Raw genomic sequence first — 114,470 nt, 5'->3', positions numbered from 1 at the left:
CGCAGCCGGGCGCGCAGACCGTCAAGGCCGAGGGCGCCGAGGAGAAGGCCTCCGAGGCGAAGGACGCCGGCGCCGCTGACGACAAGGAGAACGGTGGCCCGGACGAGGGCTGACGTGAGGACCCACGGGAAGCACGGGAAGGGGGTACGTCGGGGATGAGTACGAAGGACTTCATCGAGAAGGACTACTACAAGGTCCTCGGCGTCCCCAAGGACGCCACCGAGGCCGAGATCAAGAAGGCGTACCGGAAGCTCGCCCGCGAGTACCACCCGGACGCCAACAAGGGCAACGCCAAGGCCGAGGAGCGCTTCAAGGAGATCTCCGAGGCGAACGACGTGCTCGGCGACCCCAAGAAGCGCAAGGAGTACGACGAGGCGCGCGCCCTGTTCGGCAACGGCGGCTTCCGCCCCGGGCCCGGCGCCGGCGGCTCGTTCAACTTCGACCTGGGCGACCTCTTCGGAGGCGGGGCGAGCACCCAGGGCGGCTTCGGCGGCGGACTCGGTGACGTCTTCGGGGGCCTGTTCAACCGCGGCGGCGCCGCCGGCACGCGGACCCAGCCCCGGCGCGGCCAGGACATCGAGTCCGAGGTCACGCTCAGCTTCACGGAGGCCATCGAGGGCGCCACGGTGCCGCTGCGGATGTCCTCCCAGGCGCCCTGCAAGGCCTGCTCGGGCACCGGCGACAAGAACGGCACGCCGCGCGTGTGCCCGACCTGCGTCGGCACCGGGCAGGTCGCCCGGGGCTCGGGCGGCGGCTTCTCGCTCACCGATCCCTGCCCCGACTGCAAGGGCCGCGGCCTGATCGCCGAGCACCCCTGCATGGAGTGCAAGGGCAGCGGCCGGGCGAAGTCGTCCCGGACGATGCAGGTCCGCATCCCGGCCGGGGTGACCGACGGGCAGCGCATCCGGCTGCGCGGCAAGGGCGCGCCCGGCGAGCGGGGCGGACCGGCGGGCGATCTGTACGTGGTCGTGCACGTCGGCACGCACCCGGTGTTCGGCCGCAAGGGCGACAACCTCACCGTCACCGTGCCGGTGACGTTCCCCGAGGCGGCCCTCGGCGGCGAGGTCCGGGTGCCGACCCTCGGCGGACCGCCCGTCACCCTGAAACTGCCGCCCGGCACGCCCAACGGCCGTACGATGCGCGCCCGGGGCAAGGGCGCGCTCCGCAAGGACGGCACCCGCGGCGACCTCCTGGTCACCGTCGAGGTGCGTGTGCCCGAGGACCTGTCGGGGAAGGCTCGTGACGCGCTCGAGGCGTATCGCGAGGCGACCGCGGGCGAGGACCCGCGGGCGGAGCTGTTCGAGGCCGCGAAGGGAGACTGAGAGAGATGGACGGCCGTCGACGCGGTGACAATTTTCGTGCGCCGTATGAACTGACCGAGGAGACCCCGGTCTACGTCATCTCGGTGGCGGCCCAGCTCTCCGGACTCCACCCGCAGACGCTGCGCCAGTACGACCGCCTGGGCCTGGTCTCCCCGGACCGCACCGCGGGCCGGGGCCGCCGCTACTCGGCCCGCGACATCGAACTGCTCCGCCAGGTGCAGCAGTTGTCGCAGGACGAGGGCATCAACCTGGCCGGCATCAAGCGCATCATCGAACTGGAGAACCAGGTCGCCGCACTGCAGTCCCGCGTGGCGGAGCTGGAGGCGGCCCTGGACGGCGCGGCGGCCGCGATGCAGCAGCGCGAGGCCGCCGTGCACGCCTCCTACCGGCGCGACCTGGTGCCGTACCAGGAGGTCCAGCAGACCAGCGCGCTGGTGGTGTGGCGGCCCAAGCGCCAGCAGCAGGACTGAGGCAGCAGCAGGACCGAGTGGAACACGGTGAAGGGGCCCGCGGACGACCGCGGGCCCCTTCGGCGTGTCAGGAGGCGCTCGGCGGGGTGATGACGTAGTCGGTGTCGGCGAAGGACTCGGTGCCGTCCGCCCGGACGAGGGAGATCATGTAGTACAGGGTCGTGCCGGCCGGGGCGTGGGTGTCCGTCCAGAACCAGCCGTCGCGGCTCTTGGCCACCGGGGCCTCGGTCAGCCGGACGAACCGGCCCTCGGCGTGGTCCCAGCGGTAGACGTGGAAGCCGGTCACCGAGGAGGTGTCCTCGTAGGGGCACCACGGCTCCACCCTGATGCCGGCGGCGGTCCGCCAGGTCGTCGTCTGGCAGCCCGCCGTGTCGTCCGGGACCGAGGTGGGCCGCAGGTCGAGCGCGGTCACCGGGACGGAGGCGACGGGCACGCTCCAGTCCTCGACGTCCGGATCGTCCTGGTAGGTCAGGGAGTTGCCGTAGACGTCCACGGCCACGACGAACAGGCGGTACGACGTGCCGTCGGCCGGCCAGGGCAGCAGGGTCTGCGTCGTCGACGCGTCCACCTTCCCCAGGTACTCGGGGTCGTGGGACTCGTCCTGCTGCTGGTAGAGGGCGTAGGACGCGAGGTCCGGGGCCGTGCTGGGCTGCCAGGACAGCCGGATGCCGTACTCCAGGGGCTCGGCGGCCACGCCGGTGACGGCCGGCGGCGGTGTCTCTTCGCCGGGCCGGGTGGCGGTGACCTCGGCGGAGGGCACCGACCAGCGCCCGGCGGAGTCCTTGCGGAGCACCGTGTAGTGGTACGTGGTGCCGCGGCGGCCGGAGTAGTCGGTGCAGGTGCGCTCGGTGCCGCCGGCGGCGTCCGTGGCGCTCGTGGGCGAGCCGCAGGTGAGGGTGGCCCAGTCCCGGGAGCCGTCGGCGTGGTCCGCGGAGCGGCGCACGACGTAGTCGGCGGTGCCGGCGGGCTCGGTCCAGCCGACGACCGTCTCGCCGCTGTCCGTGCGCGCGGTGACGTGCTGCGGCGGGGCAATGGTCCGGGTGCTGGTCACGACGGGCGAGTAGGCGGCGTTGCCGTGCGCGTCGAGCGCGGCGACCTTGTAGTCGTAGGCCGTGCGGTAGGCGGCCTGGGCGTCCGTGTAGGAGGTGGACGTGGTGTCGCCGAGGGCGGTGAAGTCGGCGGCACCGGCGGCCCTGCGGTACACCCGGTAGGAGACGGCGTCCGAAGGGGCCGTCCAGGACAGCTCGTTGGCGTCCTCGGTGCCGGTCGCGGTGAGCTTCGGGGCGGCGGGCGGGGTCAGGTCCCGGGAGGGTACCGGGCCCTGGTCGGTGCTGCCGGCGGACTCGTTGCCGGCCTTGTCGTAGGCGCGGATCTCGTAGTAGTACGACTGCCCGGTCTGCGGCGGCCGTTCGCTGAAGCGCGGCACCGTGGTGGTGCCGACCCGGGTGAAGGCGCTCGTGCCCGCCACCCGCCGGTAGACGCGGTAACCGGCGAGGTCCATCTCCTTGTTCGCCGTCCAGGCGAGCACGGCGTCGATGCCGGGCGGCTGACCGGTGTACTGGTCCCAGGAGACCCCGGTCGGGGCCAGTGGCCGCACCGTGTCGACGGCGGCGGAGGTGCGCGGGGTGTAGGCGAACTTCACGCTCGCGGCGCCGGTGAAGTTGGCGTAGTCCACGCGCAGGGTGTGCCTGCCCTTGGGGACGGTGACGTTGACCGTCTTGGCGCGGGTGCCGGAGGTGTTGGACCACAGGTCGGTCTTGCGCACGCCGTCCAGGTACACCCGGATGCCGTCGGTCCCGGAGGCGGCGAACGCGAACGGCCCGCCGGAGCCGAAGTCGCGGGTGACGCTCCAGCGGACGCCGAAGTTGTCCTTCGGCAGCCCGGAGGCGGGCGCGCCGGTCCAGTTCTGGTCGATGACGCTGTCGCAGTCCGTCTTCTTCGGTGTGCCGGAGAACGTGGTGTTCGCGTAGAACGTCCGCTTGTACGTCGGCGCCGTGCACGTCGTGGCCGCGGACGCGGCCGGGGCGGCCGCGTTCAGCAGGGCGCCGGCGGTGGCGAGCACGACGGCGGTGGCGGTCGCGCGGCTGGCTGGGTTCATTCGGTCCTCTGCTCGAGTCGGGTGGGCGGCGCACGGCCGCCGATGATCACGACTCGCGAAGATCGCGGTTGGTTGTACCGCTCTTTACCCGGCCATGAACTCCCTTTGGATGGAGGGTCCGTAAAGGGTGTTTGGAGGCGATTCCGCGTGTCCTTCACAGAGTCAGCTGAGCGTGGTGTTGCGGACTCGTTAAGTAGTTCCGCTTGACGACGGGTGTGGCCTCCGCGTTGTCTTTTCAGACACCTGGGTCGTATAGCCGCCCTACGTCCGGAAGCCGAAGTGAGCCCTCGCATGCGTCGTATCGTCCTGTCCGTGGCCGCATCCACGATGACCCTCTCGCTCGCCGGCTGCGGCGTGCTGGACGCCACGGGGAACAGCGCGAGCGCGAGCCCGAGCAAGGGCAACGACATCACCGTCGGGCTGCTGCTGCCGGAGAAGGCCAACACCCGCTACGACAAGTTCGACTACCCCATCATCAAGAGCGAAGTCTCCAGGCTCACCGCGAAGCAGGGCAAGGTCGAGTACGCCAACGCCGACGCGGACGCCTCCCGGCAGACCTCGCAGATGCAGCGGATGATCGACGAGAAGGTCGACATCATCATGCTCGACGCCGTCGACTCGCACGCCATCGCGCCCGAGGTGAAGAAGGCCAAGGACGCGGGCATCCCGGTCATCGCCTACGACCGGCTCGCCGAGGGCCCGATCGACGCCTACGTCTCCTTCGACAACGAACTCGTCGGCGAGGTGCAGGGCCGCACCCTGCTGGAGGCCCTCGGCTCGAACGCCGACAGCTCGGACAAGATCGTCATGGTGAACGGCTCGCCCACCGACCCCAACGCCAAGCAGTTCAAGGAGGGCGCGCTCTCCGAGCTGAACGGCAAGGTGACGATCGCGGAGTCGTACGACACCACGGACTGGAAGCCGGAACTCGCCGAGTCCGAGATGGCCAAGGCGATCGGCGCGATCGGCAAGAGCAACATCGCTGGCGTCTACGCCGCCAACGACGGCATGGCGGGCGGCGTCATCAAGGCCCTGAAGGCCGCCGGCGTCACCAGCCTGCCCCCGGTCACCGGCCAGGACGCGGAACTCGACGCGGTGCAGCGGATCGTGACCGGCGAGCAGTACATGAGCGTCTACAAGGCCTACCCGGACGAGGCCGAGGCCGCCGCCCAGATCGCCGTGGCCAAGGTCCAGGGCAAGGACATCCAGTTCGACGCGCTCACCCAGGACAAGGTCTCCAGCCCCACCACGAAGGACATCCCGTCCAAGCTGATCCAGCCGACCGCCCTGACCAAGGGCAACATCAAGGACACGGTCGTCGCGGACGGCATCTACACGGTGGCCGACATCTGCACGCCCAAGTACAAGGCGGCCTGCGCGGCGATCGGCCTGAAGCCCTGACCCCTCGCCCCCATCAGCTTGTTGCAAAGCTGAGGGCGGAGCCTGGTCGATACCCGGACATAACATGCTTTCACGGCGCGCCCGTTGAGGCGAGCCGTGTTGCGGACCCGGTCGGCGCCGCGCATAGTTGCGCTGCGGAAGTGGCAGCACACCGGGGGTGAAATGGGCGATGGCCGGGCACGGGGCGGAGGAGCATCCACACGGGGCCGACCGACTGTGCGCGGCCGGGGACCGTGTCTATTCCCGGGCCGTACGCCGGGGCCGGGTGCCGCGCACCGACGCCGAGGCGGTGCCCTGCCTGCTGGACCTCGCCCTGCTGCACCCGGACCCCGACGACATGGACTGGCTGGTGCCCACCTCCCCGCAGGAGGTCATGACCAGGCTGCTGCGCGGCGTCTACGACGAGGTCAGCGAAAGCCAGCGCAAGGTGGGCTCGGCGGTGGCCGCCTTCGAGTGGTACGCCGGCCTCGGCCGCCCGCAGGGCGCGCCCTCCGCGCCGGCCGAGGGCAGCGCGATCCGGGTGCTCGACGGGCTCTCCCGGATCCAGGCCGCGATGGACGAGGCCACCGAGGCGTGCACCACCGAGGTGCTCACCGTGCAGCCCGGCGGCATCCGCCGCGAGGCCGAGCTGACCGAGGGGCTGCACCGGGCGCTGGCCCTGCGCGGCCGGGGCGTGCGCATGCGCGACCTGTACACGCACGTGGCCCGGCACGGCCAGGGGCTGCTCAACTACCTGGAGCTGATGGGCGACACGGTCGAGGCCCGGACGCTGGACGAGGTCATCGACCGGCTCATCCTGTTCGACCGCACCGTGGCCTTCATCCCCGCCAACGCCGACCGCACCATGGCCCTGGAGCTGCGCCACCCGGCCCTCGTGGAGTACCTGGTGACGGTCTTCGAGCGCCTGTGGCGGCTCGCCATCCCGCTCACCGCGCCGCTGCCCGACACCGGCATCGAGGGCATCTCGCACCGCGAGCAGTCCATCGCCGCGCTGCTCGCCGAGGGCCACCAGGACGCGGTGATCGCCGAGCGGCTCGGCATCAGCGTGCGCACCTGCCGCGCCCACATCGCCCGCCTGTCGGAGACCCTGGGCGCGGCCAGCCGTACCCAGCTGGGCGTGCGGATCGCCCAGGTCGGCCTGGACGGCCACCGCGGCGCCGGGCTGCCGGCCCGCGCGCTCACGGCTCCTGATCAAGGATCCCCGAGCGTGCGATGAGATAGCCGAGCTGGGCGCGGCTGTCGCTGCCGAGGGTGGCGGCGAGTTTGGCGATGTGCAGCCGGGCGGTGCGGACGTTCATGCCGAGGCGGTCGGCGATGGCGGCGTCGGTGTGCCCCTCCACCAGGAGGGCCGCGATGGCCAGCTGGCGGGGCGTGACGCCGTCGAGGGAGGGCTGCGGGGCGGCCTGCGGGTACAGGGGCGTGGCCAGGCGCCAGAGGCGGTCGAAGGCGGTGGCGAGGAACCCGACGACGGCGGGGTGGCGTATCTCCAGCGCGAGGGTCCGGTCGGCGTTCGCCGGGATGAAGGCGACCGTGCGGTCCACGACGATGAGGCGGTCGGTGATCTCGTCGAGGGTGCGGGCCTCGGCGTCGCCCCTGAGCCGCTCGTAGCGGGCGACCACCGAGGGCGCGTGCCGCAGGGTGTGCTGGTAGAGCGTGCGGATCCGGCCGCCCCGGTCGAGGAACGCCTGGTCGCGGGCGAATGCCTCGGCGCGGGCCTCGTCGGACGCCCTAGTGTGGCTGACGTGCGGCTGGACGGCGAGCAGTTCGCCGCTGCTGCCCGCCATGGCCCGCTCGATCGCCCGGCCGATGCCGCGGTATCCGCTGAGCACGGAGATCACCGGCGGGCCGTCGGCCGCGGCGGGCCCGGCGTCGGTCCGCAGCAGCGGTGCGAACAGCTCGGCCAGCCGGGCCTCGCGCCGCCGTTCGTCGGCGATGCGGTCCTCCGCGGCCAGCAGCAGCCGGTGCAGGGCGACGGCGGGTGCGAGCGGCTCCAGTCTGCCCAGGTCCGCCACCGACGGGTGCAGCAGGCCGGTGTCGATCAGGCAGGGCGCTTCCTCGGCGTCCTCGGCGCGCAGGTGACCGTCGCGCAGCGCGCGTGCGTACAGCGCCGCCCCCTCGGAGCACAGGTCGTCGGCACCGTGTGCCGCATGCGTGGCCCGGCCCATCGTCGCCTCCCCTCCCGCACTCAGACGTCCTGGTCCAGGATTCCCGACTGCGCTATGAGGAAGCCGAGCTGGGCGCGGCTGCCGCTGCCCAGCGCGGTCGCCAGCTTGGCGATGTGCGCCCGGCAGGTCCGCACGTTCATCCCCAGGCGCCGGGCGATGGCCTCGTCGACATGGCCCTCCACCAGCAGCTTGGCGATGGAGTGCTGGATCTCGGTGATGCCGTCGGGGGCGGTCTCGTAGGGCGCGCCGGCGCTCAGCGGGACCGCGCGGGCCCACATGAACTCGAAGACCTTGATCAGGTAGCGGACGAGCCCCGGGTGCCGCAGTTCCAGCGCGATCTCCCCGTCGTCGCGCGTCGGGATGAAGGCCACGGTCTCGTCGCAGATGATCAGTCGCTCGACGAGTTCGTCGATGGTGCGGTACTCCACCTTGCCGTCGGTGAACTGGGCCACGTACGCCAGCGTCTCGGGGCTGTAGCGCGCCGGGTGCTGGTAGAGGGTGCGGATGCGGCAGCCGCGCTCGATCAGCGGGCGGTCGCGCTCCAGGGCCTTGGCGAGGGTGTGCTCCAGCCGCCGGCGGCTCGGCTGTACGGTCAGCATCTCCGTCTGGCACTGTGAGGTGGCGAGATCCAGCGCCGCGTTGATCCGGTCGAGGCCCTCCAGCACGGTGATCGAGTGCGTGGTCGCCGTGGGCTGGGCACTGATGCTCATGAACGGCTCGAAAGCATCGGCCAGTTCGATGGACTGCCGCCGGCGCTGGCTGATCTCCTGCTCGATGGGGTTGAGCCGCTGGGCCAGGGCAATGGATGGAGGGACCGGACGCAGCCAGTTGGGGTCGTCGGGATCGGGGTGAAGGAGGGCGAACTCCATCAGACAGGGCGCCGGTTCCACATCCGCACGGGCTAGGCGTCCCGTCCGGAGAGCGTTCCCGTAAAGGCGGCGCCCGTCCTCGCACAGGTCGGTCAGCCCGTGGGGATGTGTCCGCTTAGTCTCATTTATCGCCAAATCTCCACCCCCCAGGGTCCTGAACGTGCAGGAACATGATGCATCGATTGTGTGGCCATGACGTGCCGGAATGGGCCATCGTCGTATTCGGACGGGGGAGAGGTGACCTTCAAATGAGGACGAAGCCGACTATGCATAAGAGAATGCTTCGCTCGGCGCTTGTCGCCGCCTTCTCCGCCGTGCTGGCCTTCGGAGCGATGACCGGTCACGCGGGGGCGAGGGGTGATGCCGCGCAGGACAGCAGTTGGCTGGTCAAGGCCGCGCCCGCCGACAGCAGTTGGCTGGTCAGGGCGGCACCTGCCGACAGCAGTTGGCTGGTCAAGGCGGCGCCCGGCGACAGCAGCTGGGTGATCGCGGCGTCCGGCACTCCGGGCGACAGCTCCTGGGTCGCTCCGGCGGACAGCAGCTGGGTCGCCCCGGCGGACAGTTCGTGGGTCGCCCCGGCCGACAGCAGCTGGGCCGTGCGGTCATGAGCACTCCACCCGACGACCGCTCCTTCCGCCGCGAGATGGCCACGGCCTACCGCTCCGGATGGCACTTCATCGACCTGGTCACCGCCATCCCGCACAGCGGTGACTCGCTGATGGTGACGGTGTTCGGTGAGCCGGTCGTCGTGACGCGGGACGCGGACGAGGACGTGCGGGCGTACCGGTGCCTGCGCAAGCCGCGCGGAGCCCCCCAGCCCGTGCGCTGTGCCGTCCGGTACGGAATGATCTTTGTGAATCTCGACCAGCGGGACCACCGGCTCGCCGAGCCGGCGGACCAGGACCTGAGGACCATCTCGGCCACCCCCCGCAGTGCCTGACGCGATTCCCCCGTCGTAAAAGATCGCTCAGGTGCTTCCCCCCGCAGCGGCGTCACCGTGACCTGAACACGGTGACGCCGCTGTCGTTTTCCAGCGGTATGTCACGGCATCCGCCGGTATGGGCGCGCTTCCAGGGTGGCCGGAACTGTTCGCTCGCGTCCCGGCGTTCGTCACAGGTTGCCCAGCGCACGCTCCACCTCGATCTCGATCACCACGCGCGCCGGATTGGGCGAGGGCACCCGGTCGTACCGCTCGGCGTACCGCTTCTCCGCCTCCGCCACCCGGTCGGCCTGCGTCGACACCCGCGCCCGGCCCTCCAGCGTGGCCCAGCGCCGGCCGTCCACCTGGCACACCGCGACCCGGGCGCCCTCGTCCCCCGCCGCGCGTACATGCCGCACCTTCGCGCTGGTCCCGTTGGTGATCACCCTGGCCAGTCCGGCCGCCGCGTCGTACGTCACCCCCACCGGGACCACGTGCGGACTGCCGTCGGGCCGGAGCGTGGTCAGCGTGCACAGATGGCGCTCGCGCCAGAAGGCCAGGTACTGCTCGGAGGGCTCGGAGTGCTTCACCATGCCCGCAACCTAGCCGCCCGCCCCGGTTTCCGCCCTACCGCCCCAGCCTTGAGCGGAATAGACTCAACTTTGTGTACGCTGTTTAAGTCAGCAGTGGAAGAGTGCGGCCGAGGAGGAGAACGGACGACGTGGACGCCGAGCTGACCAACAGGAGCCGGGACGCCATCAACGCGGCCGGCAACCGGGCCGTGACCGAGGGGCACCCGGACCTCACCCCCGCTCACCTGCTGCTGGCTCTGCTCCAGGGGCAGGACAACGAGAACATCACCGACCTGCTCGCGGCCGTCGAGGCCGACCAGGCCGCCGTGCGCGCGGGCGCCGAGAAGATCCTGGCCGCGCTGCCCAGCGTGACCGGATCCACCGTCGCGCCCCCGCAGCCCAACCGCGAACTGCTGGCCGTGATCGCCGACGCCGGCGAGCGCGCCAGGGAACTGGGCGACGAGTACCTGTCGACCGAGCACCTGCTCATCGGCATCGCCGCGAAGGGCGGCCGGACCGGCGAGCTGCTCGTACGGCAGGGCGCCGACGCCAAGAAGCTGCTGGAGGCCTTCAAGAAGGCCAGGGGAGGACGCCGCGTGACCACCGCCGACCCGGAGGGCCAGTACAAGGCCCTGGAGAAGTTCGGCACCGACTTCACCGCCGCCGCCCGCGAGGGCCGGCTCGACCCGGTCATCGGGCGCGACCAGGAGATCCGGCGGGTCGTGCAGGTGCTGAGCCGACGGACGAAGAACAACCCGGTCCTCATCGGCGAGCCCGGCGTCGGCAAGACCGCCGTGGTCGAGGGGCTGGCCCAGCGGATCGTCAAGGGCGACGTGCCCTCCTCGCTGAAGGACAAGCGGCTGGTCGCGCTCGACCTCGGCGCGATGGTCGCCGGCGCCAAGTACCGCGGCGAGTTCGAGGAGCGGCTGAAGGCCGTCCTCGCCGAGATCAAGGACTCCGACGGGCAGATCATCACCTTCATCGACGAGCTGCACACCGTCGTCGGCGCGGGCGCCGGCAGCGACTCCGCCATGGACGCGGGCAACATGCTCAAGCCGATGCTGGCCCGCGGCGAGCTGCGCATGGTCGGCGCCACCACCCTGGACGAGTACCGGGAGCGGATCGAGAAGGACCCCGCCCTGGAGCGCCGCTTCCAGCAGGTGCTGGTCGCCGAGCCGACGGTGGAGGACACCATCGCCATCCTGCGCGGCCTGAAGGGCCGGTACGAGGCCCACCACAAGGTGCAGATCGCCGACAGCGCGCTGGTGGCGGCGGCCACCCTCTCCGACCGCTACATCACCTCCCGCTTCCTGCCGGACAAGGCCATCGACCTCGTCGACGAGGCCGCCTCCCGGCTGCGCATGGAGATCGACTCGTCCCCGGTCGAGATCGACGAACTCCAGCGTGCCGTGGACCGGCTGAAGATGGAGGAGCTGGCGATCGCCAAGGAGACCGACCCGGCCTCCGTGGCCCGCCTGGAGAAGCTGCGCCGCGACCTCGCCGACAAGGAGGAGGAGCTGCGGCACCTCACCGCCCGCTGGGAGAAGGAGAAGCAGTCCCTCAACCGGGTCGGCGAGCTGAAGGAGAAGCTCGACGACCTGCGCGTGCAGGCCGAACGCGCCCAGCGCGACGGCGACTTCGACACCGCCGCCAAGCTGCTCTACGGCGAGATCCCGAACCTGGAGAAGGAACTGGAGGCCGCCTCCGAGGCCGAGGAGGAGGTCGCCAGGGACACCATGGTCAAGGAGGAGGTCGGCTCCGACGACATCGCCGACGTCGTCGCCGCCTGGACCGGCATCCCGGCCGGCCGCCTGCTGGAGGGCGAGACGCAGAAGCTGCTGCGCATGGAGGAGGAGATCGGAAAGCGGCTCATCGGCCAGACCGAGGCCGTACGGGCCGTCTCGGACGCCGTACGGCGCTCGCGGGCCGGCATCGCCGACCCCGACCGGCCCACCGGGTCCTTCCTGTTCCTCGGCCCCACCGGCGTCGGCAAGACCGAACTCGCCAAGGCGCTCGCCGACTTCCTCTTCGACGACGAGCGGGCCATGGTCCGCATCGACATGTCGGAGTACAGCGAGAAGCACAGCGTGGCCCGGCTGGTCGGCGCGCCCCCCGGGTACGTCGGCTACGAGGAGGGCGGTCAGCTCACCGAGGCGGTCCGCCGCCGCCCGTACTCCGTCATCCTGCTGGACGAGGTGGAGAAGGCCCACCCTGAGGTTTTCGACATCCTGCTCCAGGTGCTGGACGACGGACGCCTGACGGACGGCCAGGGCCGCACGGTCGACTTCCGCAACACCATCCTGGTGCTCACCTCCAACCTGGGCAGCCAGTTCCTGGTCGACCCGCTCAGGACCGAGGAGGAGAAGCGGGAGCAGGTCCTCGAGGTGGTCCGGGCCTCCTTCAAGCCGGAGTTCCTCAACCGCCTGGACGACCTGGTGGTCTTCTCGGCGCTGACCAAGCCCGAGCTGGAGCGGATCGCCCAGCTGCTGATCGACCGCCTGGGCAGGCGGCTGGCCGAGCGCCGGCTCACCCTGGACATCACCCCCGAGGCACTGGCCTGGCTCGCCGAGGAGGGGCTGGACCCCGCCTACGGCGCCCGGCCGCTGCGCCGCCTCGTCCAGACCGCCATCGGCGACCGCCTCGCCAAGGAGATCCTCGCCGGCGACGTCAAGGACGGCGACACGGTCCGCGTCGACCGCTTCGGCGACGGCCTGCTGGTCGGGCCGCCGACCGGGAAGACGCTGTGACGCTCACACCGTGAACGCCGAGAAACGTACGAGGGCCTGCCGAGGGCCCTCGTACGTCACGTCGATCTGCACCGCGTTCGCGTCGATGCCGGGCGGCACCGTGGCCGCGCTGTCCATGTCCACGCAGAAATCCGCGCCGCCGCCGACGCAGAAGCCGGTGTCCGGCGCGGGCGCCTGCGGATAGGTCCGCCGCAGCCACGACCACAGCTCGGTCCGGGGCAGGCGGAACTCGGCCTCGTAGTCGGTGTCCAGCCAGGTCCGGACCGTGCACCTGCCCTCGAAGGCCCCGTCCGGGAGCCGTGCCCCGCCGAAGGCCAGCGCCTCGGCGCACGGCACCTTCTCCGGGGCCCCGCCCAGGGGGTGATCGGACGTCGCGAACCGCACCGCCATCACCGCGAGGCAGCCGAGGATCAGCGCGGGCAGCGCCAGGATCGCCGCGACGGTTCCCCACCTGGTCCGGCCGCGTTCCGCCGCCCGTGCACCCCGTGCCGCCATCCGCGCCCCCGTCCCCGTCACGGCCCGCCGCCCTTCCGGCCGGAATCATGTCAGCCAATGGCGGACAGGGGGGCGTCGGGGCTTGCCTCCCCCCTCCCCGCATGGGGGAGGATGGCGGAATCCGCATGAAGGGAAGTACACGGTGAGCATCGACCCGTCCTCGATTCCGAACTTCGGGGGCCAGCCCGAACCGCAGCCCCAAGGACCGGCGGGCCCCGTCGTCCCGGATCAGGATCTCGTGAAGCAGCTCCTCGACCAGATGGAGCTGAAGTACGTCGTCGACGAGGAGGGTGACCTCGCGGCGCCGTGGGAGCAGTTCCGCACGTACTTCATGTTCCGCGGAGAGGCCGAGCAGGCCGTCTTCTCGGTGCGGACGTTCTACGACCGCCCGCACAAGATCGACGAGAAGCCGCAGCTGCTGGAGTCCGTCGACGACTGGAACCGCCGCACCCTGTGGCCCAAGGTGTACACCCACACCCACGACGACGGCACCGTCCGGCTGATCGGCGAGGCCCAGATGCTGATCGGCACGGGCGTCGACATCAACCACTTCGTCTCCTCGACCGTCAGCTGGGTGCGGGCCGCGATCGAGTTCGACCGCTGGCTCGTCGAGCAGCTCGGCCTGGAGCAGGAGGTCAACGAGGCGGACGAGCCCGAGAACCCCGAGGACGGCGCCGAGTAGGGCGCGTCCCCGGCTACAGCGGCTTGTGCGCGTACACCACCAGGTACGCGCCGTAGACATAGCTGAGCCCGGCCAGGGCCGCGACCAGCACGGTCGCGTGCCAGGGCCGGGCTCGCGCCGTTCGCGCCAGGCTGCCCGCCGGCGGCAGCAGCAGCGGGAACGCCGGCAGCAGGAACCGCGGCTTGCACTCGAAGAAGCCCGACCCGCCGAGCACGACCAGCAGCAGCACCCCGCTGAACACCAGCAGCGGCAGCGGGGCGCGGTCCAGGAGCAGCAGCGCGTACAGCACCGTCGCCGCCGCGACCAGGACCAGCGCCATCGGGAACACCAGCCGGCTGGCGTGCAGCAGCATCGAGCGCAGGAACAGCAGCGAGCCGTGCCCGAAGTCGAACGTCGACCCCCACCGCCGCTGCACCTCGAAGTAACCCCCGAACAGGTCCCCCCGGCGCCGGCCGACCCACAGCACGTACGCCGTCCAGCCCAGCGGGGCGAGCGCCGCGCCCGTCCACAGCCTGGGGGAAACCCGCCCGCGCCGCCGCCACAGCTCGGCCCCGGCCGCCGCCAGCACCGCGACGGCGACCGCGAACCCGTTCGGCCTCGCCAGCCCGGCGCCCGCCGCGAGCGCCCCCGCCCACAGCCAGTTCCCGGCCAGCACCGCGTACAGCGACCAGGCCGCGAACGCGGTCAGCACCGGCTCGGTGTACGCCATCGACAGCACCACCGCGTGCGGCAGCAGCCCCCACAGCAGCACCAGCGCGACACCGGTGGCCGGCCCGTGCAGCCGGGTGCCGATCGCGTGGATCCCGGCGGCGGCCACGGCGGCCCCGGCCCACGAGATCATCAGCCCGGCGGCGCCCCCGCCGACCGGGGTGAGCGCGGTGACCGCCCGCAGCAGCGCCGGGTACAGCGGAAAGAACGCGAGGTCGCTGTGCGGGCCCGGGTCGTGGGAAGGCAGGTCGTGCCCGTAGCCGTGGGCGGCGATGCCCAGGTACCACACCGAGTCCCAGGACCGGGCGAGCAGCCGCAGCGGATCCCGGCCGGCGACGTGCGCGACGAGGGCCAGCACGGCCGTACCGGTGAGCCGTACCCCGAGGAAGAGGCCCACGGCGGCACCGCCCGAGCGCAGCAGCGACGGCCCGGTACGGTCCCGCCGCACCGGCTTCGGAACGGCCCGGGGCCGGGCGAGGGCCGGGGCACGGGTCGGGCTGGCGTGGGTCGGGCTGGCATGCGTCGGGCTGGCGTGGGTCACATCTGAGCACCATGCGCGAGAACGCGGCCCGCCCGCACGGTGCACCGCCGATGCACCACGCGCGGTCACCCGTCTGCGGGGCCGCGTGCGGACGGCCCCGCGCCGCTACGGGACGCTCACAGCGCCCGGAGCCGTTCGGCCGCCTCTCGCAGCACGTCCTCCCGCTTGCAGAAGGCGAAGCGCACGTACGGCGCCCCCGCCTCCCGGTCGTCGTAGAACACGGCGTTCGGAATGGCGACCACGCCCGCCCGTTCGGGCAGGGACCGGCAGAACGCGAAGCCGTCCTTCTCGCCGAGGGGCCGGATGTCGGTGGTGATGAAGTAGGTGCCGGACGGCACGAAGACCTCGAACCCGGCCTCGGCCAGCCCCCGCGCCAGGATGTCCCGCCGGGCCAGCATGGACCGCCGGAACTCCTCGAAGTAGGAGTCGGGCAGCGCGAGCGCCTCGGCGACCGCGTACTGGAAGGGGCCGGAGGAGACGTAGGTCAGGAACTGCTTCGCCGAGCGCACCGCGGCCACCAGCTCCGGCGCGGACGTCACCCAGCCGACCTTCCAGCCCGTGAAGGAGAACGTCTTGCCGGCCGAGCCGATCGTCACCGTGCGCTCGCGCATGCCCGGGAAGGACGCGAGGGGCAGGTGCTCGGCGTCGTCGAAGACGAGGTGCTCGTAGACCTCGTCCGTGACCACCAGCAGGTCCCGCTCGACCGCCAGCTCGGCGATCGTGGCCAGTTCGGCGCGGGTGAGGACCGTGCCGGTCGGATTGTGCGGGGTGTTGATCAGCAGCAGCCGGGTGCGGCCGGTGACGGCGGCGCGCAGCTCGTCCAGGTCCAGGCGGAAGGAGCCCTCGTGCGGGCGCAGCGTGACCGGCACGCGGGTGCCGCCCGCCATGGCGATGCTCGCCGCGTAGGAGTCGTAGTACGGCTCCAGGGCGACGACCTCGTCACCCGGCTCCACCAGCGCCAGCAGCGCCGCCGCGATCGCCTCCGTGGCGCCCGCCGTCACCAGCACCTCGGTGTCCGGGTCGTACGGCAGCCCGTAGCGGCGCAGCTGGTGCGCGGCGATCGCGGTGCGCAGCTCCGGGATGCCCGGGCCCGGCGGGTACTGGTTGCCGCGGCCCTCGCGCAGCGCCCGCACCGCCGCCTCCCGCACCTCCTCGGGGCCGTCGGTGTCGGGGAAGCCCTGGCCGAGGTTGATCGACCCGGTGGACAGGGCGAGCGCGGACATCTCGGCGAAGATCGTCGTACCGAACGCGGCCAGCCGGCGGTTCAGATGAGGGCGTGCGCTGGAGGTCATGCCGGCCATCCTGCGCCCAAGCTCTGGAGTTCCTCAACTCACGTTCGGGGATGGGCGCCTGCGGTGACGCCCAACACGCCATGTCTGACCTGGGGGAGAGCTGTCACCGACTGTCGTCGTCTGTCGGCGTTGGTCGCCTTCGGACGGCCCACAGACGGCCCGGCTCAGGGCCCGGAAGAGCCTCTGGCGTTAGCGGGAGGGGCCGCTAACGTTAGCGCTTCCGATAGCGGCCGAAACCCCTTATGACCAGCATGTTAGCCGTTAGTTTGCCGTCCGCGCGGAGCCCTGGCCGAGGGTCCCCTGCGCGTCTGCGACGGGGCGCCGGCGAGCCGCTATCGGGCCGGGCGCTGTGCCGAGTCTGCGGCTCGTTGGGCCGGGAAGAGCAAGAAGGACCGCCCTTCGGGCGGGCATTCTTCGGCCGCCTTCCCTGGTCGTTACTCCAGCCCCGAGGGCGGCTACTGGTAGTGGGGTCCCCAGTAGGAACCCCCCGGTACAGGTCTTCTGAGCGCGCTACTGGGTAGTGGGGTGTCGCGCCCCAGGCCCCACTACCCAGTAGCGCCGTACGGCGGCGTTCGGGGCGTCGTCGCGGAGAAATGCCGTCGGTTGCCTGCTGCTCGTTCGCTTCCCGGATTGAGCTAGGCGGTTTCGCTTGGATCGCTCGGTCGTTTGTCCGGCGTGCCGTCGAGGTGCACCCCCGCACGGCTCCGTCGCCTCGCAGGTGTGTTCCCGCACGGAAGGGCAGAAGCGGCGCCGGAACTCCCGGAGGGGTCGGCGCCGCCGAGGTTCCCGGTGAGACGCAGGCCGGGAACGGCGTCAGCGGGGCCGGTCAGAGCGACGCAGGACGCACAACGCCACGACGGCGGGGACACCCAGCCCCAGGACGTACGCTCCCACCTCTCCGGAGTCCACCCTCAGATGCTGCCCGCTGGCCCGTGCCAGCTCAGCCACGCACCACGACAGCCCCAGATAGGCGGAGGCGAAGACGGCCAGCCACAGCCCCCGTCGCGCCCACACCTCACGCCCCGCAGCGGCCGAGAGAATCATGACCAGCCCCAGCAGCGCGATCAGGGCGACGGGCCAGCCCCGTGCAGACGCCAGGCCCGCCCCGATGATGAACCACAGCCCCGCTACACCGAGAACGGTCCTCTTCATCACATGTCCCCTGGAGTCGAAGGCCGGGGAACCCGCAGGCGCCCCGGCACACGATTGTGCAGCCTACATGCCCGTGGTGGAGTACTCGGTGCCGTCGGCGTGCTGGTAAAAGTGCAGCCACGGGTACCGGTGGATCGACCCGATGTCGATGTGGAGCTGGTCGTACTTGAAGTCCGCCTTGCGCCACGTCTGGAGACCGCCGTGACCGTCGCCGCCCCACGGGTAGTACGACGGGCCCAGCGACCCGCTCAGGTCGAGCCCGTTGAAGGACCAGCCCAGTACCGCCGCCCAGTCGTAGACCTTGTGGTTGAGGACCGGCTGGCTGTACGCGGTGATCGCCCGCCCGTTGTAGCTGAAGTTCTCCCGCATGGTGAAGTACGCGAAGTTCCGGCCGTCGGCTGCCTTGAGGTAGTACGCCTGCGAGAGGTACCCGGACTGCGTGCGGGCCGCCAGCGGGACGGTCTCCGTCGACGTCTTCTCAGCAGCGACGGAGCTGGTCACCTTCGTCACCGTTGTCTGCGTGCCGGCCTCTGGGTCCTGCGTCACCGTCTCCTGCGTCGCGCCGACGGGGTAGGCGATCCAGTGACCCGAGGACAGAAGGGCATCGGTGTCGTGCTCGCTGAGATGGTCGGCATCCGCCGCTGCGAGAAACGTCTTCGACTCCTCGTGCTGCCCCGCCTCCGCACGGTTGAGAGGGATGGGCTGGCCGTTGTCCAGGCGTTCCTGGTAACTCTGGTCAGGGGGGACGGGAGCGTCCGCTGCGGAGGCCGGTACGGCAGCTGCGGTCATGAGCGCGGCTGCGGCCAACGCCACTGCCGATGTCAGAGCAGAACGAGCGCGTATGCGCATGAGAAAACGATTCCCCTCGTTTTGTTGGTCGGTGGCGCGCCGGAGCCGACCATATGACCCAGAATGGATCTTGCACCACATATCTGAGGAAGACCTGAGGGTGGGGGGACCGGAGGGCAGACCTGCTCCCCCAGCCGCCGCGCTCCTGGTGGCGCCGGCCTGTGCTCCGGCGGTGTTGCCCCGACTCGCGCGGCGGCAGGACCTACAGAGGAGCACACCCCCGCCGCCGTGGTGCTCTTCTTACTTGGGAGGGGGCCCGCTCTGCCCTTGACACCCGCGTAACGGCCTCGGGACGGCGCGCCGCGCCCCTTGGAAGGCCGTCCGGAGGGCCATCCAAGGGGCGTACGGCCCACAGGGGTGAATCCCGTCGGACCTCAGCCGTTCTGGATGGTCTCCACGGCTTTTCAGGCGGGGCGGACGACTGGGTCCACCGCCATCCTGCCCCCGCCCTGAAAAGCCGTCCCTGTCGTCCTACAGAGTTGAGGGAAAGCAGCGTCCGCAGCGTCCGAGGGGGCTCCTCGACCCCGTTTGACCTGCACTGTTCCGTTGGACGCTAAACAAAATGTTTAGCGTCCGCCAGTGTCCGCAGCGTCCGACGATGCAGTGCTACTAGGAGCGGCTTTTCCCAGGTCAGGGCGGCTTTTAGTGGATCTGGGGTTGTGGACGCTGTGGACGCTAGCCCGGAGGGTTCCGCCGAGGAAGAGGCCACCCGCGCCCGGCTGGAGTGGTCTCTTCGTGCCCACGGAGGCGAGGGGCAACGCAACCGGGGCTGATCGCTTGTCGCTTGTCGCCCGTCCTCAAACACAAGCCACCAGAGCCGCCATCAGCCGCTCGAAAACGGCTTGTGACCTGCAAGGCGACAAGCGACAAGACAAGACAAGCGACAAGCCGGACGACAAGCAACGCGACAAGCGCCGCCGCCGCACGTTGGCGGCGCTGTGGAGCGCGGCGGCGCTTAGCGAGGTACGGCGGCCGTCGCGCGCGAGCGCAGCGAGCTGCCCAGGGTCGTGCGGCCGTAGGCCGCTCCTTCTATCACCCTCGGTAACGGCGACGGGCGGCCGAACCGCTGCTAGGTCTAGCAACCCGCCCTGCTAGACCTAGCAACGTCACTAGCAACCTGCATAGGGTCTGATCAGCTATTTAGCATCTAGCGGGCCACGCGCGGAAGCGTCCGTGTCGGCCCCTGACCGGGTACGGGGAGGCGGGAGGTCATTGCTAGCCCGTGCCGGATGACTATGACTTTCTGTAGCAAGGTGACTCTTGAAGACGTCACCTGCCGGGCAGCGTTTCGACTGGCTACGCTGGTGTGCACCAGCCAACGAATGGGGAGCGTGCTGCGCGAATGGCAGAGACCAAGACGGCTCGGGTGGAACGCACGATCCGAGAGTGGGTCGGAGGGGGAAAGCTCGCCCCCGGCGACAAGATGCCGTCTGAGCGCACCCTGACGACGGAACTCGACATCGGCCGCACCGCACTGCGGCAGGTGCTCGCGCGGCTGGTAGCCGAAGGCGTGTTGGAGGTGCACGGCCGCAGCTCCTACCGAGTGCCGGCGTCGTCCCCCAGCCAGCGACGCGCCGGAGCCGCGTCGGGAGAGCTTGAGCCGTGGCAGATCCACGGTGAGCGCCCCGTGTATGACAACCGCTGGGTCAGGCTTGAGCTAGTCGACGTCGAACCGCCGGGCGTGAAGCGCTTTGAACACCATGTGGTGCGGCTACAGCACGTCGCGATCACGGCCGTGCTGGACGACCAAGACCGTGTGCTCATGCTGTGGCGCTACCGCTTCGTGCCGGACCAGTGGGGCTGGGAGCTCCCAGGCGGCATCGTGGACGCGGGCGAGGATGCCCGTACGTGCGCCGCGCGGGAGGTCGAGGAAGAGACTGGCTGGCGCCCCGGCAACCTTGAGCACGTTGTCACGTACCAGCCCATGGTCGGCATGGTGGACTCACCACACGAGATCTTCGTAGCGCACGGCGCCGAGCGGGTAGGAGAGCCGAGCGACGCAGAGGAAGCGGGCCGTGTCGAGTGGGTACCGCTCGCGGACATCCCGGACCTGATGGCGCGCGGTCAGCTCATGGGCTCCGGCACCCTCGTTGCCCTCCTGCATGTGCTCGCGAACAGGCAGAAGAGCACGTCTACAGCCTCTGCGTGAGCTGATCTATTCGGCGACGATGCCGCACCGATCCGGTGCGGCTCGCCAACAGGCGTGCGGTCCGAAGATGCTCCTGCGCCTGGTCGTACTCGCCGCGGGCTAGATGCGCTTGGGCGAGGTCACATCGGAGCCCGGATTCGGCACGAACGAATGTGGAATCGAGCGAGTCAAGCGCCTGATAGAGGTCGCTCACCGCGTCGTCGTCCCCGAGCATCGCAAGGGCGTTGCCGCGCCATCGGGCCAGGTGCGAGCCGTTCAGGAAGATGCTCAACATGTCCGGGTCCCTAGCTTCGTCACCAGGCGGCAGCACGGACGCGGCCATATCCAGCGCCCGCCGGCAGTCGTCGGCCAGTTCGGGCCCAACCTTGGCGCATAGCTCTGCCTCGGCTGCGTACAGCCACGTCTGAAGTCGGGGCGACAGGTGGTCCCCTCCGGCGCGGCGGGCGTCGCGTACGAGCGCCACGGCGAGTTCCGGCCGTCCCGCCTCACACAGCACGTACGCCTGTTCCGCCATGGCATGCGCGAGGTACATGGGCTCTCCGGCCTCCTGCGCCGCTCGCTTACCCAGCTCGTAGTTTCGCCAGGCACGTTCAACGGCACCTGCGTCCAAGGCCTGCCAGGCTGCGAGGGTCGCGGCGGCAGCCAGGGCCTGAGCAATCGGCCGGCGGGCGTCCGGTAGAACCGCGAACGTGAGGGCGTCTTCGAGTCTGGCAAGGTGCCCCGTCATCTGATCGACCAGAGCGGCGGCACCCATCTGCCGGTCCATGGTGCGGAACAACTCGGTTTGATCGGTGAAGGTCTTCACCATGCTGAGGCCGACGCTTCGCGCCGAATCGATCCGGTTGATCAGTTCGTCATAGCCGCCCGTCAGTGGCGGCACGGCCGCCTGGACTTCCCCGAACAACTCGCCATCGGTGAGGCCGAGGAGAGGGCGGAGGATCGCTGCGAAGCGCGCTGAGACCTTGCGCTTGCCGTTCTCCCACTCGGAGACGTAGACGCGGAGGCTCGCGGTCGTCGGGACGTCGAGCATGTGTTGCCGGGCGTATCGCTCGATCTCACGCACGAGGCGTTCTTGAGACCAACCGCGAGCATTTCGAGCGTCTCTCAGCCGTTCACTCACGCATACCGCCCCCAGTCGCTAGGCCGTTCGCACCTCACACCAGGATGCACCAAATCCCGCAGGTCGGGAGGGGTTAACACCACTCTTAACACCCCGGTTATTAGGGCCTGTTGGCTACCGATGCACCCCTTCGCGGGCGTTCCCTCGAAGCATGCAGCAACCGCGAATCTCCCGGATTCCGGGCGCACCCTCTTGCATCTGGTGCGCACCAGATGCAAGCTACTGGTGCGCACCAGATTGGAACGCGAAAGCGGGCCATGACGCACATACGTCGCTATGGCCCGACACGACAAGGAGCGGCCACCTACCGCCAAGCAGTCAGCCGCTCCCCGACCCTCGAAGGGGTACATCCATCATGCCTGTACTCGCTGGTTCCCCGCTTGCGACCGAGGCAGCGACTGCCGAACGGCCCGTGTGGGCTCAGCAGGTCCTCGCCGCGCGTCAGGTCCGCGACTGGTCCCAGGCGGACGCGGTTCGCGAGCTGCGCAAGGTCTCGGTCGAGCCGCTGCCGGACGACGAGACGATGATCCGGCAGTGGAAGCGCTGGGAGTCCGGCAAGACGATGCCGGGCGCCTTCTACAAGCCGCTCATCGCGAACCTGTTCGGCGCCTCCGTGCTCGCGCTTTTCCCCGAGGTCACCGGCGTTCCCGCCGAGCCGATCAACCCGCTTCGCCTGCGGACTCAGGTCGACCTGTTCGGCGGCCCGGAGCCGCAGGACTGGCAGACGCGTGTGGAGATCCGCATCTCGGTCCACCCGACCGCCGATGAGCTGATGGGCCTCATCGTGTTCAGCGGCACGGGCGTACTCACCCTCGAAGAACTGGACGACGACGAGGCCGTCATCGACACCGTGCGCTTCGCGCTGGCGTACGGCGGGGCGGGTGAGGTGCCCACGTGGGCTCAGAAGATCCGCGAGATGTTCGCCGACCCTGCAGCGGGCCCGATGCTGCCGGACGGATACCTGATCAAGCTGCGCCGCACCGTCACGCGGATCTTCGGGGTGGTCGCATGAGCACCGCCGCCCTGGACGCGCTGTACGCGCACGTGGCTCCGAGCGCGGCGCCGGTCTTCTCCCTCGCGGAGATGGACCGGCGCCCCGCCGGGGCGGACTTCCCCACCATCCCCATCAGGGGCCTGGAACTGACCGTCACGGAGGCCGCCGCCGCGCTGTTCGAGACGGCCGCCGATGAACTCGCCGTTCCCGTGCCGGACACCGACGTCCTGTACGACGCGCTGAACGGCACCGTGCGGACGCTGGGCCCGGCCGGGATCGCTGAGGTGGTCGGCACCTTCGAGGGGCTTCCCTCCGATGAGTTCTCGGAGGTGGCCGCGTGCCGCCGGTTCGCCTACCGGCTGGCCCTGTCGTTCTGGTACGAGGGCGCCCGTTCCCGTCCGATGACGGCCGGGGAAGTCGGCGTGGCCATCTATCTGTCCAGCCTGCACCGCTACCGGTCGGCCGACTTCCGCGAACTGCCGCGCCGCAAGCTGATGCTGGCCCGTGCCATCCACGAGGGTGTCACGGCCGTGCCGACCGAGACTCTGATCCGGCTGGGTGCGGTGATGTCCGGGGAACTGGGCGGGGTCGACCGGGACCGGTCGCGTGAGTGGCTGTACAAGCAGGCACTGCCGGACTACCACCGCCGCCGGTTCGCCTTCGACCTGGTCCAGTGGGACCGGAGCCAGCCCGCGCCGCTGATCGTGCGCCCGGACTCCGGCGGCTACCTGGTGGGACTGACCCCGCCGGCCGGGCCGGACGGCAAGTGGCTGCGGCCCATGCGGGCGGAGTGGTAGTCGTGCGCCACGGACACCCGCTCAACTCCAAGCGGCGGCGCACACGCAAGGAACAGCTTGCGCGCCGCCACGGGCAGCGCTGCGCCTACTGCCGCCGCCCGTTCACCGACCTGAGCGAGGCAACCCTCGACCACGTCGTGCCGTGCTCGCTATGGCGTTCATGGTCGGTCACCTCGCTCATGCTGGCGTGCGTCGACTGCAACCACGCCAAGGCCGACCGACTGCCGCTCTCGCTCGCGCTGTTGCTGCTGCGGTGGGTCGACCCGACTCAGCCCGTCGTCCGTCCGGTCGACCTGCCATGGCTGGCCCGACTCGCAGCCGCCCACGGCAACGCGCTGACCTGCGTGACTCCCCGCGTCACGGGCGTGACGCCGGGCGTGACGGTCGGCGTCGCGCCCGTGACGGCCGACCCGACCGACCGACAGTCGACCCCCACCCTGCACGAATCGACCCCGCACACCGCCGTGTGGTCGACCGTGCGGCCCGACTGCTTGCGTGCGCCCCGACCGGTGCGCGTGTGCACGGGCCCGACCGGAGAGGCGGTTCCCGCGTGAACACCGTGAACGGGCCCGTGAACGGATCGGCCCCGCCCGTGAACGGCGCGAGTCGACCCGTGAACACCACACCGGACCGCGTGAACACCACGGACGCGGCCGTGAACAGTCGACGGCAGGACAGCCGGAGCATGGGCGACGACGGGGGCAAGAAGCCGTCGGCCGCCTCCCGACTCGTCGCGCTCGCCCGGGAGGGGTACCGGTTCGTGATGTCCACCGACGGCCGCCCCTACGCGGTCGTCCTGGACGGCCCGAACCTCGCCCTCCCGCTCCGCGGCAAGGCCGGTCTGCGGCAGCGGCTCGCCCGGCTGTACGCGGACACCTACGACGGCGAGGTGGCCTCACAGTCCGCCCTCGCCGACGCCATGACCGTCCTGGAAGGGATCGCCGACTCCGGCGACCCGGTACCGGTGAGCCTGCGGGTCGGGACCGACCCGGCCGGCGGCGCCATCGTGGTCGACCTCGGCACCGCCGACGGCCGCGCGGTCGTGGTCACCGCCACCGGCTGGCACGTGGTCGACCGCTCCCCGGTGCTCTTCCGCCGCTCCGGCGCGATGGGCCCGATGCCCACGCCCGTCCTGGACGGCGATGGCTTGGCCAAGCTCCACTCGCTGCTGAACATGGACGAACCCACGTTCCGGCAGCTTGCCGCATGGCTCGTCGCGACGTGGATCCCCCACATTCCGCACCCTGTGCTCACCTTCAAGGGAGAGCAGGGCACGGGCAAGTCCAAGACGGCCGAGATGGTCGTGAACCTGATCGATCCATCTCCGGCGTCCAAGCGGAGCCAGCCGCGCGACATCAAAGCGTGGGCGGCTCAGGCCTTCAACTCGTGGGCGCTGTGCCTGGACAACGTCTCCACGATCCCGCCGTGGCTGTCCGACACCCTGTGCAAGGCCGTGACCGGTGACGGCATCGTGGACCGGGCCCTGTACACCGACGACGACGTCGTGGTCCTGACGTTCCGCCGGGTGCTCGCCATGACCACGATCGACGCCGGGGCACTCGCCGGGGACCTGGCCGAACGGCTCCTCATGCTCGATCTCCAGTTGATCGAGGAAGACCGGCGCCGCACCGAGGAAGAGCTGAACGCAGCGTTCGAGGCCGTACGGCCCGCCGTGCTCGGGGCGCTGTTCGATCTGCTGGCCTGCGTGCTGGCCGTGCTGCCGTCGGTGCGGCTGGACACCATGCCGCGCATGGCGGACTTCGCCCGCGTGCTCGCGGCCGTCGACCAGGTCATGGACTGGCACACCCTGGACGACTACCTGGCCACGTCGGCGAACGTCGCCACGGATGCGCTGGAGGGCGACCCGTTCGGCGCCGCCATCGCGGCCCTGGTCGACCAGGCGGGAACGTGGCAGGGCACCGCCGCCCAGTTGCTCGAAGCGCTGCCCACACCGCTGGTGAGGCCGCCGAACTGGCCCAAGGACGCCACCCGCGCCGGCGGCCGGGTCAAGCGGCTAGCCCCGCTGCTGCGCTCGATCGGGATCACGGTGGACGACACGCAGCGTAGTCCCGGCAAGCAGCGCCACCGCCTCTACATCCTGTCCCGGATGGAGGCGGCAGACCGCGCAGCGTCCGACCCCGCACAGGCCTCCCTCTGGCCGGAGGTGGCCCCTTCCGGGGAGGGCCGTACCCCGCCGGAACAGCCCTGACGTAGCCGGAGACACCGCCGGGCCAGGCCGCACACCAGCGGCCCGGACACGTCAAAGCTGCGGACGCTACAGCCGTCCAGCGTCCGCAGCGTCCGACCTAGCGTCCGCACCCCTCACCCTTACTGGCCTGCGACAAGGCGGCCCGTCGGACGCTAGGACGCTGCGGACGCTGAAATACACCAACTCTCTAGGACGGCTACCGGCACCACTCCCACGCACCGCCCTCACGGACACGAGGAGTTACCACGGCTATGGCCACCGAAGAGCCGACCGACCCCCGCGCCACCCTGCGCGGTGGCCTCCCGGACCGCTACCTCACCCCCGAAGACCTGGTCACCATGTTCGGCCTGCCGAGCGTCGACACGGTCTACCAGTGGCGCCGCAAGCGCATCGGCCCGCCCGGCTTCCGCGTCGGCCGGTACCTGCGATTCGACCCGGCCGCCGTACGCGACTGGGTGGCCGAGCAGACCGACCTTGCCGACGCTGCCTGACCCGCTCGACAGATGGGGAGGCGACGCCCATCGGGCCGGGGAGGCGGGGAGAACTCCCCGGGCGCCTCCCCACCTCACATCCCCCGGCTGACCAGTGCAAAGACCGGTTCGGGGAGGCGGGGAGGCAGCGCCAGAACCGCCCCGAACGGCGACTCTAAGAGCCACTTGGGCCCCCTGTCTCCGCCTCCTCACCACACCCCGGCGAACTCGGCGAAAGCCAGGGAAGAACGGTCCGTCGGCCAAGGGAGTCAGGGAGAACTCCCTAGGTGCCTCCCTTCCCCGCCTCCCTCTGCCTGACCAGCACAGACACCCCCTCAGGGAGGCAGGGAGGGCACGCCTCCAGCACCCCCGAAATCCCGCTCAGGAAGCATCCATGAACCCCTGTCTTTGCCTCCCTGACGCTCGCCCGGCGGGTGCTACCGGTAGCACCTTCGCCCGCTACCGGTAGCACCCCCGCTAGCACCTCGAACCCCCAGTGACAAGGCCTGTAGCGAGTAGCAGGCCTGGCCCAGCAGACCTTGAAACCGGCCGGACCGGGCCCCACCAGGCCGCCGTGCCGCTGCTACCGAGAAGGGAGTCAGCCCCGCATGGCTGGCCACATCCAAGACCGCTGGTACAGGACCGAGAAGAACGCCGACGGCAAGACCGTCCGCGTCAGGACGGACCGTTACGGCACCGGCCTCCGCTACCGCGCGCGCTACGTCGGCCCCGACGGCACCGAGAAATCCAAGAGCTTCCCCGACGGCAAGAAGCGCCTCGCTGAGAAGTGGCTCAGTGCCATCGAGACGGACATGACGCGCGGTCAGTACACCGACCCCAAGTCCGTACGGATCACGTTCCGGCAGTACGCCGAGAAGTGGTTGGACAGCAAGACGTCCAGCCCCATGACCCGGAGGGAACTCGGCCGGCGCCTGCGGCTGCACGTCTACCCGGTGCTCGGGTCCCGGCCGATCGGGACCTTCCGGCCTGAGCACATCCGGGAGCTCCTGGCCGCGCTGGAAGCGAAGCCCGGCGTGAGCGCTTCCTACACCCGGAACATCTTCGCGGACGTTCAGTCGGTCCTGTCTGCTGCGGTGGACGACTCGCTGTTGTCGCGCAACCCGTGCAGCGCTCGGACCGTTCGACGGCCCAAGCCAGACGCGCACCCGGTAGTCCCGTGGGTACCCGCTCAGGTGTTCGCCGTACGGGCAGCCCTCCCGGAGCGGTACCGAGCGATGGTCGACGTCGGCGCCGGGTGTGGGCTCCGTCAGGGGGAAGTCTTCGGCCTGGCCGAGGACGCCATCGACGTGGACGGGCGCACGCTCCACGTGGTGCGACAGATCAAGCACGTGGAGGGTCACCCCGTCTTCGCCCTTCCCAAGGGAGGCAAGAAGCGGGCCGTGCCGCTGCCCAACTCCGTCGCGGAAGCCGTCCGGGCGCACATGGACGCCTTCAAGCCCACAGAGATCACGTTGCCGTGGGACGTGCCGGAAGGGCCGAAGGTGTCCGCCCGCCTGATCTTCACAGCTGAGCAAGGCGGAATGGTGTGGCGGAGCAACTTCAACGGCAAGGAGTGGAAGCCTGCTCTGGCTGCCGCCGGTCTCATCCCGGAAGCAGACGACGACGGCAAGTACGAGTCGGCGCGCGAGCACGGCATGCACGCCCTCCGGCACTTCTACGCGTCCGCGCTGCTGGACGCGGGCGAGAACATCAAGGCTGTCAGCGAGTACATGGGGCATGCCGATCCGGCGTTGACGCTGCGGGTGTACGCCCACCTGATGCCGGACAGCAGGGAGCGCGCTCGCCGCGCCATTGACGCGGTGTTCCAGCGTCCCTCTGAGGGAGATCACGGCCCACAGACGGCCCAGTGAGGTTCGAGCGGCCCCTGACCCGCACTTCTGTGCAGGTCAGGGGCCGTTTCCCTTGAGGGACCCTCAGAAGTTCCTCAACTCTGCTTTGCGCCCCGGGACGGCCGGGCATCCCCCGTGCACGGCGGTCCACGGGGGGCCGCTTCGGGGGAACGGAAGGAGGGTGACGCCGTGGTTGCGGGCATCATCTTCATCCTGGTCGTGGCGGTGATCGTGGGGTGCACGGCGCTGGCGGGCGGGTCGCGGAGCCGGCGGCGCGCGGTGCCGCCGGGGAAGGGCCGCGGCCGTTCGTCACGGTCCCGGGCGTACCGCTCGGCGTCGTCCTCGGGGGCGGCCGGCGGCGCCAGCTGGTGGGCCGGTGACTCGGGATCGTCGTCGGGGAGCCATGGGGGGCACCACGGCGGCGGCCACCACTCCTGCGGGGGCGGCCACTCGTGCGGGGGCGGGCACGGCTGCGGAGGCGGCGGCTGCGGGGGAGGCGGCGGCTGCGGCGGCGGTTGCGGGGGAGGGGGCTGACAGCGGGCGGGCGGCTGACGTCGGGCGGGCGCCTGACGCGGAGCTGGCCCGCGTCAGGTGTCCGGTGCCCGCGTGTCCCGGGGCCGGGCCTCGCCGTTGTGTTCAGCGTGCCCGGCGCCTGGGGACCGTTCCGCGCGCCAGGCGTGCGCCATGGTTGAACAGTTGAACTGTGCAGTCCCCTGAGGGATGGAAACCCCACGAAGTTGGGTAAAAACGCTGTGGGGGTGCCTCTGTTCATGATTCCCTCTAAATCGCCAACGAAGCCCCCGGATTGTCCCCGAGACTGCCCACTCCGGCGGAGCCGGCTGGGCTGACGTGGCCGATCTCCCCCTCATCGCGTGTTAGCGGAGCCGATCCATGCTCACGACCCTGAACACCTCCTACACCGATACGCGCGCAGCCGACCTAGCCTGGGCCCTGGGACGCGAGCCGCTGCCGGCCCTGGCCACCCTCGACCTGGAACTGACCGACGCCAAGCTTCAGTTGAGACTCCTCGGCGCGTCCCATCAGGTGCTGCTGGACCAGGAGCGCGGCAGCTGCTCGGAGACCGTCGCGTGCATCCCCGGCTCCAGCACCCCCCTGCCGCTCGGCGTGGCCAAGCGGGTCGGCGACTGGGAGTACGAGTTCGCGGCGCGCGTCGAGGTGCTCACACCCGGCTCCTTCGCGGGCCGCGCCCAGGAGTTGCTGGCCCTCGTCTCCGACCATCCGCACGGCCTCGTCGGCGTCTTCCCGGGCAGCCCGCACGCCTTCACCGCGATGCTGGCCCAGCGTCACGAGGGCCAGGTGCACTGGCGTACCTGGCACGCCTACCCGCAGGACGGGCAGTTGGTGGCCACCCGGACGCGGGTCGGGGTGCGGGTGCCGGTGGCCAGCGCCGGTTGACCGGAGATCGGTGACATAAACCCACGGGGGCTCAAGTGCCCGCAGATCCACACGTGTGGGTGACGAAGCGTCCCTGGCCCGTGACGTAACGTCGCAGGGTGATCGAACCGCACGCCCCCGCGCCCCCGGGCGCCCCACCCCCCTGGACGGGCCCGGCCCTGCTGCCCGTCCGGCCCGGCACCGGGCGGTTCCTGGTCCTCGTGTGCGTCTTCGTCTGCGCGGCCTGCGGACTCGTGTACGAACTCGAACTCGTCGCGTTCGCCTCGTACTTGATGGGCGACTCGGTCACCCAGGCATCCGTCGTGCTCTCCGTGATGGTGTTCGCGATGGGCATCGGCTCCCTCGCCGCGAAGCGGCTGCGCTGGCACGCCGCCGCCGGCTTCGGTGCGATCGAGACCGCGCTCGCCCTGGTCGGCGGGTGCAGCGCGATGGTGCTGTACGCCGTCTTCGCCTGGACCGGCGGCTGGGGCGGCCTGTGGGCCCAGGGCCCGCGCTGCCTGCTGGTCGCCTTCTCCCTCGCCATCGGCCTGCTCATCGGCGCCGAGGTCCCGCTGCTGATGGAGCTGATCCAGCGCATCCGCCGGCAGGACGCGGGCGGCGCGGTCGCCGACCTGTTCGCGGCGGACTACGTCGGCGCGCTGGTCGGCGGACTCGCCTTCCCCTTCCTTCTCCTGCCGTTCCTCGGCCAGTTGACCGGCGCCCTGCTCACCGGCACGGTCAACGTCGTCGCCGGCGGCGCCCTGGTCCTCGGCCTGTTCCGCCGCGACCTGACCCGCCGGGCCCGCTGGACCCTGCTCCTGGTCGGCCTCACCGTGCTCGGCGTCCTCGCCTCCGCCGCCGCCCTCGCCGACGACTTCGAACGCGCCGCCCGGCGCGCCGTGTACGGCACGGACGTCCGGGTCGCCGAACAGACCGACGTCCAGGAGATCGTCCTGACCGGCGGCAGCGGCGGCGCGCCCCTCGACCTCTTCCTGGACGGCCGGCTGCGCGTCGGCGGCCGCGACGAACGCCGGTACGCCGAGGCCCTCGTGCACCCCGCGCTGTCCGGCGGCCCGCACGCGCGCGTGCTGATCCTGGGCGGCGGCGACGGCCTGGCCGCCCGCGAGGTGCTGCGCCACGGCGGAGTGCGCCGCGTCGACGTCGTCGAACTCGACCCCGGTCTGATCCGCCTGGCCCGCCACGACCCCGGCCTCACCGCCGCCAACGGTCACGTCTACGACGACCCCCGCGTCCGCACCGTCACGGCCGACGCCCTCGGCTGGCTGCGCGGGGCGCCCGCGGCGGCGTACGACGTCGTGATCGCCGACCTCCCCGACCCCGGCATCACCGCCAGCACCAAGCTGTACTCCCAGGAGTTCTACGGCCTGGCCCGCCGCGTCCTCGCCCCCGGCGGCCGGCTCGTCGTCCATGCCGGGTCCGTCACCACCCGGCCCCGCGTCTTCTGGACGGTCGCCGCGACCCTGCGCGCCGCCGGCTTCGCCGGCTCCCCCTACCGCGTCGTCGGCCACGACTCCGGCTTTCCGGCCGGCCCCGACCGCTCGGCGGCCGCGTCCGGCGCCCCGCACGACTGGGGCTTCCTGCTGGCCCGGCCCGGAACCACCCCGCCACCGCTCCGCCTGGCGCCCGGCCGGCTGCGCACCCTCACTCCGGCGGCCCTGACAGCGGACGCCAGGGCGGCGGAACGCACCCGCATCGCGGGCCTGCCCGCGTCGACCCTGGTGCATCCCCGGTACTGACAAGCCGGTCCGCTGCCGGCGAGCCCGTCGGGTGAGGGTACTTTCCGGGGACACCTGGGTAGGCTCACCGGACATGGAGCACCAGGTCTTCGTCCCGGTCCCGCCCGCCCCGCTCGGCGCCGCGCTCGCCGACCCGGTGCGCGTCGCCCGCGCGCTGCCCGGCCTGCAACAGGACGCCGGCGCCGAACCCGTCGCCGGACGCCTGAAGCTCCGCGTCGGCGGACACTCCGTCACCTACCGGGGTACGGCACGGGTGGCGGCCCGCGACGACGGCACGTACGCCGTCGAGGCCGACGCCACCGAGGCCCGCGGCACCGGCGCCGTGAAGCTCGCCCTCACCCTGCGCCTCACGGACGCCGAGGGCGGCACGACGGTCACCGCCGAGGGCACGGCGGACGCGGACGGCCGTATCGCGGAACTCCCGCCGGACACGGTGCACGCGGCGGCCACCCGCCTGCTGAACCGTTTCCTGGAGAACCTGGCGACGGCACCGGAGCCGGAGGCAGAGGCGGAGGCAGAGACAGAAGCACAGGCGGCGCAGCCCGAAGAGGAGCACACGCCCGACGACGACCACACGTCCGTCTTCGACACCGAGGTCCCGCCGCCGTCCCTGGACCCCGCCGCCGACGAGGTAGAGGCCGCCGGCGGCCTGTCCGAGGACTTCGCCGACACCGGCGAGCCGCCCGCCGAGGCCGCGCACGCCCGCCGCACGATGATCGGCCGCAGCGCGGAGGAGGTCGACCACGCGCCTCCGCGCGGCCGCTACGCCCCGGTGCCGGCGCCGCAGACGGTCACGGCGACCTCGGCCCTGCGCTGGGCGGCGCCCGCGGCGGCACTGGCGGTGGCGTCGGCGATCGTCGTGACCCGGGCTCTGCGCAGACGCCGCTGACCCGGCCGGTCCTCCCAGTACTGTCTTCCCGTGAGTAACGAAGACATCACGCTGACCGCAGGCATCGCAGAAGTACACGTCAGCCCCGCCAACGGCGGCCGTATCAGCAGCCTCGAGGTCGACTCCCTGGAGCTGCTGCGGCAAGGGCCCCGCTACGGCTGCTTCCCGATGGTGCCCTGGTGCGGCCGTATCCGCGAGGGCCGTTTCCTGGACGGCGGCGCCGTCCGCCAGATGCCGCTCAACTCCCCGCCCCACGCCATCCACGGCACCGCCCGCGACGGCGCCTGGCGCACCGCGCGCGTCGCGGAGAACGAGGCGGTGCTCACGTACGACCTGGTCGAGCCGTGGCCGCACCCCGGCCGTGTCACCCAGGTCGTCACGCTCGCCGAGGACGCCCTGACCCTGACCATCTCGGTGGAGGCGCGGGACGACTCCTTCCCGGCGCAGATCGGCTGGCACCCCTGGTTCAACCGGAACCTGGGCGGCGAGGACGTGGCCCTCGGCTTCAAGCCCGCCTGGCAGGAGGAGCGCGGCGCGGACCATCTGCCCACCGGGAACCGGATCGACCCCACGCCGGGCCCTTGGGACGACTGCTTCGGCATGCCCGGCGGCGTCGACGTCACCCTCACCTGGCCGGGGCAGCTGGAGCTGAAGGTGACCAGCCGCGAGGAGTGGGTGGTGGTCTACGACGAGCAGGCCGAGGCCGTGTGCGTGGAGCCGCAGACCGGCCCGCCCAACGGCCTGAACACCGCCCCGCGCCTGGTCACGGCCCTGGAGCCGCTGGAGGCGAGCACCACCTGGAGCTGGCGCCGCCTTTAAGCTGGTCGGCATGACGGACGTACGCGGCGCGCTGCTGCAGCAGATCAAGGACAAGGCCGTGGTGCACGGCAAGGTGACCCTCTCCTCGGGTCTGGAGGCCGACTACTACGTCGACCTGCGCCGCATCACCCTCGACGGCGAGGCCGCCCCGCTGGTCGGCCAGGTGCTCCTGGACCTGACCGCCGACCTCGAGTTCGACGCGGTCGGCGGCCTCACCATGGGCGCCGACCCGGTGGCCGCGGCCATGCTGCACGCCGCCGCCGTGCGCGGGAAGAAGCTCGACGCCTTCGTCGTGCGCAAGGCCGCGAAGGCGCACGGGCTGCAGCGGCGCGTCGAGGGCCCGGAGATCAGGGGCCGCCGGGTCCTGGTCGTCGAGGACACCTCCACCACCGGCGGTTCGCCGCTCACCGCCGTGGAGGCCGTGCGGGAGGCCGGCGCCGAGGTCGTCGCCGTCGCGACGATCGTGGACCGGGCCACCGGCGCCGCGGAGAAGATCGAGGCCGGTGCGGGCGTTCCGTACCGGTTCGCCTTCTCGAAGGATGAACTGGGTCTGGACTGACGACGCGGAGTGACCTGGACTTGTCCGGCGCATGGACCAGCCGTCCATGTCTGGAAAGATGGGGACGACGATGACGTCGCACACCCAGGTCTAGGTCAGGGCCGTAACGCAGCAATCCACCCCGCAACACCAAGGAGCGGACAGATGCCCATCGCAACCCCCGAGGTCTACAACGAGATGCTCGACCGGGCGAAGGCAGGCAAGTTCGCCTACCCGGCCATCAACGTCACCTCGAGCCAGACCCTGAACGCGGCGCTGCGCGGCTTCGCGGAGGCGGAGAGCGACGGCATCGTCCAGATCTCTACCGGCGGCGCCGAGTTCCTCGGCGGCCAGTACAGCAAGGACATGGTCACCGGCGCGGTCGCGCTCGCCGAGTACGCGCACATCATCGCCGAGAAGTACCCGGTCAACATCGCGCTGCACACCGACCACTGCCCGAAGGACAAGCTCGACGGGTACGTGCGTCCGCTGCTCTCGGTCTCCGAGGAGCGCGTGAAGGCCGGCAGGAACCCGCTGTTCCAGTCCCACATGTGGGACGGCTCCGCCGAGACCCTCGCCGACAACCTCGCCATCGCCCAGGAGCTGCTGGAGCGCACCCGCGCCGCCCGCATCATCCTCGAGGTGGAGATCACCCCGACCGGCGGCGAGGAGGACGGCGTCTCGCACGAGATCAACGACTCCCTCTACACCACCGTCGAGGACGCGATCCGCACCGCCGAGGCCCTCGGCCTGGGTGAGAAGGGCCGCTACCTGCTGGCCGCGTCCTTCGGCAACGTCCACGGCGTGTACAAGCCGGGCAACGTCGTCCTGCGCCCCGAGCTGCTGAAGGAGCTGAACGAGGGCGTCGCCGCCAAGTTCGGCAAGGCCTCCCCGTTCGACTTCGTCTTCCACGGCGGCTCCGGCTCCAGCGAGCAGGAGATCCTCACCGCGCTGGAGAACGGCGTGGTGAAGATGAACATCGACACGGACACCCAGTACGCCTTCACCCGTCCGGTCGCCGCCCACATGTTCCAGAACTACGACGGCGTCCTGAAGGTCGACGGCGAGGTCGGCAACAAGAAGGCCTACGACCCGCGCACCTGGGGCAAGCTGGCCGAGGCGAGCATGGCCGCCCGCGTCGTCCAGGCCACGCAGCACCTGCGCTCGGCCGGCAACAAGATCAAGTAAGCGGTACGTCCGCTCCGTACGGGGCCCGGCGGCTGTCCTCGGCCGCCGGGCCGCTGTATACCTGGGACCATGCCCGACGTCCGGCTGGCCTCGCCCCAGGGCAAGTGGATCCTGTTCACCACGGTTCTCGGCTCCAGCATGGCGCTGCTGGACTCGACCGTCGTCAACGTGGCGCTCCCGCGCATCGGCGCCGATCTGGGGGCGAGTCTCGCCGCGCTGCAGTGGACGGTCAACGCGTACATGGTCACGCTGGCCGGGCTGATCCTGCTCGGCGGCTCGCTCGGGGACCACTACGGCCGCCGGAAGATCTTCGTGCTGGGCGTGGTCTGGTTCGCGACGGCGTCGCTGCTGTGCGGCCTGGCGCCGAGTCCGGGGATCCTCATCGCCGCGCGGGCGTTGCAGGGCGTCGGCGGCGCCCTGCTGACCCCCGGCTCCCTGGCGATCATCCAGGCGTCCTTCCACCCCGACGACCGCAGCCGCGCCGTCGGCCTGTGGTCCGGCTTCGGCGGGATCGGCGCCGCGGTCGGCCCGTTCCTCGGCGGCTGGCTGGTCGCCGGGCCCGGCTGGCGCTGGGTGTTCCTGCTGAACGTGCCGCTGGCGCTGCTGTGCGCGCCGGTCGCGCTGCGGCACGTCCCGGAGTCGGCGGACGGCGGCAGACACGCCCGCTTCGACGTGCTCGGCGCCGCCCTCGGCGCGCTGGCCCTGGCCCTGCTGACGTACGCCCTGATCGAGGCGAGGGCGGGCTCCCTGGTGGTGGCCCTGACGGCGGTGGCGGGCCTGGCGGCCGCGGTGGCCTTCGTGCTGGTGGAGCGGCGCAGCCCGGACCCGATGCTCCCTCTGGACGTCTTCGCCGCCCGCCAGTTCAGCGCGGTCAACCTGGTCACCCTGTGCGTGTACGCGGCGTTCGGCGGCTTCTTCTTCCTCACCGCGCTGCAGCTCCAGGTCGTGGCCGGCTACTCGCCGCTCAAGGCCGGCACGGCCCTGCTGCCGACGACGGTCCTGATGCTGTTCCTCTCCTCCCGCTCCGGCGCCCTGGCCGACCGGACGGGGCCGCGGCTGCCCCTGACGGCCGGCCCGCTGCTGTGCGCGGCCGCGATGCTGCTGATGCTGCGGGTGGGCGAGGGCGCGTCCTATCCCGCCGACGTCCTCCCGGCCGTCCTCGTCATGGGCGCCGGCATGGTGACCCTCGTCGCGCCGCTGACCGCCACGGTCCTCGCCTCGGTGGACGCCTCCCGGGCGGGCCTGGCCAGCGGCGTCAACAACGCGGCGGCACGCGCGGCGGGCCTGGTGGCGGTGGCCGCCCTGCCCCTGCTCACGGGGATGGGCCCGGACGCGTACCGGGTCCCGGCCGCCTTCGACGCGGCGTTCCGGCGGGCCATGCCGATCTGCGCCGGGGTGCTCGTGGCCGGCTCGGTGCTGGCCTTCGCCCTGGTCCGCCGCCCGTCCCCCGACTGCCGCCACCCGGAGTGCCGCGTGCACGGCTGCGTCACGGCCCCGCCGCTGGAGGGAGAGCGGCGGGCGCAGCCGTCGTAGCGGGCCGGACCGGCCCGGTGCCGGGGCGGGCCACCGGCACAGCGCCCGCGCCTGTCACCGGCGTGCGCCAGACTGGACCCATGACCATCCACGAAAACCTCCTCGGCGGCCCGCCCCCCACCCACCTCCCCGACGACCCCGAGCCCCGCGAGCAGCTCGCCGCCGGCACCGCCCCCGCGGACGTCGCCGCCAAGTACCCCACCTCCTCCCTCGCCTGGGCCCAGCTGGCCGACGACGCGTTCGAGCGCGGCGCGGTCGTGGAGTCGTACGCCTACGCCCGCACGGGCTACCACCGCGGCCTGGACGCCCTGCGCCGCAGCGGCTGGAAGGGCCACGGCCCGGTGCCCTGGGAGCACGAGCCCAACCGCGGCTTCCTGCGCGCCCTGCACGCCCTCGCCCGCGCCGCGCAGGCGATCGGCGAGCAGGAGGAGTACGAGCGCTGCACCCAGTTCCTGAAGGACTCCTCCCCGACGGCGGCCCAGACCCTCGGCTAGCCGTACGTCCCGGTGTGGCCCGTCTGGCACAGGCGGGCCTTGCCGTATCCGGGGTCGATTGCGGAGGATGCCGGGTGGGGACCGGGGCCCCCGTGCCGGCATCGGCAGGGGCGGACCGCTACCCGGAGCTACAACAGGAGACAGCGATGTCCCAATCGGCTCAGCAGTCCACACAGACTCAGGAGCCCGAGACTCCGCATCTCGATTTCGCCGGCACGACGCCGTACGAGGACTACGTCAAGGCGGACGTGCTCACCCACCTCCAGCACACCCTCTCCGACGATCCCGGAGAGATGGTCTTCCTGGTCACGACCCAGGTGATGGAGCTGTGGTTCACCGTCATCGTCCACGAGTGGGAGACCGCGGCGGGCGCCCTGCGCGGTGACGACGTGCCTACCGCGATCGCCGCGCTGAAGCGTTCCGTGCGGGAACTGGAGGCGCTCAACGCCTCCTGGACACCGCTCGGCCAGCTCACCCCGGCGCAGTTCAACTCCTACCGGTCCGCCCTCGGCGAGGGCTCCGGCTTCCAGTCGGCGATGTACCGGCGCATGGAGTTCCTGCTCGGCGAGAAGTCCGCGTCCATGCTGGTCCCGCACCGCGGCGTCCCCCGCGCCCACGCGGAACTGGAGAAGGCGCTGCACGAGCCCAGCCTGTACGACGAGGTGCTGCGGCTGCTGGCCCGGCGCGGCCACGCCGTCCCCGCCTCCGTCCTGCACCGGGACGTCTCCCAGCGCTACGAGCCGTCCGACCAGGTCGAGCGCGTCTGGGCGGCGGTCTACGCCGGCGACCAGGACGCCGAACTCGTCCGCCTCGGCGAGGCATTGACCGACGTGGCCGAGCTGGTGTGGCGCTGGCGCAACGACCACCTGGTCGCCACCCGCCGCGCGATGGGCGCCAAGCCCGGCACCGGCGGCTCGGCCGGCGTGGCCTGGCTGGAGAAGCGCGCCCGCAAGAACGTCTTCCCGGAGCTGTGGACGGCGAGGTCCCATGTCTGAACTGTCTGAAGCATCTGAAGTGTCTGAACTGGCCCTGGAGGCGGAGAAGCTGGACGCGGCGGACGAACTCGCCCCGCTGCGTGACCGCTTCGTCCTCGACGACGTGGTCTACCTCGACGGCAACTCCCTCGGCGCGCTCCCCGCGCACGTCCCCGACCGGGTGGTCGACGTGGTCCGCCGCCAGTGGGGCGAGCTGCGCATCCGCTCCTGGGAGGAGAGCGGCTGGTGGACCGCGCCCGAGCGGATCGGCGACCGGATCGCCCCGCTGGTCGGCGCGGCGGCCGGGCAGATCGTGGTCGGCGACTCCACGAGCGTCAACGTCTTCAAGGCACTGGTGGCCGCCGTGCGGATGGCGGACGAGGACCGCACCGAGATCCTGGTGGACGCCACGACGTTCCCCACGGACGGCTACATCGCCGAGTCCGCGGCCCGCCTGACCGGCCGCACCCTGCGCGCCGTGACCCCGGCCGAGGTGCCGGGGGCGCTGACCGGCCGTACGGCGGCGGTGCTGCTCAACCACGTCGACTACCGCACCGGCCGGCTGCACGACCTGCCCGGTCTGACCGCCGCGGTCCACGCCGCCGGCGCCCTCGCGGTCTGGGACCTGTGCCACAGCGCGGGCGCGCTGCCGGTGGGCCTGGACGAGCACGGCGTCGACCTGGCGGTCGGCTGCACCTACAAGTACCTGAACGGCGGCCCGGGTTCCCCGGCGTACCTGTACGTCCGCCGGGACCTGCAGCCCCGCTTCGACTCGCCGCTGCCGGGCTGGAACTCGCACTCCGACCCGTTCGGCATGAGCCCGTCGTACGCCCCGGCGCCGGGCGCCCCGCGGGGCCGGGTCGGCACCCCGGACATCCTGTCCATGCTGGCCCTGGAGGCGGCCCTGGACGTCTGGGACGGCGTGTCCGTCTCCGCCGTCCGCGCCAAGTCCCTCGCGCTGACGGACTTCTTCCTGCGCTGCGTGCGGGCGTACACCGAGCCGGGGCGCGTGGAGTGCGTGACGCCGGAGCGCCACGAGGAGCGCGGCAGCCAGGTCGCGCTGCGCTGTGCGGACGCGGGCGAGGTGATGAAACGCCTGATCGACCGGGGTGTCGTGGGCGACTTCCGGCATCCCGACGTCCTCCGCTTCGGCTTCACCCCGCTGTACGTCGGCTTCGCCGACACGGAGCGGGCGGCGCGCGTGCTGGGGGAGGAGCTGGCGTAGGGGTGCGGGGCCTGAAGGCGGCGACCCGCAGGGGAACCGCGCCTTCAGGCCCCGTATGGAACCGTTTGCCCCTCACCGTGTGTGACATCCCCGCGTCCGCGCACGTCACCGGCCTGATACCGTCCCGCCCAACGGCGAGCTGGTGACCAGACGCCAAACACGTTCCATCGCTGAGAGGTTGGAGCATGCCGGACGACGCCGCAGCAGCCCGCGCCGCCGCCGAAGAGGAATCGGCCTTCTCGCACCCTCCGGTCGACCCCGACGTCAGCTCCGCTTACGGCAGCCACCCCGACCAGGTGATCGACTTCTACGCGCCCCGCACCGCCGCGGACTCCCCGGTGCCGCTGGTGGTGGTCCTGCACGGCGGCGCCTGGCGCGCCCGCTACGACCGCCGGCACATCACCCCCTTCGCGGACTTCCTGGCCCGCAGGGGGTTCGCGGTGGCCAACGTCGAGTACCGGCGCGGCGGCGAACCGCTGATCCCGGGGCAGAGTGCGGGCACGGAGGCGGGGAGCGTCCCGCCGCCGGCCGGCCGCTGGCCGGACACCTTCGACGACGTCGCCGCCGCCCTGGACGCGCTGCCCGCCCTGGCCCGCGAGGCGCTCCCGCAGGCCGACCCGCGCCGCACGGTGCTGACGGGCCACTCGGCCGGCGGCCACCTCGCGCTGTGGGCCGCGGCCCGCCACCTCCTGCCCGCGGACGCCCCCTGGCGCACCGGTCGGCCCGCCCCGCTGCGCGGCGTCGTCGCCCTCGCCCCGATCGCGGACTTCGAGGTGGCGGAGAAGCTGGAGGTGTGCGGCCACGCGAGCCTGCAACTCCTCGGCGGCCACGACACGTTCGCCGAGCGACGCCCGTACGCCGACCCCGTGCTGCTCCTCCCCACGGGCATCGCGACGACCCTGGTCCAGGGGCGCACCGACCTGGTGGTGCCGCAGACGGTGGCCGAGTCCTATGCGGACGCGGCGGCGAAGGCCGGCGAGATGGTGGGCCTGACCCTCCTGGAGGACGTCGGCCACTTCCCGCTGATCGACCCGGCGGCGGACGCGTGCGCGGTGGTGGCGGAGGAGATCGCCCAACTGGCCTGGTGAGGCCCGGAGTCATGGCGTACGTACCCGGCGTGGCCGGTGGCGCGGGCGCCCCGTAGTACCTGAGAGGGACCCGTGAGAACCCCTCTGCAAGGGGACGACCGCGGCCCGGCCGCCGCCTACCGTTCTCCACGTGACCGAGACGACGCACACGCAGACGACACCGCCGGGCGCGGCCGGCAGGCCGCGCAGCCCGGAGTTCCGGCTGGCCGCGGACGCGCTGAGCGGGCTGCGCCAGGACCTGTTCCACGAGGCCTTCGCCTACCGCCCGCTGCCCCGGCTCGGCGCCGACAGCCCCTTCGTGCGCCGCCGGTCCGGCCGTATGCGGGAGTACGCGGCCTGGGCGCCGCACGCGGTGGTCGTCGTCCTCGGCCTGACGGCGATGCTGGTCGGTCTCACCCGCGGGGGCGACTCGGGGGTGCCGTCCCTGCTGTGCGGGCTGCTGGCCCTGGCGCCGGTGCTGCTCACCCTGGTGCGGCCGGCCGGAGCCTTCTGGCTGTCCCTGGCCGCCTCCACGGTCACGGCGGTCGTCAGCGAGCAGGAGTGGGTGGGCCGGCCGTGGCCGGCGAGCAGCTTCGTCTCCCACCTGGTGGTGCTCACGGTCGTCGCGGCACGCACCCGCCCCCGCACCGCGGCCTGGATGTGGGTGCTGACCGGGGTGTACGGCTTCTTCGCCGCGAGTGTGCTCGGCCCGTGGTACGGCGACACCGATGTGGCCCAGATGCTGGTCCTGTCGGCGGTGCTGCTGCTGGTGGTCACCGTCCGGCACATCCGCCGGGAGGCCGCGCAGGAGGTGACCGCGCAGCAGACGGTGACCGCGCACGAACGCTCCCGGCGCACCCTCCTGGAGGAGCGCACCACGATCGCCCGCGAGCTGCACGACGTGGTCGCCCACCACATGTCGGTGGTCGCCATCCAGGCGGAGGCCGCGCCCTACCGGGTGGAGAATCCGCCGGAGGAGCTTCAGAAGGCGTTCGCCACCATCCGGGAGAACGCGGTGGCGGCCCTGACCGAGCTGCGCCGTGTCCTCGGTGTCGTCCGCGCCGAGGACTACGAGGCGCCGGACGCCCCCCAGCCGACCCTGGCCGACCTGGACGGCCTGCTCGCCAACGTACGGGAGGCGGGCCTGACGGTGGAGAAGGCGGTGACGGGCGCGGTGCGCGAACTGCCGCAGGGCGTGGAGCTGTCGGCGTACCGGATCGTGCAGGAGGCCCTCAGCAACACCCTGCGGCACGCGCCGGGAGCGAGCGCCCGCGTGGAGATCGGGTACGTCCTCGGCGGCCTGGGCCTGCGCGTGGTGAACACCCCGCCGCCGGCTCCGCGGCTCGTCAAGCCGTCGCCGGGCGCCGGGCACGGCATCACGGGCATGCGGGAGCGGGTCGCCATGCTGGACGGTGAGATGACGGCGGGCCCGACGCCGGACGGCGGCCATGAGGTGACGGTGTTCCTGCCGGTGCCGGCGGCCACGGTGAGCGAAGGGGACGCATGACCATCCGCGTACTGATCGCGGACGACCAGATGATGGTCCGCGAGGGCTTCTCGGTGCTGCTGAACGCGATGCCGGACATCGAGGTCGCCGGCGAGGCCGTCAACGGAAGACAGGCCGTCGAGCGGGTCCGCGAGCTCGCCCCGGACGTCGTCCTGATGGACATCCGCATGCCCGAGCTGAACGGCATCGAGGCCACCCGGGAGATCGTGGCGGCGGACGCGGCGGCGAAGGTGCTGGTCCTGACCACCTTCGACCTGGACGAGTACGTGTACCAGGCCCTGCGGGCGGGCGCCTCCGGCTTCCTCCTCAAGGACGCCTCGGCCCGCCAACTCGCCGACGGGGTCAGGGTGGTGGCCGCCGGCGAGGCTCTGCTGGCCCCCTCGGTCACCAGACGTCTGATCACGGAGTTCTCCCGCCTCGCGGACCCCCCGCGCCCCCTCCCGCCGGCGGCCCGGGCGGCCTACGGTGACCTCACGGAACGCGAGACGGAGGTCCTGATCCTGATCGCCCAGGGCCTGTCCAACGCGGAGATCGCCGCCCGCCTGGTGGTCGCCGAGTCCACGATCAAGACCCACGTCAGCCGCATCCTGGTCAAACTGGGCCTGCGCGACCGCACCCAGGCGGCGGTCTTCGCGTACGAGGCGCGGTTGGTGACACCCGGCTGACGGCCCCGGAGGGCGCCCTTCGCCGGGCACCCGAGAGAGCGCCCCTGGCCAGACCGCGCCGCGCGCGTTAGCGTCCCCGCATGGCTGGCAGCTCCGACCTGATCTTCGATCCGTGGGACCCCGCGTTCGTCGCCGACCCGTACCCGGCGTACGCCGAGCTGCGGGCGCGCGGCAGGGTGGTGTACTTCGCGCCCACGAACCAGTGGCTGGTGCCGCATCACGCGGACGTGTCGGCGCTGCTGCGTGACCGGCGCCTCGGCCGCACCTATCTGCACCGGTTCTCGCACGAGGAGTTCGGCCGGACCCCGCCCCCGCCGGAGCACGAGCCGTTCCACACGCTCAACGACCACGGGATGCTGGACCTGGAGCCGCCGGACCACACCCGGATCCGGCGCCTGGTGTCGAAGGCGTTCACGCCGCGCACGGTGGAGCGGCTGCGGCCGTACGTCCACGCTCTGGCGGACGAGCTGGTGGCGGCGCTCGTCCGCAAGGGCGGCGGCGACCTGCTGAGCGAGGTGGCCGAGCCGCTGCCGGTGGCGGTGATCGCCGAGATGCTCGGCGTCCCCGAGGCCGACCGCGCCCTGCTGCGGCCGTGGTCGGCGGCCATCTGCGGGATGTACGAGCTGAACCCGTCGAAGGAGACCGCCGTGAAGGCGGTGCGGGCGTCGGTGGAGTTCTCCGAGTACCTGCGGGGGCTGATCGCCGCGCGTCGCAGGGAACCGGGCGAGGACCTCGTCTCCGGGCTGATCGCGGCGCACGACGAGGGCGACCGGCTCACCGAGCAGGAGATGATCTCCACGGCGGTGCTGCTGCTCAACGCGGGCCACGAGGCGACCGTCAACGCGACGGTGAACGGCTGGTGGGCGCTGTTCCGCAACCCCGCCCAGCTCGCCGCCCTGCGCGCCGACCACGCGCTGGTGCCGTCGGCGGTCGAGGAGCTGATGCGCTACGACACCCCGCTCCAGCTCTTCGAGCGCTGGGTACTGGACGACATCGAGATCGACGGCACCACGATCCCGAGGGGCTCGGAGATCGCCATGCTCTTCGGTTCCGCCAACCACGACCCGGCCGTCTTCACCGACCCCGGCCGGCTGGACCTCACCCGCGGGGACAACCCGCACATCAGCTTCAGCGCGGGCATCCACTACTGCATCGGCGCGCCCCTGGCCCGTATCGAGCTCGCCGCCTCCATGTCCGCTCTCCTGCGGCAGGCCCCGACCCTCGCCCTCGCGGCGGAACCACGGCGGAAGCCGAACTTCGTCATCAGGGGGCTGGAGGGGCTGACCGTGGAGGTGCGCTGAGCGGCAGGCGGCCGGTGGGCGGCCGGTGCACGCTCAGGCCGTGAGGTCCCTGCGGCGCAGGCCCGCGAGGCCGGCCGCGACGAGCAGCGCGGCCACAGCCAGCAGCACCAGTACCGGCCGCCACTCCATCTGCCCGCCCGGCAGCTTCGGCAGGTGCCCGAAGGGGGACAGGTCCAGCACCGCCCGGGGCAGGTCCAGCGCCGGGCCGATCCAGCCGAGGAGCAGGGCCGCGCCGGCCACGCCCCACGCCGCGACCGCGCCCCGCGGCAGCAGGCCGTACAGCAGGACGGCGACCGCGCCGATCAACCAGACGGCGGGGACCTGGAGCAGGCACGCGCCCAGGACGGGCCCGGTCCGCCGGCCGTAGCCGACGGCGAAGCCGAGGCCCGCCAGCAGCATCAGCAGGGCCGAGCCGCCGAACGCGACGAGCAGATGACCGAGGGCCCAGCGCAGCCGGCCCACCGCCGCGGCCAGCACCGGTTCGGCGCGCCCGGAGGTCTCCTCGCCGCTCAGCCGCAGCACGGACGAGACGACGTACAGGGCGGCGACCAGGCCGAGCAGGCCGATCATCGCGGCGAGGAAGGCGTCGGTCAGGCCGGACTGGCCGCCCATCCGCTGGAAGATCTCCCGCGCCTTGGCGTTGTCGCCGACGAGCCTCGCCGCGCCGTCCGTCAGCCCGCCGTAGACGACCCCGGCGAGGAAGAAGCCGAGCGACCAGCCGAGGACGCTGCCGCGCTGCAGCCGCCAGGCCAGCGCGCCGGCACCGGTGAGCCGCCCCTCGGCGGGCCCCGGCCGGGCCGGCAGGAAGCTCATGCCGAGGTCCCGGCGGCCCGCCAACCGGTAGGCGAGCGCGGTCTGCAGGGCGGTCGCCGCCGCGAACAGCAGCAGCATCCACCAGCGTTCGGCCGCGAAGGGCCGTAGGTTCTCCAGCCAGCCCAGCGGGGACAGCCAGGTCAGCACCGACGAGCCGTCGTCCGTCGCGGAGTCGCCCGCCGCGCGCAGCACGAACGCCGCGCCGAGGACCGCCGCAGTCAGCCCCCGGGCCAAGCGCGCGCTCTCGGTCAGCTGGGCGGCGATCGCCGCCGTCGACGCGAAGAGCAGGCCGGCGCCCGCCACCCCGAGCCCGAAGACCAGCGCGCCCGCCACGCCCTGCCCGGCGAGCCCCGCCGCGATCAGCGCGCCCAGGGCCGCGTTCGCGACCGCCGCCGCCAGCAGGGCCGCCGTCAGCGGGGCCCGGCGGCCCACCATGCCGGAGGACACCAGCTCCTGCCGGCCGCTCTCCTCCTCCTCGCGGGTGTGCCGTACGACGACGAGCAGGCTCGTCACCGCGGCGAGCGCGCCCGCGTACACCCCGACCCGCCAGGCCGTCAGCGCGCCCAGCGAGTCGCCGAAGACCGGGCCGACCATGGCGCGCAGGGAGGCGTTGGCCGCCATCTGGTGCATCAGGTCCGCGCGGGCGGCCGGGGTGCCGTACAGGCCATGAAGCGTCTTCGGCATGGTCAGGACCATCAGCGCGGTCACCGCGACCCATACCGGGATCAGCACGCGGTCGCGGCGCAGGGCGAACCTCAGCAGGGTCGCCGTGCCGGTCAGCCGGGAGGTCATACGGCCGCCTCGTCCGCGTAGTGCCGCAGGAACAGCTCCTCCAGCGTGGGCGGCGTCGAGGTCAGCGAGCGCACGCCGGACGCCGTCAGCGAGCGCAGTACGGCGTCGAGCCGGTCGGTGTCCACCTGGAACCGGACCCGGTGCCCCCGCACGTCGAGGCCGTGCACGCCGGGCAGGCGGGCCAGTCCGTCGGGCGGGCCGGCGAGTTCGGCGCTGACGCTGGTGCGGGTGAGGTGCCGCAGGTCGGCCAGTGAGCCGCTCTCCACGGTCCGGCCCTTGCGGACGATGCTGACCCGGTCGCAGAGTTCCTCGACCTCGCCGAGGATGTGGGAGGAGAGCAGGACCGTGCGGCCGCGCTCGCGCTCCTCCCTGACGCAGCGCTGGAAGACCTCCTCCATCAGCGGGTCGAGGCCCGAGGTCGGCTCGTCGAGGATCAGCAGGTCCACGTCCGAGGCGAAGGCCGCGACCAGGGCGACCTTCTGCCGGTTGCCCTTGGAGTAGGTGCGGCCCTTCTTGGTGGGGTCCAGCTCGAAGCGGTCGATCAGCTCGGCGCGGCGCCGGCGGTCCAGGCCGCCGCGCAGCCGGCCGTAGAGGTCGATGACCTCGCCGCCGGAGAGGTTGCGCCACAGGGTGACGTCGCCCGGCACGTAGGCGATCCTGCGGTGCACCTCCACCGCGTCCCGCCAGGGGTCGCGGCCCAGCACCCGGGCGGCGCCCGCGTCGGCGCGCAGCAGGCCGAGCAGGACGCGGATGGCGGTGGACTTGCCGGCGCCGTTGGGGCCGAGGAAGCCGTGCACCTCGCCGGTCTCGACGTCCAGGTCGAGACCGTCCAGCGCGTGCGTACGGCCGAAGGACTTGTGGAGTCCGGCGACCGCGATTGCCTTCGTCATGCCGACGAACGTACGCTTCTTTCAGAAATTTGTGAAGTTACCGAAGGTCCCTAATGTTGGGTACGGTGGGCCCCATGACGGATGCGGTGCGGCGGGACCCCGAGGCGGTCTCCCGGTTCGTGGAGCACTTCGCGGCCCAGGTCGTCGAGGCGGGGGTGCCGCGCATGCCGGCCCGCGTCCTCGCGGCGCTGCTCGCCTCCGACTCCGGCGCCCTCACCTCGGCCCAGCTGGGCGAACAGCTGAGGATCAGCCCCGCGGCGGTCTCCGGCGCCGTGCGCTACCTCGCGCAGGTCCACCTGCTGTCCAGGGAGCGCGAGCCGGGCTCGCGCCGGGAGCGGTACCGGGTGCACGGCGACCAGTGGTACGAGGCCCTCACCAACCGCGACGCCGTCATCAAGCGCTGGGAGGAGGCCCTCCGCGAGGGGGTGGCGAGCCTGGGCGCCGACACCCCCGCGGGGCGCCGGCTCGCCGAGACGCTGGACTTCTTCGAGTTCGTGGAGAAGGACGTGGCCCAGATGATGGAACGCTGGCGCGCCTACCGGGAGCGCAAGTACGAGCACCCGGAAGAGGCACGGGGAACCGGGGGAGCGTCATGACACCGGTTTCGAGGCCCCCGTCTCAAGCCGGCGGCAGCACCAGCCCCCAGGCCCCCTCCGCCACCCGCCACGTCCGGCGCCGCACCGGACCCGTCACCCGGGCGTCCGCCCGGTAGCGGAAGTCCGCGCCGGTGACCGTCACCGTGCGGCCGGTCGCCTGTACCGGGGTCGCCTCCGCGCCCACCGACAGGGGCCGTACCTCCACCCGTGCGAAGCCCCCCGTGCCCGGGGTGACCGACACCGCCTCCACGGGCTGGCCCAGGTCGACCACCGTCTCCCCGTCGACCTCCACCCGGAGCCGGGAGGGGCCGGGGGAGGGCACGGCCGCGAGCCGAGGCGGGCGGGGGGCGAGGGTGCGGACCAGGGAGCGGTACCAGGGGCGGCAGACGACGGCGACCGGCTGCGCCGCGGCCGCCCGGGCCACCGGCTCCGGCGGGATGCCCAGCGCGCCCAGCACCACCCCGTCGCTGTCGTCGACCAGCAGGTCGAGGCGCCGCTCCGCGCCGTCCAGCACGGCCCGCGCGGCCGCCACCGTCCCGCCCGGCACCCCGAGCGACTCGGCCAGCCGGGTGTCGCCCACCGGGACGACCGACAGTGTGCATCCGGCCAGCTCCCGCGCCCGGTGCAGCAGGGACACGGCCCGCACCAGCGCGCGGTCGTCGCCGATCACCACCGGTCGCCGGGACCCCCGCCGGCCCAGCGCCCGGGCGAATTCCTCCGGGCCGTCCGGCAGGCACACCTTGGCTGCCGCACCCGCGCTGAGCACGTCTTTCGCGATGCGTACGGACTCCCCGTCCGCCTGCCGTGCCGCCGGATCGATGATCACCAGCAGCTGTTCGGACGTCGCGAAAGTCGCCACCTCGGTCCTGCCTCGCTTCCTCGGGTAGCATCTTTGTGCAAGAGCCCCTTGCGCTATTGCGCCAGGGGCTTCGTCTATTCCGGGGCATCCGGTCCGACGGTTGGGCGACCACCGGCGACCAACGACGGTCGCTGTGGCACGCGGCGGTGAACCTTACGCCCACGCCCCCGACCTTGGACATGCCCCGCCCGGAAGGGGTGTACGCGCGTGCCCGCACTTGTGCTGCTCGGTGCTCAGTGGGGTGACGAAGGCAAGGGAAAGGCGACCGACCTGCTCGGTGGCTCGGTGGACTATGTAGTGCGGTACCAGGGCGGCAACAACGCCGGCCACACGGTCGTCGTCGGCGACCAGAAGTACGCCCTCCACCTGCTCCCTTCCGGAATCCTGTCCCCCGGTTGTACGCCGGTCATCGGCAACGGCGTCGTCGTCGACCCGTCGGTCCTGCTCTCCGAGCTGAGCGGTCTGAACGAGCGTGGCGTCGACACGTCCAAGCTCCTGATCAGCGGTAACGCGCACGTCATCACGCCGTACAACGTGACCGTCGACAAGGTGACGGAACGCTTCCTCGGCAAGCGCAAGATCGGCACCACCGGCCGCGGCATCGGACCGACCTACGCCGACAAGATCAACCGCGTCGGCATCCGGGTCCAGGACCTGTACGACGAGTCGATCCTTCAGCAGAAGGTCGAGGCGGCCCTCGACGTCAAGAACCAGATCCTCACCAAGCTCTACAACCGGCGCGCCATCGCCGCCGACCAGGTGGTCGAGGAGCTGCTGGGCTACGCCGAGCAGATCAAGCCGTACGTCGCCGACACCGTCCTGGTCCTCAACCAGGCGCTGGAGCAGGACAAGGTCGTGCTCTTCGAGGGCGGCCAGGGCACGCTGCTGGACATCGACCACGGGACCTATCCCTTCGTGACGTCCAGCAACCCCACCGCGGGCGGCGCCTGCACCGGCGCCGGCGTGGGCCCCACGAAGATCAGCCGGGTCATCGGCATCCTCAAGGCCTACACGACCCGCGTCGGCGCCGGCCCCTTCCCGACCGAGCTGTTCGACGAGGACGGCGAGGCGCTGCGCCGGATCGGCGGCGAGCGCGGTGTGACGACGGGCCGGGACCGCCGCTGCGGCTGGTTCGACGCGGTCATCGCCCGCTACGCCACCCGCGTCAACGGCCTGACCGACTTCTTCCTCACCAAGCTGGACGTGCTGACCGGCTGGGAGCAGATCCCGGTCTGCGTGGCGTACGAGATCGACGGCAAGCGGGTCGAGGAACTGCCGTACTCGCAGACCGACTTCCACCACGCCAAGCCCGTCTACGAGATGCTGCCGGGCTGGTCGGAGGACATCAGCAAGGCGAAGTCCTTCTCGGACCTGCCGAAGAACGCCCAGGCGTACGTCAAGGCGCTGGAGGAGATGTCCGGCGCCCCGATCTCCGCGATCGGCGTGGGCCCGGGCCGGGACGAGACGATCGAGATCAACTCGTTCCTGTAAGGCGGAACACGGCGGCCGGCGCGACGGAAGAACGCGCCGGCCGCCGTCTCGTCCGGCGCCCGCCTGCCACACGGCGGCGAGCCCGACGAGAAGCAGGACGGCGAGGCAGGTCAGCAGCGGGGAGCCGGACGGGGCCGCGACGGGCCCGGGCAGGACGAGCCGCGGGCGGCCCTCGCCGCGTCTGCCGCAGTGCCGCACCGCTCGGCGCCGTGGCCCCGGCAGCGGGGGCACTCCTCCCATCCTCGCCCCTGACAGGCGGTGCACGACATGAGCCCATCGCCGGGGTGACCCCGGCAGACCCCGCACTCCGCCGTGCCGCCGCTTCCGCCCCGTGCGCCGGGCGCGTCCTCCGAGCCGGCCGCCCCTTTGCTGCTCGCCGAGTTCACGCTGGTCGGCGAGGGGGCGCGGGACGGATGAGCGGAGGGCTCAAGTCCGCTTCTGTTTCCCATTTGTTGACCCGCCCGTGACCCGTTTCTGGTTTCGCGCGGATGTGGCGTACGGCAAGCATCTACGCGGGTAGTCCCGCCGCCATGCCCGTACGATCCTGCCTCTCGAGCTCCAGGAGCCCTGCATGCCCGCCCATCCCATGAACCGCCGTGAGTTCGTGAAGAAGTCGGCCGTCACCGGTGCGGCGGTGGCCGCCGCCGGGGCCGTCGGCACCGGCACCGCGCAGGCCGCCGAGGCCGGTCACCGGCCCGAAAAGGCGCCGCGCACCTGGTCGTTCTCCATCCTGGGCACCACCGACCTGCACAGCCACGTCTTCGACTGGGACTACTACAAGGACGCCGCCTACACCGACAAGGCGGGCAACTCCGTGGGCGTGGCGCGGGTCGCCACCCTCATCAAGCAGCAGCGCGAGGCCAAGGGCGAGCACCGCGTCCTGCTGGTCGACGCCGGCGACATCATCCAGGGCACCTCCCTCGCCTACTACTTCGCGCGCGTGCAGCCCATCACCGCCGAGGACGGCCCCAAGCACCCGATGGCCGTGGCCATGAACCACATGCGCTACGACGCCGCCGCCCTCGGCAACCACGAGTTCAACTACGGCATCGACACGCTGCGCAAGTTCGAGAGCCAGTGCCGCTTCCCGCTGCTCGGCGCGAACGCGCTCGACGCGAAGACGCTGCGGCCCGCCTTCAAGCCGTACACCGTCAAGCACATCCGCGTGCCCGGCGCCCCGGACATCAAGGTCGGCATCCTCGGCCTGACCAACCCCGGCATCGCGCTGTGGGACAAGGACAACGTCAGCGGGAAGATGGTGTTCCCGGGGCTGGTGGAGCAGGCGAAGAAGTACGTGCCGCGGCTGCGCGCGCTCGGCTGCGACGTCGTCTTCCTCACCGACCACTCCGGCCTCGACGGCTCCTCTTCCTACGGCGACGAACTGCCGTACGTGGAGAACGCGTCCAACCTGGTGGCCGAGCAGGTGCCGGGCATCGACGCGATCCTGGTGGGCCACACCCACGTCGAGGTGCCGTCCTACACGGTGAAGAACGCGCAGACCGGCGAGGAGGTCCTGCTCTCCGAGCCGTACTGCTGGGGCTACCGCCTCAGCGTCTTCGACTTCGAGCTCGAACTCCACCACGGCCAGTGGAAGGTGACGGGCAAGACCGCGCAGACCCTCAACCCCAACACGGTGGACGAGGACCGGGAGATCAAGAAGCTCCTGGAGGCCGACCACGAGCTGGTGGTCAAGTACGTCAACACCGCGGTCGGCACCTGCACCGCGGACCTGTCCGCGGCGGACTCCTGCTGGCAGGACGTCCCGATCATGGACTTCATCCACAAGGTCCAGATGGACACCGTGAAGACGGGCCTGTCGGCGGCGGACGCCGCGCTCCCGCTGATCTCCGTCGCGGCGCCCTTCTCCCGCACGGCCGACATCCCCCAGGGCAGCGTCACCATCAAGGACATCGCCGGCCTGTACATCTACGACAACACCCTGTACGGCAAGAAGCTGACGGGCGCCCAGCTCAGGGACTACCTGGAGTACGCGGCGAAGTACTACCACCAGGTCCCGGCCGGCACGAAGGTCGACACCGCGACCCTCACCAACGCCAACAACTTCTGGGACTACATGTACGACACGGCGGCCGGCGTCGACTACGAGATCGACATCGCGCAGCCGGAGGGCTCCAGGATCAAGAACCTGACCTTCAACGGCGCCCCGGTCGCCGACGACCAGGTCTTCGTCGTGGCGGTGAACAACTACCGCGCCAACGGCGGTTCGGGCTACCCGCACATCGCCGCGGCGCCCATCGCCTACAGCTCGACCAACGAGATCCGCCAGCTGATGATCGACTACGTGACCGCGAAGAAGACCCTCGACCCGGCCGACTTCGCCGTCACCAACTGGAAGCTGACGCAGGCGGGCACGCCGGTCTTCTGAGAACGGCGTCCAGGACACAGGGGGAGGACATGAGCACGGTGGACGACGGCAAGAAGGTGGTCCAGGGCTTCTTCGAGGCGGTCAGCGAGGGCCGGCTCGAGGACCTGCCGCAGTACATGGCGGCGGACGTCGTGGACCACAACAAGATCATCCACGGTGAGGCGGACGAGCCCGGCGCCGCCTTCGACGGGCTGCGTCAGCAGGCGGAGGCCCTGGCCCCGCTCACCGTGCGGGTCGACGAGCTGATCGGCGAGGGCGACCGGGTGGTGGCCCGGGTGACCCAGCGGGGCGTGCACAGCGCGGCCCACCCGCGGATGCCCGAGCCGACCGGCCGGTCCTTCGAGATCGAGGCCGTCTGGATCTTCACCCTGCGCGACGGCAGGATCGCGGAGATCCGCGCGGTCAGCGACCGGCTCGGGCTGTTCGCCCAGCTCGGCTGGCCGCTGCCGACGGCCGGCTGACGCGACGGCCGCCCGCGCACACGAGGGCCGCCCGGGCTCGCCCCGGCGGCCCTCGCCCGTGCCGGGCACGTTCAGCGCGTCCTGCTCCAGGGGCGCGGCCTGTGGCCGTACCCGCAGGCGGCGCAGACGGTCCAGGGCCCGGTGCCGGGCGATGATCGCGGTCCAGCCTCACCGCGTTCGCCCCGCAGCGGCCTGCCGGGGCGATCCGGACGCCTCCGGGCCGGCGTTGCTCGCTCCCCCGCCGGGCGGGGCGATGGCGGCGGCGCGCTCCGCTCCGGCGGCGGTGGGGGCGGTGGACGGCGCCGGCCGGGCCACGGACACCGGGGTGCGGCTGGCCCGGCTCGGGGTGCGTCCCCGGCCGGCTCAGGCCGGCCGGTCAGCCGGCCGAGCGCGTGGCGCCGAAGCCGCTCTCGTGGGTCCAGACGTGGTGGCACGCGGGGCACTGCAGGTGCAGCAGGCTGCCGGTGTTGGACAGCAGATAACGCCACCGGCCCCGGTCCTCGCAGCCCGGACAGTCCACCCCCCAGGCGCGCCTGCCCGGGTCGGCCTGCGGATCAAGCGGCAGCATCGCCGGGTCCCGGCGGCAGCACACCGGCCGCCACCAGCTCGTCGTAGATCCGCTGCTGCTCGGCGTCCAGCCCGGAGTACAGCAGCGCCCGCGCCTCCTCCTCGCCGCGCAGCGCCGCCGCCGGGTCCCAGCCGGGGCCGAGGGCGGCCATGACGTGGGTGCGGCGGAGCATCTCGTGCGCGCTCAGGTCGACGCCGAACGCGAAGGTGGGGCCGTGGGGGGACATGCCACCGAACGTAGGCGGGACATTTCCCCCACGGCAAGACCAGGTGGGTGACATCACACCGGCCCGGCCGGCCGGGCCCCGGCCCGCCCGCCCCTCCCGCGCCGTGCCAGGATGTGCCCCCCGTCTTCGGGGTCCAGGAAGGGATCGGCGTTGGTTGTCGTCATCGGCGTGCTTGCCCTGCTCGTGAGCAGTGCCTTCCTGGCCGTGGCATGCGGCTGGCGGGGGATCGACGTGTGGGTGTGGGACTGGGCGCCCCTGGTGGTCCGGCAGTGGACCCGCAGCGGAGCGCCCTGGCGGAGCCTGACGACCATGCGGATCCAGTTCGGGATCATCGGCCTGACGTGCCTGGGGTTCGCGGTGCACCTCCTGGCACGCTGACCCGCCCCTCAGCTGAACACGATCATCGAGCCCTGGGCCAGGGAGCGGGTCGCCGCCGCGTGCAGACCCAGCCAGACGTGCCGTTCGCGGGCGAAGGGGCTGGGATCGTACGGCGCGGGGACCGCCGGTTCCTCGAGTTCCGTCGGGGCCGTCGGCGGGGCCGGGGCCGCCGGGGGGTTGGCCGGGTCGATGCCGATGGACGCGGCCACGTACTCCAGCTCGCGCAGCAGCGTCTGTGAGCTGCCCAACGGGCCGCCGCCCGCCAGGAGTTCGTCGTTGGACAGCGGGTGCGGGAAGTCGACCGGAACGTACGCGCCCGCGTGGTCGTAGTGCCACACCAGATGGGACTGCTGGGCCGTGGACTCGAACATCTCCAGCAACTGCTCGTAGTCGCCGCCCAGTTCGTCCACCGGCGTCACCGGCAGCCCGCAGACCTGGAGCAGATACGCTCGGCGCAGGAAGTGCAGGGCGTCGTAGTCGAAACCCGCCACCGGCGCGACCTCACCGGACAGGCCCGGCATGTACTGGTACACCGGCACCGGTGGCAGCCCGGCCTCCCCCAAGGCCTTGTTGTACTGCGCGAGTTCCTCGGCGAACGGGTTGTCGGGGGTGTGGCACAACACGTCCACGAGCGGTACCAGCCACAGGTCACAGGCCAAAGAGGGCTCCTCGCACACAGAAGGGTCCGGCACGGACACGGTCAGGGAAGCGTACTGGGCATCTACCCGCCGGTCAGGTCTTCCAGCAGCGCCAGTGAATGGGCGTTGGACTCGGCGACGATCGCGCGGGCGGTGTCGGCGTCACGCCGGGCCAGCGCGTCGACCAGCCGGGTGTGCCCGGACCAGAGCCGGCCGCGCAGGTCGGGCAGGCGCAGCAGGTGCTGCACCGCGCACACCCAGGACTGCACGCGCAGCCGGTTGAGGAAGTCGCCGAGGTAGGGATTGCCGAACAGCGCGCTCAGCTCGCGCCAGAAGCGCAGGTCGTAGCCGATGAGAATGCTCAGGTCACCGGCCGCGGCGGCCCGCGCCGCCTCCTCGCCGCGGCGCCGCACGGTGGTCAGCGCGGCCGTCGTACGGGAGTCCTCGGGCGGGGTGCGGAAGGCGGGGTGGCCGCCGGCGAGGGCCTGGAACATGCCGTCGGTGACCAGACTGCGGGCCTGGATCATGTACCGGTAGTCGCTGACGGAGTACTCCGGCACGCGGAAGCCGCGGTGCTGGTCCGCCTCCAGGATGCCCTGCGCGGACAGGTCCACCAGCGCCTCGCGCACGGGAGTGGCGGAGACGCCGTACTGGTCGGCGATCTCCTTGACCGTGAACGCCCGGCCCGGCCGCAGCCGCCCCGCCAGCACCTCGTCACGGAGCGCGTCCGCGATCTGCTGCCGCAGCGTGCTGCGGGTCACGGCGCCGGTGCCGGGCATGGGGGGCCTCTCCTCACGCGTCGGATGACGTGCTCGTCCGTACTCGCCGTCTACGCGAGTATCTGTGCTTACGAGCACGTCACCTTACGCGTTCGAATCACCCGGGCGGCAGTCGTCGTACGGCTACACCGTGTACTCGTCGGCCACGCTCAGCGCGGCGTCCAGAGCGGCGAGCCCCTCCTTCAGCTCGGCCTCCGTCACATTGCACGGCGGGACCACGTGCGTGCGGTTCATGTTCACGAAGGGCCAGATGCCGTACTGCCGGGCGGCGGTCGTGAAGGCGGCCATCGGGGCGTTCGCCTCGCCGGTCGCGTTGTACGGCACCAGCGGCTCGCGGGTCTCGCGGTCGCGTACCAGCTCCAGCGCCCAGAACATGCCGGTGCCGCGCACCTCGCCGACGCTGGGGTGCCGCTCGGCCAGCTCGGCCAGGGCGGGCGCGAGGACGCTCTCGCCGAGCCGCCTGGCGTTCTCCACGATCCCCTCCTCCGCCATCACATTGATCGTGGCGACGGCTGCGGCGCAGGCCAGCGGGTGCCCGGAGTAGGTCAGACCGCCGGGGTAGGGCCGCTTGCCGAAGGTCGCGGCGATCTCCTGGGAGATGGCCACACCGCCGAGCGGCACGTAACCGGAGTTCACGCCCTTGGCGAAGGTCATCAGGTCGGGCACCACACCGAAGAGGTCGGCGGCGAACCACTCGCCGGTGCGTCCGAAACCGGCCATGACCTCGTCCAGGACGAAGACGATGCCGTACTTGTCGCAGATCTCGCGGACGCCGGCCAGATAGCCGGGCGGCGGAACCATGATTCCGGCCGTGCCCGGGATGGTCTCCAGGATGATCGCCGCGACCGTCCCCGGCCCCTCGAAGGCGATCGTCGTCTCCAGGTGCTCCAGGGCCCGCGCGGTCTCCTGCTCCTCGGTCTCGGCGTAGAAACGGGAGCGGTACAGGAACGGCGCCCAGAAGTGGACGACCCCGTTGGTGCCGCTGTCGCTGGCCCAGCGGCGCGGGTCACCGGTGATGTTGACCGCCTGCTGGGTGCCGCCGTGGTAGGAGCGGTACGCCGAGAGCACCTTCGGGCGGCCCGTGTGCAGCCGGGCCATGCGCACCGCGTGCTCGACGGCGTCCGCGCCGCCGTTGGTGAAGAAGATCTTGTCCAGGTCGCCCGGGGTCCGCTCGGCGATCAGCCGGGCCGCCTCCGAGCGCGCCTCGATCGCGAAGGCGGGCGCGAAGGTCGCCAGTTTCGCCGCCTGCTCCTGGATCGCGGCGACGACCTTGGGGTGCTGGTAGCCGATGTTCGTGTAGACGAGCCCGCTGGTGAAGTCCAGGTACCGCTTGCCGTCGTAGTCCCAGAAGTACGACCCCTCGGCGCCGGCGACGGCGAGCGGGTCGATGAGGTCCTGGGCGGACCAGGAGTGGAAGACGTGCGCGCGGTCCGCCGCCTTCACTGCGGCGCCGGCGTCGGGGTCGGTCTGAGGGGTCATGCGCCCGAGGGTAGATGTCCGCGATGCGGAAGAGATATCGGCGTCCTGTTCCGTGGACGGGGGGAAACTGCGACAGGTTGTCCAGGCCGGGCACCGCTCGAGCGGGCCCTCGCGCCGGAACCGGGGACGGCGACTGGCGCGACTCTCCCGTGGGGCCGGATTATTCTCGGCTCCGTCGTACACGCGGGCGCCGCACGCGGCGCGCGTGTGCCGCGTGCACGGGGTGCGTGGGCGTACCGGGGGGAAGGCGGGGCGGGCATGGAGAAGCTGGGGCCGGGGGATCCACAGGTCATCGGGGGCTACCGGCTGCTCGCGCGGCTGGGCGCGGGCGGCATGGGGCACGTGTATCTGGCCCGCTCGGACCGGGGCCGTACGGTCGCGGTGAAACTGGTCCGCGAGGAACTGGCCGCCGAGGAGGAGTTCCGGGCGCGGTTCCGGCAGGAGGTGCAGTCCGCGCGCCGGGTCGGCGGGTACTGGACCGCGCCCGTGCTGGACGCGGACACCGAGGCGCCGGTGCCGTGGGTCGCCACCGGGTACGTGGCCGGCCCCAGCCTGCAGCAGGTGGTCGGGCACGATCACGGCGCGCTGCCGGAGCGGTCGGTACGGATCCTCGCGGCCGGACTCGCGCACGCCCTGAAGGACATCCACGCGGCGGGGATCGTGCACCGGGACCTGAAGCCGTCCAACGTGCTCGTGACCATCGACGGGCCGCGCGTCATCGACTTCGGCATCGCACGGGCCCTGGAGACGGCCTCGCTGGGCGGGGAGGGGCTGACCCGGACCGGTTCGCTCGTCGGCTCGCCCGGGTTCATGGCGCCCGAGCAGGTGCGCGGCGACCGGATCACTCCGGCCTGCGACGTCTTCTGCCTGGGGTCCGTGCTGGCGTACGCGGCGACCGGGGCGCTGCCGTTCGGGAGCGCGAACAGCGGGGTGCACGCGCTGATGTTCCGGATCGCCCAGGAGGAGCCGGATCTGACGGGGGTGCCGGAGGGGATCGCCGATCTCGTACGGGACTGCCTGCGCAAGGAGCCGGAGCGCCGGCCCTCGCTGGACGCGATTCTGGAGCGGACCGGGGCGGAGGACACGGTGACCGGTGGGCGGTCCCGGGACCCCTGGCTGCCGGGGGCGCTGGTCGCCCAGCTCGGGCGGCACGCCGTACAGCTGCTGGAGGTGGAGGACCCGGAGGGGGAGGGGGCGCCTCCGCCGCCGGGTGCGGGGTCGTCTTCGGGTGCCGGTGCGTCGTCGGGTGCACCACCCGTGCAGGCATCGTCGTCGGGTGCGGGTGGCCCCGGTGGGGCGGACTCGCCGCCGGCGGCTGCTGCGGGGGGATCGAATGGCGCGGCGGTGCCGCCGGCGGCTGCTGGGGGATCGCCCGAGCATGCCGGGGCCGGAGGAGTGGAGCATCTGCCGACCGTGGTGTCGGGGCAGGCGCCGCCGGTGGCCGCTCCCGGGTTCGGGGCGGCGCCGGGACCATACGGGTACGGGCAGCAGCATCCGCAGCCGTACGCGCAACCCCCGGCCGGTCCCGCCTACGGGTATCCCCAGCCGGCGTACGGGCCGTACGCCGGTGGGCCGGGAGCCACGCCGCCGTACGGGCCGCCGCCCCTCGGCGCGGGGCCGGAGCAGCCGGAGCGGCGCAGCGGGCGGTCCACCGCGCTGCTCGTCGCGGTCGCCCTGGTGGTGGCGCTGGGCGCGGGCGGCTCGGTGTACGCGCTGATGCGTGGCGGCGGGAGCGACGACAAGGGCTCCGGGAAGGTGAGCCCCGCGCCGACCGCCGGCTCCACGGCCGGCGACGGGACCTCCGCAGCGCCGACTCCCACCGACTCCGGCTCGGACTCCCCCTCCGCCTCCGCGTCCTCCGACGGCGCGGTCCCGGCCGGCTACCTGGGCACCTGGGAGACCGGCATCGACAACGCCAACGGGACCAACACCCGCCAACTGACCATCCGGCAGGGCGAGGTGGGCGACAGCGTGCTGACGCTGGTCGCGGACGGACCCACGGACGGCGGCGGCTCGTACCACTGCGTCTTCGAGGCGAAGCTCACTCAACGGCCCACCGCCGACGGGCCGTTGGAGATCGGCCCGTCCACCGTCACCAGCGGTGAGCCCGCGTCCTCCTGCACGCCGGGCGCGGCCACCGAGGTCACCCTGCTGCCGGACGGCCGGCTGAAGCGGGCCCAGGCGGGCGGCGGGGAGAGCCTGACGTACACCAGGCGGTGAGGGCCCGGGGCGGGCCTACCGCGGCTCCGGCGGTCGCTGGCGGGGCATGTTCGGGCGGGTGCCGTTGGCCGGGGGGACCGGGAAGCGGCCGGCCGGGCCGCCGATCTCCTGGCGCGGCATGTACGCCACCGCCGCCTGCAGCCCGAGCGGCGCGGAACCGGTGCGGAACTCGACCATCCAGTCGGTCGTCTCGGTGCGGATCAGTTCCGTGACGTCCTCGCTGAAGCGCCGCAGCACCCCGAGGCAGCGCTCCGCCGCCTCGCTCGCCGTGCCCTCCGCCGGGCCCAGCACCTCCCGGATGCTCTCCGAGGCCCAGTCGAACTGCAGCGCCTGCAGCCGCCGGTGCACCGCCTGCGCCGTCGCCACGTCCCGCATCCAGCCCGAGGTGAGCCCGAAGTACCGGTCGACGCCCACACACGCGACCGCGACGAGCAGGGCGAGGCAGCCCCAGGGAGCCACCCCGCGCGTCGCCCCGGTGAGGTCCAGCAGCGGCAGGGCCGCCCCGGAGACCGCGCCGGCCGCCGCGCCCGCCCGCAGCAGCTGGGCGCCGCGCCGCTTCCACACCCGGTCCCGCAGATACCAGGACGCCGTCTGCAGTGCCCCGCGCTCCACCCACCGGTACAGCTCGTCCAGCCGCTCGGCGGGCTCGCCCCAGTCGCCGAGCGGAAACGCCCGCCCGGTCAGATCGCCCGGCCGCAGCCCGGCCGCACCCTCGCCCCGCCCGTCCTGAGGCGGGCCCTCGGGCTGCATCTCCGGCTGACCCACCGGGCACTCCCTACTCGTCACGACTGGACTCATCACGGCTGGCTGATCACGACGGGACCGATCACGGATGATCATGACTGGTCACGTTCGGTGACATTCCATGACGGCGTGCGGCGTCCTTCCTACCGCCCAATGGGTGGCGGAGAGGACGCTTTCCCTGCTTTTCCGCCCGGAAGTGGGCCTTGATCAGGTATAGGGCTGTCGTACTTGTCACCCGAAAGAGTGGCGGGGCGACGGCGGCGGGGACCACGTAGGCTCATGCTCAGCGGAGAGAACGTAGAGGAGCTGATCGTGTTTCCCGGTGGTGGCCAGCCCAACATGCAGGAGTTGCTCCAGCAGGCCCAGAAGATGCAGCAGGATCTGCAGCGGGCGCAGGAGGAACTGGCGAACACGGAGGTCGACGGGCAGGCGGGCGGCGGCCTGGTGAAGGCCACCGTGACCGGCGCCGGCGAGCTGCGCGCGCTGAAGATCGACCCGAAGGCGGTCGACCCCGAGGACACCGAGACCCTCGCCGACCTGATCGTCGCCGCCGTGCAGGCGGCCAACGAGAACGCCCAGACCCTCCAGCAGCAGAAGCTCGGCCCGCTGGCCCAGGGCCTCGGCGGCGGCACCGGCATCCCCGGTCTGCCGTTCTGAGGCCGGGGCAACTAGCGTACGTACCGAAAGGTCTCAAGGAAGGTCAGTCCGTTGTACGAAGGCGTGGTCCAGGACCTCATCGACGAGCTGGGGCGGCTGCCCGGCGTCGGTCCCAAGAGCGCGCAGCGGATCGCCTTCCACATCCTGCAGGCCGAGCCGGCGGACGTGAAGCGGCTTGCGCAGGCGCTCCTGGAGGTCAAGGCGAAGGTCCGCTTCTGCGCGACCTGCGGCAACGTGGCGCAGGAGGAGCTGTGCAACATCTGCCGCGACCCGCGCCGCGACCCCTCGGTCATCTGCGTGGTCGAGGAGCCCAAGGACGTGGTCGCCATCGAGCGCACCCGTGAGTTCCGTGGCCGCTACCACGTGCTCGGCGGCGCGATCAGCCCGATCGAGGGCGTGGGTCCCGACGACCTGCGTATACGAGAACTTCTCGCGCGGTTGGCCGACGGGACGGTCACGGAACTGATCCTGGCCACGGACCCGAATCTGGAGGGCGAGGCGACGGCGACGTACCTCGCCCGCATGATCAAGCCCATGGGCCTGAAGGTCACCCGCCTGGCCAGCGGCCTCCCGGTGGGTGGCGACCTGGAATACGCGGACGAGGTGACCCTCGGCCGCGCCTTCGAGGGGAGACGACTCCTAGATGTCTGACGCCACACTGCACGCGACCGGTCAGAACCCGGACGATTTCGCGGTCCAGATCGCGGACCAGATCGAAAGCTTCCTGGTGGCCGTCACGGAGGTGGCGAGGGGCGACGAGCCGGGCTCGACCGTCCCCTTCCTCCTCCTGGAGGTCTCCCAGCTGCTGCTGGCCGGCGGCCGCCTGGGCGCGCACGAGGACTTCGTCCCCGAGGAGCGCTACGAGCCCGACGTGGGCCCGGACGCCGACGTGGACGAACTCCGGGAGAACCTGGCCCGCCTGCTGGAGCCGGTCGACGTCTACTCCGAGGTCTTCGACCCGTACGAGCCCCGCAAGGCGCCGGTGCCGGCCCGGATCTCGGACGACCTCGTCGACGTCATCGCCGACCTGCGCCACGGCATGGCCCACTACCGCGCGGGCCGCACCGCGGAAGCCCTGTGGTGGTGGCAGTTCTCCTACTTCTCCAACTGGGGCGCCACCGCCTCCGCCGTGCTGCGCGCCCTGCAGTCGGTCCTCATCCACGTCCGCCTCAACCAGCCCCTGGAAGAACTCGACGGCCTCGACACCGACCAGTCCGACATGGGCGACGAGACCCTGGAGATCGAGGCGGGCCGCGTCATGGCCGAGGAGATCGGCGAACCGCTGGGGATCCGCCCCGGGCAGTGACCGAGACCAGCGCCGCCACGTCGACGTACGGCGCGCTCGGCTCAGGCCGGACCGGCGGGCAGTGCGGAGGGGCGGCTCGGCGAGGAGACCGATGATCTCGTCGCGAAGTTCGTCGACGAGGGGGCTGTTCTCGTAGGCGTCACGGCCCAGGGCCCCCGCCGAGCAGTGTCCTGACCGGCCGCCGGCTCAGTGCCGGCGGCCGTCGTACCGCAGCATCGGCGGCGCAGGATCTCGCCGAGCCAGCCGGCGGTGAAGGCCGCCAGGTCCTCGACGGGTCCGCTGCGCTCGCACGGCACGATGTCCGGACGCTCCCGCGTCGGCGCGAAGTTGCAGATGTGCAGTTCACTGCGCCGTACGGTGCCCTCCTCCAGGGAGGCGCCGAGCGCGGGGAAGCGGGCTCCCTGGTGACCGAGGTCCACCACCAGGCGCATCTCGTCCCCGCGGTGCCGCCGTCCTCGTCGAGTTCGCCGCGTCCGGGCCCGCTGTGACCCGGGGCACTTTCCGAGTGGTGGGCCGCGGGCTGGGCAGGTGCCGGATGCGGGCGCCGGATGTCTCACCATGCGGGAGCAGGGTGGTGGAATTCGGGCGCTCGATAGACTGAGCCGACACAAACGAACCGAGCGAGGAGCGCACGTGGGCCTTGTCGTGCAGAAGTACGGAGGCTCCTCCGTAGCCGATGCCGAGGGCATCAAGCGCGTCGCCAAGCGGATCGTGGAAGCGAAGAAGAACGGCAACCAGGTTGTCGTCGTCGTTTCCGCGATGGGCGACACGACGGACGAGCTGATCGATCTCGCCGAGCAGGTTTCTCCGATGCCTGCCGGGCGTGAGTTCGACATGCTGCTGACCGCCGGAGAGCGTATCTCCATGGCCCTGCTGGCGATGGCGATCAAAAACCTGGGTCACGAGGCCCAGTCCTTCACCGGCAGCCAGGCCGGCGTCATCACCGACTCGGTCCACAACAAAGCCCGGATCATCGACGTCACTCCGGGCCGGATCCGCGAGTCGCTCGACAAGGGGAACATCGCGATCGTCGCGGGCTTCCAGGGCGTCAGCCAGGACAAGAAGGACATCACCACGCTGGGCCGCGGTGGGTCCGACACGACGGCCGTGGCGCTCGCCGCCGCGCTCGACGCCGAGGTCTGCGAGATCTACACCGACGTCGACGGCGTGTTCACCGCCGACCCGCGCGTGGTGAAGAAGGCGAAGAAGATCGACTGGATCTCCTTCGAGGACATGCTGGAGCTGGCCAGCTCCGGGTCCAAGGTGCTGCTCCACCGCTGTGTGGAGTACGCCCGCCGCTACAACATCCCGATCCATGTCCGGTCCAGCTTCAGCGGGCTGCAGGGCACCTGGGTCAGCAGTGAGCCGATTGGGGACAAGAAGGTGGAGCAGGCCATCATCTCCGGTGTCGCGCACGACACCTCCGAGGCCAAGATCACGGTCGTCGGTGTGCCGGACAAGCCGGGTGAGGCCGCCGCGATCTTCCGGGCCATCGCCGATGCCGAGATCAACATCGACATGGTGGTGCAGAACGTGTCCGCCGCCTCCACCGGCCTGACGGACATCTCCTTCACGCTGCCGAAGACCGAGGGCCGCAAGGCCATCGACGCCCTGGAGCGCAACAAGCCGGGCATCGGCTTCGACTCGCTGCGCTACGACGACCAGATCGGCAAGATCTCCCTGGTCGGCGCGGGCATGAAGACCAACCCGGGCGTCACCGCCTCCTTCTTCGAGGCGCTGTCCGACGCGGGCGTGAACATCGAGCTGATCTCGACCTCCGAGATCCGCATCTCGGTCGTCACCCGCAAGGACGACGTCCCGGAGGCCGTCCGCGCCGTGCACACCGCCTTCGGGCTCGACTCCGACTCGGACGAGGCCGTGGTCTACGGAGGCACCGGCCGATGACCGCCGCCCCGACGTACGGAGGCGTACGACGATGACCGGCAAGCCGACGCTCGCGGTCGTGGGAGCGACCGGAGCCGTCGGCGCGGTCATGCTCCAGATCCTGTCCCAGCGCGCGGACATCTGGGGCGAGATCCGCCTGCTCGCCTCCCCGCGCTCGGCCGGCCGCAAGCTGGCCGTGCGCGGTGAGGAGGTGGAGGTGGCGGCCCTGAGCGAGGAGGCCTTCGACGGGGTCGACATCGCCCTGTTCGACGTCCCCGACGAGGTCGCCGCGCACTGGGCGCCGGTCGCCGCGGCGCGCGGCGCGGTCGTCGTCGACAACTCCGCCGCCTTCCGGCTGGACCCCGAGGTGCCGCTGGTGGTGCCCGAGGTCAACCCGCACGCCGTACGGTCAAGGCCGCGCGGCATCGTGGCCAGCCCCAACTGCACGACCCTGACGATGATCGTCGCCCTGGGCGCGCTGCACGCCGAGTTCGGCCTGCGCGAGCTGGTGGTGTCGTCGTACCAGGCGGTGAGCGGGGCCGGGCGGGCCGGGGTGGACACGCTGCGGGCGCAGCTGTCCCTGGTGGCCGGCACCGAGCTGGGCACCAAGCCCGGCGACGTACGGCGGGCCGTCGGGGACGACACCGGGCCGTTCCCGGAGCCGGTCGCGCTGAACGTCGTCCCGTGGGCCGGGTCCCTGCGGGAGGACGGCTGGTCGTCGGAGGAGATGAAGGTCCGCGACGAGTCCCGCAAGATCCTCGGGCTGCCCCAGCTGCCGGTCGCCGTGACCTGCGTCCGGGTGCCCGTGATCACCACCCACTCCCTCACCGTCCACGCCCGCTTCCAGGGCGAGGTCACGGTCGACGGCGCCCGGGAGATCCTCGCGACCGCGCCCGGCGTGGTGCTGTGCGACGACCCGGCCGCCGGGGAGTTCCCCACCCCCGCGGACGTCGTCGGCACCGACCCGACCTGGGTGGGCCGCGTCCGCCGGTCCCTGGACGACCCCACCGCCCTGGAGTTCTTCGTCTGCGGCGACAACCTCCGCAAGGGCGCCGCCCTGAACACGGCCCAGATCGCGGAGCTGATCGCGGCGGAGCGGAACGACGCCTGAGCCCGGTCCGCCGACCGCCCGGTGCGGAGATCGGAAAGAGCTTTATAGGATCTGTGTAAGAAGTGTGACCGGGGCTGTGGTCCGTACCACTTGAACCACGGCCCAGGGCACCAGAGGATTTCCCTCCCCGTCCCCGCAACCGTGCGGCGGACGGGGAGCGTCTTTGCGGTCACTCTTCGGGCGTGGGGACGCCATGAGGGCTGGTGTGGGGACATCCGCCGAAATCAGACACAGCGGAAGAGCGGGGCGCATGACGGCACTTGAGGCACCGCCGGTTGTCGCACATGTGACGTCCGGCACGTACAACCCTCTCGGGGGTAAACGTGTCCAACAGGCGTGGCAGAGGTACTCGAACTCAGCGCGGCCCGCGGCGCGGCGGCCCTTCGGCCCCCCCGTGCGGCGCTCCGGCCCCGCGGCGGCATGCCGGTGATCGCGCCCATGCCCGCAGCGCGGCCCGCCCGCATACCCAGTCAGCGTGACGGCTCCGACGAGACCACGGCGGCCACGGCGACCGAGGCCGCCGGTACGACCGTCGACCACCTCACCGAGACCTACCGGGCGCACTACCGCTCCCTGCTCGGCCTCGCCGCGCTGCTCCTCGACGACACCGCCTCCTGCGAGGACGTCGTCCAGGAGGCCTTCATCCGGGTGCACTCCGCCCGCAAGCGCGTCCGCGACCCCGAGAAGACCCTCGCCTATCTGCGGCAGACCGTCGTCAACCTCTCCCGGTCGGCGCTGCGCCGCCGCATCCTCGGCCTGAAGCTGCTCTCCAAGCCGATGCCGGACATGGCGAGCGCGGAGGAGGGCGCCTACGACCAGCTGGAGCGCCGCGACCTCATCAAGGCGATGAAGGGCCTGCAGCGCCGCCAGCGCGAGGTCCTGGTGCTGCGCTACTTCGCGGACATGACCGAGGCCCAGGTCGCCGAGACCCTCGGGATCTCGCTGGGCTCGGTGAAGGCGTACGGCTCGCGGGGCATCGCCGCGCTCCGGGTGTCCATGGGGACGCCGTCATGAGCGTCCGCGGCCCAGGGGGCGATTCCGCCGGACGCCACTCCCACGAACGTCACGAGCCCTTCGCCTGGCACGAGCCGACGGACCGGCACGAGCAAGAGCACACGTCATCGCACGCTGGGAACGGAACTGTGAACCACGGCCCCGACCACCAGGGCCCCGAAGAGCGCGACCAGGAACTCGGGGCGCTTCCGGACGACGAGCTGGCGCTGCGGCGACTGCTGCACTCCGCGGTCGACGACCTCCAGCCACGCACCGGCACACTGGAGCACCTGCGCAAGGCCGTGCCCGCGCGCCGGGCCCGCAAGCGGCAGGCCGCCGTCGGCATGGCCGCCGCGGCGCTGTTCATCGGCACGGCGATCCCCGCCCTCGTCCACGTCTCCGGCTCCGGCGGCACCGACCCCAACACCGCCATGGCGGGCCAGTCCTCCCAGGCCCAGGGCGGCACCGGGCAGGGCAAGAGCAAGGGCGGCGGCACGGGCGGCCGGAAGGACGGCGGCAGCACCGACGTCAAGCCCGGCAAGGACTCCGGCAAGCAGGGCGCGAAGGGCCGCGACAGCGGCAGCGGCGGCGCCGCCGGTGGCGCCGACCCGTCCGCCACGCTCTCCGCCGGCGGGGTCCCGGTGTGCACGACGGCCCAGCTGGGCTCCGCCACCGGCACCGCCGACGCCCCCGACTCCGCGGGCGTGGTCTACGGCACCTTCCGCGTCGTCAACGTCTCCTCCACCGCCTGCACCGTCGCCGGCGAGGGCACCATCACCCCGACCGCGGTGGGCGCTGCCGACCCGGCCAAGATCAGCGTGGCCCGGCACGTGGCCGGGGACGCGGCGACCGGCCTGCCCGACCCGTCCATGGAGGTCCCCGGGCTCGTTCTGCAACCGGGCGCGGCCTACGAGGAGAAGTTCGCCTTCGTACCGTCGGAGACCTGCCCCACGAGCGGCGGCACCGGCACCCCCGGCGGTTCCGACACCGGCGGCCCCACGCCCGACCCGAGCCCGAGCCAGGAGGCGAGCGGCTCCGGCGGCTCCTCCGACGCCGGCGGCGCGGCGGGCACCACACCCCAGCTGATGACCGCGGACGGCACGTCCGACGGCAGCGTCCAGATCACCCACACCGCGCAGGGCGGCTCCCCCGCGGCCACGGCGACGGTGGCGGGCGAGTGCGCGGGGACGGTGTACTACACCGGGGTGCTGGCGGGGGCGTAGCACCCGGGGGAGCACCCCGAAGGGGCGCGGCGGTCAGGAACGCACCGGTGCCGGCGTCTCCTCCGGCACCAGGCCCAGCGCGGCGTCCCGCGCCGCCTCCACCTCGCGGCGCAGCAGCCGGAACCACATGAACACCACGAAGCCGGCGAAGACGAACCACTCGCCGGTGTAGCCGAGGTTCTGGAAGGCCTTCAGGTCCAGCCCGGTGCCCGCGGGCGCGGTCGCCGGCACGGCCTTCATCCCGGCGTCGGCCTTGTCGAGGGTCACCCACGCGTCGTACAGCCGGTACGGCACCAGGTTGACGAGCGACGCCGAGCTGATCGCCGCCGTCTGCCCGGCGGGCAGCCCCCCGGCCGCGCTGACCCCGTTGTCCCCGGGCGTCTCGGACGCCTGCAGCGCACCGGTGACGGTGACCTCACCGCTCGGCGGCGCGGGCGCCTTCGCGGGGTCGGCCTTGCCCGGCAGCCAGCCCCGCACCACCGGCAGCGCCTTTCCGGAGCCGGTGCGCAGCAGGGTGAGGACGTAGAAGCCGTCCCTGCCGTCGAGCTGCCGGTCCGGCACCAGCAGCTGCGTGCCGTAGTGCCCGCTCGCGGTGACCCGCCGCCCGGAGGTGGCCTTGTCGACGGGCAGCATCGAGTCCAGCGGGCGTGCCGTCTCCTGCCGGTCGGACGCGGCCTGCCGGGTGGCCGCGCGGCTGTCGTGCACCCGCCCCTCGAACCGGCTCAGCTGCCAGGACCCCATGAAGATGCAGAACGGGATGGCGAGCAGCACGAAGACGTTGATGCCCCACCAGCGGGTTGTCAGCAGAAACCGGTACACGCCTTCCACGGTACGGCTCGCGCGCGGACGCCCCGCCCGCGGGTCGGTCATCGGCTCTTCGTGGCCTTCAGCGAGTAGATCAGCGGGATGCGCGGATGGTCGGCCGGGAAGCGGTGGTAGCCGTCGCGCACCTCGAAGTTCGCGAAGCGCGGGAACAGCGACACGTCGTGCTCGTGCAGGAACTCGATCCGCAGCCCGGTCGCGGCGAGCGCGGAGACGACGTCGCCGAGGGTGTGCTGCCACTGCACGCTGCGGTTGTGGACGGTCGCGGCGGTCAGGTCGGCGTAGCTGCCGGGCTCGTCCCACACCTGGGCGTTGCGGTCGAAGTAGTCGCGGACGACGCGCGTGCCGGTCTCGCCGTCCAGGACCTCGGTGATCGGGTGGAACTCGGCGAGGTACAGGAACCCGCCGGGCGCGACGAGCGAGGCGGCGGTCTCGGCCCAGCGGCGGACGTCCGGCAGCCAGCACAGGGCGCCGAGCCCGGTGTAGACGATGTCGTACGACGGCTCGGGCACGGCCTCGGCCGCGTCGTACACGTCGCCGGTGACGAACGCGGCGCGCTCGGGCCCGTGACCGAGGCCGGCGGCGAGGGACCGGGCGGCCTCGACGGCCGGCGCGGAGAAGTCCAGGCCGACGACGCGGGCGGCGCCGCGGTGGAGCCAGGAGAGGGTGTCGGTGCCGATGTGGCACTGCAGGTGCAGCAGCGTCCTGCCGGTGACGTCGCCGACCTCGTCCTTCTCGAAGTCGCGCAGCACGTCGGGGCGGGCCCGGAAGCCGTCGAGGTCGTAGTACTCCCCGGCGACGTGCACGGGCACACGCTCGTCCCACATGGCCCGGTTGTCCTCGCGCCAGCCGTCGGGTGCGGACGGGGACGACGTCTCTGTGGTCATGATCGAGAAGTTATCCACAGGCTGCGCGCACCCGCCACCCAATTGTCGGTGCGGCCAGGCAGTATGGGCGCATGACTGGGGAGATGAGCGAGAGCAACGGGCCGGGCGTGCGGGGCACGGACGGCATGCCGGACTGGGAGAAGCGCTTCCGGGCGCCGCGGGTGTCGCTGCCCGACTGGGCGGAGGACGCACCGGACCGCTGCCTGTTCGTGTCGAACGCGACGGGCACGTACGAGCTGTACGCATGGGACCGTGCGACGGGCGCCCAGCGCCAGGCCACCGACCGGCCGAACGGCACGACGGACGGCGTGCTCTCCCCGGACGGCGCGTGGATCTGGTGGTTCGACGACAAGGACGGCGACGAGTTCGGCATCTGGCGCCGCCAGCCCTTCGGCGGCGGCGCCGACGAGCCGGCCGTCCCCGGTCTCGCCCCCTCCTACCCGGCCGGTCTCGCCCTGGCCCGCGACGGCCGCACGGCGGTCGTCGGCCGCTCCACGGACGAGGACGGTACGACGATCCACCTCGCCCGAGAGGGCGAGGACCCGGTGGAGATCTACCGGCACCGCGAGTCGGCGGGCGTCGGCGACCTCTCGCACGACGGCTCCCTGATCGCCGTCGAGCACACCGAGCACGGCGACGCCATGCACGCGGCGCTGCGCGTGCTGCGCCCCGACGGCACCCCGGTCGCCGAGCTGGACGACACCAAGGGCGGCACCGAGGAGCTGGGCCTGGAGGTGCTGGGCTTCGCCCCGGTCGACGGCGACACCCGGCTGCTCATCGGCCACCAGCGCCGGGGCCGCTGGGAGCCGCTGGTGTGGGACGTGGCGACGGGGGAGGAGACCGACCTCGCCCTGGACCTGCCGGGCGACGTCAGCGCCGAGTGGTACCCGGACGGCTCGGCCCTGCTCGTCGAGCACGGCTTCGAGGCCCGCAGCGAGCTGTTCCGCTACGACCTGGCGACCCACGAGCTGACCCGCATCCCCACCCCGCGCGGCTCGCTCTCGGGCGCCACCGCACGCCCCGAGGGCAGCGTGGAGTACCTGTGGTCGTCGGCCGCCGAGCCGCCCGCGGTCCGCTCCACGTCCGGCGGTGTGGTCCTGGACCCGCCCGGCCTGGCCTGCCCGCCGTCGGTGCCGGTGGAGGACGCGTGGGTGGAGGGCCCCGGCGGCCGCATCCACGCCCTCGTCCAGAAGCCGGCGGGCGCCACCGGCCCCCTCCCCACGGTGTTCGACCTGCACGGCGGCCCGACCTGGCACGACAGCGACGCCTTCGCCGCGGGCCCGGCCGCCTGGGTCGACCAGGGCTACGCGGTGATCCGCATCAACTACCGCGGCTCCACCGGTTACGGCCGCGCCTGGACCGACGCGCTGAAGCACCGGGTCGGCCTGATCGAGCTGGAGGACGTCGCCGCGGTCCGCGACTGGGCGGTCTCCTCCGGCCTCGCCGACCCCGGCCGCCTGGTCCTCACCGGCGCCTCCTGGGGCGGCTATCTCACCCTGCTCGGCCTGGGCACCCAGCCCGACGCGTGGGCGGTGGGCATCGCGGTCGTGCCCGTCGCGGACTACGTCACCGCGTACCACGACGAGATGGAAGCCCTGAAGGCCATGGACCGCACCCTGCTGGGCGGCACCCCCGAGGAGGTCCCCGAGCGCTTCGAGGCCTCCTCCCCGCTCACCTACGTCGACCAGGTGAAGGCCCCGGTCTACATCTCGGCCGGTGTCAACGACCCCCGCTGCCCGATCCGCCAGATCGACAACTACGTCAAGCGCCTGGAGGCCAGAGGCGCCGTCCACGAGGTCTACCGCTACGACGCCGGCCACGGCTCCCTGGTGGTGGACGAACGCATCAAGCAGGTGAGGCTGGAACTGGACTTCGCCGAACGCCACCTGCCCGCGTAGGGGCGAGGGCCCGGCGCGGGCCGGCGGCTCAGTGGAGGTCCGCCAGCCCCCGGCGGGTCGCGGCGACCACCACCCGGTCCCCCTTCTCCAGCACGTGGTCCGGCGCCGTGTCGGTGCGGCCCTCCAGCGCCAGCACCCGCCAGGACCCGGCGCGGAAGGCCTGCCGTACCGTGCGGCCCTCCAGCTGGGGATGCCCGGCGACGTCCACGGCGGCGAACAGCAGCACCCGGCGTTCGACCGCGACGGCGCCGAGCACCTGCCGCCCCAGCATCGCCCCGGCGAACGCGGGCGCGGCCAGATGCGTGACGCTCCGGCTCCGGGTCAGCGCCTGCGGATAGGCGGCGCGCAGGGTGCGGTACACGGCGGTGGCGAAGTCGTCGTCGTACAGCCGCAGCACCACCCGCAGATCGGGCCGTACGTTCCGCGCGTACAGCACCGCCTCCAGGTTCGTGGTGTCCGCGCTGGTCACCGCGAGCAGCGCGTACGCCCGGTGGATCTTGGCGGACTCCAGGACCCCTTCCTGGGTGACGTCCCCGAGCACCACCGGCACCCGCAGCCGCCGCGCGGTCGCGAGCCCCCGCGCCTCGGGGTCGGACTCGACGCACACGACGGGGATGTTCAGCTCGCGCAGCCGGGTCAGCACCCGGGTGCCGATCTTCCCCAGCCCGAGCAGCACCACGTGGCCGCCGAGCCCGCGCGGCGGTTTGCGCAGGGCGGAGGCGGTGCGGAAGGTGCCCAGCGCCTCCAGCACCGCCGCCAGCAGCACCGGAAGCAGCAGCAACCCGACCAGACCGGAGAGGAGTTGGAGGATCTGCCGGCCCAGCGGCGCGCCCAGCGCCGGGTCGTCGATCGCGAACAGGTCCAGCAGGGTCAGATAGAAGGCCCGCAGCGGATGGATGCCGGGCGTGACCACCCACAGGGCGACGGCGAGCGCCACCACGCACGCCACCATGCCCGCCAGCGACCACCGCAGCCGCCGCGAGAACAGCGAGGCCAGCGGCGGCACCCCGCCCCGGCCGGGCGCCGCCGACTCGCCGCCGCCCGCCGAGGACACCTGCTCCAGCACCACGGCCGTCCGCCCGGCGGCCTGCCGTACCTCGTCGTCGTCCGGCAGCAGCCGCGGCTCCTGCTCCCCGCCGTGCCCGGGGTCCGCACCGGCGGGGGAGAGCAGGGCGAGCGTGCACAGTCCGGTGCCGGCCTGCCGTTCCACGGCCCGCAGCAGCAGTCCCTCGGTCTGCACGACCTTGCTGGTGCCGGCGACGGCGGTGGCGGCGAGCGCGGGCGCGGCGGTGTCGGCGTCGGACAGCACCGTGGTGGACGCGTCCGCACCGGCGTCGCCCTCGCCGCCGCCCGCCGCCAACGCGGCCGCCTGGTCGAGGAGTTCCTCGATGTGCTGGCCCAGCCGCCGGTTGTACAGGCGCAGGACGAGCCGCAGGCGCGGGTTGAGGCGGCGGGCGGTCAGCGCGGCCCGGATGTTGGTCTCGTCGTCGTCGTAGACGAGGGCGAGCGCGGCGGCCCGCTCCACACCCGCCTCCGCGAGCACGGCCTCGGTGATCTCGTAGGCGGTCAACACCCGCGCGGTGTCACCGCCGTTGGCGCTCGTTGCCGTCGCCGTGCCCGCGGTGCCGGTGCCGCCCGGGCCGCGTCCGACCGCGGCGCTGACCATCCGGTCGAACAGCGCCGCCGACGCCGACCGGGCCCGGCCGACCACCGGAGGGCGTGCGGTGCGCTCGTTCGGCGGCACCACCAGGGTGACCTGCTCGCCGTGGACCCCGCGCAGTTCGGCGGCCAGCCGGTGCGCGAGCCCGTCGTCCCCGGCCACCACCATGTGCGGGGCGCTGGGCCCACTTTGATACGGAACGCTCGCCACGAGGGAAAAGACTGCCCCAAGGAGAGGAGTGGTTCCAGCGGCGATGTGAACACACGGGGGACGATGCGCGTACCCAGGGGGAGGGAGCGAACCAGGACAGCCAGCCGGAGGGAACCGCTCGTGGCCATCACCGAAGACGCCCCGCCCGGCGCCGACGTCGGCTCCCCGCCCGGCCCCGGCAGCCCGAGGATCACCTCCCCGCTGGTGCTGACGCTGGTCCTGCTGCTGGCGGTGCTCGCCCAGTCCCCGATCCGCGGGCTCCTCGGCACCCCGCTGATGCAGAGCTGGATGACGGTCTTCGTCGCGGTGACGCTCCAGGCGCTGCCGTTCCTCGTCCTCGGGGTGCTGCTGTCGGCGGCGATCGCGGTGTTCGTGCCCCCGGCGTTCTTCGCCCGCGCCCTGCCGCGCCGCCCGGCGCTGGCGGTGCCCGTGGCCGGGATCGCGGGCGCGGTGCTGCCGGGCTGCGAGTGCGCGTCGGTGCCGGTGGCGGGCGCCCTCGTCCGGCGAGGCGTCACCCCGGCCGCCGCCCTGGCCTTCCTGCTCTCCGCCCCGGCGATCAACCCGGTCGTGCTGACCGCCACCGCCGTCGCCTTCCCGCGCGACCCGGAGATGGTGCTGGGCCGGTTCGCCGCGAGCCTGCTGGTGGCCTGCGCGATGGGCTGGCTGTGGCAGCGGCTCGGCCGCACCGACTGGCTGCGCCCGCCGGCCCACGGCGCGCACGAGGGCGCGACGAAGGGGGAGGCATTCTGGAGTTCGGTACGGCACGACACCGTGCACGCCGGCGGCTTCCTCGTGCTGGGCGCCATGGCCGCGGCCACGCTCAAGGCGGCGACCCCGGCGGACTGGCTGCGCACGGCGGCCGGGAACCCGGTCTTCTCCGTGCTCGCCCTCGCCGTCCTCGCCGTACTGCTGTCCATCTGCTCGGAGGCGGACGCGTTCGTCGCGGCCTCCCTCACCCAGTTCTCGCTGACGGCCAAGCTGGTGTTCCTGGTGGTGGGCCCGATGATCGACCTCAAGCTGTTCGCGATGCAGGCCGGCACCTTCGGCCGTGGCTTCGCCCTCCGCTTCGCCCCCGCCACGTTCGCGCTGGCCGTCGCGGGCGGGCTCGTGACCGGGGCGGTGCTGCTGTGAACCGCCAGTCCCAGTCCGCCGTCATGTTCCTGCTCGGCGCCGCCCTGCTGCACGCGGGCAGCACCGGCCTGTATCTGCGGTACGTCAAGCCGGGCCTGCGTCCGCTGCTGCTGGCCTCCGGCGCGGTCCTGATCGCGGCGGCGCTGGCCACGGTCTGGTACGAGCGCCGGCGCGCCAAGGCGGCACCGGCCCGCGGGGAACACCACGCGCACCCCGAACCCCGGGTGTCCTGGCTGCTGTTGCTGCCCCTGCTCGGCCTCATCCTCGTCGCGCCGCCCGCCCTCGGCTCCTACAGCGCCCTGCGCTCCGGCACCGCCCTGCAGAAGACGTACGTCTACGGCAAGCTGCCCGCCGCCGACCCGGCCCCGCTCTCCGTGATCGACTACGCCTCCCGCGCGGCCTACGGCCACGGCCGCACCCTGAAGGGCCGCACGGTCCGCGTCACCGGCTTCCTCGCCCTGGACCGCACGGGCGCGCCGTACCTGGTCCGCATGGCCCTCAACTGCTGTGCCGCGGACGCCCAGCCGGTGAAGATCGCCCTGACCGGCGACCTGCCCCCGGTGCTCCGCCCGGACGCCTGGATGGAGGTGACCGGCGCCTACACCCCCCGCCTCACCCACGACCCGGTCAACAACGGCCCCATCCCCTACCTGAAGGTCGTCTCCGCCCGCCCGGTCCCGGTGCCGCACGACCCGTACGACGAGACCTGGAACACCTGACCCGGCACCACGGTGGCGTCGGCCGCCCACCGGGCACCGGACGGCGCGGGCCCGCCCGCCACCACAGCGGCGTCTGCCTGCCCGGTCGCTGCACCGGGCGGCGCCGCCCCGTCTGGCACCACAGCGGCGTCGGCTGTCCCATCGGCACCACGGCGGGGCCGGCCGTCACTCCAGGTCCAGCAGCAGGGCCATCACGCCCACGAGCGTCGCGCTGCTGACGATCTCCCGCCGGGCGATCATGCCGCGCAGGCCGGCGAGCGGAATCCACTCCACGCGGTCCGACTCGTTGCGTTCCGTCGGCGCGCCGACGCACCGCGCACCGTCCGCGCGGAACACGAAGTGCCGGGAGTCGGTGATCCCCGCCGCGGGCTCGGCGTAGACCAGCTCCCGCATCGAGCCCGGACGCCAGCCGGTCTCCTCCCGGAGTTCCCGCGCGGCGGCGGCCTCGGGCGTCTCCCCGTCCTCCACCAGACCCATGGGCAGCTCCCAGGCCCAGGTGTCGGTGACGAAGCGGTGCCGCCACAGCATCAGCACCCGCTGCCGGTCGTCGACGGCCGCGGCGACCGCCAGGTCCCGCAGCCGTACGACGTGGTAGTCGGTCCGGGTGCCGTCCGGCTGCTCCACGTCGAGCGAGCGCACCCGCAGCCACGGGGTGTCGTACAGGGCGCGCTCGCCGTGGATCGTCCAGCGCATGCCGGGCCCCCTACCGGGCGGCTTCGTCGAGGTCGAAGCGCTCCAGGTCCCGCAGCCAGGCCTGGGCCGTGCCGTCCGACGGGGCGCGCCAGTCGCCGCGCGGGGAGAGGGAGCCGCCCGCCGAGACCTTCGGGCCGTTCGGCATCGCCGAGCGCTTGAACTGGGAGAAGGCGAAGAAGCGGCGGATGAACACCTCCAGCCAGTGCCGGATGGCCGCGAGGTCGTACGTGCCCCGCTTGTCCTCGGGGAAGCCGGGCGGCCAGGCGCCCGCGTCCTTGTCGTGCCAGGCGTGCCAGGCCAGGAAGGCGATCTTCGAGGGGCGGAAGCCGTAGCGCAGGACGTGGAAGAGGGTGAAGTCGTGCAGCGCGTACGGGCCGATCTTCGACTCGGTGGACTGCAGCTCCTCGCCGGGCACGAGCTCCGGGCTGATCTCGGTGTCGAGGATCGCGGCCAGGATGCTGCCGGTCTCCTCGTCGAACTGGCCGCTGCTGATGACCCAGCGGATGAGGTGCTGGATCAGGGTCTTGGGCACACCGGAGTTGACGTTGTAGTGGCTCATCTGGTCGCCGACGCCGTACGTCGACCAGCCGAGCGCCAGCTCGGACAGGTCGCCGGTGCCGAGGACGATGCCGCCGCGCTGGTTGGCGAGCCGGAACAGGTAGTCGGTGCGCAGGCCCGCCTGGACGTTCTCGAAGGTGACGTCGTACACCGGCTCGCCGGAGGCGAAGGGGTGGCCGATCTCCTTCAGCATCAGCCGCGCGGTCGGCGTGATGTCCAGCTCGGCGGCGGTGACGCCGAGGGCCCGCATCAGCCGGTGCGCGTTGTCCTTGGTGTGGTCGCTGGTGGCGAAGCCGGGCAGGGTGAAGGCCAGGATGTCGCTGCGCGGGCGGCCGGCGCGGTCCATCGCCCGGGCGGCGACGATCAGCGCGTGCGTGGAGTCCAGGCCGCCGGAGACGCCGATGACCACCTTCGGGCCGCCGATCGAGGCCAGCCGCTGCTGCAGCCCCGCGACCTGGATGTTGTACGCCTCGTAGCAGTCCAGGGCGAGACGGTCGGCGTCCGCGGGCACGAACGGGAAGCGCTCGAGGCGGCGGCGCAGGCCCAGGTCGGCGGTGGCCGGCGGGGCGAGTTCGAAGGACACCGTGCGGAAGTCGCCGGTGCGCGCGGCATGGGTGCGGCCGTTCTCGCCGAACGTGCCCATCCGCTGCCGCTCCTGCCGCAGCAGGTCCAGGTCGACGTCGGCCACCGCGTACTGCTCGCCCAGCGGGAACCGCTCCGTCTCGGCCAGCAGCACCCCGTTCTCGTAGACCAGGGTCTGGCCGTCCCAGGACAGGTCGGTGGTCGACTCGCCGAGCCCGGCCGCCGCGTAGACGTACGCCGCCAGGCAGCGCGAGGACGCCGAGCGGCACAGCAGCTTTCGGTCCTCCGCGCGCCCGACGGTGATGGGGCTGCCGGAGAGGTTGACGAGCACCGTCGCGCCGGCGAGGGCCGCCTCCGCGCTCGGCGGCACCGGCACCCACATGTCCTCGCAGATCTCCGCGTGCAGCACCAGGCCGGGCACGTCGGCCGCCGCGAAGAGCAGGTCCACGCCGAACGGCACCTCCGCGCCGCCCAGCCGGATCGTTCCGCCGCGCTCGGCGTCACCGCCCGCGATCTGCCGCCGCTCGTAGAACTCCCGGTAGTTCGGCGGGTACGACTTCGGTACGACGCCCAGGATCCGGCCCCGGTGCACGAGCACCGCGCAGTTGAAGATCCGGTCGCGGTGGCGCAGCGGCGCACCGACGACCAGCACCGGCAGCAGCCGCGCCGACTCCGCCACGATCGTGGCGAGCGCCTGCTCGACGTCGTCGAGCAGGGCGTCCTGCAGCAGCAGGTCGTCGATCGCGTACCCGGACAGGCACAGCTCGGGGAACACGGCGACGGCGACGCCCTCGTCGGCGCAGCGGCGGGCATGGCGCAGGACCGCCTCGGCGTTGGCACGCGGGTCGGCGATGACGGTGTGGCCCGTACACGCGGCGACGCGCGCGAAGCCGTGCTGGTAGATCGACCAGAAGCTCAACGGGACCTCTTTCCGAAGCGACTCTCCTACAGGAGGAAGCCTAAGGGGAGCCCTGCGCGCACCACCCACCTGCGGGTTCGTCCCGTCGACCGCACCCCGGCTCCACCCACGGGTGCAGGGCGGCGGAGGTTTCTCCATCGGCCCCCGGGTGCTGGTGATCGCCGGCCCGCGCGGCGCAGTCTGGAGCCATGGGTTCCTCGCTTCATGCGGCGCTCGTCGTCCTCATCGTCGTCTGCGTCTGGGTCTTCGTCGCGGCCTGGCTCGCCGGCGCCGTCTACTTCGGCGTGAAGGGCCACGCCGGTCCGCGCGGCTGGATACGCGGACTGCGCCGCACGCTGCCGCACCGGCTGACGCTGCTCGCGGGCGCGGTCCTCTTCTCCGCCCTGGTCCGGCACACCGGCGGCTTCTGGCGCCAGCTGCGGTACTGGCAGCCGGAGTTGGCGCTGCTCGGCGGCCTGCTCGCCGTCGCCTCCACCGCCCTGCTGCTGTGGGCGCGCTGGGTGCTGGGCACCATGTGGTCCAGCATCCCCACGGTCCGGGAACACCACGAGCTGCGCACGGACGGCCCGTACCGGCTGGTCCGCCACCCCATCTACACCGGGCTGCTCGGCCTGGTCGTCGGCGGCATGCTCGCCGACGGCTTCGGCGTCTGGATCGCGATCCTGGCGGTTGCCGTCCCCTGGCTGCTGAGACGGGTCCGGGCCGAGGACGCCCTGATGGCCGGGCAGTTCGGAGCCGCCTACGACGCCTACCGCGCGCAGGTACCGGCCCTGATCCCCCGGATACGCCCGCTTCGCCGCCGGCCCCCTGCCGCACCGGCCGCCCGCGCCGGATCCGGAGCACCCGAGGAGATGTGACGCTCGCCGGGGCATGACACGCCGGGGGAGCGGTGCGCCCTGCCCGCGACCGCGGCCAGGGCGCACCACCGGATCAGCCGACGTGCAGGGTGAGGGCCGTGGTGTGCAGCGTGCCCCCGGTCTGGAACTGGAGGAACAGCCGCCAGTCGCCGGACCGCGCGAACTCGGCGTGGAAGGAGAGCGTCGGTCCGCCGTGGCCGCCGTCCGCCTCCGTCTCCGGGTGGAGATGGGCGAAGGCGAGGTCGTCCTGGTGGAAGGCGGTCAGATGGGCGTAGGTGCCGAGGTACGGCTGGAGGTCGGTGACCGGCCTGCCGTTCCGGGTGACGGTGGCGGTCAGCTGGTGCGCCATGCCTGCCATCGGTGCGCCCTTCACTGTCACCGTGTATCCGTCGACGGTGGTGGTGCCGGACGCCTTCGGCAGCGGCGAGGCCGTCGCCGTACCGGGCACTCGCACGGTGCGGCTGAGCACGAAGCTCTTGCCCTTGCCGGCGCCGCTGTCCGGGACGAAGGAGGCGTACAGCCGCCAGGTGCCCGGCCGCAGCGCGGCCAGCGGCGCGGTCCAGGTGCCGTCACCGCCCATGGTGGGGTGCAGGTGCTGGAACCCGGTGAGGTCGGAGCGGATGGCGTAGAAGTGCATCCGCTTGGTCTGGTCGACGGCGAAGCGGGTGACGGGCCTGCCGTCCGGGCCGGTGATGCCGAAGCGATAGCCGGCCGCCTTCCCGGCAGGCAGGCCGGCGCTCCTGGCGGTCATCCGGTAACCGCTCTTCTCGGCGGCCAGACCGTCACCGGCGGCCGCCGGCTCCATACCGGGCATCGAAGCCATCGAGTCGTCCGACGCCGAGGGGGACGGCATGGCGCTGTGCTCCATGCCGGCCATGCCGGAGCCGTGCCCGGAGCCGGAGCCGGAGTCGGAGCCGGAGCCGCAGGCGGCGAGGCTCAGGGTGAGGGCGGCGGTGACGGCGGCCGCCGCGACGGTGTGACGGGTCCTGCGAAGTCGCTGGGACATGTGTGTGTCTTTCCAGGTGGGCGCCGAGGGACGGCGCGGAGGAACGGAGGAGAGCCGTGCGGGACCGCGGCGCTGGGCCGGCCGGATCCCGGAGGTCTCGTCACGTCCGCGCGACGCACACCTGAAGCAACAGCTCACGCCCGCTCCCCGGCGGACCACGCCGCCGGGCGCCGTCCGCCCCCGACCGCCCCCACGGCACCAGCAGGACGACCGGCACCACGAGAACACCGGCCACGACCGGCGGCACCGGCATCTCGGACCGGCTGGTCGTGGCCTGACACAGCGCACCCCGCGCGCCCTCGCCCGCGTGGACCGGAACCTTGACGGCCACGGGTGCGGCCCCTCGCTGCATCCCGTGCGGGAGGGAGGCGTGGGTGCCGCCTGCCGCCCTGGTCTCATGGGCGGGGCGCGCAGCCGTACCGGAGTGATCGGCCCTGCCGGAGTAATCGGACCGGCCGGAGTGGTCGGTCCAGCCGGAGTGGTGGGCCGGATGTCCGGCCATGCCGGAGTGGTCCGCCGGGTGTCCGGCCAGCGCGGCCGGGGCCGGGTGCAGGACCGCGGAACCGACGTCCGCGTCCGGCATGCCCCCGTGGCAGCCGCTCGCCGCCGCGGCGGGACCGCCGTGCATGAGGAACAGCCCGAGCAACAGCGCGACGAGCACGGCGGGGCGCACCACTCGGTGGCGGGCCCCGCGCGTGCCGGCGACGGGCTGTGTGGCAGTCACGGGTTCACCCTACGAGGAGGCCGGCGCGCGGAGCCGCATGAGGGGGGCCGACCGGGCGACGGGCGGGTGCTGTCCGGCCACCGCTCGCAGGGTGAAAGCCGCGGTGTGGATCCCGCCCCGCGCCTGCCCGGTGACCGATCGCCGCGCAAGGCCGAGGCCCCCGGACCGTGTGCGGACCGGGGGCCTCGTGGCGCCGTTACCCGATGGCCTTGACGGGTTGCCGGGTAGGGCGCGGTGGGGACGGGGTGCGGCGTTACGGGGTCGGGGTCTTCCAGATGCCGCGGCCGTGCGTGGCCACGTACACCTGGCCGCCGTCCGGGCTCGGCGCGAGGTAGACCGCCGGCGAGGTGGGCAGGTCGGTGCCCAGGCGGGCCCAGTGACCCGTCGAGGTGCTGGTGAACACGCCCAGGTCGGTCGCGACGACCAGCGTGCCGTCCTTGGTGATCAGCGCGGCGTTGGCCGGGGCGTCCGGGAAGGAGTCGGAGGCGGCGGGGTCACCGCTGACGTCCGTCCAGGTCGCGCCGCCGTCCGTGGTCCGCCAGACGTGGCCGTAGCCCGCGCCGGGGCCCTCGTTCCAGTGCCGCGAGAAGCCGTTGATCACCGCGTAGACCGTCTTGCCGGAGGCGTCGGACGGGTCGATGGCCAGGCCGGAGACGTAGCGGTCGGGGAAGGCGGCGGGCAGGCTCACCTGGTGCCAGGTGCCGCCGTAGTCGGTGGCGATGCCTCGCGCGAAGGTGCCGTCGACCGCGGAGCAGGGACCGCACCAGGCCGCCCACGTCACATGGTTGCGGCTGACGACCGCCGAGGCGGAGTGGCCGGCGCCCAGGTCGTAGAGCTTGGTCCAGTCGGCGCCGGAGGTGCTCTGCCAGGTCCTGGTGTTGCCCCAGACGTACTGGCCGCCCGCCACCCACAGGCCGTTCGGGTCGGTCTCGTCCGCGCCGAACGGCGCGGTGAAGCGGGCTCCCGGGTCGCCGGGCGCGATGTCGGTGATGACGTCCTCGGAGCCGTCGTCGCTCGCGGTGTAGCCGCAGTTGTTCGTGATCTGCAGCGCCAGGTCGACGTACTCGCCGACCGTCTGGCAGCCGTTGTCCGGGTTGACCAGCTGGTCGCCGCCGTCACCGCCGTACGGGGAGACCATCTCGCCGTTCGGGTTGAGCTGCTGCCCCTGGTAGGTGGCGCCCTTGGGCGCGAGCAGGGAGACGCCGTTGTCCTGCAGCCCGCCCCAGACCGCGTCGCCGCTGCCGTCGGTCATCCGGCCCGCGCGCACCGAGTAGTACTGCAGGTCGCGCAGGGTGCCGGACTCGTTGAGGTTGCGCCAGCCGGCGGTCGTCTGGGCGGTCGGCCGGGCGTAGGCGCCGCCGTCGTTGCCGACGAACACCTCCGGCGTGCCGCCCTTCCACTGCGAGAAGGCGAGGGCGTGCTGGTCGGAGTGCATCACGTCGCCGTCGCAGGTGTTCTCGGCGGGGTCGTACGAGAAGCACTTCATGCCGAAGTTCCAGTACCGGCCGATCGCCTTCCAGGTGGCGCCGCCGTCGCGGGACTCGAACATCTCCTCGAGGCCCAGGTAGACGTGGTTCGGGTCGTTCGGGTCGACCGCGATGACCTGGTCGTACCAGGCCTGCGAGCCGGGCTGGTAGCCGGAGCCGATCTCGCTGACCTTCATCGCCGAGCCGGACGCCGACAGCGACGACGAGGTCGCGATCTGCTTGAACGAGCCGTTGGCGTCGCCGCTCTCCTCGGAGGCTTCGGCGGACGCCTTCTCACGCAGCGCGGCGGCTTCCGCCTCGACCTGCCGCACAAGATCGGCGACCCGCGCGGCATCCAGCCCCTGAGTCTTTGCGATCCACGCGCGCAGTTCTTCGACCTCGGACACGGCATTCGAACGCCGACGCCCGAACAGCCCTCCCTTTCGAGGCGGCGGCACCGTGACCGTGGCCGACACTGCGGAGGCTCCCGTGGCAGGGCCGACAGCGAGGGCGTCGGTGGTGGAGTCGACCTCAGGAACCCACAGCTGCCATCCCACCGGCATTGGGGGCCACGAAGGGTCGGGCCGCCAGTCCGGCGGCGGCATCCATCCCGCGGGCGGCACAGGCCAACCCGGCGGCGGATTGAAACGGTAAGTAGTCATTCCCCACCCCCTCGCCCCTGAGGCTCCCCAGTACACAGGGCGCCGGATAATCCCGGCAAACACGGAGTGACAGTTTCTTGGTGATCAGCCACCCGATCAGCCGCATATTCCAGTTCGTGACCATTCTGTGACTGTGCGTGAGACTCTTCTGGGAGAGAGACACGCGTTCCAGGCGGAAGCGCTCGATCTTCGCGAGGTGGGCTGCCACGAGTGGCATTGCCTCGTCGTACTCGCCGGGGTCCACCGCCATGGGCCAAGCCGATCAGCGCCCACAGATCGAGTCAAAGCCGGCATCGAGCCATGGGGGCTGGTGACTTTCACTGTGGTTCCCCGCTGCTCCCTGGTCTATCGGGTGCGCTTGCGGGGCAGCGCCGTCGTCAGTATCCGCCCGTATCTTCAGAGCGTTGGGGCGGTCTGCTGTCGCTGTACGGCGACAACGCGACCAAGGGGGGTGGCTCAGAAGAGGTCCCCGAGCCGCATTGGTCCGGGACTTCGTGAAGCTCCGACACCACCCCCCTCTCCAAAGCCTCTGAGGGTGTGCACGCTTTCCAAGTCTGTTGGTGCCTTGCTGGGGGACGTAAAGGGCCGTTCACCTGCGTTCATGGGTGGACGCGTGCCGGTGTGATCTCTACCGGTGGACCCGTCTGAACGGCGCTGCACGTGGATGAAACGGGAACTGAGACGGCCGGGCCCGCGTCCAGGCCGTCTCTACGTCGTGTGACCTTCTGATGGGTCGATGCGGGGGATCTGGTGACGAAATCAGCCCGGCTGGATGCCTTCCTGGCATGGGAACGTCAAGAACTGGTAACCCGGTTCACAGCGCCTGGCGAGGCGTGGGTTTGTGCCCACATGCCTTGGTGCTCGGCCTTTGGTTCGGGCCGGAGCCGAAGGCCGTAGTTGACCGTGCAGTGGGCGATGGGTGGCTGTTCGGGCAGGCCAAGGCAGGGGCGGAGGGTAACTGTCCGCCCCTGCCTCCTCATGCTGCGCAAAGGCGCTTGTCTGGTGACAACCAGGGGAAACGACCTGCGGGCGTTGGGTCCGCAACGCCCCTATGCCGGTGTGGGAGTGGTGGATCGCTGTGCCTGACGCGCCCTCGATAGTGAGGACTCTTGCAGGTAACTGCCTCGTAGGCAGAGTCATCGGCGAGATGGACTATCTGACCAGACCGGTCTATGTGACGCTCTTCGGTGATCTCATCGCCGAGCGAATCCCGCATGTCGTCCTTGACCTGTCGGGAGTGACGTTCTGCGACTCCGCCGGCCTCAACGCTCTCCTGACGGCGCACAGGATCGCAACGAACAACGGCGCATCCCTGGCCCTGGCAAGCGTGCCACCCGATCTGTTGCGCGTGTTGGAGCTGACCGGTGCGGACCAGGTCCTGCCCGTCCACGAAACGGTCGGGGAAGCAGCAACGTTTCTGGAGGGCGAACCTCGCCGTGAGGGTTTACCGGAACCGTCCTTGCATCCGGAACCGAGCTGAGGGGTTCTGAGCTTGGGAAGCCAAGGCGATCGGCGAGCGATGGCCGGGACCTGCACGAGAGCGATGCCGGCGCCTGGTCGCTAGCCGAGTTGTGACCCGGTGTTCCCTGCGGCTCCCCGTACCCTTTGGCACGGGTCTGGCACGTCCGCCCAGCGGCGCCAACCGCAAGGCGGGTGTCAGTGTCTGCTGTTAGCTTGCCTGGCGGAGAGAGACCGGTCAGAGAACCTTCGAGGTCCGCGGTCAAGGGGGGTGGGCACAAAGGTCCCCGGGAGCCACCTCGGGACTATGTTGCAGGCCGCAGACCCCGCCCCCCTCACCACCTGGCCAACACCCTTTCCAACTGCCTTCGTCTTGGAACGGGACCCGCTCTGGTGCTCATCCAGACCGGGCGGTACGTGTGTGCATGAGGCCGGAAGTGAGACCACGACCAATGCCGGCCGACGTGGGCGGCACGCCAGTGGCCCACCGATGTGTGCGTCTGGAGCGCTGCCGCGTCGCAGGGCGTCTGGGAAACGGTTGCCGGCGGCTCAGTGGGCGGCGTGGGCTCCGGCGGGAGTTGCGGTGAGCACAGGGCTCAGGACTCCGGTCCGCAGACGGCTGACGAGGGGAACGGCGGCGCGTCCGACGATGCGGCTGGCGAGGTAGGCGACGGGCAGTGCGAGCACGGCCGCACCGATCACGTCATGGGGGTAGTGGTCGCCGAGGTAGACGCGGGTGAAGCCTTCGAAGAAGGCGAAGACGGCAGCGACAGCGGAGAGGCGGCGGTCGAGCAGCCATAGGGCGGCGACGGTGGCGAAGGCGGTGGTGCTGTGGCCGCTGGGGAAGGCGTAGTCGGTGCGAGTCGGGCAGGCGTCGATGAAGTAGTCGTGGGGCATCGAGTAACAGGGCCGCACCTCCGCTACCAGCTTCTTCGCGACTTCGGCGACGGCAAAGGCGACCACCACGGCGACGGGTGCGGCCAAGGCAAGGGTCATGGCGTGGGCGTCGCGGCGGCGGGCGTTCCACCAACCCACCACCATGAGGACCGCGAAGACCCCCAGGCCTGCGTTGGTCCACAGAGCGAGTGGTGTGTTGAGCCACTTCGTATGGCGGGCGAGGCCGGTGATGGTGGTGAACAGCGAACCGTCGATGCCGGAGCCGTCGAATGCGAGGTGCATCATCGGGTGGACTCTCCCAGGTGCTCAGGTCTGTTAGGCCGGGCCCGTGCGACATCCCCTACTCGCGAGAATCTACGTGCGTGCAAAAGTTGGGATGCTGATGGTGTGCGCCGTCCGGTGGCCGCCGGGCGTGCTGTGCGCCGGAGCGGACGGCAGGCCTGGCGGTGAACTTCTACGTGATGTAGAACGTCTACGAAACTGTAGACGATAGCGGGGAAGGTAGCCAACCGGTGAACACGGGACGGTCTCCAGGTAACCGCCGAGCGGTCGGCGCGCTGGAGTCGGAGATACTCACCCTGCTTCAGTCCGCGCAGCAAGCGTTGACCCCTGGTGAGGTTCTCCAGCACATCGACGACAGCCTGTCGTACAGCACGGTGGTCACAGTGCTGTCCCGCATGTTCGCCAAGGGGCTGCTGATCCGCAGCAAGCTGGGCCGGGCGTACGCGTACACACCCGTCGACGACACGCACGGCCTGGCCGCGCGGCGGATGCGACAGGTGCTGGAGGCGGATGGCGACCGCGAAGCGGTGCTCACACGATTCGTCGAAGATCTCTCCGCCGGGGACGAACAACTCCTGCGACAGCTCCTGGGAGGACTGCCGGAGAAGGGTTGATCACCGTGCTGATGCATCTGCTGGTCTATCTGCCGCTGCTGTTCCCCCTGCCCGCCGCGGTGGCTGCCCGACCACTGGCCGACCGTCTCGAACCGCGCCTGGCGACCTGGCTGCTCACCACGTGTGCACTGGCCCTGGCCGCTCTGAGTTCGGCAGCCCTCGGTGTGCTGGCGGTCGCCGGTCTGGTGCGCTGGTCGCCGGCGGCGCGCCTGGGGAACTGGTCATCGGCCACCGTGCGTGCGGGTGACTCCGTGACCATGATCGAGGCGGTTGCCGCGGCCGTGGTGCTGACCGCTGCCGCAGCGGCGGGCGTGCGCATGTTCTGGCGCCGGATACGCGCGTTGGCCGCCGCAACCCTTGAGGCAGCCTGCCTCCCAGGCCACGACCGGTTGGTCCTCGTTGACGAGGACGCCCCCGAGGCGTACGCGCTGCCTGGCCTTCCCGGCCGGGTCGTCGTCTCCACCGGCATGCTGGCGGCGCTTGACGACGCCGACCGTGAGGCGATGCTCGCGCACGAGGCCGCCCACCTGCGCTGCCACCACTACGCCTTCGTCGCCGCAATCCATCTGGCCGTCGCGGTCAACCCGCTGTTGAAGCCGGTGGCGACGGCTGTCACGTACACCGTGGAGCGTTGGGCGGACGAGAGTGCCGCGACTGTCTGCCGTGACCGCCGCCAGGTAGCCCGTGCGGTCGGGAAAGCAGCTTTGGCAACGGCCAAGCACCCGTCCCGCCGTCGTCTTCCCGGAGCCGTGCTCGGCCTGCTCGGCAGGCGTCGCACCCCCCTGACCACGCCTGGTCCCGTTCCCCGCCGGGTCGCCGCGCTGCTTGCGGCACCGCGCACCTCCATGCTGCTGCTGAATCACCCGCTGCTGTCGCTGGCCGCGGCCGCCGTATTGGTCGGCTCCAGCGCCCTGTGCGCCTTCGCCGCCGCCCACGATCTGCACGTGCTGCTCAAGCTTGCCGGGGCCAGCTGACCCCGTACCGGTAAGCGTCAGTGCCTGGGTGGTCCCTGACGGCGCAGGCCATGTGGTCACCCGTGCTGCTGGGCGTTCGCGTTGGGGCCTAGCCGTCGGTGAGCTGTCGCACGGCCGGTAGGGCCCAATGTGAGCGACCGGGAAGGACCGTATCTGTGAACCTGGGCATCGTCGGACAGGCGGCCGGCCTGTTCGCCGTCACCTACATCGACGACATCCTGGTCCTGTCGCTGTTCTCCGCCCGGGGGCGGAACATCCGGTGCAACACGCCGGATCGTGCTGGCAGTACCTCGGCTTCGCCCCCGTCCTCGCCGTGGCCGTCGCCGCAGGGTTCCGCGCGACCTTCCTGCCCGAGTCCGGTCATCCCCCTGCCTCGGCTTGCTGCCGCCGGCGCTCGGACTTCAAGGCGGCCGGGCAGGCCTTAACATCGGCATCTACGTCCTCGTATTGCGCCACAGCCGGTGTGGGCGGCATGAGCGTGTATGCCGTCGTGTTCTTGATCCGTATTGCCGTTTGGTGCTTCGCGGGGAGCTTCTTCGCCACTCGCCCCCCTGGCCGCCAAGGCGCTCAGCCGGTGGGGTCACGTCCTGCTGCCGGCCGTTCTGATCGCGATCGGCCTGCTCATCTCATCGAGGGGGACGTTTTTGGCCTGTGACAGGTCGGGGAACCGGGCCGTCATCCCGGAACCTGCGATCAAGCTTCGCACGATCAGTAGCCGAAGAAGTGAAGGGCCGGTCTCTGACCTGTAGCTGCGTAATCGATCAACGCTGGGACCTGCGACTTAGCCACCGGTGGTTGTCGGCGTCGGTCGTCGTTGAGCACCCTCCGACGGCCCCGGGACGGCCCCGCCTGAGCTGGGCAGGTGGTGACCATGGGGGTGTAGTGAGACTGTCCCAAGGTGGGTGTGTGGATCGATTGGCCGCTCGTGTCGGCGACGCGTGAATCGTTTCAGCCGTCGCCGACACATGGCTGGTCCCCACACCTTACGAACGGCGAAGTCCTCGTGCCGGGCACGCGTGACCAGCAGACATCAACAAGATCGTGTTACGAGCTCATAGGTGACCTGACTCCGTTCTGTTTGCCGCACCATTCGACCAGCAGGAATGTTGTCAGGGCCGCCTTTGACAATCACGGCTGGGTGCTGGTGAACACAGCGAAAAAGCTCATCAGATCAACCAGCTGCGAGGGCCTGGCATCGCCTCACGATTGGGACATCATCCTCACATCGGTGCAGCCGCGCTGCTCTGCCTCGTGCTCGGCGAATGCTTTCAATGCGGATTTGGCGAACGCCTCCGAGTAATGGCGGACAGGGTAGCTGTCGGTGCTCCGGTCGTAGAGGTGGTAAAGCACAAACATCGCCTCCTGATCCGACTGAGGGCACCTGGCGGTGGCCAGGGCGTAGTCGTTACTGCGGTTAGTCGAATTGAGCGACTCAAAGTCCTTGGCGACGACACCGTAGTACGCGTACAGCCCGTAACCCGGCTTCCCTGCCGGTGTGAACAGGTAGCAGTTGACCTGCGGCGTGTGCGCGTCCGCGGGGTACTCGACGAAGTCGGGCGTTCCGGCGTCGGACGCCTGGCCGGCGAGTCCTCGGAGCGCGACGCAGGAGCCCTGGGCCTGCGTAAGTTGCTGAGGGGCTGTCTTCCCACCCGGAAACGGGAGCGAGACATGGGTCAGCTGCCTGCCGCCCTGCGCATGGCACCCGTACTTGGCAGCCGCCTTCTGCGCCGATTCCGTCGTCACTCTGCCGAGCCCAGTGAGCACAGGTTCCTTCGTCTTGGCGTCCTCCGGCCACTGGATGAGGTCGCCGTATGCCACCAGAGCCCTGCCCTTGTTGTTCTGGCAGTCAAGGGCGACCACAACTTGCGCTGACCCGTCGTACCGGACGAAGCCCGGCCAGCCGTTGCCGAGCGGAGCCGCCTGCCCCTGGAGCTCGTTGGCGCTCCTGCTGAACGACGCGAGAGCCTCGGATGTGGCCGACTGATCGCTCCAGCGGAGCATGAGCTGGAGAGCACCGCCATGCCGGCCTGTGTCGGGCCTGTTGATCAGGCAGGCCGCCAGGTACTCCGAGTCGTCGGCGGCCCTGGCACGCATATGCGAGGAATTCAGCGCATCACCGAGGCCGCCCTGAGCCAGGGTGCCGCCGCATGCCGAGTCAAGGGACCGCTGATCCCGCCAGGACGCGTAGACGCCGGTGCTGTAGAGCGCCTGCGCCACGATGTACAGGGCCAGCAGAATGCCGCCCACGGACCAGCCGACCCGGCGCCGCCTGCGGCTTGCAAAGATCTTCATCGTGCTCTTCCCGTTCGGGCGGTGTCACCCTTCGGCGTCACCGGTCGGCTCGAAGAACGTCGAGCGCCCGGTCACGGCCGAAGTTGTAGTCCTGCTGGCCGACGTGGACCAATTGCTTCGTCCACTCGCTGTTGATGTCGTGGCCGCGACTCTGGCCCCACATCCTGACCATGTTCTCCACGTCGTGCTGTCCGGCTGCGTAGAGCTTGACGTTGTCTTGCGTGGCCTTGAGGTTCGCTTCGGCAACGTGCTCCTTGTTCGATTCGTACGTGTACAGGTCAAGGGCTCTGGAAGCCACATCTCCGGCTGGGCCGAGGAATTCGGCGTTCTTCGGCTTGAACATCAGTGCGGTACTGAGTGAACTACTGAGGCCGTGGTTGAAGTCGGCGGCCCACTGCGTCTTATTGAAGCGCGCAGCGAAGATGATGTCGGCGCGGACTCCGTCATACGCACCCATGGCCCGCGAACAGTCGGTGATGCGATTACTGATCACCGTCTTGTCGGCGTTCCGCGGAAGAGCGGCCAACAGGTCGTGAGCGTGGTGCTGCTCCGCAGCGTAGACGTGCCCGAACGCCGTGGGATCATTGGCTATTCCGCGCATGATCTTGGTAACGGAGTCCCGCGCGACAGTGATGTGTGCTCCGTTCTTGTCGCTCCAGACCGAGCCTGTGTTGCCCGGGGGGAGCTCAAAACGGGAATCCGACTGGGCGTTGATCTCATGGGTGTCCGGCGTGTATGCCGTCAGGATATGCGCCAGCGGAAGCGTAAGGTTCGTCGGCAGGTTCTTCGCCTGGTTCACCGAGTTCAGTGTGTCGATGGTGTGTTGCAGGATGCGGGCCTGAGGCTCGGTGTGCTGACCGACTGGATGATAGCCGCCCGGCGCCTGGCCGGTCGTCGCGGCCTCCAAGGCATCGCCGAAGCCCTTGCGGGCGTCACTGTCCGCCACGTCGGGTCCCACGTAGTCGGTCTTGGCGCCCTCGTGCGTGGTGTGGATGACGTTCCAGTCCCGGTGGCTGAGGAGGTAGTCCAAGCGGTCCTTGCCGGCGGCGGTTCCGGGGTCGAGATAGCCGGTCGCTCCTTCCGGATTGCGTGACATGACCTCAAGGGCGCCGTCGACGGGGTCGTTCGCGAACCAGCCATCGCCGTCCTTGTTGCTGAACTTGCCGTACAGATCCCAGATATTGGGGTCCTTCTTCTCCGCGGCGATCATGTCGTCGGTGACGTCCGCGACGAACTGGGGCGAGTAGCCGTGCCCCTGCTGCATGAGCGTGGCGAGGCTCTGGTAGCCGCGGATCTCCTGACCGTGTCCGTACCCGAGGTCCATCTTGTCGCCCGCTGCGTTGAGGGCGTACTTGTCGTCGCCGTGTTCACGCAGCGCCGCGCGCCACTTGTTGTAGAACCGGGCGTCGTCCGTTTTCGTCCACGCCTGGAACGCGTCGTTGTACGCCTGGGTACCGAAGCGCAGATGCCTGCCGTTGGCGTCCTTGAAGTCGGGGACGTTCGTGGCAGTCGCCAGGGTGTCAGCAAGGCCGCCGTTGATCTCCAGGTAGGTACTTTTGTGCTTCGTGTCATCGAAGTACGCAAGGTCGTCGAGCCGGTTGGTGAACCGGATCACCCCGTCCGGCCCCAGCCCGTTCAGGAAGGTCTGACTGAAAGCCTTGTCGCCCTTGTTGTCCCGCAAGTCGCGCTGCAGCTCGGCGAGGTCGGCGGCGGAGACCTTGTCGCCCCTGGCGACCCGCCGGGCGATGTCGTCCGCCTCCTGGGCTTCGTACTTCTCGATGTCGCCCTGGGCCTTGCCGTTGAAGCCGGGGACCGTGCCGTCGCCCATGTCAGGACCCTTCACGACGGCGGTGAAGGCGACCTCGACGCCCTTGTCGGCGTCGTTCACGTTCTTCACACACTGGTCGATCCGGGCCTGCCAGGAGGCGACGGACTTGCGGACGCTCTCCTGCGAGTCGGGGTCATGGGCCAGTTCCTGCTTCTCCCCCTGGCTGAGCTTCTCGGTGTCGTACGAGACCACGCCCTGGTCGGACACCTTCATGCCCGCGGCGATCGCGTCCTTCCGGGCCGACTCCAGCTTTTTGCGCAGGTCCACGAACTGGGTGTGCGCATCACGGAGCAGCGAGGCGATCGCCTTGGCCTCCGTCTGGGCGTTCTGGAACTCCGTGAGCCGGACACCGAAACGCGCGTTGGCGAACTGCTGGCTCTCGCCAACGAACGTCGGGCGCAGGGTGATGCCGTGTACGTCACGCCGGTACGCGGTCTCCTGCTTGTGCAGCTCCTTCGCCATGCCGTCCCGTGGTCGGCGGCCGTGGTGAGCGTGGACAGGTCGGTCGTCAGGATCTCGTGGTACGTCGGCATGGGTCCCCGTTGATTCTGGTGGCGTGCGAGAGGGTTCGGCTGTCCGTTACTGCTCCGGGGGTGGTGAGTACGTGTCGAAGACGGACACCTTGCGCGTTGTGCTGCTCACGCCGATGTCCGTACCGGTCAACACGGTGTTGCTGTACCGGAGGGCCGATTCGTCCCCCGCCAGCCGGTTGAGAAAGTTCTGGACCTGTTCGCCCCAGGTCTTGTGTGCCTTGCTCACAGCACTGGACGTGAGCCAGCCGTGCCCATCCTTTGCATCGAACGCCTTCACCACGGCGGCCGTGTCGTCGTCCGCCCAGGCCCCGGCCTTCTTGGTGTTGGGCTCGATGTCGTTATGAAGGGTGTCCGCTGCGGTCTTCTTCTCGTCCGAAGAGTGCGCGAGGTCGGGCCCACCGCCGCCCGCGGTGTCCTGCAGGTGATTGAGCCGCATCCCCACCGGGTGCGCTGCATGACCATGCGCCATGTGCCGTTCTCCTGCCGACTCAAACATAAGCTTTCTCCCCCGTACGTCCGAGATGGCGTGCGCCTGCCAGGCTAGCAACCGCACTCACGCTTCTCGGTGACGCTTCCCGGTAGCAATGGCGGCGACAACTCCGCCGATGAGTACCGCAGCTCCGATGCCCAGTGCGACCCACAGAGTGGCGGCACCGCCCTTGTCGGAGGAAACTTCGGCCGCCGTCTTGTCATCCTTCGCCTGCGAGGCAGGGTCCTTGGAACCGGAACCGGCGGTGCCGGGAGAGGGCGACGCGGAGGATGCAGCTGAAAAGTCCGGCAGAGGGTAGACATCGGCCGGTCCCGGGTCACCGGGGGTCTGCAGGGCGATACGCGGACGCACGATGCCATAGCCGATGGAGTCGTTGCGCTTGGCGCCGTTCGTCGGGCCGCCGATGGTGTTGAGCATGACCCGCAGGACCTGGTTGTTGGTCCAGCTCGAGCGCGACGGCGCCTGATACCGCACACCCGGGTCGGTCGTGCCTACCGCTTCACCGCCGAGCACCTCGCCGAGATCATCCGCCTCTACGAGCAGCGGCCGGCCCAGCCCGCGCAGACACCCGCACGGGCGACCGAGCCGCTCTCCGAGCCCGGTACGCAGACCGGCTCCGCGCAACCTCGCCGCCCTGCCGTTGCTCCGACGACCCGCCTACGGACCCGCCCGCCGCGTCGACAGCAGCAGTACGGCACTGTCGTGTGATCCGATCGAACCTGCCGTAGCCGAGGACAACCAAGAGGGGGACAGCGGAACTTGGGTTTCGCGGAGAAGCGTGGAAACTACTGGCGCGGCCGGTACAAGGTCGCGCCCGGCAAGCACAACACGGTCGTCGACGAGAACGGCAAGGCGATCCGGTTCGCCACCAAGGGCGAGGCCCAACGGGCAGCGGCTGAGGCCGAAAACAAGTACCGTCGCGCCGACTGGCGCGACCCGGCCCTCGGCCAGGAGACCTTCGGCGAGTACGCGAACCGCTGGTACGAGGCCCAGGACCTGGCCGCCTCGACCATGCAGAACTACAAGCGCCACATCGAGGAGCACCTGCTCCCCGAGTTCGAGGACAAGGCAACGAAGTGATCACGGCCTTCCCGAGGAGCTGGAACTGATGGACAAGGTCGCCTGCGCGCACTGCGGCCAGGACTGGGTGCGCTGTTACGAGCGCAAGGACACGGGCCAGAGGTTCTTCCTCTGCCCCGAGTGCGAGTCCGTCTGGGACCTGGAGGACGACCTTCACGAGGACACAGACATGTATCTGAGCGAGTACCTTCTAACCGGGGACCCCGCAAAGGACTGGGAGATCATCACTCCGTGTGGCTGAAAAAACCGATGATCCGTCGCTTCGGGGGATCCTGAACCGGATCACCGCCTTCTACTCGGTCGGTGATTGTGACGTCCTCCGTGGAACACAGCCGATTCTGCCAGGCACGTCCCAGGCCAGGGCCTGGCGCTCACCTCGCCTGGTAGCAGGCATGGGCTCCTCGTTGCCCGCGAGACCTGAGGACGGGGAATGGTGGCGAAGGGCAGAAGAACGGCGTACACCATGGCCATATGTCATCCGTGCCAGTGCCAGTGCCAGTGCCAGTGCCATGTGCGCTGTGGCACACCTCACGCGTCCGTATCTCCATGGGTCTCTCCGTGATCTGCCGGGTGCTGTCTCGGTGGGAACGGAATGGGAGCCGCCCGGGAGCCGGACTCCGATGTCGGCTCCCAAACGGCTCCCAAAACGCCCTGCACAACCACTCAAGGGCCCGACCCGCTGAGCGGATCAGGCCCCTGACCTGGTACTTCACTGTCGGGGTGGCGGGATTTGAACCCACGACCTCTTCGTCCCGAATGAGGTTCGGTTGGGGAGACTGCCAGCCTCAATGGCATTTCCGCAGGTCGTAGGGGTGGGCTCGGTTGGTGTCGCATGGCCGGGAAGGGGTTCGGGGAGCGAGTTGGCTCCCCGATGGCTCCCAGGGCGGGGGAGCGCCCTGTCACGGACGGGAGGTTCCGCGGGCCTATGCGTTGTCCGTGGCGCGGCGTCGAAGGTCGTCAATGTAGTCTCGACGGAGAATGCGGCGGCATCGTGGGCGCTTGCCTGCGTTGATGTTCTCCACATACTGGGCAAGGCGTTCCGGGTTTTTGCCCGACCACCCATGCGCGAGAGCCCACCCCTGCATGGCTTCCCCATCCATCGGGATACCGGCGTCGTGCAGTGCCAGGAGACTGCTCACGACCATGTCCTTCTCGTAACCGGCCGAGATCGTGTTGTTGTGGTTGACGGTCAGCGTCAAGCCCTTCAGCGCTTCGACGACGATGGGGTCCAGTGCCGGTGTCAGCTCCTCCCACGCCGAGTCGTCGCCAAGGATTGCCGGCCTGACGGCTGTTACCCACGGCCTGATCTCGTCTTCGTTCCACGTGATCACGCAAAGCGCTCGGATGCGGTTGCCGCCGTACTGAACCAGTTCGCCGATGTCCGTCATGTCCGGCCAGGCCATCAGCACTGGCCCGTTTCCGCGGACAGACCCGCCACCCCTGCCGGTAACGTGCTCCACGTTGGAGTGCCGGGCCACGAGCTGTTCCAACACGGAGCAGTTCTGCAAGTTGGTCTTGAGGCTGGTCCAGACGGTGAGCCTGTCGCCCTCTTCCATACGCTCGCAGCACCAGTCGATTGCCGCGTCCACACCTTCGGTGTCATAGCTGGCGACAGCGCGCGGGAAGTTGACGTCTCGGTCGAACATTCCTGCTCCTGTTCTCGGGTCGGGCCGGCCCCACGCTACGCGCAGGGACTGACAGAGGTCCTCGCCGTCTTCCCCGGCCCTCAATCCCATTTCTCTGCGCCGGTAGATGCTCGTCTAGGGATCGCTTGGCTCTTACACCGCATGGAAGGGCTTAGGGAGCGGGTCGGCTCCCAAACGGCTCCCAGGACGGTCCTGTCTCCCGCTGGCGCGAGCACCGTCACACCCGCGACCGTGCGGCAAGCCGTCCCACTTGATCCAGCCTCATGTGCCACCGAGCCAGCGGCATCCCGGCTCTCGCTGAGTGACCGTTGACACCGACCCGTGATGTACCTGCACCTTACAAGTTGTGGAGGTTTCGCGTAGGTTCGTATCCCCCTGCCTCGGAGATCGATCTAGTGATAACTGGGCGGTCTGTCAGTGGATGCGTCTACAGTCCGTGGCAGGTCGACGGTGTGGCGCGTGACACATCGTCGATGGACATGATGATCGACGTTTCAGGAGCCATGCAGGTGCGGCTTTGGCAGTGGTGCGTTGCGGTCTCAGCAGCGGGGGCGATGTAGGCGTGGCGACGAATCGTGCCGAGTGGGTCCCCGACGAGCGGCTTGTTCGCGAGGTCGACGATCTCTTCGAGCGGGCGATCAACTCGTATCGTGCGAACTCGAACCTGATTGCGGAGCACGCCAATCAGGAGGAGTCCATCCGAGTCGGCGGTTACTCGAACCGCACGCTGTTGGAGCTGGTGCAGAACGCGGCCGACGCGATGTCGGGGGCCGCCGAGCACGAGGAGGGAGCCGGACGGGTCGAGATCGTCCTCGACCTCGACCGGCAGGCCCTGTACTGCGCGAACGCCGGCCGTCCGTTCTCGCGAAGTGGTCTCACCGCGCTTGCCCACGCGCACCTCAGCGGTAAGAGGGGCGACGAGATCGGGCGGTTCGGGCTCGGATTCAAGTCGGTACTCGCGGTTACCGACGCTCCGCAGGTGTTCAGTCGATCGATAGCCTTCGAGTTCAACTCCGCCAAAGCGAAGGCGACGATCGCGGCGATCGCTCCTGCGTCCAAGAGGCTCCCGGTCCTGAGGACTTTGACTCGGATCGATGCCGATGCCGAGTTCGCCGAGGACCCGACCCTGGCCGAGCTGGCGGAGTGGGCGGTGACGATCGTCAAACTGCCGCACGCGTCGAGGCTGGAGAACCTCAGGAAGGAGATCGAGGAATTCCGCTCGGAGTTCCTCCTCTTCGTCAACTCGGTGCGCGAGGTCCGCCTCCGAGTCGTCGGCGGCGACGCGGACTTCGTGACGAGCCATGTGTCGCGTGATCTCGGTGACGGTAGGTTCCGGATCGAGCGTCCTGACGGCGACCACGGCGAGTGGTACGTCGAGAACCGGATGCACGCGCCAAGCCCCGAGGCTCGGACAGAGGTCGGTGAAGCGGTTTCGCGTGATCGGATGAAGGTCACGGTCGCCATGCCAGCGCGTTTCGCCCAGCTGAGGACGGGCGAGTTCTGGTCGTACTTCCCGCTCCAGGACAGGACGTCGGCGTCCGCACTCTTCAACGCCCCCTGGAGCGTCAACGACGACCGCACCACGCTGCTCGAAAACATCTACAACCGAGAGATCCTCGTGACTCTTTCCGGGATGTTCCTCGACATGCTGCCGAACCTCTCGTCCGCCGACGATCCGGCGGCGCATCTGGACTACATGCCGGCTCGTGGTCGTGAGACCCACTCATTCGGGGACGAGATCCTCTGTGCTCACGTCCCGCAGCTCGGATGCGAGAGGGCTCTGATCCCCGACGCGAACGGTGCACTGCGCACGCCGCCGGAGCTCCGTCCTCTTGACTTCGGCGTCAGCGAAGCGTCCGAGCGCGACCACGAAGAGTGGATCAAGTCACCTCACACGAGTGACGACGTGCCGCACTGGCGTTGCTACGCCAGCAATCAGCGTACGACCCGTCTGCGGACGCTCTACGTCTGCAGCGTCTCCTCGGCTTTCGCCGACTCGCGGCCCAGGGACGAGGCGAAGGCGTTGGAGAAGATACGCAAGAGGGGCGTTCTGTCGTGGCTACGCGAGTGGGCGGAGGGGGACGACACTGCTTCTGCCGCGAAGGCGTTCGACTTCGTGCTGCGGAATCCCCGGGTCGACAGCATCGGCTCCGCGAAGGTCATACCCACGACCGACGGCATGAAGGCCATCAAGGACCGCGGCCAGGTCTTCCTCCATCGCGTGGAGGACATCGACGTCGAAGGATCGTGCTTCGTCGATCCGGACTTCCTCGCCGTTCCTGGCGTCGAGAAGAAGCTCGGTGACAGGGGATTCCGGGATCTGGATCCGCTCGCGATGTTCGAGGCCAGGATGGCCAAGTTGTCGCCTGAGTCGGAGGAAGACGAGCTCCCGAAGTTCTGGGACGCGGCCGTCGACGTGCCCATGGCGCAGGCACAGAAGGTTGTGGCGGGCAACAAGACGGGTGCCCTCAAGGTTCCGACACGCGACGGCGGCTGGGCGTCGCCCGAGTACGTGCTGGACATCGACGGCCTCAGTGACGTCATCCCCGATCGGGCGTTGGACCGAACGAAGTGCGTTCCACAGCTCGCCCATGCTGCAGGCGTGATCACCGAACCGGTGGCTTCTTACTCGGTCGAGGACGAGGTCTACTTCGAGGACTACTGCCAGTACGTACTGGACGAGCTTAACCGGAGGCTTGGGCCCGGGGAGCGTCCTGTCGAGCAGGTCGAGTTCGACAAGGGCGACGGTCCGGGTCCGTTCTCGGCGCTCCTCATGCTGAAGGAGGCGGAGGCGCCCGAGGGCATCCGCGAGCACTGGACGGAGCGGTTGCTCAGGCTTGACGAGGCGGGCCACTGGCTCTGTACGGACGTCGACACGGGGCTCACCCACCGAGTCGCCTCCCCCGTTCGATGGGCGGTGAACCGGGCCGGGCTGATGAAGTCGACCCGCGGCTACCGGGCTCCCGGCCACGTTGTCTCCGCGTCGCTCGTCGAGTACGAGGCCCTGCTGCCTCTCTTCCGCGGACCGCGCCACGTCGAAGACGCTCTGGCGCTGCCGAAGGAACTGGACGAGGTTCCGGCGGAAGTCATGCGCGAAGCGCTCCAGGCGGAGGTCACCACGCCGATCAAGAACGGAGCGTTGACGGGGTTCGTCCTCACCGCCGGCAGGATCGCGTTCCCGGAGGGGCGTCCGGCACTCATCCCCGCCAGGGTGGGACGCGTCATCGAGACGAGGCGGCCCGACGCGGTGTACTTGGCGACGACGGAGGAGGAACGCGCGTTCCTCAGCATGAGGCAAAAGCCGTACCTCAGGGCGGACCCGGACGAAGCAGAGCTGCTCGTCGAAGCAGTCGGATGCCGCCGGTTCCAGGACAGCTTCTCCTTCTCGCTGCTGATCGACGGCCAGCAGGGCGAAGAGCGCGTCATCGACTTGTACACCGGGCTGCGTTCGACGTTCGTCGAGGACAAGGTCGTGAACGCGACCGTGGCGAAGGCCGTCCAGATCACGAAGCGCGTGACCACCGAGGACGGCGTCGAGGACCAGACGCTCGAGTGGCATCTCGAGGGGTTGACCCTCGTGGTCCGTGCGGACCTCGACGAAGAGCGCGTTCTGCAGATCGTCAACGGAGCGTTCGACTTGCGCCTGTCGAACGCCGAGCTGAGCGACATCCTCCGAGCCCGTGCCGACCAACGTCTGGAGACACAGCGGCAAGCTGCCCGAGCCGCATCCAGTGACGCGGACCGTCTGGAGATCTTCTTCGGTGACGACACGCTGAAGGAGATCCTGCCGAAGGGGCTCTGGCAGGCACTCGAGGGCCAGGGCCTGGTGGACGACTCCACGTCCGTCGCGGAGCTCTTCCTGACCGTCTACGGCAGCGACTCGATCAGATTCCTCAAAGATCAGTTCAGCGCCGAGGGATACACGGACGTTCCCACGACGTGGGCGGGTGGAGCGTCGACCGTCGCCTGGCTCCGGAAGATGGGGTTTGGCACGCAGTACGCCGGGCGTCGCAGTCGGCACCAGGACGAGGAGTTCGTCGTGCCCGGTGCAGTGAAGCTCAACCCCCTGCACGACTTCCAGAAGGAGATCAGCCGGGAACTAAAGGAGGTTCTGACGTCTCGGGAAGCGGACGGTCGCGCGCGCAAGGGCATGGTGGAGCTTCCGACGGGAGCAGGGAAGACCCGCGTCGCCACCGAGACCGTATTGCGGCTCTTCGTCGACGGCGACATGAGTGGGACCGTGCTCTGGATCGCGCAGTCGGAGGAGCTCTGCGAGCAGGCAGTGCAGACGTTCGACACCGTCTGGCGCTGGCTCGGCGACGAGCGTCCGTTGACGATCGGTCGGCTCTGGAACACCAACGTCGTCCACGAACCCGACACCGAGTTCAGCGTGATCGTGGCCACCGACGCGAAGCTCGACCGGGTGGCCGACACCCCCGATTACGAGTGGCTCAGTCGTGCGTCCGCGGTGTTCATCGACGAGGCGCACCGGGCGGGTGGGTCGAAGATGTACACGAAGATCCTCAGGTGGCTCGGAGTCGACGGTCGTAGCTGGGAGCGGCCCCTGGTGGGCGTCTCGGCGACCCCGTTCAAGGGGAAGAGCGACGTCGTCACCAAGCCGACGGAGGAGCTGGCGGCCCGCTTCGGCCACCACATCATGAGGGCCTTCGGAGGTAACGCCTACGAGGAGCTGTCGACGAGGGGAGTCCTCGCGCGGGTCCGACACGAGGTGTTGGAGGGCGTGGACGTCGCGCTGAAGCCGGACGAACTCGAGCAGGTGCAGTCGTGGCGCAAGCTCGAGCCCAAGGTTCTCGACCGCATCGGTCGGGACCAGGCCCGCATGCGCATTCTCGTGGAGGACATTCTTCGCCGAGACCCAGAATGGCCGATCCTCGTGTTCACGCCGAACGTCCTGTCCGCCCAGGTCCTCGCTGCGACGCTTCGTTACCGGCAGGTCGCGGCCGAGGCGGTCAGCGGCCAGACCGGACGGCAGGCGCGCCGTGACGTCATCGAGAAGTTCAAGAAGGGGGAGATCCGGGTCCTGGCCAACTGCGACCTGTTGATCCAGGGCTTCGACGCGCCGGGTGTCCGGGCCCTGTACATCGCGAGGCCGACGTTCAGCCCCAGCGCGTACATCCAGATGGCCGGCCGCGGTCTGCGCGGCCCCGCGAACGGCGGCAAGCCGGAGTGCCTCATCGTGGACGTCGCCGACAACTTCGGGGCGGTCAACGACTTCCTCGGATACCGCGCCTACGAAGACCTCTGGCGAAAGCAGGGAGCATGATCCTCGTACCGGACCTCGCCGACGTCGAGACGGCGACCACCAGCAACGCCGAACGGCGGGTGGCCCGACTGCTGCGGGCGATCGACGGCCCCCACGACGCGGTCGCCTTCCACTCCGTGAAGCTGCGGAGTCACGCGGTCAAGCAGCAGGGGGAAGCGGACTTCGTCGTGCTCTGGGACGGCGTCGTCGTCATCATCGAGGTCAAGGGCGGGGGCGTCCGGAAGTACGACGGCGTCTGGTACTCCATCGACCGCCACGGTGACTGGAAGAAGCTGCGCGAGTCCCCGATGGACCAGGCGCAGTCGGCGATGTACGCGTTGCGCGACATCCTTCAGGAGGAAGGCGTCGGTTGGTTCGCGACCGAGGCCGTCGCCCTCACCCCCGACATCGACGCCCCTCCCGCTGCGGTCGAGTGGAAGGGGAGCCACTGGTGGGCCAAGGACCAGATGAGCATCGCAGCGATGACGGAAGCCTTCGAGAAGGTCGCCGGCGAAGCCAGGACCGCACCCTTCGGGGTCAGGATCGCTCGGCCCGAGACTCTGCGGGCGCGCCTCTTCGGCGAGTTCACGCGGATGCCCGTCATCGACGCACAGCGGGGTGCCGTCATAGAGGAGCAGAACCGGGCGACCGAGGGGCAGGCACGGGTCCTGGCCGCGCTCTCCCGGAACCCGAGGATGCTCGTCTTTGGAGGTGCGGGCACCGGAAAGTCCCTGGTGCTGGCGGAAGGCGCGAAGCAGGAGGCGGGCGAGGGGAAGTCGGTCCTCATCACCTTTCACTCGCCCGCCCTAGTCGACTTCTTCGGTCCGCGGATTGAGGGCAGAGACATCGATCTCCTTCCGTTCGCAGACCTGTCCGGTGACAAGCAGTACGACGTCGTCTTCGTCGACGAGGCACAGGACCTCATGAACGCCGAGGGCATGGATGCACTGGACTCCGTGATCCGCGGAGGTCGCGAAGGCGGTCGGTGGAGGATGTTCCTCGACCCCAACAACCAGGCGCGCGTCGACGGCGAATTCGACCCGGATGTCTGCGAGCTGATCCAGCAGGAGGCACTCCAGTACGACCTGGACCGGAACGTTCGCAACACCCGAGCGATCGTCCACGTAGTGCAGGAGTACCTCGGCGCCGACGTCGGGGACCCGGGCATCGTCCACGGTGACCGAGTGGAATGGCGGTGGTCCGACGGGACGGCCGACGTCGCCGCGGCCGAAGCCGTGGCCCGGGACCTCGTCGCGAACGGTGCCCGTCGCCAGGAGATCTGGATCATCAACGTCTCGGAGGACGCCGAGCCTCGAAGGAGCGAGGCCGGGTTTCTCGTGACGAACCCGCGGTTCGCCAAGGGACTAGAAGCAGAGCACGTCATCGTCTGCGGTCTGCCCCGGGAATACGACGATCGGGGACTGGCCGCGTTCTACGTGGCCGTCACGAGGGCACGGGTCACGCTCCACGTGGTCGCGTCCAAAGAGGACAAGAAGCAACTCCAGGATCTTCTTCGAAAGCAGGTCGGCAAGTGAACCTCACAGTGGCCCAGAAGGAGGCCCTGCGACACCTTCGAGCCTCCTACGTGGGGCCCGAGGCAGGGGACGAGGAGGTCACGGCGAACCTGCCTCACCGGCAGTACGCCGTCGGCATGCTGTTCCCGGTCGAGGTCGGGGCTTGCAGGACTCACGGCGGCGACACGGACGAAGACGTCTCCGCCGACGTCCCCGACGGCGAGGTGGAGGAGAACGGCGCCGGGGTCCCTCTGGCCGAGGACTGGAGGCCCTCGTCTGTCGCGATCTCCTTCGTCACTAATGGCGACTCCGTCGTCGTCGACTTCTCGTGCGGCACGTACGCCGTCGTCGAGGGGGACGGGCCGCCCAGATGGCGGCGTACCCCCTTCTCCGTCGCCGGTCTTGAGCTCCGGCGGCAGAAAGGGCCCGAGCGCCTGTCCGTGGGCGGTGTCAAGGTGGAGATCGGCTCGCGTTGGCGCCATTTCCGGGATGACTCGTTGGTCACTGTCCACGTACGGGTCCTAACCGAATCCACCGGGGACGACCGACTCGACATCCCCGGGATGCTGTTCCAGGTTCACCTGACCGTCACTCCCTCCGCCGGTGCGGAGATCCTCGAGTACGACACGACGCGTTCGTTCGACGCCGACCCGGAAGCAGCCGAACTGCGTCTGCGGTACCGCAACCGCAAGGTCTACGCGGTCGGGCACGGAATGGCCGCGGACTGGGAGTTCACGGCGGGCCGTTGTACCAAGATCTTCCTTGATCCCGTACCGGCCTTCGTGGTGCCCGCCGTCGAGACGACGGGGTTCGATGAGGGGACGGCCGAGGCCGGGGCCTTGGAGTTGAATCACCTCCAGCAGATAGACGAGGACCCCGAAGCGGTCCTTCGATCGCTGGACGCCTTCGTCGAGGCGTTCGCCGGCTGGGCTTCCCGGCAGATGGAACGGGCAGAAGCGTTCGGTGACGACAGGACCGTGGCCGCCCGAATCGCCGCACGTTCGCAGGACGCGGTCGGCCGGATGAGGAAGGGCGTCGACCTCCTCCGGGCATCGGAACGGCAACACATTCGAACGGCTTTCTCACTCGGTATGGCCGCCATGCGCCTTCAGATGCGGCAGGGGGCGATCAACCGTGGAGAGCCGGAAGACCAGGTGCCGGAACCGCAGTGGCGCCCGTTCCAACTCGGGTTTCTCCTCATATCGTTGGCTTCAACCGTCGACGAGAGGCACGAGGATCGGGATCTCGTCGACCTCATCTGGTTCCCGACGGGTGGCGGTAAGACCGAGGCGTACCTGGGTCTCTCCGCGATCGAGGTCTTCCGTCGACGGCTCGCCCACGGTATGGCCGGTGGGGGGACCGCCGTCATCACCCGCTACACCTTGCGGCTCCTGACCTCCCAACAATTCCAGCGGGCCGCGGCGTTGGTCTGCGCGATGGAGAGGCTGCGGGCCACGGACGGCCGGGCGAAGGGGATGGCGCCCTTCTCGATCGGCCTGTGGGTAGGCAACGAAGTCACCCCCGGTACGCGTGGAGAGGCGCGTGACGCGCTCAAGCGTCTTCAGAAGGCCGCACGTCCGGAAGAGGCGAACGAGTTCCAGGTCGAAAGCTGCCCGTGGTGTTTGACGCCGATGGTGCCGAAACTCAGGAGCGACAAACCGCAGGACTATGGCATGCGGCTGGTGGGCTCGGACGTCGTACTCCATTGCGTCGATGAATCGTGCGAGTTCGCCGCCGAGCTTCCGCTCGCGGTCGTCGACGAGGTGCTGTACGAGGAACCGCCCACGATCCTGCTGGCCACCGTCGACAAGTTCGCACGTCTACAGTTCAAGCCGGAAGCCGGCAGGCTGCTCGGTCTCGGGACCACCTTCAAGCAGCCGTCCCTGATCATCCAGGACGAGCTGCACCTGCTTTCGGGGCCGCTCGGAACCACCGTCGCCGTCTTCGACGCAGTGATCCAGCTCCTGCTAAGCCGGTCGGGACCCAGCCCCAAGATCGTGGCTTCGACGGCCACCATCCGCGCGTCCGAGGAGCAGGTGGAAGGACTGTACGGGCGAAAGGTCGCCCTGTACCCGCCGCCGGGACTCGACGACGACCGGACCTTTTTCTCCCGCCCCGTGGAGAGCGGAGAAGGGCGTCTCTACGTCGGTCTGATGCCGCAGTCGGTCTCGCAGCCGTCGGCCGTCATCGCCGCCGTCACCCCCATGGTGGAGATGCCGGAGGCGCTCGCCGCTCGCACTCCGCCTGCCGCGCCACGGGATGCTTACTGGACGCTGGTCATGTACCACAACAGTCTCCGCGAGCTCGGGCGTACCGGAACGCTGGTCGTCGACGACGTCAACGGCCGCCTGGAGCCCCGCGCCGAGAGGCTCGGCTTCCCGCTGCGACCCATCAGGGCGGGGAAGGTCCTGGAACTGACGAGCCGCCGCGGAGCCGAGGAGCTGCCGAACGATCTTCGTGCACTCCGGATCAGGGCCGACGAATCGTCGGAGGCAGTCGACGTGGTCCTCTCGTCGAACATGCTCTCCGTGGGTATCGACATTCCGAGGCTCGCGCTGATGCTCATGGTGGGGCAGCCGAAGACCACGGCCGAGTACATCCAGGCCACCAGTCGGGTCGGGCGTGGAGACACGAAGGGCGTCGTCGTCACGCTGTTCCGGTCGAGCAGGGCCCGTGACCGGTCGCACTTCGAGACCTTCCGCGGCTACCACGAGGCTCTTTATCGGAGCGTGGAGCCTACGAGCGTCACGCCGTGGTCGTTGGCCTCACGCGACCGGTCGCTCGCCGGCGCACTCGTGGCGCTGCTGAGGCAGTCGTTCGCGGTACTCGCCCCGAAGGACGCGGCGGGTCGGCTCGACCTCCAGGACGACAGGATCCGCGAAGCGGTTGATCGGCTCGTCGACAGGTTCCTCGGCTACGTGACGCGCGCCGACGGTCTCGAAGCGACGGAGACGCGCTCTGCGGTGTGGAGTCTTCTGAGGGACTGGGACCGGCGGGCGGCACAGGCACGCGAGGCGGACGAGCCTCTCTACTACCAGCGTACGAATAAAGATCAAGCAGCTCTGTTGAAGAGGTTCGGTCAGCCCGGCGAAGGGTGGCTCGTCGGAGACTCGATGAGGTCCGTGGAGCCCAACGTGGCGGTCGAGGTTCAGGAGCCGCAGGAGGAGGTGCACCGTGGAGAAGATCAGGCATGACCTGCGCCTCTCAGAGACGATCTCGCCGCTCGGTGTGGGAGCGATCGTCGACGTCCGAGGCGAGTCGCTCATGGCGCCGGACACGTCCTGGTGGGACAAGAGATTCGCCCATGAGATCAGCTGTGACCGTCTGATGGCACGCCTCGGTGCCGGCGTCCTGAGGCAACCGCCGGAGCATGCGGGCCGCGCAGGCAAGGACACACCCGCGCTGCCGTACTGGCGCTTTCCGGCTTGGCGGTTCTGCGAGCGCTGCGACAAGCTCTCGAAGCTGACAGGGAAGAAGAAGGGGAAGTGGAGCAACACCTGCGAGTGCGGCGGCGCGCTCGTGCCGATGCGGTACGTCGCCGTCTGTGAGAAGGGCAGCCACGCCCAGGACGTCAACTGGTTCAAATGGGCACATCGTGGACGCGCGGCGAGTCTGAACGACAGCGTCCGCTTCTGCCGTGACTACAAGTCGCTCAGGTTCCACAAGCTGGCCACCCGTGGCGAAGGTCTCGCGGCGCTGGTGGTGAAGTGCTACGGATGCGGTAACGAGCGCAGGCTTGCGGAACTCGTGACGAAGGGGGCTCTGCATCGGGACGGGATTCGTTGTGCGGGGCGGCAGCCCTGGGAGCCGGAGGACTCCGTCAAGAAGCCCTGCCCGTACGAGTTGGTCGCCGTGCAGCGCGGTGCCACGGGCAACTACATGGCGGAGAGGATCTCGGCTCTCGACATACCGGAAGAACGTCCGCAGTCCGCGGAAGCGGCCGACAAGATCCGCGGGCACGTGTTCTTCGAGAAAGTGGTGACGGACAACGGCGGACCCCTGTCGGAGCAGGTGGCGGAGTGGATCGCCGACGATCTCGGAGTGACGCCGGAAAGCGTCCTCGCCGTGGCGGCGGGGGAGGAGACCGCGCCGGAGGAGATGCTGCTCGATCTCAAGGACGGTGAGTGGGCGGCGTTCCTGAAGAAGCTGGGCGGTGGGCGCGACGGCTCGGGAAGCGACTTCGTCGTCGACGGACGAAGCCTCGAGGACGTCGCAGGACCGCAGAGCCTGCTCGACAAGATCAGTGGTATCGGGCAGGTGCGCAGGGTCCGGGAGGTCCGTGCTCTACGAGGGTTCCGGCGCCATGACGCGGAAGCGGCGATGATCAGTGCCGATTTGGGTCCGGACCAGCGGCGTTGGCCCACCTACCCGGCGATCGAGCTGTTCGGGGAGGGGATCTTCCTGCGGTTCGACGAGCGGAAGCTCGCCGAATGGGAGGCACAACCGGAAGTGCAGGCGCGCGCCGGCATCCTCAAGGAGCGTAGGGCCGACTCCCCCTGGGCTAACCGCCTCGACTTGCCGGAACCCAGGTACATCGCCCTGCACACGTTGGCGCACCTGCTCATCCGGCGGCTGGCGTTCGCAAGCGGCTATGCCTCCGCCGCTCTACAGGAGCGGATTTACGCAAACTCCGACCGAACGGACAAGACCGCCGGGATCCTGATCTACACCGCGGCGGGGGACGCTCAGGGAACCCTCGGCGGCCTCGTCAGGCTTGGGGAGCCCAAGAAGTTGATCCCGCTCTTGGTAGCCGCCCTGGACGACGCGGACTTCTGTTCCAACGACCCGGTCTGCATCGAGAGCGACCGGCAAGGAGCCTCGCAGTTGAACCTCTCGGCCTGTCACGGCTGCTCCCTGGTGAGCGAGACCTCCTGTGAGACTGGAAACCGACTACTTGATCGACAGCTGGTCCTGGGCGGAAGCGATGTGAGGGGATTGCTGGACGATGTTCTCCCGGAAGTCCGACGGCCCAGGTGACGTAAGGCTCTAGGCCCCTGGATAGCTGCGGCTTGGTTTGATGCGGACTGCTCTTCACAGCGAATGACGGATCGGTGATCGGCATGCGATCCTAATGGAATGATCCGAGAACCAGCCGAGGTCGTGGTGCGTGAGGACGGCTCCGTGGAACTCCCCATGGGAATCCTCGTAGAGGCCGGTCTAGCTCCCGGCGCCCGACTCCTCGCCTACAGCGAGGGAGACGGGCGGATCGTGCTGCGACGGGAGGCAGATGCCGTAGAAGACCTGCTCAACGGACGTCTGCTCTGAGCACACGGGGGGCACGGTGCGCCTTCGCCTCGTCCAACCCCTGTCGCACGAGCTCCGCCGCATCGTCGATCGGAGTGTGCTCCCAGACTCGGACCACAAACCAACCGTGTTCCACCAGAAGTTTGTCTGTCTCCCTGTCGCGGTTTTTGTTGCCCTCGATCTTCGGGGCCCAGAAGTCCCTGTTAGTCGCCGGAATATTTCTATGGGTGGTACACCCGTGCCAGAAACAGCCGTCCACGAACACCGCGACTTTGTCCTTAGAGAAGACCACGTCCGCGGTCCGACGCAATGTGGCCACTGGCCTGGCATTCACCCTGAAGCGCCGCCCCTCCCGGTGTAGCAAGGAGCGGAGCCTTAGCTCGGGCTTGGTGTCGCGTCCCCGGTTGGAACGCATAGAAGCCTGGGTGCCCTTCGAGGACGCCCACGAGTCTCTTGTCTCTTCCTCTACGAGGAGTCCGGCTTCGTCGGCTAGACGCCAGGCAGCGCGGAGATTCGCACTCCGGGTCCCATGGTCGAGCTCACCGAGGACGTGTCGACGCCGACGTCCAGCGCTCATCCACTCGAGTCTGGCGAGGACGCGTCCCGTCCTCCGGGACGGGGCCAGCACGACCGTGGCGGGCACTTTGCCGACTTCGGTGCCTACTAGCCGCTTTGTGTGGCCACCAGCGGCCCGGTCCTGTTCACGTGCACGGTCGTTTCTGGTCATTCCGGCCCTCGGGCGCCAAGCACGGGAGGGTGGGCGCTCCGGTGAGCTACGCCGCCGGCCACCGCGGCCGGCCAATGATCCGCTCGCAGGGGGTCCAAGGTCCACTCCTCGAGCGTAAGCGGTCGTGTATCCGGATGGAGCCGTCTGAATGGACCTGATGAGGGCCGGCGCGAAACGTTGCGGAGCTGTATAGTCACAAAATTGCCTTCGGGCCGGCTGGCCGGCTACAGTGCGCCAATGAGCCAACCACAACCCGAAGTCGGCGCCACCGGAGAAGAGGCCGGCGGCGATACCGCTCTCCCTCCGCTAAGGACGATCGACCTCTTCGCGGGCTGCGGCGGGCTGACCCAGGGCTTCGTGGATGCGAGACACGGCGGCCGTACGGTGTACCGCCCCGTCGCCGCTGTCGAGCTTGATCGAGCAGCGGCGGCGACCTATACGGTGAACTTCGCCGAGAAGTTCGGGGCGCACATCCACCAGGGAGACATTGCGGCGTGGGTCGACAGACCCGGGGGCCTCCCTGAGGCCGACATCGTGTTGGGCGGCCCTCCCTGCCAGGGCTTTTCCAGGCTTGGCAATCAGGATCCGAACGATGCACGCAACCAGCTTTGGCGTCATTACTTGAAAGTGGTCTCGACCGTCCGGCCGATGGCCTTCGTCATGGAAAACGTCGACGCCTTCAGGAGCTCGCCGGAGTTCAGCCTTCTACTCGAAGAAACCCGCGATGGTGGCATTCTCTCCGATTACCTAATCTATGACGATCTCCTTAATGCTGCAGAATACGGTGTGCCTCAGCGACGCTTCCGTACGATCGCCGTCGGGATCCGTAAGGATCTACGGGTCGATGTCGGCTCAACCCGCCTGATCAACGATCTGACGGACATGGAGCTGCAGGCCGCACTTATCCCCGCGCCGTCGACCGGCCCCGAGAGCACCGTATGGCAGACGATCTCCGACCTCGTGCTGCGCAAGCTCTCCCGCGAGCTCCCCTCCCGGCGCGTGACCGCGAACGGACGCGAAATCGCTGGCCCTTTTTCCATGGACGAGCTACACCTGCGTCGAAACGGCATAAAGCCGATCTCGATGGCACGCTACAGGTCCATTCCCGAGGGTGGAAACCGGTTCGATATTCCATTCGAACTACTTGCGCCTTGCTGGAAGAAGCACACGAGCGGCTCCGCGGACGTTATGGGGCGGCTTCACCGGGACAAGCCATCGGTCACCATCCGTACGGAATTTTTTAAGCCAGAGAAAGGTCGCTACCTGCACCCCTGGCTACATCGCCCCATCACGCACCTCGAGGCGGCCAGGCTGCAGGGCTTCCCGGAGACCTTCCAGTGGTGTGGCAGCAGGAGCGACATCGCACGGCAGATCGGCAATGCCGTGCCCGTCGGGCTAGGACGCGCCATCGCCGAACACCTAGCCCCGCTGCTACTCGCTGCTCAGAGAGACATGCAAACGCGGAGCACGGTGAGAACCCCCCGCCCGAGGAAACCGCGACGCAGGCTGACGGCAGCCGCCGCCTGACTAGCCATGGGCAGAACGTTCGGAGACTCCAGTGCGGGGAACATCTCCCATCCGGCCCCAACACTGGGCGGGGCCGGATATAGAGTTGTTTCACTGGACACCGAAGTCGGGGCTGCAGCCGCTGTTCTACACCTGGGGAGGGTGAGGAGGTGGCGCGCCCCCGGCCGACTTGACGTCCGCGACCGACAGGGGCGCGGCACCGACGCCCTTCGTGCGGCGGCCGGACCGTAGACCATCTCCCGATCGCGGAACGCCGTGGATCCGAGGGGTGGGGGCTTGCAGGAGTTCGAGGATCAATACGAGGCGTTCAAGCGCCTCATCAAGACGCACACGCCTGAACAGGCGCTGGCGACGATCAAGCTCTTCGGCATGTCCGACGAGCTCGCCAAGCGCATCGCGGAGCGTCATCAGCAGGAGACGATCGCCATCCGCGAGAAGCGGGAACCGGGTTCCGTCGTCCGGAACAACCGTGAGACCTGGTATGTAGGTCCTCAGGAGGACGATAGGTGCTGGCCCGCCCTCAAGAGTCTGTTGGCGAAGCAGTCCTGGAACGAGGGCAGCCTGCGCGACCTCGACTCCGCGTCCACGAAGGTCGTCTCCATGCTCGACCACCCGTTGGAGAGCGCCTTCTCGACCAGGGGATTGGTGGTCGGGTATGTGCAGTCGGGTAAGACCAGCAACTTCACTGCGCTCGTCGCGAAGGCGGCGGACGCCGGATACAAGTTCTTCATCGTCCTCGCTGGCATCCACAACGGTCTACGGCTGCAGACCCAGCTCCGCCTCGAGCGGCAGCTGGTGGAGCCGGTGATAGACCAATGGCACACACTCACCGGACGCGTCGGAGACTTCGAACCTCCCGCAGGCAACCCGGCCGCCTTCTTCGGTGACAAGAGCCAGCAGCACGTCCTCTGCGTGGTCAAGAAGAACGTGCCCAGACTGCGGAAGCTCAAGGCGTGGTTGGAGAAGGCGCCCGACTACCTGCGTAATTGCCCGACACTGATCATCGACGACGAGGCCGACCAGGCGAGTGTCGCCTCACGCAGCACCAACCCTCTGATTCGGGAGATCATCGACCTGTTCCCCCGTGGGGGATACGTCGGTTACACCGCCACGCCCTTCGCCAACCTGTTGATCGACCCCGCCGCCAAGGACCTCTATCCGGAGGACTTCGTCGTCAACCTGCCGAAACCGCGGGGGCACTTCGGAACCGAAGTGCTCTTCGGGCGGGATGCGTTGGACGGTGAGGACCCGCAGGAAGTACCGGACGGGTACGACATGATCCGCACGATCCCCGACGAGGAGGTGCCCCTCGTTCGACCGGGGCGCGATGAGATCGAGGGATTCGTACCCGAAATCAGCGGTGCCTTGAGGACGGCCGTTCTGTACTTCTGGCTCGTCACCGCCGCCCGACGGGTGCGCGGAACGGGCGTGCCCCACTCCACGATGCTGATCCACACCAGTGTCAGCACCCTGGTCCATGAGAGTTTCGAAGGGCCCTTGGAGGCGTTCCGCAAGCGGACGGCCGGGTATCTCGAGACCGCCGACGGGGAGCTTCTCGATGAGTTGAGGCGGCTTTGGGAGGCCGAGGTCGCCCGCGTCCCCGGTAACGAGCCGGATCTCGGAGAGACGCCCGTCCCCTTCGACGCCCTCCTGCCGTTGCTGGCCGGTGTGGTGGACGACTGCCGCATCATTCTGGACAACTCGAAGAGCGTGAAGCGACTGGACTACGAGGCCGGTCCGGTCGTCGCCATCGCCGTGGGCGGCAACACCCTGTCGCGTGGCCTGACCCTCGAAGGGCTCGCCGTCAGCTACTTCGTGCGAAACGCCACGACGTACGACTCGCTGCTGCAGATGGGCCGTTGGTTCGGATTCCGCGAAGGGTACGCGGACCTGCCGCGCATCTGGATGACGGACGGGATGCGCGACTGGTTCCGGCACATCGCCACCGTCGAGTCGGAGATGCGTCGGGACATCGATGTGTACATGGTCGAGGACAAGACGCCCAGGACCTTCGCCGTCCGCATGCGAACCCACCCGTCGCTCCGCATCACGGCTGCGGGCAAGATGCGGGACGCGGTCAAGGCGAGCGCGGCGTACGGAGGGCAGCGGGTGCAGACCCGTTACTTCCGTACGCGGGACGCCGAGTGGTTGCAGGCCAACCGACAGGCCGCCCACGATCTCGTCGACCGCTCCCTGCGACTGGCGGGAGCCCGGCACGAGGACAGAGGGACGCAGGGTCGCCACATCCTCCGAGGTGTGCCCTACGACATCGTTCTGGACTTCCTCGACGAATACCGCTTCCACGGCAAGTCGCTGGAGTGTGACGCGGATCTGTTGCGCAGCTACGTCGAGCGCCGGGTGCGATCCGGGGGCGGTGGCGCGCTCAAGCGTTGGAACGTGGCGATCATCGGCAATCCGCTCAGCGGCGACCCGGACAAGCGGTACGAGTTCGCCCCCGGGCTCGCCGTCGACCGCGTCATCCGAGCGAAGCTAGGCGAGAGCGGGAGCGACGCCGCCGACATCAAGACCCTGATGAGCCGTCGCGACGCCGGCGTCGACCTCGACCTCGGTGCGCTGACGGAGATCAACGAGGAGGCGCTCAAGAACGCCAGACGTGAGCAGGCACCGGACACCGCGCTGTTGACCCTCTACCCGATCGACGCCCTGTCGCCTTCACCGACGAACCGCAAGAGTCGTGCCCCGCTCGACGCCGTCGACCACGTCATCGGCGTCGGTCTGGTCTTCCCGATGCCTCGGGGGGAAGACAGCGAGGTGGAGTACTACAGCGCCGACCTGTCCCGCGTACAGGACGACGATGAGGAGGACCTGTCGTTGCTCTTCGAGGAGGACGACAGTTGAGCGGGGGCGCCGATCTGCGGCGCGTGCTCGATCGGCACTGGGCCGAGTTGGACCTGACCCCGCTCGGCCCCGGAGCCGCTCTCAGGACTTCCCCGCTTCCCGTCGTCACCGAGCACGGGCCGGTCTCCGCGGCGACCGACGGTAACTCGTTGCGCCACCTGTTGATCCCCCTCCGGGGACGCCGGCGGATCCCCACCGGAAGGATCGGCGGAACACTCCGCGTCACGGAGCGGGCGCTGGAGGACGACGAGACCTACGGCCGTTTCGCAGACGTCGTCTGCACCCGGAGGGATCTCGACGACGTCTTCACGGGTCTGTGCGCCGACGTCCTCGTGGCCCTGGAGGCGGACGGACGGCAGCCTTACCGCACGACGCTGGCGGTGGTGAACCGCTGGCGCCAGCTCTTCAGCGGCGTGCCCCGCACGCTCACCGAGGCGCAGGAGATCGGCCTCGCCGGCGAGTTGTCGGTCCTGCTCCGCCTGCTCGACAAGGACCCGGGCGCCGTGAGGTGGTGGACCGGCCCCGAGGGCGGACGGCACGACTTCTCCGACGGTCTCCACGCCGTAGAGATGAAGAGCACCCACACGACGTCGGAGCGCAGGACTTTCGACGTCCACGGACTCGACCAGCTGGAGGCGCCCCAGGGCGGTCGTCTGGTGTTGGCCTGGCATCGGTTCGAACGGACCCCGCGGGGGCGGACCGTCGGCGAGCTCGCCGCGGAGGCGGCGCGATTGTGCGTCGACGAGTCGGAGCTGTGGCTTCGCCTGGCACGTGTCGGCTACCGGAACGGACGGACGGACGACGAAGGCGCGCTGCGCGTGTCACCCGTCGAGGAACGTTGGTACGAGGTCGACGGGACCTTTCCCCGTCTCACGGCGGCTTCCCTGAGGGAGCCGGTACCCGACGGGCTTCTGGACGTTCGCTACACCGTGGATCTGGCGGGCGTCCACTCGCCGATGCTGGACGATCCGGCCGTGGACGCTTTCCTTGACGAGATGGGGCGGACGTCATGACCGTGGAATCCCCGCGTTGGTCGTCCGAACCCTACGCTCCCGGCGGCGGAGGGACGGCCGAGGGCGCCTTGAAGAACCTCGACGGCACCGAGCTCGACCCGCTGACGCTTCTCGTGAGGGAGTCGGCCCAGAACAGCTGGGACGCGCGGACCGGGGACGGCCCCGTGGACTACCGAGTGGAACTGCGCACCCTCGGACCCAGCGAGGCGCCGGTATGGCGCGACCTCCTCGCCGCGGGCGCACCCCAGCTTCGACACCTCAAGCTTCGGGCTTCGCTGGCACGTCCCGCCCTGCGCATCCTGACCGTGACCGACACGGGGACGAGGGGACTGGGCGGACCCACCCGCGCCGACGTCGCGGTTCCCGGGCAGTCGGATTTCGCGTCTTTCGTCCGCAAGACCGGCAGCTCGAGCAAGGTCACCGGTCGTGGTGGCACCTATGGTTTCGGAAAGGCGGTGTTCCACCTCCTCTCCGCATCGCACACGGTGGTCGTGCACACGCGCTGTCGGGTGGACGACCGGTTGGAGACCCGACTCATCGGGTGGGCGGTGCACGAGAGTTACACCGTGGAAGGCGACGACGGTGCGAAGACGTTCACCGGCCGCCATTTCTGGGGAAGGGTCCGGCACGGTTACGTCGAGCCGCTGGTCGGGGAGGAGGCGGACGAGGTCGCCGGAAGTCTCGGCCTGGCCTCCCTCCCCGACGGTGAGACCGGGACCTCCGTCGCGATCCTCGACCCCGTCTTCGGCGAACGCGACGACGCCGAGGCCATGCGGTGGATCGTCGACGCGATGGTCTGGAACCTTTGGCCGAAGATGCTCCCGGAAGGGGGCAACGCGCCCATGCGCTTCTCCGCCAGTCACGAGGGCCGGGCCGTTCTCGTTCCCAGGCCGTCGGAGGTACCCCACCTGCGCCCGTTCGTCTGGGCCTACGACGACATGAATCGCCTCGTCGAGCACAAGTCCCTGGGACGCGTCCTGGGCCGACTCGGTATGCGGAAGTTCATCTCACCCCAGGGAAGACCCCCGCGGGTGGCGCAGGAGGCGGGTATCGGTGACCGGCTTCACCACACGTGCCTCATGCGACCGGTCGAGCTGGTGGTGAAGTACCTCGAGGGACCCCCCTTCTTCGAGGAAAGCGGGGGCTACGCCGCGGTCTTCCGCGCCGACGCCGGCATGGACCGGGTCTTCGCGGCCGCGGAGCCCGCGTCGCACGACGCCTGGTTGGTGGACAAACTCAGCGGGCACGAACATCGCCTGGCCAAGCACGCCCTCCGCAAAATCAGCGACGCCATGAAGGAGGTTTCCGGACCCGCCCCGGTGGCGAATGAGGCGGGCGAAGGCGTCTCCCTCGCGGGGATGAGCCGACTCATGGCGGGGCTCATGGCGGGTACGGCGGGAGAGGGCGCGGAGGCAGTTTTCGCCACGGGCACGGCGTCCCCCGGAGGGGCCGCGGGTACCGGGCGGGGATCCGCGGGTACGGCCGGACCCGGCGGGATCCCCGGTCCCAGAGGAGGATCGAGCGCCCCCTCCGGTCGCCGGCGCGTTCTGTACGACGGCGCCCCCGAACACGACGTCGTCGACGGTGAAGCCGTCCTCGTCCAGCGATTCACCCTGCCCGACGCGGGTTTCTGCGTCGTACACGGTCGTCCCGCCGTCGCGTTGGGCGACGACCGCGGTGTCGAGACGGAGCCACCCATCGGGGCGTCGATCCCCACGGTGTTGGGATGGCGTGCGGGGAACGGGCCCATGACGAACGGGTCCTCGTTGCATGCGGTCGGCGGTGACGGCACGGTCTGGTCCCTGATCGTCAGGCCGGCCCCCGACACCATGACCGAGTTGACGGTCGTGGCGGAGACGGGGGGTGGCGATCGGTGAACCATCGCGCCTACCCCTATCGCAGGGCGGCCGTCGGATCGGTGACGATGGCCGAGTGGTCCCTCAAGTCCGAGGACGGGGAGGCCGTGCCGTTGCCCGCCTTCATACCCGACTGGGACTTCCAGAGAGACCTGTCCCTCGAGACGGTGGTCGATGTCGACCTCGACGCAGTCAGGGCTTCGGCGGGACTCCCCTACGAGGCCGAGCTCGCCCTCTCCGTGATCTGGAGCTCCACCGGCAGCGGCCTTCGACGGCTGGCCGACCGGATCAGACTGCATGGCGGGGGCACCCGCTCGGCACAGCTTTCGTTCACCGTGATCGGACGCGACAGCGGCGGCCTGCTGTCCGTCGACACCCAGCTGGTCCTCGCGAAGGCTCTGGACAACCCGGATCCGACCGGCCCCCGGCGTGCGGGATCCGTGCTCTGGCATCACCGGACCGGGGTGCGGCTGCAGGGCGACGCGTCGCAGTTCCCCATGGCGGTGGTCGACTTCAAGAGCGCCGGCTACCCGGAGAAAGCCCCCTGGTACCTCGACATCGGTCCGAACCTGGAGGCGGCGACGATGGGCGCCGTCGTGCTTCTCGTGAACAGCGGCACGCCGATCGTGCTCAACGCGCTTCGCCGCGCGGAGAAGGCGTCGTACGCGGAACGGCTCATCCAATCCGCCCTCCGACAGGACGTCGTCCGCCTGATGATCGAGCGGGCCGTGGCGGACGAGGAACTGATGGATACGTCCCGGTTCGAGCCGGACACGCTCGGTCATACGCTGCTCGGCCTTCTGCACACCTTCCTCCCCGGTACGTCCCTCACCTCCCTGCGCATGACACGTCGCACGGATCCGGCGCTCTTCTCGGCGAAGATCCAGCACGCCGTCGGCCTCTTCTCCAAGGAGACGTGATGGTCTACCTGTATCCGCGTCTTCTGCCCGCGGCCGCGACCGGCCTCCGGGAGGAGTATCTGCACCGTTCGGTCGAGTACCTGCGTGATCGCTCGGCTCTCTCCCATCCGGCCATGTTCTATGCGGCCACCGGCGGGGCCCGTCTTCCCGAGCGGAGACTCGGCTCCCTGCGCGAGGCGGTGCTCGCACGCGCCACCGAGCGCGGCTATCCCACCAAGCCCGGCAGGAAGCAGGCGGCGGGTTTCGACATCGAGGTGGCGACGATCCTCCACCGGGACTCGGGCATCGTTCCGGCGGAGGCGGTCGCGGGTGATCTCTGGGCCTTCCTCTCCCTCGTCGTCCTGCCGGACGTGTCCGCGTGGAGATTCGCGGATCTGCACCGTGACCGGGTGCTGGGGACCGACGTCACACGCCACGTCTTCGGTCGGTTGTGGTGGCGGGCACACCTTCTGTACGACGAGGACGGCGGGAGGGAGGACCTCTACGCCTCGCTGTCCGTCCTCAACGAGTCGGCCTTCGATCAGATCTACGCCCGACGCACCTCGATCGGCGGCAGTCCCCATCTGGTGCGGGCGATCGTCCGGGTCTGGCAGACGCTCGACATCCCGCCCGACGCGGAGAGACGGGTACTCCGCGATTTCCTCATGCGGGTGCTCAGGCTCAACGCCTTCATCTCCTTCGACTCGCTGCCGGCGGAGGTACTCGACGAGGAGTTGGAAGGCGTGTTCCGGGAGTCGCTGTCCGTGGTGGTCGGAGCGTAAGCCCTCGAGTGACCTCGGGAGTCTTCCCTGAGAAGGAGAGCCGCGGGGGGGGGCCCCCCCCGGGGGGGGGGGGGGGGGGGGGGCGGGGGGGGGCGCGGCGGGGGGGGGGGGGGGGGGGGGGGCGCGGGGGGGGGGCGGGGGGGGGGGGCGGCGGGGGGGCGGGGGGGGGGGGGCGGGCGCG

General features: G+C 70.5%; 98 protein-coding genes and 2 pseudogenes (1 of these 100 only partly in view). 64 read left to right on the top strand and 36 right to left on the bottom strand.

Translation table 11 applies throughout. The features are described from left to right. The 3 genes in view from grpE to ACGFZN_RS09010 are tightly spaced (at most 42 nt apart) and all read left to right on the top strand, a layout consistent with a single transcriptional unit that may run on beyond the window. Positions 1-113 carry the end of a nucleotide exchange factor GrpE gene (gene grpE / locus ACGFZN_RS09020; protein ID WP_393857813.1) on the top strand. Its footprint begins 562 nt before the window's first position, so 113 of the gene's 675 nt are visible here — the last part of the coding sequence; its start codon lies beyond the left edge, outside the window; the stop codon is at positions 111-113. 42 nt (positions 114-155) lie between these two features. Further along, entirely contained in the window at positions 156-1,322 is a 1,167-nt protein-coding gene (gene dnaJ, locus ACGFZN_RS09015) for a molecular chaperone DnaJ (protein ID WP_393857812.1), read from the top strand. A gap of 5 nt (positions 1,323-1,327) precedes the next feature. Beyond that, the gene (locus ACGFZN_RS09010) at positions 1,328-1,792 is read left to right on the top strand and encodes a heat shock protein transcriptional repressor HspR (RefSeq protein ID WP_393857811.1); all 465 of its coding nucleotides are present in this window, start codon (positions 1,328-1,330) and stop codon (positions 1,790-1,792) included. 67 nt (positions 1,793-1,859) lie between these two features. Here ACGFZN_RS09010 and ACGFZN_RS09005 read toward each other — a convergent pair whose 3' ends face one another. Continuing rightward, positions 1,860-3,890 (bottom strand): fibronectin type III domain-containing protein, encoded by a 2,031-nt coding sequence (locus tag ACGFZN_RS09005; RefSeq protein WP_393857810.1) that lies wholly within the window; start codon positions 3,888-3,890, stop codon positions 1,860-1,862. Positions 3,891-4,181: 291 nt separating this feature from the next. Between ACGFZN_RS09005 and ACGFZN_RS09000 the strand changes: the two genes are divergently transcribed. Next, positions 4,182-5,291, top strand: a complete 1,110-nt coding sequence (locus tag ACGFZN_RS09000) for a sugar ABC transporter substrate-binding protein (protein WP_393857809.1) — start codon at positions 4,182-4,184, stop codon at positions 5,289-5,291. Positions 5,292-5,460: 169 nt separating this feature from the next. Further along, a complete protein-coding gene (locus ACGFZN_RS08995) occupies positions 5,461-6,507 on the top strand; it encodes a LuxR C-terminal-related transcriptional regulator (protein ID WP_393857808.1) in 1,047 nt (348 codons plus the stop codon). Here ACGFZN_RS08995 and ACGFZN_RS08990 read toward each other — a convergent pair. Both ACGFZN_RS08990 and ACGFZN_RS08985 read right to left on the bottom strand, forming a co-directional pair. Next, positions 6,470-7,456 (bottom strand): helix-turn-helix transcriptional regulator, encoded by a 987-nt coding sequence (locus tag ACGFZN_RS08990; protein WP_393857807.1) that lies wholly within the window; start codon positions 7,454-7,456, stop codon positions 6,470-6,472. The genes ACGFZN_RS08995 and ACGFZN_RS08990 overlap by 38 nt on opposite strands. 20 nt (positions 7,457-7,476) lie before the next feature. Continuing rightward, positions 7,477-8,421, bottom strand: coding sequence for a helix-turn-helix transcriptional regulator (locus ACGFZN_RS08985; protein ID WP_330342861.1), 945 nt, complete (start codon positions 8,419-8,421; stop codon positions 7,477-7,479). Positions 8,422-8,591: 170 nt separating this feature from the next. On the opposite strand from ACGFZN_RS08985, the gene ACGFZN_RS08980 reads away from it, so the two are divergent. Beyond that, entirely contained in the window at positions 8,592-8,933 is a 342-nt protein-coding gene (locus ACGFZN_RS08980; protein ID WP_393857806.1) for a hypothetical protein, read from the top strand. Beyond that, entirely contained in the window at positions 8,930-9,265 is a 336-nt protein-coding gene (locus ACGFZN_RS08975) for a hypothetical protein (RefSeq protein ID WP_330338729.1), read from the top strand. Before ACGFZN_RS08980 ends, ACGFZN_RS08975 begins: the two co-directional genes overlap by 4 nt. A 170-nt stretch (positions 9,266-9,435) precedes the next feature. Here ACGFZN_RS08975 and ACGFZN_RS08970 read toward each other — a convergent pair whose 3' ends face one another. After that, positions 9,436-9,837: a pyridoxamine 5'-phosphate oxidase family protein gene (locus tag ACGFZN_RS08970; protein ID WP_393857805.1), complete on the bottom strand. Its 402-nt coding sequence runs from the start codon at positions 9,835-9,837 to the stop codon at positions 9,436-9,438. Positions 9,838-9,965: 128 nt separating this feature from the next. Here ACGFZN_RS08970 and clpB point away from each other — a divergent pair, with 128 nt between their 5' ends. Continuing rightward, complete coding sequence (clpB, locus tag ACGFZN_RS08965) at positions 9,966-12,563, top strand: ATP-dependent chaperone ClpB (RefSeq protein WP_393857804.1); 2,598 nt, start codon at positions 9,966-9,968, stop codon at positions 12,561-12,563. A 3-nt stretch (positions 12,564-12,566) separates the two neighbouring features. Here clpB and ACGFZN_RS08960 read toward each other — a convergent pair whose 3' ends face one another. Further along, the gene (locus ACGFZN_RS08960; protein ID WP_393857803.1) at positions 12,567-13,058 is read right to left on the bottom strand and encodes a hypothetical protein; all 492 of its coding nucleotides are present in this window, start codon (positions 13,056-13,058) and stop codon (positions 12,567-12,569) included. A gap of 142 nt (positions 13,059-13,200) precedes the next feature. On the opposite strand from ACGFZN_RS08960, the gene ACGFZN_RS08955 reads away from it, so the two are divergent. Next, the gene (locus ACGFZN_RS08955; RefSeq protein ID WP_393857802.1) at positions 13,201-13,740 is read left to right on the top strand and encodes a YbjN domain-containing protein; all 540 of its coding nucleotides are present in this window, start codon (positions 13,201-13,203) and stop codon (positions 13,738-13,740) included. Positions 13,741-13,753: 13 nt separating this feature from the next. Here ACGFZN_RS08955 and ACGFZN_RS08950 read toward each other — a convergent pair whose 3' ends face one another. The 4 genes from ACGFZN_RS08950 to ACGFZN_RS08935 form a co-directional block, all read right to left on the bottom strand. Next, positions 13,754-14,989 carry a hypothetical protein gene (locus ACGFZN_RS08950; RefSeq protein WP_393857801.1) on the bottom strand — a complete coding sequence of 412 codons (1,236 nt, stop codon included), beginning with the start codon at positions 14,987-14,989 and terminating at the stop codon, positions 13,754-13,756. Positions 14,990-15,105: 116 nt separating this feature from the next. Then, a complete protein-coding gene (locus ACGFZN_RS08945; protein ID WP_393857800.1) occupies positions 15,106-16,290 on the bottom strand; it encodes a pyridoxal phosphate-dependent aminotransferase in 1,185 nt (394 codons plus the stop codon). Between the two features lie 804 nt (positions 16,291-17,094). Then, a complete protein-coding gene (locus ACGFZN_RS08940; protein WP_393857799.1) occupies positions 17,095-17,433 on the bottom strand; it encodes a hypothetical protein in 339 nt (112 codons plus the stop codon). A 63-nt stretch (positions 17,434-17,496) separates the two neighbouring features. Beyond that, complete coding sequence (locus ACGFZN_RS08935; protein WP_393857798.1) at positions 17,497-18,222, bottom strand: hypothetical protein; 726 nt, start codon at positions 18,220-18,222, stop codon at positions 17,497-17,499. A gap of 1,402 nt (positions 18,223-19,624) precedes the next feature. On the opposite strand from ACGFZN_RS08935, the gene ACGFZN_RS08930 reads away from it, so the two are divergent. Beyond that, positions 19,625-20,431 (top strand): NUDIX domain-containing protein, encoded by an 807-nt coding sequence (locus ACGFZN_RS08930; RefSeq protein ID WP_393857797.1) that lies wholly within the window; start codon positions 19,625-19,627, stop codon positions 20,429-20,431. Here ACGFZN_RS08930 and ACGFZN_RS08925 read toward each other — a convergent pair. Next, a complete protein-coding gene (locus ACGFZN_RS08925) occupies positions 20,415-21,461 on the bottom strand; it encodes an XRE family transcriptional regulator (protein WP_393858108.1) in 1,047 nt (348 codons plus the stop codon). The two genes, ACGFZN_RS08930 and ACGFZN_RS08925, sit on opposite strands and share 17 nt — an antisense overlap. A gap of 445 nt (positions 21,462-21,906) precedes the next feature. On the opposite strand from ACGFZN_RS08925, the gene ACGFZN_RS08920 reads away from it, so the two are divergent. The 20 genes from ACGFZN_RS08920 (at position 21,907) to ACGFZN_RS08825 (ending at position 43,223) form a co-directional block, all read left to right on the top strand. Next, positions 21,907-22,563, top strand: a complete 657-nt coding sequence (locus ACGFZN_RS08920) for a hypothetical protein (RefSeq protein ID WP_393857796.1) — start codon at positions 21,907-21,909, stop codon at positions 22,561-22,563. Continuing rightward, a complete protein-coding gene (locus ACGFZN_RS08915) occupies positions 22,560-23,342 on the top strand; it encodes a hypothetical protein (RefSeq protein WP_393857795.1) in 783 nt (260 codons plus the stop codon). The genes ACGFZN_RS08920 and ACGFZN_RS08915 overlap by 4 nt, the downstream gene beginning before the upstream one ends. Before the next feature lie 2 nt (positions 23,343-23,344). Then, positions 23,345-23,896 (top strand): HNH endonuclease, encoded by a 552-nt coding sequence (locus tag ACGFZN_RS08910; protein WP_393857794.1) that lies wholly within the window; start codon positions 23,345-23,347, stop codon positions 23,894-23,896. Between the two features lie 59 nt (positions 23,897-23,955). Then, positions 23,956-25,551 (top strand): ATP-binding protein, encoded by a 1,596-nt coding sequence (locus ACGFZN_RS08905; protein WP_393857793.1) that lies wholly within the window; start codon positions 23,956-23,958, stop codon positions 25,549-25,551. A 251-nt stretch (positions 25,552-25,802) separates the two neighbouring features. Then, on the top strand, positions 25,803-26,042 hold the full coding sequence (locus ACGFZN_RS08900) for a helix-turn-helix transcriptional regulator (RefSeq protein WP_393857792.1): 240 nt from the start codon (positions 25,803-25,805) through the stop codon (positions 26,040-26,042). 587 nt (positions 26,043-26,629) lie between these two features. After that, positions 26,630-27,892, top strand: coding sequence for a tyrosine-type recombinase/integrase (locus ACGFZN_RS08895; protein ID WP_393857791.1), 1,263 nt, complete (start codon positions 26,630-26,632; stop codon positions 27,890-27,892). An 870-nt stretch (positions 27,893-28,762) separates the two neighbouring features. Continuing rightward, positions 28,763-29,287, top strand: coding sequence for a DUF2617 family protein (locus ACGFZN_RS08890; RefSeq protein ID WP_393857790.1), 525 nt, complete (start codon positions 28,763-28,765; stop codon positions 29,285-29,287). A 98-nt stretch (positions 29,288-29,385) separates the two neighbouring features. Further along, entirely contained in the window at positions 29,386-31,023 is a 1,638-nt protein-coding gene (locus ACGFZN_RS08885; protein ID WP_393857789.1) for a polyamine aminopropyltransferase, read from the top strand. Between the two features lie 73 nt (positions 31,024-31,096). Next, positions 31,097-31,912 (top strand): SRPBCC domain-containing protein, encoded by an 816-nt coding sequence (locus ACGFZN_RS08880; protein WP_393857788.1) that lies wholly within the window; start codon positions 31,097-31,099, stop codon positions 31,910-31,912. 30 nt (positions 31,913-31,942) lie between these two features. Further along, entirely contained in the window at positions 31,943-32,731 is a 789-nt protein-coding gene (locus ACGFZN_RS08875) for an aldose 1-epimerase (RefSeq protein WP_393857787.1), read from the top strand. 10 nt (positions 32,732-32,741) lie between these two features. Next, positions 32,742-33,290, top strand: coding sequence for an orotate phosphoribosyltransferase (pyrE, locus tag ACGFZN_RS08870; RefSeq protein ID WP_393857786.1), 549 nt, complete (start codon positions 32,742-32,744; stop codon positions 33,288-33,290). Between the two features lie 144 nt (positions 33,291-33,434). Then, positions 33,435-34,457, top strand: a complete 1,023-nt coding sequence (gene fbaA, locus ACGFZN_RS08865) for a class II fructose-bisphosphate aldolase (protein WP_393857785.1) — start codon at positions 33,435-33,437, stop codon at positions 34,455-34,457. 69 nt (positions 34,458-34,526) lie between these two features. Then, complete coding sequence (locus ACGFZN_RS08860; RefSeq protein WP_393857784.1) at positions 34,527-35,990, top strand: MFS transporter; 1,464 nt, start codon at positions 34,527-34,529, stop codon at positions 35,988-35,990. A gap of 80 nt (positions 35,991-36,070) precedes the next feature. Beyond that, on the top strand, positions 36,071-36,484 hold the full coding sequence (locus ACGFZN_RS08855; RefSeq protein ID WP_393857783.1) for a DUF3151 domain-containing protein: 414 nt from the start codon (positions 36,071-36,073) through the stop codon (positions 36,482-36,484). A gap of 146 nt (positions 36,485-36,630) precedes the next feature. Further along, positions 36,631-37,479 (top strand): tryptophan 2,3-dioxygenase family protein, encoded by an 849-nt coding sequence (locus ACGFZN_RS08850; RefSeq protein WP_393857782.1) that lies wholly within the window; start codon positions 36,631-36,633, stop codon positions 37,477-37,479. Beyond that, on the top strand, positions 37,472-38,683 hold the full coding sequence (kynU, locus tag ACGFZN_RS08845) for a kynureninase (protein ID WP_393857781.1): 1,212 nt from the start codon (positions 37,472-37,474) through the stop codon (positions 38,681-38,683). The genes ACGFZN_RS08850 and kynU overlap by 8 nt, the downstream gene beginning before the upstream one ends. Positions 38,684-38,868: 185 nt before the next feature. Then, complete coding sequence (locus ACGFZN_RS08840; RefSeq protein WP_393857780.1) at positions 38,869-39,771, top strand: alpha/beta hydrolase; 903 nt, start codon at positions 38,869-38,871, stop codon at positions 39,769-39,771. Between the two features lie 130 nt (positions 39,772-39,901). Further along, a complete protein-coding gene (locus ACGFZN_RS08835) occupies positions 39,902-41,257 on the top strand; it encodes a sensor histidine kinase (RefSeq protein ID WP_393857779.1) in 1,356 nt (451 codons plus the stop codon). Then, positions 41,254-41,922, top strand: a complete 669-nt coding sequence (locus ACGFZN_RS08830; RefSeq protein ID WP_393857778.1) for a response regulator — start codon at positions 41,254-41,256, stop codon at positions 41,920-41,922. The genes ACGFZN_RS08835 and ACGFZN_RS08830 overlap by 4 nt, the downstream gene beginning before the upstream one ends. Positions 41,923-42,002: 80 nt before the next feature. Further along, the gene (locus ACGFZN_RS08825) at positions 42,003-43,223 is read left to right on the top strand and encodes a cytochrome P450 (protein ID WP_393857777.1); all 1,221 of its coding nucleotides are present in this window, start codon (positions 42,003-42,005) and stop codon (positions 43,221-43,223) included. Between the two features lie 33 nt (positions 43,224-43,256). On the opposite strand, the gene ACGFZN_RS08820 is transcribed toward ACGFZN_RS08825, so the two are convergent. Together ACGFZN_RS08820 and ACGFZN_RS08815 are read right to left on the bottom strand one after the other, a co-directional pair. Then, positions 43,257-44,828: an ABC transporter permease gene (locus ACGFZN_RS08820; protein WP_393857776.1), complete on the bottom strand. Its 1,572-nt coding sequence runs from the start codon at positions 44,826-44,828 to the stop codon at positions 43,257-43,259. Continuing rightward, positions 44,825-45,718, bottom strand: a complete 894-nt coding sequence (locus tag ACGFZN_RS08815) for an ATP-binding cassette domain-containing protein (RefSeq protein WP_393857775.1) — start codon at positions 45,716-45,718, stop codon at positions 44,825-44,827. The genes ACGFZN_RS08820 and ACGFZN_RS08815 overlap by 4 nt, the downstream gene beginning before the upstream one ends. A 74-nt stretch (positions 45,719-45,792) precedes the next feature. Between ACGFZN_RS08815 and ACGFZN_RS08810 the strand changes: the two genes are divergently transcribed. Then, positions 45,793-46,314 carry a GbsR/MarR family transcriptional regulator gene (locus ACGFZN_RS08810; RefSeq protein ID WP_393857774.1) on the top strand — a complete coding sequence of 174 codons (522 nt, stop codon included), beginning with the start codon at positions 45,793-45,795 and terminating at the stop codon, positions 46,312-46,314. Between the two features lie 22 nt (positions 46,315-46,336). Here ACGFZN_RS08810 and ACGFZN_RS08805 read toward each other — a convergent pair whose 3' ends face one another. Further along, positions 46,337-47,173, bottom strand: a complete 837-nt coding sequence (locus ACGFZN_RS08805; RefSeq protein WP_393857773.1) for a diacylglycerol kinase — start codon at positions 47,171-47,173, stop codon at positions 46,337-46,339. A gap of 207 nt (positions 47,174-47,380) precedes the next feature. Here ACGFZN_RS08805 and ACGFZN_RS08800 point away from each other — a divergent pair, with 207 nt between their 5' ends. From ACGFZN_RS08800 to ACGFZN_RS08790, 3 genes are all read left to right on the top strand, one after another. Beyond that, entirely contained in the window at positions 47,381-48,664 is a 1,284-nt protein-coding gene (locus ACGFZN_RS08800) for an adenylosuccinate synthase (protein WP_393857772.1), read from the top strand. 571 nt (positions 48,665-49,235) lie between these two features. Next, complete coding sequence (locus ACGFZN_RS08795) at positions 49,236-51,050, top strand: bifunctional metallophosphatase/5'-nucleotidase (protein WP_393857771.1); 1,815 nt, start codon at positions 49,236-49,238, stop codon at positions 51,048-51,050. A gap of 29 nt (positions 51,051-51,079) precedes the next feature. Continuing rightward, a complete protein-coding gene (locus tag ACGFZN_RS08790; protein WP_393857770.1) occupies positions 51,080-51,511 on the top strand; it encodes an ester cyclase in 432 nt (143 codons plus the stop codon). A gap of 376 nt (positions 51,512-51,887) precedes the next feature. Here ACGFZN_RS08790 and ACGFZN_RS08785 read toward each other — a convergent pair whose 3' ends face one another. After that, positions 51,888-52,079: a hypothetical protein gene (locus ACGFZN_RS08785; RefSeq protein WP_393857769.1), complete on the bottom strand. Its 192-nt coding sequence runs from the start codon at positions 52,077-52,079 to the stop codon at positions 51,888-51,890. Then, positions 52,066-52,305, bottom strand: a complete 240-nt coding sequence (locus tag ACGFZN_RS08780) for a DUF6400 family protein (protein WP_393857768.1) — start codon at positions 52,303-52,305, stop codon at positions 52,066-52,068. The genes ACGFZN_RS08785 and ACGFZN_RS08780 overlap by 14 nt, the downstream gene beginning before the upstream one ends. Positions 52,306-52,473: 168 nt before the next feature. On the opposite strand from ACGFZN_RS08780, the gene ACGFZN_RS08775 reads away from it, so the two are divergent. After that, a complete protein-coding gene (locus ACGFZN_RS08775) occupies positions 52,474-52,683 on the top strand; it encodes a hypothetical protein (protein ID WP_393857767.1) in 210 nt (69 codons plus the stop codon). Positions 52,684-52,691: 8 nt separating this feature from the next. Here the strand turns inward: ACGFZN_RS08775 and ACGFZN_RS08770 are convergent, their stop codons facing one another. The 3 genes from ACGFZN_RS08770 to ACGFZN_RS08760 form a co-directional block, all read right to left on the bottom strand. Then, on the bottom strand, positions 52,692-53,342 hold the full coding sequence (locus ACGFZN_RS08770; RefSeq protein ID WP_360154293.1) for a hypothetical protein: 651 nt from the start codon (positions 53,340-53,342) through the stop codon (positions 52,692-52,694). 62 nt (positions 53,343-53,404) lie between these two features. Beyond that, on the bottom strand, positions 53,405-54,100 hold the full coding sequence (locus tag ACGFZN_RS08765; RefSeq protein ID WP_393857766.1) for a GntR family transcriptional regulator: 696 nt from the start codon (positions 54,098-54,100) through the stop codon (positions 53,405-53,407). A 123-nt stretch (positions 54,101-54,223) separates the two neighbouring features. Further along, positions 54,224-55,579: an aspartate aminotransferase family protein gene (locus ACGFZN_RS08760; protein ID WP_393857765.1), complete on the bottom strand. Its 1,356-nt coding sequence runs from the start codon at positions 55,577-55,579 to the stop codon at positions 54,224-54,226. Positions 55,580-55,837: 258 nt separating this feature from the next. Here ACGFZN_RS08760 and ACGFZN_RS08755 point away from each other — a divergent pair, with 258 nt between their 5' ends. Next, entirely contained in the window at positions 55,838-57,799 is a 1,962-nt protein-coding gene (locus ACGFZN_RS08755) for a protein kinase (RefSeq protein WP_393857764.1), read from the top strand. 15 nt (positions 57,800-57,814) lie between these two features. Here ACGFZN_RS08755 and ACGFZN_RS08750 read toward each other — a convergent pair whose 3' ends face one another. Beyond that, positions 57,815-58,564, bottom strand: a complete 750-nt coding sequence (locus ACGFZN_RS08750) for an SLATT domain-containing protein (protein ID WP_393857763.1) — start codon at positions 58,562-58,564, stop codon at positions 57,815-57,817. A gap of 291 nt (positions 58,565-58,855) precedes the next feature. Here ACGFZN_RS08750 and ACGFZN_RS08745 point away from each other — a divergent pair, with 291 nt between their 5' ends. Genes ACGFZN_RS08745 through ACGFZN_RS08735 form a run of 3 tightly spaced genes read left to right on the top strand, consistent with a single transcriptional unit; the run spans position 58,856 to position 60,506 of the window. Then, positions 58,856-59,200 (top strand): YbaB/EbfC family nucleoid-associated protein, encoded by a 345-nt coding sequence (locus tag ACGFZN_RS08745; RefSeq protein WP_393858107.1) that lies wholly within the window; start codon positions 58,856-58,858, stop codon positions 59,198-59,200. A gap of 51 nt (positions 59,201-59,251) precedes the next feature. After that, complete coding sequence (recR, locus tag ACGFZN_RS08740) at positions 59,252-59,851, top strand: recombination mediator RecR (protein ID WP_199211360.1); 600 nt, start codon at positions 59,252-59,254, stop codon at positions 59,849-59,851. Then, complete coding sequence (locus ACGFZN_RS08735; protein ID WP_393857762.1) at positions 59,844-60,506, top strand: DUF5063 domain-containing protein; 663 nt, start codon at positions 59,844-59,846, stop codon at positions 60,504-60,506. Before recR ends, ACGFZN_RS08735 begins: the two co-directional genes overlap by 8 nt. Positions 60,507-60,547: 41 nt before the next feature. Here ACGFZN_RS08735 and ACGFZN_RS08730 read toward each other — a convergent pair whose 3' ends face one another. Next, on the bottom strand, positions 60,548-60,937 hold the full coding sequence (locus ACGFZN_RS08730) for a hypothetical protein (RefSeq protein ID WP_393857761.1): 390 nt from the start codon (positions 60,935-60,937) through the stop codon (positions 60,548-60,550). A 202-nt stretch (positions 60,938-61,139) separates the two neighbouring features. Between ACGFZN_RS08730 and ACGFZN_RS08725 the strand changes: the two genes are divergently transcribed. From ACGFZN_RS08725 to ACGFZN_RS08710, 4 genes are all read left to right on the top strand, one after another. Continuing rightward, positions 61,140-62,411 carry an aspartate kinase gene (locus ACGFZN_RS08725; RefSeq protein WP_393857760.1) on the top strand — a complete coding sequence of 424 codons (1,272 nt, stop codon included), beginning with the start codon at positions 61,140-61,142 and terminating at the stop codon, positions 62,409-62,411. 31 nt (positions 62,412-62,442) lie between these two features. After that, entirely contained in the window at positions 62,443-63,501 is a 1,059-nt protein-coding gene (locus tag ACGFZN_RS08720) for an aspartate-semialdehyde dehydrogenase (RefSeq protein ID WP_393857759.1), read from the top strand. A gap of 336 nt (positions 63,502-63,837) precedes the next feature. Continuing rightward, positions 63,838-64,515, top strand: coding sequence for a SigE family RNA polymerase sigma factor (locus ACGFZN_RS08715; protein ID WP_393857758.1), 678 nt, complete (start codon positions 63,838-63,840; stop codon positions 64,513-64,515). A gap of 128 nt (positions 64,516-64,643) precedes the next feature. Continuing rightward, positions 64,644-65,717, top strand: a complete 1,074-nt coding sequence (locus ACGFZN_RS08710; protein WP_393857757.1) for a hypothetical protein — start codon at positions 64,644-64,646, stop codon at positions 65,715-65,717. Between the two features lie 33 nt (positions 65,718-65,750). Here the strand turns inward: ACGFZN_RS08710 and ACGFZN_RS08705 are convergent, their stop codons facing one another. Continuing rightward, a complete protein-coding gene (locus tag ACGFZN_RS08705; protein WP_393857756.1) occupies positions 65,751-66,536 on the bottom strand; it encodes an SURF1 family protein in 786 nt (261 codons plus the stop codon). A gap of 47 nt (positions 66,537-66,583) precedes the next feature. Continuing rightward, positions 66,584-67,426, bottom strand: coding sequence for a class I SAM-dependent methyltransferase (locus tag ACGFZN_RS08700; protein WP_393857755.1), 843 nt, complete (start codon positions 67,424-67,426; stop codon positions 66,584-66,586). A gap of 83 nt (positions 67,427-67,509) precedes the next feature. On the opposite strand from ACGFZN_RS08700, the gene ACGFZN_RS08695 reads away from it, so the two are divergent. Then, positions 67,510-69,324, top strand: a complete 1,815-nt coding sequence (locus tag ACGFZN_RS08695) for a prolyl oligopeptidase family serine peptidase (protein ID WP_393858106.1) — start codon at positions 67,510-67,512, stop codon at positions 69,322-69,324. A gap of 28 nt (positions 69,325-69,352) precedes the next feature. Here the strand turns inward: ACGFZN_RS08695 and ACGFZN_RS08690 are convergent, their stop codons facing one another. Continuing rightward, entirely contained in the window at positions 69,353-71,152 is a 1,800-nt protein-coding gene (locus tag ACGFZN_RS08690; RefSeq protein ID WP_393857754.1) for an NAD-binding protein, read from the bottom strand. Positions 71,153-71,314: 162 nt separating this feature from the next. Between ACGFZN_RS08690 and ACGFZN_RS08685 the strand changes: the two genes are divergently transcribed. After that, complete coding sequence (locus ACGFZN_RS08685) at positions 71,315-72,325, top strand: permease (RefSeq protein ID WP_393857753.1); 1,011 nt, start codon at positions 71,315-71,317, stop codon at positions 72,323-72,325. Beyond that, positions 72,322-73,044, top strand: coding sequence for a TIGR03943 family putative permease subunit (locus ACGFZN_RS08680; RefSeq protein WP_393857752.1), 723 nt, complete (start codon positions 72,322-72,324; stop codon positions 73,042-73,044). The genes ACGFZN_RS08685 and ACGFZN_RS08680 overlap by 4 nt, the downstream gene beginning before the upstream one ends. 165 nt (positions 73,045-73,209) lie before the next feature. Here ACGFZN_RS08680 and ACGFZN_RS08675 read toward each other — a convergent pair whose 3' ends face one another. Further along, positions 73,210-73,737, bottom strand: coding sequence for an NUDIX hydrolase (locus ACGFZN_RS08675; RefSeq protein ID WP_393857751.1), 528 nt, complete (start codon positions 73,735-73,737; stop codon positions 73,210-73,212). 10 nt (positions 73,738-73,747) lie between these two features. Then, positions 73,748-75,796, bottom strand: coding sequence for an NAD(+) synthase (locus ACGFZN_RS08670; RefSeq protein ID WP_393857750.1), 2,049 nt, complete (start codon positions 75,794-75,796; stop codon positions 73,748-73,750). A 188-nt stretch (positions 75,797-75,984) separates the two neighbouring features. On the opposite strand from ACGFZN_RS08670, the gene ACGFZN_RS08665 reads away from it, so the two are divergent. Further along, positions 75,985-76,653 carry a methyltransferase family protein gene (locus tag ACGFZN_RS08665; protein ID WP_393857749.1) on the top strand — a complete coding sequence of 223 codons (669 nt, stop codon included), beginning with the start codon at positions 75,985-75,987 and terminating at the stop codon, positions 76,651-76,653. A gap of 73 nt (positions 76,654-76,726) precedes the next feature. Here the strand turns inward: ACGFZN_RS08665 and ACGFZN_RS08660 are convergent, their stop codons facing one another. The 4 genes from ACGFZN_RS08660 to ACGFZN_RS08645 all read right to left on the bottom strand — a co-directional run bounded on the left by ACGFZN_RS08660 (position 76,727) and on the right by ACGFZN_RS08645 (position 80,761). Continuing rightward, entirely contained in the window at positions 76,727-77,659 is a 933-nt protein-coding gene (locus ACGFZN_RS08660; RefSeq protein ID WP_393857748.1) for a hypothetical protein, read from the bottom strand. A 100-nt stretch (positions 77,660-77,759) separates the two neighbouring features. After that, on the bottom strand, positions 77,760-78,383 hold the full coding sequence (locus ACGFZN_RS08655) for a hypothetical protein (protein WP_393857747.1): 624 nt from the start codon (positions 78,381-78,383) through the stop codon (positions 77,760-77,762). Between the two features lie 253 nt (positions 78,384-78,636). After that, positions 78,637-80,256 carry a WD40/YVTN/BNR-like repeat-containing protein gene (locus ACGFZN_RS08650; RefSeq protein ID WP_393857746.1) on the bottom strand — a complete coding sequence of 540 codons (1,620 nt, stop codon included), beginning with the start codon at positions 80,254-80,256 and terminating at the stop codon, positions 78,637-78,639. Between the two features lie 124 nt (positions 80,257-80,380). Continuing rightward, positions 80,381-80,761, bottom strand: coding sequence for a hypothetical protein (locus tag ACGFZN_RS08645; protein ID WP_393857745.1), 381 nt, complete (start codon positions 80,759-80,761; stop codon positions 80,381-80,383). Positions 80,762-81,562: 801 nt separating this feature from the next. On the opposite strand from ACGFZN_RS08645, the gene ACGFZN_RS08640 reads away from it, so the two are divergent. Continuing rightward, positions 81,563-81,991 carry an STAS domain-containing protein gene (locus tag ACGFZN_RS08640; RefSeq protein ID WP_393857744.1) on the top strand — a complete coding sequence of 143 codons (429 nt, stop codon included), beginning with the start codon at positions 81,563-81,565 and terminating at the stop codon, positions 81,989-81,991. A 527-nt stretch (positions 81,992-82,518) separates the two neighbouring features. Here the strand turns inward: ACGFZN_RS08640 and ACGFZN_RS08635 are convergent. After that, the gene (locus ACGFZN_RS08635; protein ID WP_393857743.1) at positions 82,519-83,151 is read right to left on the bottom strand and encodes a phosphatase PAP2 family protein; all 633 of its coding nucleotides are present in this window, start codon (positions 83,149-83,151) and stop codon (positions 82,519-82,521) included. A gap of 227 nt (positions 83,152-83,378) precedes the next feature. Here ACGFZN_RS08635 and ACGFZN_RS08630 point away from each other — a divergent pair, with 227 nt between their 5' ends. Together ACGFZN_RS08630 and ACGFZN_RS08625 are read left to right on the top strand one after the other, a co-directional pair. Next, positions 83,379-83,762 carry a BlaI/MecI/CopY family transcriptional regulator gene (locus ACGFZN_RS08630; protein WP_393857742.1) on the top strand — a complete coding sequence of 128 codons (384 nt, stop codon included), beginning with the start codon at positions 83,379-83,381 and terminating at the stop codon, positions 83,760-83,762. Between the two features lie 5 nt (positions 83,763-83,767). After that, positions 83,768-84,736: a M56 family metallopeptidase gene (locus ACGFZN_RS08625; RefSeq protein ID WP_393858105.1), complete on the top strand. Its 969-nt coding sequence runs from the start codon at positions 83,768-83,770 to the stop codon at positions 84,734-84,736. A gap of 1,200 nt (positions 84,737-85,936) precedes the next feature. Here ACGFZN_RS08625 and ACGFZN_RS08620 read toward each other — a convergent pair. From ACGFZN_RS08620 to ACGFZN_RS08605, 4 genes are all read right to left on the bottom strand, one after another. Further along, on the bottom strand, positions 85,937-87,028 hold the full coding sequence (locus tag ACGFZN_RS08620; protein WP_393857741.1) for a hypothetical protein: 1,092 nt from the start codon (positions 87,026-87,028) through the stop codon (positions 85,937-85,939). 37 nt (positions 87,029-87,065) lie between these two features. After that, complete coding sequence (locus ACGFZN_RS08615) at positions 87,066-89,318, bottom strand: hypothetical protein (protein WP_393857740.1); 2,253 nt, start codon at positions 89,316-89,318, stop codon at positions 87,066-87,068. A gap of 117 nt (positions 89,319-89,435) precedes the next feature. Further along, the gene (locus tag ACGFZN_RS08610) at positions 89,436-89,858 is read right to left on the bottom strand and encodes a hypothetical protein (protein WP_393857739.1); all 423 of its coding nucleotides are present in this window, start codon (positions 89,856-89,858) and stop codon (positions 89,436-89,438) included. Between the two features lie 84 nt (positions 89,859-89,942). Beyond that, a complete protein-coding gene (locus ACGFZN_RS08605) occupies positions 89,943-90,392 on the bottom strand; it encodes a hypothetical protein (protein WP_393857738.1) in 450 nt (149 codons plus the stop codon). On the opposite strand from ACGFZN_RS08605, the pseudogene ACGFZN_RS08600 reads away from it, so the two are divergent. The 3 genes and pseudogenes from ACGFZN_RS08600 to ACGFZN_RS08590 form a co-directional block, all read left to right on the top strand. Beyond that, positions 90,327-90,587: pseudogene (locus tag ACGFZN_RS08600) on the top strand (DNA-binding protein); the annotation flags it as partial. The gene ACGFZN_RS08605 and the pseudogene ACGFZN_RS08600 overlap by 66 nt on opposite strands. Before the next feature lie 51 nt (positions 90,588-90,638). After that, positions 90,639-90,950: pseudogene (locus ACGFZN_RS08595) on the top strand (LacI family transcriptional regulator); the annotation flags it as partial. A 37-nt stretch (positions 90,951-90,987) separates the two neighbouring features. Then, complete coding sequence (locus tag ACGFZN_RS08590) at positions 90,988-91,200, top strand: hypothetical protein (protein ID WP_351550857.1); 213 nt, start codon at positions 90,988-90,990, stop codon at positions 91,198-91,200. A gap of 682 nt (positions 91,201-91,882) precedes the next feature. On the opposite strand, the gene ACGFZN_RS08585 is transcribed toward ACGFZN_RS08590, so the two are convergent. Continuing rightward, positions 91,883-92,605 carry a hypothetical protein gene (locus tag ACGFZN_RS08585; RefSeq protein ID WP_393857737.1) on the bottom strand — a complete coding sequence of 241 codons (723 nt, stop codon included), beginning with the start codon at positions 92,603-92,605 and terminating at the stop codon, positions 91,883-91,885. A 562-nt stretch (positions 92,606-93,167) separates the two neighbouring features. On the opposite strand from ACGFZN_RS08585, the gene ACGFZN_RS08580 reads away from it, so the two are divergent. From ACGFZN_RS08580 to ACGFZN_RS08560, 5 genes are all read left to right on the top strand, one after another. Continuing rightward, the gene (locus ACGFZN_RS08580) at positions 93,168-97,889 is read left to right on the top strand and encodes a DEAD/DEAH box helicase (RefSeq protein ID WP_393857736.1); all 4,722 of its coding nucleotides are present in this window, start codon (positions 93,168-93,170) and stop codon (positions 97,887-97,889) included. Continuing rightward, positions 97,886-99,403: an NERD domain-containing protein gene (locus ACGFZN_RS08575; RefSeq protein ID WP_393857735.1), complete on the top strand. Its 1,518-nt coding sequence runs from the start codon at positions 97,886-97,888 to the stop codon at positions 99,401-99,403. Before ACGFZN_RS08580 ends, ACGFZN_RS08575 begins: the two co-directional genes overlap by 4 nt. Continuing rightward, positions 99,400-102,576: a helicase-related protein gene (locus tag ACGFZN_RS08570; RefSeq protein WP_393857734.1), complete on the top strand. Its 3,177-nt coding sequence runs from the start codon at positions 99,400-99,402 to the stop codon at positions 102,574-102,576. The genes ACGFZN_RS08575 and ACGFZN_RS08570 overlap by 4 nt, the downstream gene beginning before the upstream one ends. Beyond that, positions 102,557-104,359, top strand: a complete 1,803-nt coding sequence (gene drmB / locus ACGFZN_RS08565) for a DrmB family protein (protein WP_393857733.1) — start codon at positions 102,557-102,559, stop codon at positions 104,357-104,359. The genes ACGFZN_RS08570 and drmB overlap by 20 nt, the downstream gene beginning before the upstream one ends. Before the next feature lie 99 nt (positions 104,360-104,458). Further along, the gene (locus ACGFZN_RS08560) at positions 104,459-104,647 is read left to right on the top strand and encodes a hypothetical protein (protein WP_393857732.1); all 189 of its coding nucleotides are present in this window, start codon (positions 104,459-104,461) and stop codon (positions 104,645-104,647) included. Here ACGFZN_RS08560 and ACGFZN_RS08555 read toward each other — a convergent pair. Continuing rightward, positions 104,628-105,203, bottom strand: coding sequence for a very short patch repair endonuclease (locus ACGFZN_RS08555; protein ID WP_393857731.1), 576 nt, complete (start codon positions 105,201-105,203; stop codon positions 104,628-104,630). The genes ACGFZN_RS08560 and ACGFZN_RS08555 overlap by 20 nt on opposite strands. A gap of 387 nt (positions 105,204-105,590) precedes the next feature. Between ACGFZN_RS08555 and ACGFZN_RS08550 the strand changes: the two genes are divergently transcribed. The 6 genes from ACGFZN_RS08550 (at position 105,591) to ACGFZN_RS08525 (ending at position 114,289) form a co-directional block, all read left to right on the top strand. Next, positions 105,591-106,880 (top strand): DNA cytosine methyltransferase, encoded by a 1,290-nt coding sequence (locus ACGFZN_RS08550; protein WP_393857730.1) that lies wholly within the window; start codon positions 105,591-105,593, stop codon positions 106,878-106,880. 276 nt (positions 106,881-107,156) lie between these two features. Next, complete coding sequence (locus tag ACGFZN_RS08545) at positions 107,157-109,739, top strand: Z1 domain-containing protein (RefSeq protein ID WP_393857729.1); 2,583 nt, start codon at positions 107,157-107,159, stop codon at positions 109,737-109,739. Further along, positions 109,736-110,752, top strand: a complete 1,017-nt coding sequence (locus ACGFZN_RS08540; protein ID WP_393857728.1) for a PD-(D/E)XK motif protein — start codon at positions 109,736-109,738, stop codon at positions 110,750-110,752. The genes ACGFZN_RS08545 and ACGFZN_RS08540 overlap by 4 nt, the downstream gene beginning before the upstream one ends. Beyond that, positions 110,749-112,629 carry a hypothetical protein gene (locus tag ACGFZN_RS08535; protein ID WP_393857727.1) on the top strand — a complete coding sequence of 627 codons (1,881 nt, stop codon included), beginning with the start codon at positions 110,749-110,751 and terminating at the stop codon, positions 112,627-112,629. Before ACGFZN_RS08540 ends, ACGFZN_RS08535 begins: the two co-directional genes overlap by 4 nt. Then, positions 112,626-113,528, top strand: a complete 903-nt coding sequence (locus tag ACGFZN_RS08530; RefSeq protein ID WP_393857726.1) for a hypothetical protein — start codon at positions 112,626-112,628, stop codon at positions 113,526-113,528. The genes ACGFZN_RS08535 and ACGFZN_RS08530 overlap by 4 nt, the downstream gene beginning before the upstream one ends. Beyond that, positions 113,528-114,289: a DUF6339 family protein gene (locus ACGFZN_RS08525; protein ID WP_393857725.1), complete on the top strand. Its 762-nt coding sequence runs from the start codon at positions 113,528-113,530 to the stop codon at positions 114,287-114,289. Before ACGFZN_RS08530 ends, ACGFZN_RS08525 begins: the two co-directional genes overlap by 1 nt. Positions 114,290-114,470 lie beyond the last annotated feature (181 nt).

It is taken from the genome of Streptomyces sp. NPDC048192 (genome assembly GCF_043202415.1).
In the GTDB taxonomy this organism is placed as follows: domain Bacteria; phylum Actinomycetota; class Actinomycetes; order Streptomycetales; family Streptomycetaceae; genus Streptomyces.
This window is presented reverse-complemented; position numbering and strand designations above follow the sequence as displayed.

Excerpts from the sequence above, each read along its gene's own strand:
- dnaJ (WP_393857812.1), top strand. The coding sequence starts at position 156 with ATGAGTACGAAGGACTTCATCGAGAAGGACTACTACAAGGTCCTCGGC.
- ACGFZN_RS09010 (WP_393857811.1), top strand. The coding sequence starts at position 1,328 with ATGGACGGCCGTCGACGCGGTGACAATTTTCGTGCGCCGTATGAACTG.
- ACGFZN_RS09005 (WP_393857810.1), bottom strand. The coding sequence starts at position 3,890 with ATGAACCCAGCCAGCCGCGCGACCGCCACCGCCGTCGTGCTCGCCACC.
- ACGFZN_RS09000 (WP_393857809.1), top strand. The coding sequence starts at position 4,182 with ATGCGTCGTATCGTCCTGTCCGTGGCCGCATCCACGATGACCCTCTCG.
- ACGFZN_RS08995 (WP_393857808.1), top strand. The coding sequence starts at position 5,461 with ATGGCCGGGCACGGGGCGGAGGAGCATCCACACGGGGCCGACCGACTG.
- ACGFZN_RS08990 (WP_393857807.1), bottom strand. The coding sequence starts at position 7,456 with ATGGGCCGGGCCACGCATGCGGCACACGGTGCCGACGACCTGTGCTCC.
- ACGFZN_RS08980 (WP_393857806.1), top strand. The coding sequence starts at position 8,592 with ATGCATAAGAGAATGCTTCGCTCGGCGCTTGTCGCCGCCTTCTCCGCC.
- ACGFZN_RS08975 (WP_330338729.1), top strand. The coding sequence starts at position 8,930 with ATGAGCACTCCACCCGACGACCGCTCCTTCCGCCGCGAGATGGCCACG.
- ACGFZN_RS08970 (WP_393857805.1), bottom strand. The coding sequence starts at position 9,837 with ATGGTGAAGCACTCCGAGCCCTCCGAGCAGTACCTGGCCTTCTGGCGC.
- ACGFZN_RS08960 (WP_393857803.1), bottom strand. The coding sequence starts at position 13,058 with ATGGCGGCACGGGGTGCACGGGCGGCGGAACGCGGCCGGACCAGGTGG.
- ACGFZN_RS08945 (WP_393857800.1), bottom strand. The coding sequence starts at position 16,290 with ATGGCCGGCATGACCTCCAGCGCACGCCCTCATCTGAACCGCCGGCTG.
- ACGFZN_RS08940 (WP_393857799.1), bottom strand. The coding sequence starts at position 17,433 with ATGAAGAGGACCGTTCTCGGTGTAGCGGGGCTGTGGTTCATCATCGGG.
- ACGFZN_RS08935 (WP_393857798.1), bottom strand. The coding sequence starts at position 18,222 with ATGACCGCAGCTGCCGTACCGGCCTCCGCAGCGGACGCTCCCGTCCCC.
- ACGFZN_RS08930 (WP_393857797.1), top strand. The coding sequence starts at position 19,625 with ATGGCAGAGACCAAGACGGCTCGGGTGGAACGCACGATCCGAGAGTGG.
- ACGFZN_RS08925 (WP_393858108.1), bottom strand. The coding sequence starts at position 21,461 with ATGCTCGACGTCCCGACGACCGCGAGCCTCCGCGTCTACGTCTCCGAG.
- ACGFZN_RS08920 (WP_393857796.1), top strand. The coding sequence starts at position 21,907 with ATGCCTGTACTCGCTGGTTCCCCGCTTGCGACCGAGGCAGCGACTGCC.
- ACGFZN_RS08915 (WP_393857795.1), top strand. The coding sequence starts at position 22,560 with ATGAGCACCGCCGCCCTGGACGCGCTGTACGCGCACGTGGCTCCGAGC.
- ACGFZN_RS08900 (WP_393857792.1), top strand. The coding sequence starts at position 25,803 with ATGGCCACCGAAGAGCCGACCGACCCCCGCGCCACCCTGCGCGGTGGC.
- ACGFZN_RS08895 (WP_393857791.1), top strand. The coding sequence starts at position 26,630 with ATGGCTGGCCACATCCAAGACCGCTGGTACAGGACCGAGAAGAACGCC.
- ACGFZN_RS08890 (WP_393857790.1), top strand. The coding sequence starts at position 28,763 with ATGCTCACGACCCTGAACACCTCCTACACCGATACGCGCGCAGCCGAC.
- ACGFZN_RS08880 (WP_393857788.1), top strand. The coding sequence starts at position 31,097 with ATGGAGCACCAGGTCTTCGTCCCGGTCCCGCCCGCCCCGCTCGGCGCC.
- pyrE (WP_393857786.1), top strand. The coding sequence starts at position 32,742 with ATGACGGACGTACGCGGCGCGCTGCTGCAGCAGATCAAGGACAAGGCC.
- fbaA (WP_393857785.1), top strand. The coding sequence starts at position 33,435 with ATGCCCATCGCAACCCCCGAGGTCTACAACGAGATGCTCGACCGGGCG.
- ACGFZN_RS08860 (WP_393857784.1), top strand. The coding sequence starts at position 34,527 with ATGCCCGACGTCCGGCTGGCCTCGCCCCAGGGCAAGTGGATCCTGTTC.
- ACGFZN_RS08855 (WP_393857783.1), top strand. The coding sequence starts at position 36,071 with ATGACCATCCACGAAAACCTCCTCGGCGGCCCGCCCCCCACCCACCTC.
- ACGFZN_RS08850 (WP_393857782.1), top strand. The coding sequence starts at position 36,631 with ATGTCCCAATCGGCTCAGCAGTCCACACAGACTCAGGAGCCCGAGACT.
- kynU (WP_393857781.1), top strand. The coding sequence starts at position 37,472 with ATGTCTGAACTGTCTGAAGCATCTGAAGTGTCTGAACTGGCCCTGGAG.
- ACGFZN_RS08840 (WP_393857780.1), top strand. The coding sequence starts at position 38,869 with ATGCCGGACGACGCCGCAGCAGCCCGCGCCGCCGCCGAAGAGGAATCG.
- ACGFZN_RS08830 (WP_393857778.1), top strand. The coding sequence starts at position 41,254 with ATGACCATCCGCGTACTGATCGCGGACGACCAGATGATGGTCCGCGAG.
- ACGFZN_RS08825 (WP_393857777.1), top strand. The coding sequence starts at position 42,003 with ATGGCTGGCAGCTCCGACCTGATCTTCGATCCGTGGGACCCCGCGTTC.
- ACGFZN_RS08820 (WP_393857776.1), bottom strand. The coding sequence starts at position 44,828 with ATGACCTCCCGGCTGACCGGCACGGCGACCCTGCTGAGGTTCGCCCTG.
- ACGFZN_RS08815 (WP_393857775.1), bottom strand. The coding sequence starts at position 45,718 with ATGACGAAGGCAATCGCGGTCGCCGGACTCCACAAGTCCTTCGGCCGT.
- ACGFZN_RS08810 (WP_393857774.1), top strand. The coding sequence starts at position 45,793 with ATGACGGATGCGGTGCGGCGGGACCCCGAGGCGGTCTCCCGGTTCGTG.
- ACGFZN_RS08795 (WP_393857771.1), top strand. The coding sequence starts at position 49,236 with ATGCCCGCCCATCCCATGAACCGCCGTGAGTTCGTGAAGAAGTCGGCC.
- ACGFZN_RS08790 (WP_393857770.1), top strand. The coding sequence starts at position 51,080 with ATGAGCACGGTGGACGACGGCAAGAAGGTGGTCCAGGGCTTCTTCGAG.
- ACGFZN_RS08785 (WP_393857769.1), bottom strand. The coding sequence starts at position 52,079 with ATGCTGCCGCTTGATCCGCAGGCCGACCCGGGCAGGCGCGCCTGGGGG.
- ACGFZN_RS08780 (WP_393857768.1), bottom strand. The coding sequence starts at position 52,305 with ATGTCCCCCCACGGCCCCACCTTCGCGTTCGGCGTCGACCTGAGCGCG.
- ACGFZN_RS08765 (WP_393857766.1), bottom strand. The coding sequence starts at position 54,100 with ATGCCCGGCACCGGCGCCGTGACCCGCAGCACGCTGCGGCAGCAGATC.
- ACGFZN_RS08760 (WP_393857765.1), bottom strand. The coding sequence starts at position 55,579 with ATGACCCCTCAGACCGACCCCGACGCCGGCGCCGCAGTGAAGGCGGCG.
- ACGFZN_RS08755 (WP_393857764.1), top strand. The coding sequence starts at position 55,838 with ATGGAGAAGCTGGGGCCGGGGGATCCACAGGTCATCGGGGGCTACCGG.
- ACGFZN_RS08735 (WP_393857762.1), top strand. The coding sequence starts at position 59,844 with ATGTCTGACGCCACACTGCACGCGACCGGTCAGAACCCGGACGATTTC.
- ACGFZN_RS08730 (WP_393857761.1), bottom strand. The coding sequence starts at position 60,937 with ATGCGCCTGGTGGTGGACCTCGGTCACCAGGGAGCCCGCTTCCCCGCG.
- ACGFZN_RS08720 (WP_393857759.1), top strand. The coding sequence starts at position 62,443 with ATGACCGGCAAGCCGACGCTCGCGGTCGTGGGAGCGACCGGAGCCGTC.
- ACGFZN_RS08700 (WP_393857755.1), bottom strand. The coding sequence starts at position 67,426 with ATGACCACAGAGACGTCGTCCCCGTCCGCACCCGACGGCTGGCGCGAG.
- ACGFZN_RS08695 (WP_393858106.1), top strand. The coding sequence starts at position 67,510 with ATGAGCGAGAGCAACGGGCCGGGCGTGCGGGGCACGGACGGCATGCCG.
- ACGFZN_RS08690 (WP_393857754.1), bottom strand. The coding sequence starts at position 71,152 with ATGGTGGTGGCCGGGGACGACGGGCTCGCGCACCGGCTGGCCGCCGAA.
- ACGFZN_RS08675 (WP_393857751.1), bottom strand. The coding sequence starts at position 73,737 with ATGCGCTGGACGATCCACGGCGAGCGCGCCCTGTACGACACCCCGTGG.
- ACGFZN_RS08665 (WP_393857749.1), top strand. The coding sequence starts at position 75,985 with ATGGGTTCCTCGCTTCATGCGGCGCTCGTCGTCCTCATCGTCGTCTGC.
- ACGFZN_RS08660 (WP_393857748.1), bottom strand. The coding sequence starts at position 77,659 with ATGTCCCAGCGACTTCGCAGGACCCGTCACACCGTCGCGGCGGCCGCC.
- ACGFZN_RS08645 (WP_393857745.1), bottom strand. The coding sequence starts at position 80,761 with ATGGCGGTGGACCCCGGCGAGTACGACGAGGCAATGCCACTCGTGGCA.
- ACGFZN_RS08640 (WP_393857744.1), top strand. The coding sequence starts at position 81,563 with ATGCCGGTGTGGGAGTGGTGGATCGCTGTGCCTGACGCGCCCTCGATA.
- ACGFZN_RS08635 (WP_393857743.1), bottom strand. The coding sequence starts at position 83,151 with ATGATGCACCTCGCATTCGACGGCTCCGGCATCGACGGTTCGCTGTTC.
- ACGFZN_RS08620 (WP_393857741.1), bottom strand. The coding sequence starts at position 87,028 with ATGAAGATCTTTGCAAGCCGCAGGCGGCGCCGGGTCGGCTGGTCCGTG.
- ACGFZN_RS08615 (WP_393857740.1), bottom strand. The coding sequence starts at position 89,318 with ATGGCGAAGGAGCTGCACAAGCAGGAGACCGCGTACCGGCGTGACGTA.
- ACGFZN_RS08610 (WP_393857739.1), bottom strand. The coding sequence starts at position 89,858 with ATGGCGCATGGTCATGCAGCGCACCCGGTGGGGATGCGGCTCAATCAC.
- ACGFZN_RS08590 (WP_351550857.1), top strand. The coding sequence starts at position 90,988 with ATGGACAAGGTCGCCTGCGCGCACTGCGGCCAGGACTGGGTGCGCTGT.
- ACGFZN_RS08585 (WP_393857737.1), bottom strand. The coding sequence starts at position 92,605 with ATGTTCGACCGAGACGTCAACTTCCCGCGCGCTGTCGCCAGCTATGAC.
- ACGFZN_RS08575 (WP_393857735.1), top strand. The coding sequence starts at position 97,886 with ATGATCCTCGTACCGGACCTCGCCGACGTCGAGACGGCGACCACCAGC.
- ACGFZN_RS08560 (WP_393857732.1), top strand. The coding sequence starts at position 104,459 with ATGATCCGAGAACCAGCCGAGGTCGTGGTGCGTGAGGACGGCTCCGTG.
- ACGFZN_RS08555 (WP_393857731.1), bottom strand. The coding sequence starts at position 105,203 with ATGAGCGCTGGACGTCGGCGTCGACACGTCCTCGGTGAGCTCGACCAT.
- ACGFZN_RS08550 (WP_393857730.1), top strand. The coding sequence starts at position 105,591 with ATGAGCCAACCACAACCCGAAGTCGGCGCCACCGGAGAAGAGGCCGGC.
- ACGFZN_RS08535 (WP_393857727.1), top strand. The coding sequence starts at position 110,749 with ATGACCGTGGAATCCCCGCGTTGGTCGTCCGAACCCTACGCTCCCGGC.
- ACGFZN_RS08525 (WP_393857725.1), top strand. The coding sequence starts at position 113,528 with ATGGTCTACCTGTATCCGCGTCTTCTGCCCGCGGCCGCGACCGGCCTC.